The sequence below is a fragment of the Pseudomonas sp. B15(2017) genome (assembly GCF_002113215.1).
Lineage (GTDB): Bacteria > Pseudomonadota > Gammaproteobacteria > Pseudomonadales > Pseudomonadaceae > Aquipseudomonas.
Genome location: NZ_NEJZ01000002.1, coordinates 344,739 through 459,388 on the forward strand (window position 1 = coordinate 344,739; position 114,650 = coordinate 459,388).

Annotated in this window: 101 protein-coding genes and 2 pseudogenes (2 of these 103 cut by a window edge); 47 read left to right on the plus strand and 56 right to left on the minus strand. The window is 59.2% G+C overall.

The features are described 5' to 3' along the window. The 5 genes from CAF73_RS04330 to CAF73_RS04355 all read right to left on the minus strand — a co-directional run. Positions 1-39: the 5' end (the start) of a membrane integrity-associated transporter subunit PqiC gene (locus CAF73_RS04330; RefSeq protein WP_085702041.1), read on the minus strand. The gene continues 513 nt to the left of window position 1, outside the view; the window shows 39 of its 552 coding nt (coding positions 1-39); the start codon lies at positions 37-39; its stop codon lies off the left edge, out of view. A gap of 16 nt (positions 40-55) precedes the next feature. Beyond that, positions 56-1,711, minus strand: coding sequence for an intermembrane transport protein PqiB (locus tag CAF73_RS04335; RefSeq protein WP_085702042.1), 1,656 nt, complete (start codon positions 1,709-1,711; stop codon positions 56-58). Positions 1,712-1,810: 99 nt separating this feature from the next. Next, positions 1,811-3,112, minus strand: a complete 1,302-nt coding sequence (locus tag CAF73_RS04340) for an FAD-binding oxidoreductase (protein WP_085702043.1) — start codon at positions 3,110-3,112, stop codon at positions 1,811-1,813. Then, positions 3,109-4,197: a polyamine ABC transporter substrate-binding protein gene (locus CAF73_RS04345; protein ID WP_085702044.1), complete on the minus strand. Its 1,089-nt coding sequence runs from the start codon at positions 4,195-4,197 to the stop codon at positions 3,109-3,111. The genes CAF73_RS04340 and CAF73_RS04345 overlap by 4 nt, the downstream gene beginning before the upstream one ends. Before the next feature lie 176 nt (positions 4,198-4,373). Then, a complete protein-coding gene (locus CAF73_RS04355) occupies positions 4,374-5,732 on the minus strand; it encodes a glutamine synthetase family protein (RefSeq protein ID WP_085696443.1) in 1,359 nt (452 codons plus the stop codon). Between the two features lie 162 nt (positions 5,733-5,894). On the opposite strand from CAF73_RS04355, the gene CAF73_RS04360 reads away from it, so the two are divergent. Next, positions 5,895-6,803 carry a helix-turn-helix domain-containing protein gene (locus CAF73_RS04360; RefSeq protein WP_085702045.1) on the plus strand — a complete coding sequence of 303 codons (909 nt, stop codon included), beginning with the start codon at positions 5,895-5,897 and terminating at the stop codon, positions 6,801-6,803. 10 nt (positions 6,804-6,813) lie between these two features. On the opposite strand, the gene CAF73_RS04365 is transcribed toward CAF73_RS04360, so the two are convergent. The 4 genes from CAF73_RS04365 to CAF73_RS04380 form a co-directional block, all read right to left on the minus strand. After that, positions 6,814-7,260 carry a TspO/MBR family protein gene (locus CAF73_RS04365; protein ID WP_085702192.1) on the minus strand — a complete coding sequence of 149 codons (447 nt, stop codon included), beginning with the start codon at positions 7,258-7,260 and terminating at the stop codon, positions 6,814-6,816. Between the two features lie 58 nt (positions 7,261-7,318). Continuing rightward, entirely contained in the window at positions 7,319-9,493 is a 2,175-nt protein-coding gene (locus CAF73_RS04370) for a hybrid sensor histidine kinase/response regulator (RefSeq protein ID WP_085696103.1), read from the minus strand. Positions 9,494-9,654: 161 nt separating this feature from the next. Next, on the minus strand, positions 9,655-11,193 hold the full coding sequence (locus CAF73_RS04375; RefSeq protein ID WP_085702046.1) for a cryptochrome/photolyase family protein: 1,539 nt from the start codon (positions 11,191-11,193) through the stop codon (positions 9,655-9,657). 25 nt (positions 11,194-11,218) lie between these two features. After that, positions 11,219-11,761, minus strand: coding sequence for a DUF3833 domain-containing protein (locus tag CAF73_RS04380; protein ID WP_085696105.1), 543 nt, complete (start codon positions 11,759-11,761; stop codon positions 11,219-11,221). 445 nt (positions 11,762-12,206) lie between these two features. On the opposite strand from CAF73_RS04380, the gene CAF73_RS04385 reads away from it, so the two are divergent. The 3 genes from CAF73_RS04385 (at position 12,207) to CAF73_RS04395 (ending at position 16,298) form a co-directional block, all read left to right on the plus strand. Continuing rightward, positions 12,207-13,754: a class I adenylate-forming enzyme family protein gene (locus CAF73_RS04385; protein ID WP_085702047.1), complete on the plus strand. Its 1,548-nt coding sequence runs from the start codon at positions 12,207-12,209 to the stop codon at positions 13,752-13,754. 14 nt (positions 13,755-13,768) lie between these two features. Beyond that, positions 13,769-14,932: an acyl-CoA dehydrogenase family protein gene (locus CAF73_RS04390; protein ID WP_085702048.1), complete on the plus strand. Its 1,164-nt coding sequence runs from the start codon at positions 13,769-13,771 to the stop codon at positions 14,930-14,932. A gap of 109 nt (positions 14,933-15,041) precedes the next feature. Beyond that, a complete protein-coding gene (locus tag CAF73_RS04395) occupies positions 15,042-16,298 on the plus strand; it encodes an MFS transporter (protein ID WP_085702193.1) in 1,257 nt (418 codons plus the stop codon). Between the two features lie 34 nt (positions 16,299-16,332). On the opposite strand, the gene CAF73_RS04400 is transcribed toward CAF73_RS04395, so the two are convergent. Continuing rightward, positions 16,333-17,289, minus strand: a complete 957-nt coding sequence (locus tag CAF73_RS04400) for a LysR family transcriptional regulator (RefSeq protein ID WP_085702049.1) — start codon at positions 17,287-17,289, stop codon at positions 16,333-16,335. Positions 17,290-17,505: 216 nt separating this feature from the next. Here CAF73_RS04400 and CAF73_RS04405 point away from each other — a divergent pair, with 216 nt between their 5' ends. Genes CAF73_RS04405 through CAF73_RS04420 form a run of 4 tightly spaced genes read left to right on the plus strand, consistent with a single transcriptional unit; the run spans position 17,506 to position 21,365 of the window. Next, entirely contained in the window at positions 17,506-19,359 is a 1,854-nt protein-coding gene (locus CAF73_RS04405) for a DUF1302 domain-containing protein (RefSeq protein ID WP_085702050.1), read from the plus strand. A 26-nt stretch (positions 19,360-19,385) separates the two neighbouring features. Beyond that, positions 19,386-20,696 (plus strand): DUF1329 domain-containing protein, encoded by a 1,311-nt coding sequence (locus tag CAF73_RS04410; RefSeq protein ID WP_085702051.1) that lies wholly within the window; start codon positions 19,386-19,388, stop codon positions 20,694-20,696. Then, positions 20,696-21,079 carry a YidH family protein gene (locus tag CAF73_RS04415; protein WP_085702052.1) on the plus strand — a complete coding sequence of 128 codons (384 nt, stop codon included), beginning with the start codon at positions 20,696-20,698 and terminating at the stop codon, positions 21,077-21,079. Before CAF73_RS04410 ends, CAF73_RS04415 begins: the two co-directional genes overlap by 1 nt. After that, positions 21,072-21,365 carry a DUF202 domain-containing protein gene (locus tag CAF73_RS04420; protein ID WP_085696112.1) on the plus strand — a complete coding sequence of 98 codons (294 nt, stop codon included), beginning with the start codon at positions 21,072-21,074 and terminating at the stop codon, positions 21,363-21,365. Before CAF73_RS04415 ends, CAF73_RS04420 begins: the two co-directional genes overlap by 8 nt. A gap of 17 nt (positions 21,366-21,382) precedes the next feature. On the opposite strand, the gene CAF73_RS04425 is transcribed toward CAF73_RS04420, so the two are convergent. Next, positions 21,383-23,344, minus strand: a complete 1,962-nt coding sequence (locus CAF73_RS04425; RefSeq protein WP_085702053.1) for an alkyl/aryl-sulfatase — start codon at positions 23,342-23,344, stop codon at positions 21,383-21,385. Positions 23,345-23,446: 102 nt separating this feature from the next. Next, positions 23,447-24,364, minus strand: coding sequence for a LysR family transcriptional regulator (locus CAF73_RS04430; RefSeq protein ID WP_085702054.1), 918 nt, complete (start codon positions 24,362-24,364; stop codon positions 23,447-23,449). Between the two features lie 69 nt (positions 24,365-24,433). On the opposite strand from CAF73_RS04430, the gene CAF73_RS04435 reads away from it, so the two are divergent. The 3 genes from CAF73_RS04435 to CAF73_RS04445 are packed head-to-tail and all read left to right on the plus strand — an operon-like array spanning position 24,434 to position 28,645. Then, positions 24,434-25,678, plus strand: coding sequence for a 3-hydroxyacyl-CoA dehydrogenase NAD-binding domain-containing protein (locus CAF73_RS04435; RefSeq protein ID WP_371918955.1), 1,245 nt, complete (start codon positions 24,434-24,436; stop codon positions 25,676-25,678). Beyond that, positions 25,675-27,444, plus strand: coding sequence for an acyl-CoA dehydrogenase C-terminal domain-containing protein (locus CAF73_RS04440; RefSeq protein WP_085702056.1), 1,770 nt, complete (start codon positions 25,675-25,677; stop codon positions 27,442-27,444). Before CAF73_RS04435 ends, CAF73_RS04440 begins: the two co-directional genes overlap by 4 nt. A 37-nt stretch (positions 27,445-27,481) precedes the next feature. After that, entirely contained in the window at positions 27,482-28,645 is a 1,164-nt protein-coding gene (locus CAF73_RS04445; protein ID WP_085696117.1) for an iron-containing alcohol dehydrogenase, read from the plus strand. Between the two features lie 123 nt (positions 28,646-28,768). Here the strand turns inward: CAF73_RS04445 and CAF73_RS04450 are convergent, their stop codons facing one another. Further along, a complete protein-coding gene (locus tag CAF73_RS04450; RefSeq protein WP_085702057.1) occupies positions 28,769-29,752 on the minus strand; it encodes a zinc-dependent alcohol dehydrogenase family protein in 984 nt (327 codons plus the stop codon). A gap of 24 nt (positions 29,753-29,776) precedes the next feature. Beyond that, positions 29,777-30,523: a fumarate/nitrate reduction transcriptional regulator Fnr gene (gene fnr / locus CAF73_RS04455; protein WP_085696119.1), complete on the minus strand. Its 747-nt coding sequence runs from the start codon at positions 30,521-30,523 to the stop codon at positions 29,777-29,779. 430 nt (positions 30,524-30,953) lie between these two features. Between fnr and CAF73_RS04460 the strand changes: the two genes are divergently transcribed. The 6 genes from CAF73_RS04460 to CAF73_RS04485 all read left to right on the plus strand — a co-directional run bounded on the left by CAF73_RS04460 (position 30,954) and on the right by CAF73_RS04485 (position 38,223). Continuing rightward, positions 30,954-31,187, plus strand: coding sequence for an Lpp/OprI family alanine-zipper lipoprotein (locus tag CAF73_RS04460; protein WP_085702058.1), 234 nt, complete (start codon positions 30,954-30,956; stop codon positions 31,185-31,187). Positions 31,188-31,259: 72 nt separating this feature from the next. After that, positions 31,260-32,180 (plus strand): universal stress protein, encoded by a 921-nt coding sequence (locus tag CAF73_RS04465; protein ID WP_085702059.1) that lies wholly within the window; start codon positions 31,260-31,262, stop codon positions 32,178-32,180. Positions 32,181-32,226: 46 nt separating this feature from the next. Further along, complete coding sequence (gene mgtA, locus CAF73_RS04470; RefSeq protein ID WP_085702060.1) at positions 32,227-35,799, plus strand: magnesium-translocating P-type ATPase; 3,573 nt, start codon at positions 32,227-32,229, stop codon at positions 35,797-35,799. Between the two features lie 126 nt (positions 35,800-35,925). Continuing rightward, positions 35,926-36,816, plus strand: coding sequence for a universal stress protein (locus CAF73_RS04475; protein WP_085702061.1), 891 nt, complete (start codon positions 35,926-35,928; stop codon positions 36,814-36,816). A gap of 56 nt (positions 36,817-36,872) precedes the next feature. Next, a complete protein-coding gene (locus tag CAF73_RS04480) occupies positions 36,873-37,577 on the plus strand; it encodes a phosphoribosyltransferase (protein ID WP_085696124.1) in 705 nt (234 codons plus the stop codon). Beyond that, positions 37,570-38,223 (plus strand): dienelactone hydrolase family protein, encoded by a 654-nt coding sequence (locus tag CAF73_RS04485; RefSeq protein WP_085702062.1) that lies wholly within the window; start codon positions 37,570-37,572, stop codon positions 38,221-38,223. Before CAF73_RS04480 ends, CAF73_RS04485 begins: the two co-directional genes overlap by 8 nt. An 89-nt stretch (positions 38,224-38,312) precedes the next feature. On the opposite strand, the gene CAF73_RS04490 is transcribed toward CAF73_RS04485, so the two are convergent. The 3 genes from CAF73_RS04490 to CAF73_RS04500 form a co-directional block, all read right to left on the minus strand. Continuing rightward, the gene (locus tag CAF73_RS04490; RefSeq protein WP_085702063.1) at positions 38,313-39,680 is read right to left on the minus strand and encodes an erythromycin esterase family protein; all 1,368 of its coding nucleotides are present in this window, start codon (positions 39,678-39,680) and stop codon (positions 38,313-38,315) included. A 94-nt stretch (positions 39,681-39,774) separates the two neighbouring features. Further along, positions 39,775-40,254: a GNAT family N-acetyltransferase gene (locus tag CAF73_RS04495; RefSeq protein ID WP_085696127.1), complete on the minus strand. Its 480-nt coding sequence runs from the start codon at positions 40,252-40,254 to the stop codon at positions 39,775-39,777. Positions 40,255-40,502: 248 nt separating this feature from the next. After that, complete coding sequence (locus CAF73_RS04500; RefSeq protein WP_085696450.1) at positions 40,503-41,150, minus strand: BON domain-containing protein; 648 nt, start codon at positions 41,148-41,150, stop codon at positions 40,503-40,505. Between the two features lie 170 nt (positions 41,151-41,320). On the opposite strand from CAF73_RS04500, the gene CAF73_RS04505 reads away from it, so the two are divergent. Continuing rightward, positions 41,321-43,603: a heavy metal translocating P-type ATPase gene (locus CAF73_RS04505; RefSeq protein ID WP_085702064.1), complete on the plus strand. Its 2,283-nt coding sequence runs from the start codon at positions 41,321-41,323 to the stop codon at positions 43,601-43,603. Between the two features lie 43 nt (positions 43,604-43,646). On the opposite strand, the gene CAF73_RS04510 is transcribed toward CAF73_RS04505, so the two are convergent. Then, complete coding sequence (locus CAF73_RS04510; RefSeq protein WP_085702065.1) at positions 43,647-45,326, minus strand: HAD-IIB family hydrolase; 1,680 nt, start codon at positions 45,324-45,326, stop codon at positions 43,647-43,649. 358 nt (positions 45,327-45,684) lie between these two features. Here CAF73_RS04510 and CAF73_RS04515 point away from each other — a divergent pair, with 358 nt between their 5' ends. Next, positions 45,685-46,170 carry a hypothetical protein gene (locus tag CAF73_RS04515; protein WP_085702066.1) on the plus strand — a complete coding sequence of 162 codons (486 nt, stop codon included), beginning with the start codon at positions 45,685-45,687 and terminating at the stop codon, positions 46,168-46,170. A 74-nt stretch (positions 46,171-46,244) separates the two neighbouring features. Continuing rightward, the gene (locus tag CAF73_RS04520; RefSeq protein ID WP_085702194.1) at positions 46,245-48,620 is read left to right on the plus strand and encodes a phosphoketolase; all 2,376 of its coding nucleotides are present in this window, start codon (positions 46,245-46,247) and stop codon (positions 48,618-48,620) included. A 4-nt stretch (positions 48,621-48,624) separates the two neighbouring features. Here the strand turns inward: CAF73_RS04520 and CAF73_RS04525 are convergent, their stop codons facing one another. The 4 genes from CAF73_RS04525 to CAF73_RS04540 form a co-directional block, all read right to left on the minus strand. Beyond that, a complete protein-coding gene (locus tag CAF73_RS04525) occupies positions 48,625-49,050 on the minus strand; it encodes a potassium channel family protein (protein ID WP_085696131.1) in 426 nt (141 codons plus the stop codon). Between the two features lie 16 nt (positions 49,051-49,066). Continuing rightward, the gene (ftsH, locus tag CAF73_RS04530) at positions 49,067-50,908 is read right to left on the minus strand and encodes an ATP-dependent zinc metalloprotease FtsH (RefSeq protein ID WP_085696132.1); all 1,842 of its coding nucleotides are present in this window, start codon (positions 50,906-50,908) and stop codon (positions 49,067-49,069) included. A gap of 181 nt (positions 50,909-51,089) precedes the next feature. Further along, on the minus strand, positions 51,090-51,320 hold the full coding sequence (locus CAF73_RS04535; protein ID WP_085702067.1) for a hypothetical protein: 231 nt from the start codon (positions 51,318-51,320) through the stop codon (positions 51,090-51,092). A gap of 63 nt (positions 51,321-51,383) precedes the next feature. Then, positions 51,384-51,881 carry a BCAM0308 family protein gene (locus CAF73_RS04540; protein WP_085702068.1) on the minus strand — a complete coding sequence of 166 codons (498 nt, stop codon included), beginning with the start codon at positions 51,879-51,881 and terminating at the stop codon, positions 51,384-51,386. A gap of 258 nt (positions 51,882-52,139) precedes the next feature. On the opposite strand from CAF73_RS04540, the gene groL reads away from it, so the two are divergent. From groL to CAF73_RS04580, 8 genes are all read left to right on the plus strand, one after another. Beyond that, positions 52,140-53,756, plus strand: coding sequence for a chaperonin GroEL (groL, locus tag CAF73_RS04545; RefSeq protein WP_085702069.1), 1,617 nt, complete (start codon positions 52,140-52,142; stop codon positions 53,754-53,756). A gap of 67 nt (positions 53,757-53,823) precedes the next feature. Then, positions 53,824-54,711, plus strand: a complete 888-nt coding sequence (locus tag CAF73_RS04550) for a universal stress protein (RefSeq protein ID WP_085702070.1) — start codon at positions 53,824-53,826, stop codon at positions 54,709-54,711. Positions 54,712-54,745: 34 nt separating this feature from the next. Further along, entirely contained in the window at positions 54,746-55,306 is a 561-nt protein-coding gene (locus tag CAF73_RS04555) for a nitroreductase (RefSeq protein ID WP_085702071.1), read from the plus strand. A gap of 176 nt (positions 55,307-55,482) precedes the next feature. Further along, positions 55,483-55,737, plus strand: a complete 255-nt coding sequence (locus CAF73_RS04560) for an Lpp/OprI family alanine-zipper lipoprotein (RefSeq protein ID WP_085702072.1) — start codon at positions 55,483-55,485, stop codon at positions 55,735-55,737. Positions 55,738-55,802: 65 nt separating this feature from the next. Beyond that, positions 55,803-56,435: an ABC transporter ATP-binding protein gene (locus CAF73_RS04565; RefSeq protein ID WP_227235539.1), complete on the plus strand. Its 633-nt coding sequence runs from the start codon at positions 55,803-55,805 to the stop codon at positions 56,433-56,435. Continuing rightward, on the plus strand, positions 56,432-57,319 hold the full coding sequence (locus tag CAF73_RS04570; RefSeq protein WP_085702074.1) for an efflux RND transporter periplasmic adaptor subunit: 888 nt from the start codon (positions 56,432-56,434) through the stop codon (positions 57,317-57,319). Before CAF73_RS04565 ends, CAF73_RS04570 begins: the two co-directional genes overlap by 4 nt. After that, positions 57,319-58,803, plus strand: a complete 1,485-nt coding sequence (locus CAF73_RS04575) for an efflux transporter outer membrane subunit (protein WP_085702075.1) — start codon at positions 57,319-57,321, stop codon at positions 58,801-58,803. Before CAF73_RS04570 ends, CAF73_RS04575 begins: the two co-directional genes overlap by 1 nt. Next, the gene (locus tag CAF73_RS04580) at positions 58,800-59,942 is read left to right on the plus strand and encodes an ABC transporter permease (protein ID WP_085702076.1); all 1,143 of its coding nucleotides are present in this window, start codon (positions 58,800-58,802) and stop codon (positions 59,940-59,942) included. Before CAF73_RS04575 ends, CAF73_RS04580 begins: the two co-directional genes overlap by 4 nt. A 55-nt stretch (positions 59,943-59,997) precedes the next feature. Here the strand turns inward: CAF73_RS04580 and CAF73_RS04585 are convergent, their stop codons facing one another. Beyond that, positions 59,998-60,486, minus strand: coding sequence for an Hsp20/alpha crystallin family protein (locus CAF73_RS04585; protein ID WP_256574627.1), 489 nt, complete (start codon positions 60,484-60,486; stop codon positions 59,998-60,000). On the opposite strand from CAF73_RS04585, the gene CAF73_RS30395 reads away from it, so the two are divergent. Beyond that, entirely contained in the window at positions 60,409-60,606 is a 198-nt protein-coding gene (locus CAF73_RS30395; protein WP_227235645.1) for a hypothetical protein, read from the plus strand. The two genes, CAF73_RS04585 and CAF73_RS30395, sit on opposite strands and share 78 nt — an antisense overlap. A 9-nt stretch (positions 60,607-60,615) precedes the next feature. On the opposite strand, the gene arcD is transcribed toward CAF73_RS30395, so the two are convergent. Beyond that, the gene (gene arcD, locus CAF73_RS04590) at positions 60,616-62,109 is read right to left on the minus strand and encodes an arginine-ornithine antiporter (protein WP_085702077.1); all 1,494 of its coding nucleotides are present in this window, start codon (positions 62,107-62,109) and stop codon (positions 60,616-60,618) included. Between the two features lie 288 nt (positions 62,110-62,397). Here arcD and CAF73_RS04595 point away from each other — a divergent pair, with 288 nt between their 5' ends. The 3 genes from CAF73_RS04595 to CAF73_RS30130 all read left to right on the plus strand — a co-directional run bounded on the left by CAF73_RS04595 (position 62,398) and on the right by CAF73_RS30130 (position 64,948). Then, positions 62,398-62,898, plus strand: coding sequence for a cupin domain-containing protein (locus tag CAF73_RS04595; protein WP_234205299.1), 501 nt, complete (start codon positions 62,398-62,400; stop codon positions 62,896-62,898). A gap of 483 nt (positions 62,899-63,381) precedes the next feature. Further along, positions 63,382-64,203: an inositol monophosphatase family protein gene (locus CAF73_RS04600; protein ID WP_085702079.1), complete on the plus strand. Its 822-nt coding sequence runs from the start codon at positions 63,382-63,384 to the stop codon at positions 64,201-64,203. 154 nt (positions 64,204-64,357) lie between these two features. Next, positions 64,358-64,948: a hypothetical protein gene (locus CAF73_RS30130; protein ID WP_176247701.1), complete on the plus strand. Its 591-nt coding sequence runs from the start codon at positions 64,358-64,360 to the stop codon at positions 64,946-64,948. Here CAF73_RS30130 and CAF73_RS04605 read toward each other — a convergent pair. Further along, positions 64,842-65,126 (minus strand): annotated as a pseudogene (locus CAF73_RS04605) (DNA-binding protein); the annotation flags it as partial. The gene CAF73_RS30130 and the pseudogene CAF73_RS04605 overlap by 107 nt on opposite strands. 178 nt (positions 65,127-65,304) lie before the next feature. Between CAF73_RS04605 and CAF73_RS04610 the strand changes: the two are divergent. After that, positions 65,305-66,285, plus strand: a complete 981-nt coding sequence (locus CAF73_RS04610; RefSeq protein ID WP_085702080.1) for a site-specific integrase — start codon at positions 65,305-65,307, stop codon at positions 66,283-66,285. Here CAF73_RS04610 and CAF73_RS30755 read toward each other — a convergent pair. The 4 genes and pseudogenes from CAF73_RS30755 to cynS form a co-directional block, all read right to left on the minus strand. Continuing rightward, positions 66,242-66,580 (minus strand): annotated as a pseudogene (locus tag CAF73_RS30755) (aldehyde dehydrogenase family protein); the annotation flags it as partial. The gene CAF73_RS04610 and the pseudogene CAF73_RS30755 overlap by 44 nt on opposite strands. A gap of 116 nt (positions 66,581-66,696) precedes the next feature. Further along, entirely contained in the window at positions 66,697-68,745 is a 2,049-nt protein-coding gene (locus tag CAF73_RS04615; protein ID WP_085702081.1) for a pyridoxamine 5'-phosphate oxidase family protein, read from the minus strand. 468 nt (positions 68,746-69,213) lie between these two features. Beyond that, entirely contained in the window at positions 69,214-70,026 is an 813-nt protein-coding gene (locus CAF73_RS04620) for a formate/nitrite transporter family protein (RefSeq protein WP_085702082.1), read from the minus strand. Positions 70,027-70,073: 47 nt separating this feature from the next. Continuing rightward, entirely contained in the window at positions 70,074-70,514 is a 441-nt protein-coding gene (cynS, locus tag CAF73_RS04625; RefSeq protein ID WP_085702083.1) for a cyanase, read from the minus strand. A 215-nt stretch (positions 70,515-70,729) separates the two neighbouring features. Between cynS and CAF73_RS04630 the strand changes: the two genes are divergently transcribed. After that, the gene (locus CAF73_RS04630; protein WP_085702084.1) at positions 70,730-72,622 is read left to right on the plus strand and encodes a sigma 54-interacting transcriptional regulator; all 1,893 of its coding nucleotides are present in this window, start codon (positions 70,730-70,732) and stop codon (positions 72,620-72,622) included. Between the two features lie 271 nt (positions 72,623-72,893). On the opposite strand, the gene CAF73_RS04635 is transcribed toward CAF73_RS04630, so the two are convergent. The 7 genes from CAF73_RS04635 to CAF73_RS04665 form a co-directional block, all read right to left on the minus strand. Beyond that, on the minus strand, positions 72,894-74,195 hold the full coding sequence (locus CAF73_RS04635; RefSeq protein ID WP_085702085.1) for an MSMEG_0569 family flavin-dependent oxidoreductase: 1,302 nt from the start codon (positions 74,193-74,195) through the stop codon (positions 72,894-72,896). 42 nt (positions 74,196-74,237) lie between these two features. Beyond that, positions 74,238-74,573, minus strand: a complete 336-nt coding sequence (locus tag CAF73_RS04640; RefSeq protein WP_075944570.1) for an MSMEG_0570 family nitrogen starvation response protein — start codon at positions 74,571-74,573, stop codon at positions 74,238-74,240. A 1-nt stretch (position 74,574) separates the two neighbouring features. Further along, positions 74,575-75,597, minus strand: a complete 1,023-nt coding sequence (locus CAF73_RS04645) for a sll0787 family AIR synthase-like protein (protein ID WP_085702086.1) — start codon at positions 75,595-75,597, stop codon at positions 74,575-74,577. After that, the gene (locus tag CAF73_RS04650; RefSeq protein WP_085702087.1) at positions 75,590-76,150 is read right to left on the minus strand and encodes an MSMEG_0567/Sll0786 family nitrogen starvation N-acetyltransferase; all 561 of its coding nucleotides are present in this window, start codon (positions 76,148-76,150) and stop codon (positions 75,590-75,592) included. Before CAF73_RS04650 ends, CAF73_RS04645 begins: the two co-directional genes overlap by 8 nt. A 14-nt stretch (positions 76,151-76,164) precedes the next feature. Then, positions 76,165-77,247 (minus strand): MSMEG_0568 family radical SAM protein, encoded by a 1,083-nt coding sequence (locus CAF73_RS04655; protein ID WP_085702088.1) that lies wholly within the window; start codon positions 77,245-77,247, stop codon positions 76,165-76,167. Then, entirely contained in the window at positions 77,234-78,211 is a 978-nt protein-coding gene (locus CAF73_RS04660; RefSeq protein ID WP_075944566.1) for a Nit6803 family nitrilase, read from the minus strand. Before CAF73_RS04660 ends, CAF73_RS04655 begins: the two co-directional genes overlap by 14 nt. Before the next feature lie 93 nt (positions 78,212-78,304). Then, positions 78,305-78,787 (minus strand): MSMEG_0572/Sll0783 family nitrogen starvation response protein, encoded by a 483-nt coding sequence (locus CAF73_RS04665; protein WP_075944565.1) that lies wholly within the window; start codon positions 78,785-78,787, stop codon positions 78,305-78,307. A gap of 242 nt (positions 78,788-79,029) precedes the next feature. On the opposite strand from CAF73_RS04665, the gene CAF73_RS04670 reads away from it, so the two are divergent. The 4 genes from CAF73_RS04670 (at position 79,030) to CAF73_RS30400 (ending at position 84,054) form a co-directional block, all read left to right on the plus strand. Continuing rightward, positions 79,030-80,934 carry a sigma 54-interacting transcriptional regulator gene (locus CAF73_RS04670; RefSeq protein WP_075944564.1) on the plus strand — a complete coding sequence of 635 codons (1,905 nt, stop codon included), beginning with the start codon at positions 79,030-79,032 and terminating at the stop codon, positions 80,932-80,934. A 215-nt stretch (positions 80,935-81,149) separates the two neighbouring features. Continuing rightward, a complete protein-coding gene (locus tag CAF73_RS04675) occupies positions 81,150-82,007 on the plus strand; it encodes a Pnap_2097 family protein (protein ID WP_085702089.1) in 858 nt (285 codons plus the stop codon). Further along, positions 82,004-83,725 (plus strand): methylmalonyl-CoA mutase family protein, encoded by a 1,722-nt coding sequence (locus tag CAF73_RS04680; protein WP_256574613.1) that lies wholly within the window; start codon positions 82,004-82,006, stop codon positions 83,723-83,725. Before CAF73_RS04675 ends, CAF73_RS04680 begins: the two co-directional genes overlap by 4 nt. Continuing rightward, positions 83,725-84,054 carry a cobalamin-dependent protein gene (locus tag CAF73_RS30400; RefSeq protein ID WP_256574614.1) on the plus strand — a complete coding sequence of 110 codons (330 nt, stop codon included), beginning with the start codon at positions 83,725-83,727 and terminating at the stop codon, positions 84,052-84,054. Before CAF73_RS04680 ends, CAF73_RS30400 begins: the two co-directional genes overlap by 1 nt. A gap of 60 nt (positions 84,055-84,114) precedes the next feature. On the opposite strand, the gene wrbA is transcribed toward CAF73_RS30400, so the two are convergent. Then, entirely contained in the window at positions 84,115-84,717 is a 603-nt protein-coding gene (wrbA, locus tag CAF73_RS04685; RefSeq protein ID WP_085702090.1) for an NAD(P)H:quinone oxidoreductase, read from the minus strand. Between the two features lie 72 nt (positions 84,718-84,789). Then, the gene (locus CAF73_RS04690) at positions 84,790-85,674 is read right to left on the minus strand and encodes a pirin family protein (protein WP_075944561.1); all 885 of its coding nucleotides are present in this window, start codon (positions 85,672-85,674) and stop codon (positions 84,790-84,792) included. Positions 85,675-85,818: 144 nt separating this feature from the next. Here CAF73_RS04690 and CAF73_RS04695 point away from each other — a divergent pair, with 144 nt between their 5' ends. Together CAF73_RS04695 and CAF73_RS04700 are read left to right on the plus strand one after the other, a co-directional pair. Further along, positions 85,819-86,712 carry a LysR family transcriptional regulator gene (locus CAF73_RS04695; protein ID WP_085702091.1) on the plus strand — a complete coding sequence of 298 codons (894 nt, stop codon included), beginning with the start codon at positions 85,819-85,821 and terminating at the stop codon, positions 86,710-86,712. A 318-nt stretch (positions 86,713-87,030) separates the two neighbouring features. After that, positions 87,031-87,507, plus strand: coding sequence for a nuclear transport factor 2 family protein (locus CAF73_RS04700; protein WP_075944559.1), 477 nt, complete (start codon positions 87,031-87,033; stop codon positions 87,505-87,507). A gap of 136 nt (positions 87,508-87,643) precedes the next feature. Here CAF73_RS04700 and CAF73_RS04705 read toward each other — a convergent pair whose 3' ends face one another. Further along, entirely contained in the window at positions 87,644-88,006 is a 363-nt protein-coding gene (locus CAF73_RS04705) for a helix-turn-helix domain-containing protein (RefSeq protein ID WP_075944558.1), read from the minus strand. Positions 88,007-88,124: 118 nt separating this feature from the next. On the opposite strand from CAF73_RS04705, the gene CAF73_RS04710 reads away from it, so the two are divergent. Next, positions 88,125-89,114: an NADPH:quinone reductase gene (locus CAF73_RS04710; protein WP_085702092.1), complete on the plus strand. Its 990-nt coding sequence runs from the start codon at positions 88,125-88,127 to the stop codon at positions 89,112-89,114. Between the two features lie 112 nt (positions 89,115-89,226). Here CAF73_RS04710 and CAF73_RS04715 read toward each other — a convergent pair whose 3' ends face one another. The 7 genes from CAF73_RS04715 to CAF73_RS04745 form a co-directional block, all read right to left on the minus strand. Further along, positions 89,227-90,906, minus strand: a complete 1,680-nt coding sequence (locus tag CAF73_RS04715) for a methyl-accepting chemotaxis protein (RefSeq protein WP_085702093.1) — start codon at positions 90,904-90,906, stop codon at positions 89,227-89,229. Between the two features lie 230 nt (positions 90,907-91,136). After that, a complete protein-coding gene (locus tag CAF73_RS04720) occupies positions 91,137-92,084 on the minus strand; it encodes a transporter (protein ID WP_075944555.1) in 948 nt (315 codons plus the stop codon). 215 nt (positions 92,085-92,299) lie between these two features. Further along, a complete protein-coding gene (locus CAF73_RS04725; RefSeq protein WP_075944554.1) occupies positions 92,300-93,253 on the minus strand; it encodes a fumarylacetoacetate hydrolase family protein in 954 nt (317 codons plus the stop codon). A gap of 8 nt (positions 93,254-93,261) precedes the next feature. Continuing rightward, on the minus strand, positions 93,262-93,639 hold the full coding sequence (locus CAF73_RS04730; protein WP_075944553.1) for a YciI family protein: 378 nt from the start codon (positions 93,637-93,639) through the stop codon (positions 93,262-93,264). Further along, entirely contained in the window at positions 93,632-94,612 is a 981-nt protein-coding gene (locus CAF73_RS04735) for a VOC family protein (RefSeq protein WP_075944552.1), read from the minus strand. Before CAF73_RS04735 ends, CAF73_RS04730 begins: the two co-directional genes overlap by 8 nt. Positions 94,613-94,625: 13 nt before the next feature. Then, a complete protein-coding gene (locus CAF73_RS04740; RefSeq protein ID WP_075944551.1) occupies positions 94,626-94,940 on the minus strand; it encodes an NIPSNAP family protein in 315 nt (104 codons plus the stop codon). A 5-nt stretch (positions 94,941-94,945) separates the two neighbouring features. After that, positions 94,946-95,839 carry an NAD(P)-dependent oxidoreductase gene (locus CAF73_RS04745; protein ID WP_075944550.1) on the minus strand — a complete coding sequence of 298 codons (894 nt, stop codon included), beginning with the start codon at positions 95,837-95,839 and terminating at the stop codon, positions 94,946-94,948. 138 nt (positions 95,840-95,977) lie between these two features. On the opposite strand from CAF73_RS04745, the gene CAF73_RS04750 reads away from it, so the two are divergent. Beyond that, a complete protein-coding gene (locus CAF73_RS04750; protein ID WP_075944549.1) occupies positions 95,978-96,880 on the plus strand; it encodes a LysR family transcriptional regulator in 903 nt (300 codons plus the stop codon). A 14-nt stretch (positions 96,881-96,894) separates the two neighbouring features. Here the strand turns inward: CAF73_RS04750 and CAF73_RS04755 are convergent, their stop codons facing one another. After that, positions 96,895-97,800 carry a LysR family transcriptional regulator gene (locus CAF73_RS04755; protein ID WP_075944548.1) on the minus strand — a complete coding sequence of 302 codons (906 nt, stop codon included), beginning with the start codon at positions 97,798-97,800 and terminating at the stop codon, positions 96,895-96,897. Between the two features lie 134 nt (positions 97,801-97,934). On the opposite strand from CAF73_RS04755, the gene salA reads away from it, so the two are divergent. From salA to catA, 4 genes are all read left to right on the plus strand, one after another. Further along, a complete protein-coding gene (gene salA, locus CAF73_RS04760; RefSeq protein ID WP_371918956.1) occupies positions 97,935-99,248 on the plus strand; it encodes a salicylate 1-monooxygenase in 1,314 nt (437 codons plus the stop codon). Between the two features lie 73 nt (positions 99,249-99,321). Further along, positions 99,322-100,695: an aromatic acid/H+ symport family MFS transporter gene (locus CAF73_RS04765; protein ID WP_075944547.1), complete on the plus strand. Its 1,374-nt coding sequence runs from the start codon at positions 99,322-99,324 to the stop codon at positions 100,693-100,695. 40 nt (positions 100,696-100,735) lie between these two features. Continuing rightward, positions 100,736-101,857, plus strand: a complete 1,122-nt coding sequence (locus CAF73_RS04770) for a muconate cycloisomerase family protein (RefSeq protein ID WP_085702094.1) — start codon at positions 100,736-100,738, stop codon at positions 101,855-101,857. Between the two features lie 68 nt (positions 101,858-101,925). Beyond that, positions 101,926-102,861 (plus strand): catechol 1,2-dioxygenase, encoded by a 936-nt coding sequence (gene catA / locus CAF73_RS04775; RefSeq protein WP_075944545.1) that lies wholly within the window; start codon positions 101,926-101,928, stop codon positions 102,859-102,861. A gap of 186 nt (positions 102,862-103,047) precedes the next feature. Here catA and CAF73_RS04780 read toward each other — a convergent pair whose 3' ends face one another. The 9 genes from CAF73_RS04780 to CAF73_RS04820 all read right to left on the minus strand — a co-directional run bounded on the left by CAF73_RS04780 (position 103,048) and on the right by CAF73_RS04820 (position 113,659). Next, positions 103,048-103,878 (minus strand): alpha/beta fold hydrolase, encoded by an 831-nt coding sequence (locus CAF73_RS04780; protein ID WP_085702095.1) that lies wholly within the window; start codon positions 103,876-103,878, stop codon positions 103,048-103,050. A 150-nt stretch (positions 103,879-104,028) separates the two neighbouring features. Then, on the minus strand, positions 104,029-106,524 hold the full coding sequence (locus CAF73_RS04785; protein ID WP_085702096.1) for an RND family transporter: 2,496 nt from the start codon (positions 106,522-106,524) through the stop codon (positions 104,029-104,031). Then, entirely contained in the window at positions 106,524-107,618 is a 1,095-nt protein-coding gene (locus tag CAF73_RS04790) for a YCF48-related protein (protein ID WP_075944542.1), read from the minus strand. Before CAF73_RS04790 ends, CAF73_RS04785 begins: the two co-directional genes overlap by 1 nt. 177 nt (positions 107,619-107,795) lie before the next feature. After that, a complete protein-coding gene (locus tag CAF73_RS04795) occupies positions 107,796-109,172 on the minus strand; it encodes a DUF1329 domain-containing protein (protein ID WP_075944541.1) in 1,377 nt (458 codons plus the stop codon). 32 nt (positions 109,173-109,204) lie between these two features. Next, positions 109,205-110,812: a DUF1302 domain-containing protein gene (locus CAF73_RS04800; protein ID WP_331717018.1), complete on the minus strand. Its 1,608-nt coding sequence runs from the start codon at positions 110,810-110,812 to the stop codon at positions 109,205-109,207. Positions 110,813-111,031: 219 nt separating this feature from the next. Further along, positions 111,032-111,796 (minus strand): SDR family NAD(P)-dependent oxidoreductase, encoded by a 765-nt coding sequence (locus CAF73_RS04805; RefSeq protein ID WP_075944540.1) that lies wholly within the window; start codon positions 111,794-111,796, stop codon positions 111,032-111,034. Positions 111,797-111,985: 189 nt separating this feature from the next. Beyond that, the gene (locus tag CAF73_RS04810) at positions 111,986-112,444 is read right to left on the minus strand and encodes an SRPBCC family protein (RefSeq protein WP_075944539.1); all 459 of its coding nucleotides are present in this window, start codon (positions 112,442-112,444) and stop codon (positions 111,986-111,988) included. 74 nt (positions 112,445-112,518) lie between these two features. After that, the gene (locus tag CAF73_RS04815) at positions 112,519-113,283 is read right to left on the minus strand and encodes an SDR family NAD(P)-dependent oxidoreductase (RefSeq protein WP_075944538.1); all 765 of its coding nucleotides are present in this window, start codon (positions 113,281-113,283) and stop codon (positions 112,519-112,521) included. A gap of 163 nt (positions 113,284-113,446) precedes the next feature. Beyond that, a complete protein-coding gene (locus CAF73_RS04820) occupies positions 113,447-113,659 on the minus strand; it encodes a hypothetical protein (RefSeq protein WP_085702097.1) in 213 nt (70 codons plus the stop codon). Between the two features lie 58 nt (positions 113,660-113,717). Between CAF73_RS04820 and CAF73_RS04825 the strand changes: the two genes are divergently transcribed. After that, on the plus strand, positions 113,718-114,650 hold the 5' portion of the coding sequence (locus tag CAF73_RS04825) for a LysR substrate-binding domain-containing protein (RefSeq protein ID WP_085702098.1). Its footprint extends 6 nt past the window's final position; only the first 933 of its 939 coding nucleotides appear in the window; it begins with the start codon at positions 113,718-113,720; its stop codon lies beyond the right edge, outside the window.

Here is a 114,650-nt window from a genome sequence, read left to right on the forward strand (position 1 = left end):
GCTGATCGAGAGCACGGTGAACTTCAGCTTCAAAGCCATGGGACAGCTCCTGTGCTCAGTTGCGCGGCGGCCCTTTGAGGTCCAGTGGCGCGGCGTTGTCGGGACGGCCGCGAATCAACGATTCCGGATGACGGCCCAGATAATCGGACAGCTCACGCAGCGAACGGGACATGCGCCCGAGCTCGTCGAGGGTCTGGCTCAGTTGTTCGCGTTGCGGTGAATCTTCGGCCAGGGTCGAACTGGCCGATTGCAAGGTCTTGCTCACGTCGGCGAGGGTGTTCTGCACGCCGGGCAGGGTCTTGGCGTTGAACTGGGCCAGGCCTTTGCGCAATTCCACGAGGTTGCTGTCGAGGTTGCCGGCAATCCGTTCCACCGGCAGCTTGTTGAGTTTGTCGACCATCGCTTCGAGTTTTTCCTGCAACTGTTCGAGGCTGCCGGGGACGGTCGGAACGCTGACCGGGCGGGCAGTGGGGTCAAACGCGACTTTTTCGGCTTTGGGGAAGAAGTCCAGGGCAATGTACAACTGGCCGGTCAGCAGGTTGCCGCTACGGGCCTGGGCGCGCAGACCGTTGTCGATGAAGGTGCCGATCAGGCGCACGGCCGCCGCTTCGTCGTCCGGATTGTGCTCGAGTGCCTTGAGCATCTTGATATGAGCCTGGCCGAGGCGTGCGGGGTAGATCACGATGCCGACGTTGAGCGGGAAGCTGCGTTTTTTCGCGTCGAAATCGAGGTTGACGCTGACCACCCGGCCGATCTCGATGCCGAGAAATTCCACCGGCGCATCGACTTTCAGCCCGCGCAGCGCCTGGTCGAAACGCAAACTCAGGTACTGCGCCTTGCCGTTGGGCGGGGCGAGGGCGGTTTGCTGATCGTCGAACAGGTCATAGGTTTTTTCTTCGGCGGCAGCGACATCGTTGGGGCTGTACTCCGGCGCGCGGAAGGCGATGCCGCCGACCAGCAAGGTCGACAACGATTCGGTTTTCACCGCAAAGCCGTTGGCGCCGACGTTGACGTCAATGCCGCTGGCGTTCCAGAACCGGGTGTTTTCGGTGACAAAAGCATCGTTTGGCGCGTGGATGAACACCTCGATGTTCACCCCTTTGCCATCGGCGTCCAGTGCGTAGGCCACCACCTGACCGACTGGAATCTTGCGGTAATAGACCGGCGAGCCGATGTCCAGCGAGCCGAGGTCCGAGGCGTGCAGGTTGAAGCGCTTGCCTGGTTCGCCGTAGGTGATCGGCGGCGGGTTTTCCAGGCCTTTGAAGTGTTTTGCGCGCGAGTTGGACTGACCGATGTCGGCGCCGATGTAGTCACCGGACAGCAACGTGTCGATGCCCGAGACACCGCCCGCACCGATGCGCGGGCGCACCACCCAGAACTGTGAGTCTGCGCGGGTAAAGGTTTCGGCCTGCTTGGCCAGTTTGATCGTGGCGTTGACGTGTTTCTGGTCGTTGCTCAGCTCGACATCCGTGACCTGGCCGATCACCACGTTGCGGTATTTGACCTCGGTCTTGTTGGCGGTCAGGCCGCTGCCGGTCTTGAAAGTGACGATGATGCTGGGGCCTTCCTGCATCAGGTTGTGCACTACCAGCGAAATGCCCACCAGCACCGCGATGATCGGCACGATCCACACCAGCGAAATGCTGAAACGGCGGGTCTTGACCGACGCCTGGCCGGGCGCTCGCGGTTGATCGGCGGCTGACGACTCCATCCATGACCTCCAGAGTGTATCGGGCACTGAGCGTCAGGAACGCCAAAGCACTTCATCAATATAGAAGTGCTTCGCGATAGAGCAAATGTGCAGGACGCCTTATCCCAACAACTCTCGCAGGCGATACCAGAACATGCCCAGTGCCAACAATGGCGAGCGCAGCGCCGGACCGCCGGGGAAGGTCATGTGCGGTACGTGGCTGAACACGTCCATGCCCTGACTGTGACCGGCGTGGATCGCCTCACCCAACAGCTTGGCGCACCAGTGGGTGACGTTCAGACCGTGGCCGGAATAGCCCTGGGCGTAGAACACGTTCGGCTGTTGCTTGAGTCGACCGACCTGCGGGAAACGGTTGGCGGTGATGCCGATCTTGCCGCCCCACTGGTAGTCGATGCGTACGTCCGCCAGTTGCGGGAAGACCTTGAGCATCTTCGGGCGCATGTAGGCGGCGATGTCCGCCGGGTCCCGTCCCGAATAATGGCAGGCGCCGCCGAACAGCAAGCGGCGGTCCGCCGAGAGCCGGTAGTAGTCGAGGCCGACTTTCTGGTCGCACAGCGCCAGGTTCTGCGGAATCAGTTCGGCGGCGCGCGCCGCCGACAGCGGTTCGGTGGCGATGATGTAGCTGCCGGCGGGCAGCACCTTGCCACTGAGTTGCTGTTCGAGTTCGTCCAGGTGCGCGTTGCAGCCGAGCACCAGGCTGCCAGCGCGCACGGTGCCGCTCTGAGTGCGAACCTGAACGGTCGAGCCGTGGACGATTTTCAGCACCGGGCTCTGCTCGAAAATCCGCACCCCGAGGGTGGCTGCCAGCCGCGCTTCGCCCTGCACCAGATCCAATGGGTGCAAGTGGCCCGAGCCCATGTCGATCAGGCCGCCCTTGTAGGCACCCGCGTTCACCACTTGCTGACGAATCAGCTCACGGGCAACCAGCCGCGTTTCATGGCGATAACCCAGCTGCGCGAGACTGTCCTGCTCGGCCTTGAAGGCGTCGAACTGCGCCGGCGTGTTGGCCAGCTCACAGAAGCCCCAGCGCAGGTCGCACTCGATGGCGTTGTCGGTGATGCGCTGGCGCACCAGCTCCACCGAGTCGATCCCGGCCCGGTGCAGGTAACGCACGCCTTCGCTGCCGACATGCCGTGAGAAACCTTCGACGTCATGACCGATCCCGCGAATCAATTGCCCGCCATTGCGCCCGCTGGCGCCCCAGCCGATGCGCCGGGCTTCGAGCAGGATCACCGAGAGCCCGCGCTGCGCCAGTTCAATGGCCGTGTTGACGCCGGTGAAACCGCCGCCGATCACGCAGACATCGGCGATCAGGTCATCCGCCAGTTCCGGATAGGGTGTGCTGGCACGGGCCGACGCGGCGTAATAGGAGAGGGCGTGTTCCTGGGTGTACTGATTCATTTGTTCGACTTCACTTTGCTCCAGGACCGGGTCATCAGACGCATGATCGACTGAGGCGGGGTAGAGGAGATATAGAGCTTGTCGAGGACTTCCTGGGACGGATAGACCTCGGCATTGTTGACCAGCTCGGCATCCATGTATTGCTTGGCCGCGGGGTTCGGGTTGGCGTAGCCGACCGAGGCGCTGACCTTGGCGATCACTTGCGGGTCGAGCAGGTAATTGATGAAGGCGTGGGCTTCCTTGGTGTTGCCGGCATCGGCAGGAATCGCCAGCAGGTCGAACCACAGGTTCGCGCCTTCCTTGGGAATCGAGTAAGCGATGTTCACGCCGTTCTTGGCTTCCTTGGCGCGGTTGGCGGCCTGGAACACGTCGCCGGAGTAACCGAAGGCCACGCAGATGTCGCCGTTGGCCAGGTCGGACACGTATTTCGAGGAATGGAAATAGGTGATGTACGGCCGGATGCTCAACAGTTTCTCTTCAGCCTTCTTGTAGTCTTCGGGTTTTTCGCTGCGCGGGTCCATGCCCATGTAGTTGAGGATGGCCGGGAACACTTCATCGGCCGAGTCCATCATCGACACGCCGCACTGGGTGAGTTTCTTCAGGTTCTCCGGTTCGAACAGCACGGCCCAGGAATCGATGTGATCGATGCCCAGCACTTGCTTGACCTTGTCGACGTTGTAGCCGATGCCGTTGGTGCCCCACAGGTATGGCACCGAGTGCTCGTTGCCCGGATCGTTTTTCTCAAGCAGGGCCAGCAGTTTCGGGTCGAGGTTTTTCCAGTTCGGCAGCTGCGAGCGATCCAGTTTGAGGAATGCACCGGCCTTGACTTGACGGGCGAGGAAGTGGTTTGACGGCACCACCACGTCATACCCGGTACGGCCGGCGAGCAGTTTGCCTTCAAGGGTTTCATTGGAGTCGAAGACGTCGTAGATCACCTTGATTCCGCTGGTGGACTGGAAGTCGGCGAGGGTGGTTTCGCCGATGTAATCGGTCCAGTTGTAGACGCTGACCTGGGGTTGGGCGATGGCACCGGCACTGCACGCCAGGGCCAGAGCGGCGGGGATCAAGGATTTCAACAGACGCATATCGACACCTCTTCGAATTATTGGATTTTTCAGGCGACTCTTGCTGATCGTTCCCACGCTCTGCGTGGGAATGCCTCAATGGACGCTCCGCGTCCGCTCTTGGGACGCAGAGCGTCCCGGGCTGCATTCCCACGCAGAGCGTGGGAACGATCGTGGGTTGGTTTTTGTTGTTTTAATCAGACGCTCAGCAACAGGAACTCCCGCTCCCAGGAACTGATCACGCGCTTGAAGTTTTCATGCTCGGCGCGTTTCACCGCGACGTAGCCGCGTACGAATTTGCTGCCCAGGTATTGCGCGACGGTGTCGCACTCTTCCATTTGGGTCAGGGCTTCTTCGATGGTGATCGGCAGGCGCAGGTTGCGGCGCTCGTAAGCCCGGCCTTCGACGGCAGCGCTCGGCTCGACGCCTTCGACCATGCCGATGTAACCGCACAGCAGGCTCGCCGCGATCGCCAGGTACGGGTTGGCGTCAGCACCCGGCAAACGGTTTTCAACCCGCATCGCCTCAGGCCCGGAGGTCGGCACACGCAGGCCGACGGTGCGGTTTTCTTCGCCCCACTCGACGTTGACCGGCGCCGAAGTGTCCGGCAGGAAGCGGCGGAACGAGTTCACGTTCGGCGCGAACATCGGCAGCACCTTCGGGATGTATTTCTGCAGGCCGCCGATGTGGTGGCGGAACAGGTCGCTCATGCTGCCGTCGGCATTGGCGAAAATCGGTTGGCCGCTGGCGATCTCGACCACGCTCTGATGCAGGTGCATGGCGCTGCCGGGCTCGTCGCCGATCGGCTTGGCCATGAAGGTTGCGGTCACGTTGTGCTTGAGCGCGGCTTCACGCAAGGTGCGCTTGAACACGGTGATCTGGTCGGCCAGATCCAGCGCATCGCCGTGACGAAAGTTGATTTCCATCTGCGCCGGGCCGTCTTCGTGGATCAGCGTGTCCAGGTCCAGGCCTTGCAGTTCGCACCAGTCGTAAACGTCTTCGAACAGTGGATCGAATTCGTTGGCGGCATCGATGGAGAACGACTGACGACCACTCTCGGCACGACCGGAACGGCCCAGCGGTGCCTTCAACGGCAAGTCCGGGTCTTCGCAGCGCTGGGTCAGGTAGAACTCCATTTCCGGCGCCACGATCGGCTTCCAGCCTTTGTCGGTGTACAGCTGCAGGACTTTCTTGAGCACGTTGCGCGGCGACAGTTCGATCGGGTTGCCGAACTTGTCGAAGGTGTCGTGGATGACGATGGCGGTCGGCTCGATGGCCCACGGAATCACGTACACCGCGTCGCTCACCGGCTTGCAGACCATGTCGATGTCGGCCGGATCGAGCAGATCGTAGTAGACGTCGTCGTCGACAAAATCCCCGGTTACCGTTTGCAGCAGCACACTTTCCGGCAGGCGCATGCCTCGCTCATGCAGGAACTTGTTGGTCGGTGCGATCTTGCCGCGGGCGATGCCGGTCAGGTCGCTGACCACGCATTCCACTTCGGTAATCTTGTGATCTTTCAGCCATGTGAACAGCTGATCGAAAGGGGCATTCATAAAGACCTCGTCGTTGGTTTTGTTGACGCGGGGGAAAAGCGATTTCATCTTTCGCAGGCTTCCCCTGTGGCGCGTTGACGACTATCTTGGGCGGGCCTTGACGTTCCATCTATCCACTTTCAGCAGTACCAAAGCGCACCAAAAGAGTGCGCAAGGTCTCCCATGACGACGTGTAATCCGCTACAGGTTCAAGCTTTCAACACCGCCGATGTCACCGAACAGATCCGCGCCACGCCGGGTTGGGTTCAGCATTACCAGCAGATGTCGCCGGGGCATTTCGCCGGGCAGATCCGTTATCTGGACTTGCAGGGTGTGGAGGTCTACGAAGAACAGATGAACACCCGGGTCGAGCAGAATTTCAGCGCGCCGGAAGGCTCGCTGGCGTTCTGTTTCGATCGCAGCGACAACGCGCTTTATCTGCTCAATGAAGAGAGCCGCAACATCTGGATCACTCCGGAGAACTACCAGGAGATCGCCGTGGTGTTCGGCCCGCAATTCGTCCAGCGCAATGGGTTGGACATGGCCAGGCTGGAAGGTCTGTTCATGGCGCCGCTCAATGGCGCGCAGAACGGATTGTTCAGTCGCTGGTTAAGCTCGACACTCACGAAGTTGTCGCAAACCCTTGATCAACCAAGCAAAGAAGCGCTGACCCAGCAGTTGCTGGAGGACTGCCTGTTCATCCTCGACAACGCGAGCGTGTGCCTGGACGGCGGTGGTTTGCAGCGTCGCGCCGAAGAACGAATCACCCTCAAGCGCGTGGGCGAGTGGGCGGCAGATTCACCGGAGCAAACCCTGAATCTGCTGGAACTGTCGCGGGTCGCCGGAGTTTCCCTGCGCCAGCTGCAGCAGACGTTCAAGGCGTACACGGGGATGTCGCCGAGCCATTGGCTGCGTTTGCGCAGGCTCAACAGTGCTCGGCGAGAATTGCTCAAACGTTCGCCGGCAGATACGACAGTGGCCGAGGTTGCGATGAACTGGTCGTTCTGGCATTTGGGCCGCTTTTCAAGCAGTTACCGGGCGATGTTCAAGGAGTTACCGAGCGAGACCTTGAAGCGCTCGTCGTCTTTGTGACGGGCGCACACTAATTCACCCGGTTATTGCGCATGATCGAGAAGTTCAGCGCCGCGGCGACACACAGCCAGGCCAGATAAGGGAACAGGATCAACCCGGTGATGACATCCAGGCGCAAGGCCAGCACCACCATCACGGCGACGACCAGCCACAACAGTACGAGAATGATCATCGCGGCAACGATCCGCTGGGCACCGAAAAACACCGGTGTCCACAGCGTGTTCAGGGCAATCTGCGCCGCCCACAACGCCAACACCATTTCGCTGCCGGGAATCAGGGTCAAGCGATAGCCAACCCAGGCCAGCAGCAGATAGATCGTCGTCCATGCCACCGGAAACACCCAGTTGGGCGGGGTGAACTTCGGTTTGTCGAGCTGCGCGTACCATTGGCCTGGTTTGAAAACCATGCCGGTGGTTGCGGCCGCGCCGCAGGCGATCAGGAAAATCAGGAAAGTCACCATTTCATACTCCTTGGCCGCAGCCCGTCTGCCTGGTTTGTTCCGCCGCAGCGGTCGTTCATTCGGATCTTGAGCACATCAGTTCACTGACCCGCGCCACCAGCGTGTCGATCGCGAAGGGCTTGGTCAGCACCTGCATGCCGGGGCCCAGTTGACCGGCGCCGATCACTGCGTTCTCCGCGTAACCGGTAATGAAGAGGGTCGTCAGGTTCGGCCGGATCTCTCTGCCGGCGTCAGCCAGTTGTCGGCCGTTCATGCCACCCGGCAGGCCGACGTCGGTGATCAGCAAGTCGATATGCACGTTCGATTGCAACACCTTCAGGCCTGCAACGCTGTCGCTTGCCTCAAGCAGGTTGTAGCCGAGATCGCCAAGCACTTCGGTCAGCAAGGCGCGCACCGTGGGTTCATCGTCCACCACCAGAATGGTCTCGCTGGCCTTGGGAACTACAGCCGGTGCGATGTGCTTGTCATCGAGACTGTGCACGGGGTCGCCGCAGTGACGCGGCAAGTAGATGCACATCGTGGTGCCCCGGTCGACCTGCGAGTGCACGCGCACCTGGCCGCCGGATTGCTTGGCGAAACCGTAGATCATCGACAGCCCGAGCCCCGTGCCCTGGCCCAGCGGCTTGGTGGTAAAGAACGGGTCGAAGGCCTTGGCGACCACATCCGCCGACATGCCGATGCCGGTATCGGTGACGCACAGACACACGTATTCACCTTCGGGAATATCCAGCGCGGCGGCGGTCTCGGCATCCATGGTGCGATTGGCCGTTTCAATGGTAATGCGTCCGCCATCGGGCATCGCATCGCGGGCGTTGATGCACAGGTTGAGCAGCGCGTTTTCCAGTTGACTGGCATCCACCAGCGTCGGCCAGAGCTCCGGCGAGCCAATGGTTTCCAGAAAAATGCTCGGGCCCACGGTGCGCTGGATCAGTTCGGTCATGCCGGTCATCAGCATGTTGACGTCGGTAGGGCGCGGATCGAGGGTCTGGCGTCTGGAGAACGCCAGCAGGCGGTGGGTGAGGGCAGCAGCACGCTTGACCGCGCCCTGAGCGGTGACCATGTATTTGTCGACTTCGCTATACCGGCCCTGACTGATCCGCGTCCCCATCAATTCCAGCGCGCCAGAAACGCCGGCCAGCAAATTATTGAAGTCATGAGCCAGGCCCCCCGTCAGTTGGCCGACCGCCTCCATCTTCTGCGACTGACGCAGTTTTTCTTCCGCTTGCATCAACTCGGCGGTGCGCGATGACACCCGTTGTTCCAGTGTGTCGTTGAGCGCACGCAAGGCGGCGATAGCCCCGTCGCGCTCCGCCTCAACGGTGCGGCGTTCCTCGACGTCGATCAGGACGCCGGGGAAGCGTAGTGGTTTGTTGTCATCGGCACACTCAACGCGGCCGTTGGCTTCGATCCACTGGTATCTGCCGTCGGCGCGGCGCACGCGGTACTGATGGGAATAGGCGCCGCCGCGACCAATGGCTTCGTCGATCGCCGTGGTCAGCGCATCCCGATCGTCGGGGTGCACGCTGGTGATCACTTGTTCGAGGCTGAGGCCCTCGCGCCCCAGACTCGGGTCGAGGTTGAACACCTGGGCGAAGCCTTCGTCGACGGCAAAACGATCAGTCAGCAGGTCCCAATGCCAGGTGCCGATAATGGCACCGGCAGCGAGGGCCAGTTGCACGCGTTCGACGTTCTCCCGGGCGATCGCTTCACTGGCGCGCAAGCGCTCCTCGGCATCGCGTCGCTCGGTGACGTCGTTGAACAGGATCGCGATCTGCCGGTCGGCCGGATCGCCGACCCGCACGGCGCGCACATCGAACCAGCGTTCAAAGGTATTGGCGTAATTTTCGAAGTTCGCCGGTTCCCCGGTCTTGGCCACATGGCCGTAGGTTTCGAACCAGAAGCGTTCCAGATTGGGCGCGAATTCGGTAACCCATTTGCCGCGCAGGTTGACCCCGCACTGGCGCTCGAACGCCGGATTGGCCTCGACGAAGTAGTAGTCGACGGGATCGTCGTTGGCGTCGAATTTGACTTTGACGATGGCAAATGCCGATTCGATGGTTTCCAGAATGGTGCTGAAGCGTTCCTCACTGCGGGCGAGCGCAGCTCTACTGGCCTGCAGTTGGGCCGCCACATTTTGCTCAGTGTCGACTTCACTGCTCAGCAGCGCGGCGCGTAATCGCTTTACCTCGGACTCAAGTGCTTCGCGAGTAAGGTGTTTGAGGGTATCCATCTCACCTGCTTTGTTAGGTTTTTCAGGGGCCGGTTTCATGGGGCGGACAGGCCGGACTGGGACAGTGGTCATCGCAAAACGGTCAGGCTTGATTGCTGTTCATTCGTTGACAGGTGGCGCCGTCGTTAAGTTTCACCGATGGTTTCGGGCGAACACCGAGTTCAGATCGACTCCCCCTTGTCCAGGCGGGCCAACAGCTTCTCGCCGCGTTGCCACAGTGCCTCTTGCCTGGCCTGCGGCATGCGATCGAGGTTCTTGTACATCATGCTCATGCGCTGATTGCCCCGCAGCAGCTCACCGTGGCGCATCAGGAAATGCCAGTACAGCGAATTGAACGGGCAGGCATTGTCCGCCGTGCTTTCGCTGACCTTGTACGTGCAATCGCGGCAGTAATCCGACATGCGATTGATGTACTGGCCGCTGGCGCAATAGGGTTTGGAACCGAGATAACCGCCATCGGCGTGCATGACCATGCCCAGTGTGTTGGGCAGCTCGACCCAGTCGAAGGCATCCATGTAGATCGCCAGATACCATTCGCAGATCTGGCTCGGTGCGATACCGGCGAGCAGGGCGAAATTGCCGGTGACCATCAGCCGCTGAATGTGATGCGCGTAGGCGTGCTGCAAGCTTTGCCCGATGGCGTGGCGCATGCAGTTCATCTGCGTATCGCCGGTCCAGTAGAACTCGGGCAGTGGCCGGGTGTTGCCGAACGAGTTGCCCAGCGCGTAATCGGGCATTTTCAGCCAATACACGCCTCGCACATATTCACGCCAGCCGATCAGTTGCCGAATGAAGCCTTCGGCGGCGTTGAGCGCAACGCTGCCGGACCAGTATGCCGACTCCACGTCGCTGCACAGCTGCCGCAAGTCCAGCAGGCCGATATTGAGTGCTGCGCTGATGCGCGCATGAAACAGGAACGGCTCATCACTGGCCATGGCGTCCTGGTAATCGCCAAACCCGGCCAGACCGTAATCGAGAAAGTACGCCCACAGTGCCTGCGCATCGGCATGGGTGACGGGATAGTTGAAGTCATCGAGCGCGCCGTAGTGCTGGCTGAAACGCGCCTTGACCAGTGCCAGTACTTCGCTGGTGATGGCGTCGTTATGGAAGCGCGCGGGGTAGGGGGCTTTCACGCCTTTGGGCAGGGCCTTGCGATTCTCGGCATCGAAATTCCACGCGCCGCCCACTGGCGAACCGTCGCCATTGAGCAGCAAGCGGCTCTTGCGACGCATCTCCCGGTAGAAGAACTCCATGCGCAGCTGTTTCTTGCCCTCGGCCCATGCAGCGAACTCTTCGCGACTACACAGAAAACGCGTATCGGCGTGCCAGTGAATCGGCAAGCCGCATTCCTTCATCGAGTGCTCCAGCCGCCAGTCGCCGCACTCGGTGACGTGCACTTCTTCGGCCTGCAACAGCGCTTGCCAGCGCTGTAACTCACCCGGCACCAAACCGCGGTTATCTGGGTCATCCAGGGTGACATATTCAACACGTACACCCTGGTCTCGCAGCGCCTTGGCGAAGTGGCGCATGGCGATGAAGATCAGGGCAATCTTCTGTGGATGGTGGGGCACATGGCTGGCTTCTTCCATGACTTCGACCAGCAACACCGTATCGCGCTCGGCATCGAGTGCCTGTAATGAAGCCAGGTCGAAGGACAACTGGTCGCCCAGTACCAGGCACAGACGGCGGGTTGCGTTCATTCAACTGAGCTCTGCGTTGTACGGATCATGGGCTTGCTTCTGTGCCCTGACGACGGAAGAACAAAGTCACCTGACCGACTTCCACGCCAAACTTGGACATGCTGGTGCGGTTGATCAACGTGTCCTCATCCATCAGGTACATCCAGTCGTCCATGCTCATTTCATAGGTCGAATCGTCGACCGGCAGGTTCAGGCGATAACGCCAGTGCAGGGCGTTCCCGGCAATCTGGCCCCGGGCAACGCCGACCACATCGCCGGCGCGACCGCTCCAGCGTCCCTGGCCCTCGGGTGTCAATGTCCATACGCGCTGCTGGCGAGTACCGTCGCTGTACAGGAAGCGCTCGTCGAGAATCAGGTTGTCGCCTTCGCGACGGCTGACGATCGTGACTTCGAAACGCTTGGTCACTTCGCCGCTGCGCTTCTGGAACATTCCCCAGGCCTTGACGGGCTGGCTGAAAAAACGATGCAGATCCAGGGCTGGCTGTTGATCGGCATAACGGTTGACATCCACGCCGGTGCAGCTTGCGATGCTGAGCATCAGTGTCAGTAACAGCAGTAATCGAGACATTGCCTTACTTCCTGATTGCAGAGGTACCGGGGGAAGTATTCGCCCCGCTTTCTTGTACGCCATGCATCGCACGTACAGGGTTGTGGCCATCAAATTTCGCTTTCTCGCGGCAGGAGGGCCCGTAAAAATAGGTTGGCAGCAAAAAATGTTGTACGCATAAGATCATTTTGTATAGGTATTAAACAAGATAGGCGGAAAAACACCACCTGACAATGAAGCGGCAATTTTTCGTGTGTATCCGAAGCCACACACCACGATGTGAAGGCTTGGTTGAGTAGCGGGGGACGGGACGAATAGTGATCGTGACGCTCGTGAAGTCTTGCTCAACGGATCCATCGTGCTCCAGTCAAAAACGTTATAGCCCCCATCCGTAACTGTTATTACCGCCGTTGGGTTTGCGCTGTTTAGCATCGATCGGGTTTTTACTGTCGACGAGAACAACAACGTGAACCTCGGAAAAATAATTAGTCGAAGTGCCAAGTACTGGCCGCAGCATATGGCGGTCATTGATCACCGAAGCCGGCTTACATTTGCTCAGCTTGAGCGACGCACCAATCAGCTTGCTTCCAGCCTGCTGGAGCAGGGCATCCGCACCGGTGAGCATGTCGGCATTCTTGCGCCCAACCGAGTCGAGCTGGTGGAGGCCGAGGTGGCGTTCTACAAGGCTGGGCTGGTCAAGGTCCCGATCAACGCAAGGCTGTCGCTGGATGAAGTCGTTCAGATCCTCAACGACTCCTGCAGCGTGGCGCTGATCACCACGGCGGCATTCGCCGAAGCGCTGATCGCCCGACGTACCGAAGTGCCTGCACTGCGCTTGATCGTATCGCTGGACGAAGGTGGCGCCGACATCGATTATCCGACCTTGCTCAGCCAAGGCTGTGACAAGCCTGTCAGCTGTGATCTGCCTGACGACACCCTCGCCGTTTTGCATTACACCTCTGGCAGTTCCGGCGTGCTCAAGGCTGCCATGCTCAGCGTCGGCAACCGCAAGGCGCTGATCCGCAAGAGTATCGCCAGCCCCACGCGACGAGCAGTGCCGGGCGATGTCATGGCTCACGTCGGCCCGATCACCCATGCCAGCGGCATGCAGTTGATGCCGTTGCTGGCTGTCGGTGCCTGCAACCTGCTGCTGGAGCGTTACGACGATCGGCAGTTGCTGGAAAGCATTCAGCGCGAACGGGTAACGCGCCTGTTTCTGGTCCCTGCGATGATCAATCGGCTGGTGAATCTCCCAGACGTGTCACGGTATGACCTGAGCAGTCTGCGCCTGCTCATGTATGGTGCCGCGCCCATGGCACCGTCGTTGGTAAAGCGCGCTATAGAGGTGTTCGGGCCGATTCTGGCGCAGGGTTATGGCGCGGGTGAAACCTGCTCGCTGGTGACCGTGCTGACCGAACAGGATCACTTGTGCGAGGACGGTGACTACCGGCGTCTGGGCTCGTGCGGGCGTTGTTATTTCGAGACAGACCTGCGGGTGGTCAATGATGAATTCGACGATGTAAAGCCCGGTGAGATTGGCGAAATTGTCGTCAAGGGGCCTGACATCATGCAGGGCTACTGGCGGGCGCCACAGCTGACCGCGGAGGTGATGCGCGACGGTTACTACCTCACTGGCGACCTGGCAAAGGTGGACGACGAGGGTTATGTATTCATCGTCGACCGCAAAAAGGAAATGATCATTTCCGGCGGCTTCAACGTCTACCCGACCGAGGTCGAACAGGTGCTTTACACCTTGCCGCAGGTCTTTGAGGCGGCGGTGGTCGGCGTCCCCGACGAGCAGTGGGGCGAAGCGGTGCACGCCGTCATCGTACTCAAGCCCGGCGCCGAGATCAGCGCAACCGAAATCATCGAGCATTGCGCCCGGATCCTGGCCGGCTTCAAGAAACCGCGCGGCGTGGACTTCGTCAGCGAGTTGCCGAAAAACCCCAACGGCAAGGTGGTCCGCCGCCTGATCCGCGATGCCTATTGGCAAAACAGCGAACGCCGCATCTGACCGAGGACATCATCATGTATCAACCAAGTGAAAAGGCGCGCGGCATTATCGAAGGCATCGAGGGCTTTGTACGCGAAGAAATCCGCCCGCTTGAACAGCGTGAAGGCCTCAGTTGGGCCGAACCGCATCCCCGCCAGGTATTGCAGCAGGTCTGGCAGCGTTCGTGCGAATTGGGTTACTACAACATCATGCTGCCCGAAACCATCGGCGGCGCGGGGCTGAGCGTCGCCGATCTGTGTGCGGTGAAGGAGGCGACGGTGCTGACCGGTTCGATGCTGGCGCCACACATTCTGGGCGAACTGTCCGGTCCGCCGCGCATTGGTCATCTGTTCAAAGTCGCAAGTCCCGTGCAGGTCGAAACGATCCTGCAGCCCATCTGCAAAGCGCAGAAAGCCGTGTGCTTCGCCCTCACTGAAAGCGAGGCCGGTTCTGATGCGGCGGCCATTCAGACCCGTGCGCGGCTGGAGGGTGACCATTACGTTCTCAACGGCGGCAAACGCTTCATTTCAGGCGCACCTTACGCCGACATTGCCGTGCTATTGGCGGTCACCGGACCGGGCACGGGAGCACAAAACATTTCGGCTTTTTTTGTCGACCTGAAAGCACCCGGCGTACGCATCGAAAGCGACTATTCGGTGATGTCCGGCGGCGGTGCGCATGGGGATATTTTTCTCGATGAAGTTCGCGTACCGGTGACCCATCGCATCGGCGAAGAGGGGCAGGGCTTCAAATTGGCGATGGGCCGCATTACCCTCAACCGCCTGCTCCATTGCCCGACGTTGCTGGGGCTGGCCGGTCTGGCGCTGAACCTGTCGATCGACTACGCGCGAACCCGCAAGCAGTTCGGTCAGCCGATCGCGATGTTCCAGTCGATCAATCACATGATCGCCGACATGGCCACCGAACTGCACGCTGCCCGAAGCATGGTGTACGCCACTGCGGCAGTAAATGACAGCGGTGGCGACATTCGTACCCAGGCACCGATGTGCAAGCTGTTCGTCTCGGAGACCGCGTTCCGGATCGCTGACCGTGCGGTGCAGATCCACGGCGGTGCCGGTCTGTTGCGCGGGCATCCCGTGGAGTGGATTTTCCGTGCGACGCGGATGATGCGCATCCTGACCGGAACCAGTGAAATCCAGCGCAACACCATCGCCAAAGGCGTGCTGATGCCCGCTTAGGGTCGCTTGCTGTACGTCCGGCCTTGCGGGCCGGACGCTCCGATAAAAACAATAACGAGAGATGACCATGACTCACACTGACAAACCTGCGCGTCCGGGCACGGCCTGGATGATTGCGGTACTGCTGGCGGTTTTGATGCTGGTGAACTTCCTCGACAAAGTGGTCATTGGCCTGGTCGCGGTACCGATGTCCAAGGAGCTGGGCCTGACCCCCACCGAATTCGGTCTGGTGGGCGGCGCCTTGCACTGGTTTTTTGCCATATCCGCTGTGATCGGGGGATTTGTCGCCAACCGCCGCCCCACGCGCACATTGTTGCTGGGCATGGGGGCGTTCTGGGCGGTGATCCAGTTACCGATGCTGTTCGTCAGTTCGCTGTGGGCCATCATTGCCTGCCGGGTGTTGCTCGGCATTGGCGAAGGCCCGGCGTCGCCAGTTGCGACCCATGCGCTGTACAAATGGTTTCCCAATGACCGTCGCAATCTGCCGGTTGCGCTGCTGCACACGGGCAGTGCGCTGGGGCTGCTGGTCGCCGGTGCGATGATCCCGTGGATCAGCGTGCATTACGGCTGGCGCATGAACTTCATCGTGCTCGCGGTGATCGGTGCAGTGTGGTGTGTGTTGTGGTGGTTGCTTGGCAGCGAAGGCACCCTCGACAGGATTCGCACCGGGCAATTGAGACTGGACGAAGGGAGAGTCGCTTATCGGCGGCTGCTGCTCGACAGCACGGTACTGAGCAACTACCTCTGTCATTTCGCCGCCAACTGGTCGCTGGCACTGACCCTGACATGGGTGCCGAGCTACCTGCAGACCGGTTTGGGCATTGACCCGATCATGACGGGGCGGGTGTTTGTACTGTTCGTGGTGGTGACGACACCGTTGAGTCTGTTTCTGGCCTGGTTATCGCAACGGTTCATGCGTGCGGGCATCACGACCCGCTGGTCGCGGGGCGCATTCGTTGCCATTTGCCTGGTTGTCAGCGGCCTGCTGTCCGCCGCGCTCATGCTTGAGGGACTGAGCAACGTGGAGCGGATCGTCTGTCTGACGTTCAGCGGGGGGCTGGCCCTGGTGATGTATTCGGTCGGCCCGGCGATGCTCGCCGAGTTCACGCCGGGCAGCCAGCGTGCAGGCGTCCTCGCGATTGGCAACGGCATTGCGTCGCTGGCCGGTCTGTCGGCTCCGGTGGTCACCGGATTGTTGGTGCAGGGTGCTGGCGCCGAGCATCCGGCGGGTTACGCCGAAGGGTTTCTGGTATGCGGGGCGGTGCTGGTGGTTGCCGGGCTGGCAGGCTTGTTGTGGATGAATCCGCAGAAGACTCGCCAGCGCTTGCTTCAGGTCGACGCTGTCGGGCGGCCGGCAGTGATTTGAGCAAACGGCGCCGTCCGACTGCGCCGTGACAGCTTCAGGCTTCGCCGACAAAACTCAGCGGTGGCTCGATAGTGCGTTCGATCAGGCTGCCTTTCCAGCGGCCTTCGATGACAGCGTCTACAAGCAGGCTGCGCACCAGGTCGCGCATGCAGGTGGCGGCGAACGACAGTGGCTTGTGCTGCGAATGGGCGAGGGACACGGTGCGCGTGATGCGCGGCTCGACGATCAGTCGCGCTGAGATCGGTTCAAGCAGATCCGTCAATGGCGGCCAGTTGCTGATGGTCGCTGCCAGTCCCGCGCGCACCAGACTGCTGATGCCCGGCGCCGACTGTTGTTCGTAGCTGGAATCGAGTGTCACGCCGGCTTCCATTGCGGCCTGTTCGATACGCCGGCGCAGATGCAGTGCACGCGGCGGCATCACCAGGCGCGTCGCGGCCGCTTCGGCGAGGCTGATCGGTGAGTGATTGGCTTCTTGCGCGGTGGCACCGACCCAGAAAAGGTCCTCGGTAAACACCGGTTCGGCGATGACGTGTTCCAGCTCCTCGGCATTGGGCACCACACCAAAATCGACCTTGCCCAACTCGATCGCCTGGCCGCCTTCACGGCTCAGGCCGTCCCACACCGTCAATTTGATCCCCGGAAATTTGTTCTGCGCCTGGGTGATGATCGCTGGCAGCAGCAGTGCCGACGCCGTCGCCGGAATGGAGATCGACACGTGCCCCATGGGATTGCCACGGCTTGATTTGAGCTCATCCTTCACCGAGTCGACTTGCTGAATCACCGAACGCGCCACCTCATACAACTGCCGGCCGGCGTCGGTCAATTCGATGCCGTCATGCAGGCGCGACAGCAATTGCATATCCAGTTCGCTCTCCAGCAAGCCGATCTGTCGACTCAACGCCGGTTGGGCAATGAAGGCGCGTCGCGCGGCGCTGGAGAAGCTTCCAGCCTCGACAATCGCGATGAGGTAACGCAGCTGTTTCAACGTCATGGGGACAATCTCTGGTATGCCGAAGTGTTATGGCAACTATCTGAAGACGCTATTTGTTCAGGTCGGGGCGCCTACTTAGTATCCATAGAGACATAACAAGAGGCCCAGATCAACCCGCAACAATCCGCTTGCCTGCTGAGTCAGCAGCCGCTGTCCCCGCTACAAGACATCCCCGGAAATCTCACTCTCGATAAACACAATAAGAGGTAAAGAGTGATGCAATTGCATATTCGCGGTCTCGCTCGACCGTCGTTTTTTTTATTGTCTTGCTGTTGTGTTTCCAGTCCTGCCGTCGCCCTGCAATTTCAATGGAACGATCTCGAAGCCCAGTTCGATTCGGCGCTGAGCCTGGGCACGAGTATTTCCACGGCTAACCCTGATCCGGCGTTGCACAACAGCGCCAACAGCGACGATGGCAAACTCAACTTCGCCTCCGGCGATGTGTTCTCGGCGGTGTTCAAGGGTACCCATGACCTTGAGCTGAAGCGTGACAACATTGGCGTGTTTTTACGCGGCACATATTGGTACGACACCGCGCTGCGCGATCGTGACCAGCGCTTCAAGAAGGTCGCCGACAACAACCGCAAGCGATCGGCGAAAACCGCGGGCACTCAGTTGCTCGATGCTTTTGGCTACTACCTCTACGACATCGACGGCCAGCCGGGCTCGGTGCGCCTGGGCAAGCAAGTGGTGAACTGGGGCGAAAGCACCTTCATTCAGGGCGGGCTCAACGTCATCAACCCGTTCAACCTGTCCGCGCTGCGCCGTCCGGGTTCCGAAGTCAAGGATGCGCTGGTGCCGGTCAACCTGTTCTATGTCACGCAAAACCTGACCGAGGCACTGTCGTTCGACGCTTTCTATCAACTTGATTGGGAGCAGACTCAACTCGACAACTGCGCGACGTTTTTCTCCAACAACGATTTTCTGCCTGACGGCTGCGATGGCCTTGATGTCGGCGCCAAATTGCTGGGTAACCCTGCCGCCGTGGCCGGGTTGACGCCGTTGGGGGTCAACCTGACGGAAGAGGGCGTGCGCATTCCCCGCGCAGCAGACGATGACGCACGCAACGGCGGGCAATGGGGATTGTCGCTGCGCTGGTACGTCAGCGCTTTGGACACCGAATTCGGCGCCTACGCGGCCAACTATCACAGCCGCACGCCTTACATGGGCACCGTCAGCAGCCCGTATTTCAACAACACCGCGTTCGCTCCACAGTTGTGTGCCAACCTGGGTATTGGCGCTGCCGGGTGCGGGGCATTTGTGGCCTCGGCCGCAGGCCAGTCGCTGACTGGCGCACTGCGTCTGGGGACTTCGCAATATCAGGTCCAGTACCCGGAAGACATTCGCCTGTATGGGCTTTCGTTCGCGACCACCCTGCGTACTGGCACGGCGCTGCAGGGCGAACTGAGCTATCGGCCGAACATGCCGATGCAACTCAATGGCACGGACATTATTCAGTCACTGCTCAATATCGACGGTCGCTCGCCATTGCTGGGCGAAGGTTTGAGAACCGACCGCGACAGTGCGCTGTTCGATGGCTACCGGCGCAAGGAAATGACCCAGGCACAAATCACCGCCCTGCATTCGTTCGGTCAAATGATGGGGGCCAGTCAGCTGCTGCTGGTGGGCGAAATCGGCGCCACGTATGTCGGCGGTCTGGAGGGGCGCGGCGGCCCCCGGTATGGACGCTCGGGCACATTCAACAGCGGAGAACTGGCCGATCCTCGCGTTTGTCAGGCCATCTCGAAAACGCCGCAGCACTGCAACAACGAAGGGTTTCTCACGCCGTTTTCCTGGGGCTACCGCGTGCGCGCAACGTGGACCTATCCCAATGTTCTGGCCGGTTTCGATTTTCGCCCGAACCTGTCCTGGGCTCATGACGTGCACGGCACAGGGCCGGTGGAGGGCTCGGCATTCAGTGAGGGCTCGAAAGCCATCAGCGTCGGTCTGGACGCGACGCTCGCCAGTACCTACAGCGTAAGTCTCGCTTACACCGATTACATCGATGGCGATTACGGCACGCGCGGCGACCGCGATTTTCTCTCACTGAGCTTGGGCGTCACTTTCTGAAGGGCACGACGATGAAGACCACATGCATGATGCTATTCGGTTTGCTCTGGATCACCGGTGCGATGGCGGCGGACGGCCTTGGCGAACACCTGACCCCGGCGGGAGCGGAACGTGCCGCCAGCGCCGATGGCAGAATTCCAGCCTGGCAGGGCGGACTCGACACCGCGCAGTTTAGGTTGGCCAGCAATGGTACGCCGCTTGACCCATACGCCGATGAACAACCGCTTTATGAGATCACCGCCGCGAATGCGCAGCAGTATCAGGATCAGTTGACACCAGGCCAGATCGCCATGCTCAAGCGGTTTCCCGAAACAATGCGATTGCCGGTCTACCCGACCCATCGCAGTGCCGGCGTACCTTCAGCGGTGGCCCTGTCGGCAGCACGCAATGCTGCCAATGCAACGCTGGTGGATGGTGGCAATGGCTTGAAGGGTTTTTCCGGGGCGATTGCCTTTCCCATTCCTGCCAACGGCCTGCAGGTGATCTGGAACCATCTGACACGCCCACGCAACGCCAGTTACAGCCTGATGTCCGACAGCGTGACGCCGCTGAAGAACGGTCGCTTCGTGCGCATGAGCTCGCGTCAGGACGTCGCTCTCCCGCAACCCGTCTCAGATGATGCGACAGATAATATCCTGTACTACTTCACCTACCGGATGACCGCGCCGTCACGTGTAGCCGGCGATGCCATCGTCGTGCACGAGACGCTCGATCAAGTCGCCCAACCACGCCTTTCTTGGGTCTACAGTGCCGGCCAGCGACGGGTGCGCCGCGCCCCGGGAGTCGACTATGACACCACCGGCCCCGGCACGGCAGGCCTGCGTACCGCAGACAGCCGCGACATGTTCAATGGCGCACCCGACCGGTACGAGTGGAAATTGCTCGGCAAAAAACTGCTGCATGTGCCCTACAACAGCTACCGGCTGGCGTCACCGGACCTGCGCTACAGCGAGCTGATCCAGCGTGGTCATCTCGACCCGGGGCCGACGCGCTACGAACTGCACCGTGTCTGGGAAGTGGTCGCTACCCTGAAGCCCGGCGCCAGGCACATCTACACCCAACGCCATTTCTACGTTGATGAAGACACCTGGGCGATTCTGGAGGCGGACGTCTACGATCAGCACGGCGAGCTGTGGCGCACCACTGCGGCACACAGTTTTTATCACCCGGTCGGGCAGGTGGCAGTGAACGCGCTGGAGGTCACTTATGACCTCAAGAGCTCGCGCTATCACGTCTCCGGATTGATCAACGAACAACAGCGCCCGTTTGTGTTCAACCTCGCCACCAGCCTCTCGTACTTTTCGCCCGGCGCATTGCGCAGCTTCGGAGTGCGTTGATGAGCGAGCGATCAACCCGTTGCTGGACCGAGCGGTTGCTGGGCGAGGGCGAGCCGCCGGACCCACGCTTTACATTAGCCAACGAGCGAACCTTTCTTGCCTGGATGCGCACTTCCCTGGCATTGCTCGGAGGGGGCATCGCAGTCGAAGCCCTGGCGGTGAACGCCTTCGCGCCGCCATTGCGCATGGGCATGGCGCTGAGCCTGATGCTCGTAAGCCTGTTGATCAGTTCGGGGGCTTGCTTGCGCTGGCTGCGCGTGGAGCGAGCATTGCGACAGCGCCGGGCGCTGCCACTGCCGACGTTGGTGCCCTTGTTGACCCTCGCTTGCGTCTTTGCGGCATTGATGCTCGCGGTAGTGTTGTGGCCGCGTTGGCATGGTTGATCCAGGCTTGCAGGCCGAACGTACTGAGCTGGCGTGGCGACGCACGACCGTCTCGCTGCTGGTCGTAGCGGTGCTGGCGTTCCGGGCGGGCGATTGGCTGCAGTCCGCCGTCGCAATGGTGCCGGTGCTGGTCATGATGTGTCGGCCCGGACGGCGATATCGGCAGGGCCTGGCGATGCTGGAGGCGGAGCGTGCAATGCCGGCGCCGGGTTCGATATTGAGCCTCGGCGCTGGCGTATGTGTCATGGCAGTCATTGGCGTGGCGGGATTGTTGAGCGGTGATTGACACACCGCTCGGCCTATTCAAGGGGTGACGATGTTGAATCGCGCATCCGCTTCGTCGAGACCGCCCATGAACTGCAAAAACTTCAAACGTTCGCCTTGAATGGAAATGTCGCCCAGGGTGGCTTCCTTGAGAAAACCGGTCTGCTTGAGGGCAATGCGGTCGAGCGTTGACTTGGCCATGCTGACCTCGACATCGGCGTGCTCGTGGCGGGTTCGGTCACGGTGGGTCAATACACCGTTGCGCAGGGTCAGGGCGTAATCCTCGTTCAGGTCGGTAAAGCGCCAGTTGATGGTCAGGTCGCGATCAGCGGCCTTGAACGCATCAATGCGCACCGCCAGGTAATCAAAAAACAGGGTGGGTGTGAGGGCTCGCACCATGTCATCGGCGTTGCCACCGGCACCGCTTGCGGCAGCTACGCCATCGCGCAATTCCTGTGCGCCGCTGAGGTAGGCATTGCGCCACGTGGCGTTTTCGCTTTGATAACCCAATTGTTCCAGCGCGTCGGCCTGCAGTTGTCGCGCCTGAACGTTGTCCGGTTCGGCAAACACCAAGTGGTTGACCAACTGCGCCACCCAGCGATAGTCGCCTGCGTCGAACGCGGTATGCGCTTGCTTGAGTACCTGATCGGCACCGCCCATGGCCGCCACGTAACGCTTGCCGGCATCGCGTGGCGTCAGCGGGTCGAGATTGGCGGGATTACCGTCATAGAACCCCATGTAACGCTGGTAGACCGCGCGTACGTTGTGGCTCAACGAGCCGTAGTAGTCACGGCTATACCACTTGCTCGCCAATTGCGGCGGCAGACTTGTCAGGGTCGCCGCGATTTCCATTGGCGTCAGGCCCTGGTTGATCAGGCGCAGCGTCTGGCTGTCGATGAAAGCGTACATGTCACGTTGATCGGCGAGGTAGTCGCGTATTTGCTGGCCACCCCAGGTCGGCCAGTGATGCTGGGCGAAAACGACCTGCGCCTGATCACCGTATTGGCGTAATGACTGATCGAGATAATGTGCCCAGATTTTCGGGTCACGTACCAACGCGCCACGCAAGGTCAGCACGTTGTGCTGAACGTGCGTGGCGTTTTCGGCCATGCACAATGCCTTGAATCCTGGAAAATAGATGTTCATTTCTGCTGGGGCTTCGGTGCCGGGGGTGAGCTGGAACTCGGCCTCAATGCCGTCCAGTATCAGCCGTTCCAGCGGCTGGGTGATTTCCCGTGTGGGGGCGATGAGGCTGATGGTGGCATTGGCCGGAATTCCTTTGCCCAGGCCCGCATCCACCTGACCGCGCTCACTGCGCGGCAACGCGGCGCCGTACATGTATTGGGCGCGACGCTTCATCGCCGGCCCGGCCAATACGTTTTCACCGATGGCGTGCTCGAAAAACCCCTGCGGTGCAATGACCTGAACCTTGCCCGCCTTGACGTCGGCCTCATCGATCACCCCGCGCACGCCGCCAAAATGATCGACGTGCGGATGGGTGTAAATCACTGTGTTGACCGGTTTGCGCGGTCGGTGTTTGAAATACAGCGCCATGCCAGCTTTTGCCGTCTCGACCGACAGCAGCGGATCCATCACGATCAGCCCGCTGTCGCCCTCGACAATAGTCATGTTCGCCAGGTCCAGGCCGCGGATCTGATAAATGCCTTCGGTGACCTTGAAGAGCCCCGCGATGCTGTTGAGTCGGGCGATCCGCCACAGACTCGGATTGACCGTGCCAGGCGCGTCAGCGTTGTTGAGAAACGCGTATTGACCTGGGTCCCAGACACTGTTGCCCGCGCCATTGCTGACCACTGCGTCATAACGCTCGATCAGGCCACGGTTCGCGGCCTCGAAATCATTACGGTCGGCAAATGGCAGACGTTGCAGCCATTGCGCGTTGCTGTCGAGGGTGATGGCCGTTGCATCCTTGGCTGGCGTAGCTGCCAGGCCGGACAACGGTGCAAGCACGGCCAGTGCCAGCAATGAGGGTCGCAAACGCATGGGGTGTTCCTTGTTATTGTTGAGGGCCAATCACTCTAAGTAGCCTGCCAAAGCGCAGCCAATACCAGAGCGGCATGGTGGCCATCTCATTTTTCGATGCTTTCAAGACTGCGCGATGGCGAGGATCTGCTCCGACAGCCAGGTCAGCGCCGGGTCATGTTGGCGATGGCTCAGATACACCAGATCCAGTTCGAACGGATCCAGCGCAAACGGCAGATCATGCAAGTCCAGTGGCAGCAATTCGGCGAACTGCTGGGCGAGCTGAGTGGGCAGGACAACGCAGAGGTCGGTGGCTGCTACAAGGTGCGCGGCCTGCAAGTAATTGGGTGTGGTGTACACGATCTGTCGTTGCAGATTCTGCTCGGCCAGCCATTGATCGACCATTCCGCGGGTTTGCCCGCCGTGCACCCAGAGGTGGCGCAACCGCAAGAAGGTTTGAAGATCCAGAGAGTGGTTGACCTGCGGATGATTGCGGCGCACGGCAACCCGCAACGTTTCCCGGCGCCAAAGTTGCCGGGTGAACCTCGCCGGCAGCTCGTTGAAGCGCCCGAGCACCATGTCCAGATCGCCGCGGTCCAGCGCATCGGCCGGCAGATTGGGTGCCAGGTGCACAACGTCGATGCGCAGGTGCGGCGCCGCTGTCTGCAGATGCGCCAGCAAGGGTGGCATGCACAGCTGTTCGACAAAATCGGTCAACGCAATGCGCAACTGGCGGTGGCTGAGCAGCGGCTGGAAGGCATCGCCGATAGCCAGCGTCTGCTCAATTTGCCCGAGTGCCGCGCGAATTGGCCCTTCGAGGGCGAGTGCGCGAGGCGTCGGGCACATGCGACGACCGACGCGCACCAGCAGCGGATCGTCAAGCAAGTCACGCAACCGCGCCAGTGCATTGCTGACCGTAGGCTGCGTCAATGCCAGCCGCTCAGCTGCGCGCGAGACATTTTGCTCGCGCAACAGCATGTCAAGGACGCGCAATAGATTCAGATCAAAGTTCGACATATTCATGGGAAAAATATATTCCATGGTTAATCTAAATTTCAAAAATATCTGATGCGTGCTTAGGGTGGCGGCTGTTCTTTTCGTCTCTGGAGCATGCGTGTGAGTACCTCTTTGGATATCAGACAGGTTGCTGTCATTGGTGCCGGCACCATGGGCCGCGGCATCGTCATCAGCCTGGCCAGCGCCGGACTGCCAGTGCTTTGGCTGGACAGCAATACACCGACTCTCGACGCAGGGTTGAGTGCGATCGAGCAGATCTGGTCGCAGCAGGTCGTCAAGCAGCGCATCAGCCAGCCTGAGGCTGAAGCCAACCGCCAGCGTGTCCAGGCCGTTCACGATTATGCGGCGCTGGCCGAGGTCGATCTGGTGATCGAAGCGGTGTACGAGAGCCTTGAGCTCAAACAGGAAATCTTTCGCGCACTCGACCGCCAACTCAAGCCGCAGGCCATTCTGGCCAGTAATACGTCAGCGCTGGACATCGACGCCATTGCCGCCGTCACGGCTCGCCCGCAGCAAGTATTGGGACTGCATTTCTTCAGCCCGGCGCACGTCATGAAGCTGCTGGAAGTCATCCGTGGTGCACGCACCGACAGCGCGGTGCTCGATGCTGCGTGCAGGCTGGGCGAGCGGATCGGCAAGGTTGTGGTCGTCGCAGGGAACTGTCCCGGCTTCATCGGTAATCGCATGCTCGCCAGCTACGTGGCCGAAGCGCGCAAGCTGTTGCTCGAGGGCGCATTACCCCATCAGGTCGATGCGGTATTGCAGCAATTCGGTTTCGCCATGGGCCCGTTCCGCATGTATGACGTGGTCGGTATCGATCTGGAGTGGCGCGCGCGGCAACTGGCTGGCGAGGGCATGGAGGCACCTTTGGTACAGGTTGATAACGCGCTGTGCGACCTTGGCCGCTTCGGTCAGAAAACCGGCCATGGCTACTACAGCTACCCGGAGGACAGCCGTCACGCCGAACACGATCCTCAGGTCGACGCGCTGGTGCTCGAAATCTCTCATGGGCTGGGTTATCGCCGCCGCGAGATCTCCAAACAGGAAATCCTCGAGCGCTGCCTGCTGGCCTTGATCAATGAGGGCGCGAAAATCCTCGAAGAAAAGATCGCTGCCAACAGCCATGACATCGATCAAGTCTGGCTCAACGGTTACGGGTTTCCCAAGGACACAGGTGGCCCGATGCGCTGGGCTGACGCACAAGGTTTACCCCTGATTGCCGCACGGCTCGAACATTTGCAAAGCCTGTTCGGTGAGTGCTGGCGACCGGCAGCGCTGATCCGCCAATTGATTGCTGACGGCAGGCACTTCTTCAATGTCCAGGAGGGTGAGGTATGACTTACCAGGCGCCACTGCGTGAAATGCGCTTTGTTTTGCACGAACTGTTCAACGTCACTGAACATTGTCAGCAAATGCGCACTGAGCTCGACCGCGACACGATTGATGGCATCCTCGAGGAGGCGGCGCGTTTTGCCGGCGAAGTCATCGCTCCGCTCAATCGCAACAGTGACGAGCAGGGCTGTCAGATGCATGGCCGTGAAGTCAGCACGCCACGAGGGTTTCGCCAGGCGTATCGACAATACGTTGCTAACGGTTGGGCCAGCATGACCGGGCCGCTGGCGTTCGGGGGGCAGGGCGTGCCGCAGATGGTTTCGGCATGTTTTCACGAAATGCTGATGTCGGCTTCCCTGGCCTTTCGCATTTACTCAGGTCTGACTGAAAGCGCGGTGCTGGCCGTTCATCGACACGGCAGCCCGGCGCTCAAACAAACGTATCTGGCGAAAATGGTCAGCGGTGAATGGACCGGAACCATGTGCCTCACCGAACCTCAGGCCGGCACCGATCTGGCCCTGTTGCGCACCCGTGCTCAGCCCGAAGGTGATGGCAGTTACCGGGTCACGGGTACCAAGATTTTCATCAGCGGTGGCGAGCAGGATCTGACCGATAACATCATCCACCTGGTACTCGCCCGTCTGCCGAGCGCGCCGCCGGGGGTGAGGGGGATCAGCCTGTTTCTTGTGCCGAAAATTCTGCCCGATGGCCAGCGCAACAGTCTTGGTTGCGGTGCGCTGGAACACAAGATGGGCATCAAGGGCACCTCGACGTGCGTGATGAATTTCGACGGTGCGCAAGGCTGGCTGGTTGGTGAGGCGAATCAGGGATTGGCCTGCATGTTCACCATGATGAATGACGCGCGTTTCCAGGTGGGCCTGCAAGGCCTGGGTATTGCCGAAGCGGCGTTTCAGGGTGGCCTGAGCTACGCCCGTGAGCGTTTACAGTCCCGCTCCCTGGCCGGTGCGATCGCGCCTGATCAGGCCGCCGATCCGATCATTGTTCATCCCGACGTGCGCCGCATGCTGTTGACGCAAAAAGCGCTGACTGAAGGTTGCCGGATGCTCGCTGCCTATACCGCGCGGCAGCTGGACCAGGAAGGGGGAATGGGCGAGGAACATAACGCGGCGAAGCGCCGTGCAGCGCTGCTGATTCCGATTGTCAAAGCGTTCTTTACCGACGTGGGGCAGGAAGTCGCCAGCCTTGGCGTGCAGCTCTATGGCGGACACGGCTATATCCGCGAGTGGGGCATGGAGCAGTTAATGCGCGATAGCCGCATCACTCAACTCTACGAAGGCACCAACGGTATCCAGGCGCTGGATCTGATACGCCGCAAACTGCTGGCCGACGGCGGTGCCGAACTCGATGCGTTGATCGATGAATTGGCAACAGGGCTTGATACCGCCCAATCCCATGAAACGCTGCAGGAAATGGCCCGGGTAGTCAGCCTGCGGTTGACCGAATGGCGCGCACTCGGCACCTCGGTCATCGAAGCCTGTCAGCGCGATCCGCAGGAAATCGGCGCGGTGTCGGTGGATTTTCTTGCCTACTCGGCATACGTCCTGCTGGCCGCTCTTTGGCTGCAGGCTGCTGCCTGCGCGCAGCAGGCCTTGTCGCAAGGAAGTCCTGATCGCGAGTTTTATCAAACCAAATTGCACACTGCTGACTTCTATTGGCGACGTCTGCTGCCCCGCGCCGGCGCTCATCGCGAAGCGTTACTGGGCGGAGCGAATTGCCTGATGGCAATTGCGGCCGGCGATTTCAACGCCTGATCAGGCCTGTCACTCACAAAAACAAGGAATCGTGTCGATGCAGTCCTTCAGCTTTGCCACCGCCGCGCAGATTCTCTGCGAAGCCGGCGCGGTGCAACGACTCGCCAACCTGTGTCGGGAGCGCGGTGCCCGGCGCGTTTTGATCGTCACTGATCCGGGAATTGCCCGACTCGGTTTACTTGACGACCTGCTGCCAGGGTTCAGTACTGCGAAAGTCGCTGTGGCGATTTTCAGTGATGTATCCGCCGACCCCCATGAAAACTGCGTACTGGCGGCGGTCGAGCGCGCCCGGCATATCGGTGCCGACCTGATTGTCGGTTTCGGTGGCGGCAGCTCGATGGACGTCGCCAAACTGGTCGCGTTGCTCGCCCATCCCGACAATGCCCAGACACTTAACCAGTTGTACGGCGTCGATCAGGCCAAGGGCAGGCGCCTGTCGTTGATTCAGGTGCCGACCACGGCGGGCACCGGTTCGGAAGTCACGCCGATCGCCATCGTCACCACCGGCGAAACCAGCAAAATGGGCATCGTTTCGTCATTGCTGCTGCCGGATCTCGCCATCCTCGACGCCGTCTGCACCCTGGGGCTGCCACCACAGGTCACGGCCGCTACGGGTATCGATGCGATGGTCCACGCCATCGAGGCTTACACCAGCAAAATCAAACGCAACCCGCTGTCCAGCCTGCTCGCTCGCGAGGCGTTGCGACTGCTGGCGACGAACCTTGATCAAGCGGTACATAACGGCGGTCATCTCGCTGCACGTCAGGCCATGCTGCTCGGTGCCTGCCTTGCCGGGCAGGCGTTTGCCAACGCACCGGTTGCCGCAGTGCATGCCCTGGCTTATCCGCTGGGCGGGCACTTCCATATTCCCCACGGCTTGTCCAATGCGTTAGTGCTGCCGCACGTTCTGCGTTTCAACCTGCCCATGGCCCAAGCGGATTACGCCGAACTTGCCGCGCCATTGCTTGGGGACCGGTTGCAGGCAGGTGATCGCAGCAGCCTCGCCGAGCAGATGATTACGGAACTGGAGCAACTGTCGCAGCGCTGCGGCCTGCCGGCTCGCCTGCGTGATATCAACGTCCCCGGGAATTGCCTCGAACAATTGGCCAGTGACGCGATGCTGCAGCAACGACTGTTGGTGAACAATCCGCGCGAAGTCAGCCATGACGATGCTTTGGCCATTTACAGGGCGGCTTGGTGATGAGCGATCCGCGGTCTGGTGCCAGCTACCGCAACTTCACCCAGATCACTATTCAACCAGATCACTACGCGTTGGCATGACAACGATGCCTGTGGTCACGTCAACAATGTGGTCGATCAAGCATCAGGGAGTGAGCACGATGGCGCCGTTGAACCGACCACTGCGCAAACAGGCCAAGGCCTGATTGGCCTCATCCAGCGCAAACCGGGTGACGTCGCAGTGCACTGACGTGTGTTGCAGCTCGGCGAAAAACGCAGTGCCGTCCTCACGGGTCAGGTTTGCAACCGAGCGCAGGATGCGTTCGCCCCAGAGCAGACGATAGGGGAAAGCGGGGATGTCGCTCATGTGAATTCCGGCGCAGATCACGCAACCGCCCTTGACTGTTGCCGACAGCGCCAGAGGCACCAGCGCGCCGACCGGAGCGAAAATCAGGCCGGCATCCAGCGGATGAGGCGGCAGTTGATCCGAAGGGCCGGCCCATACGGCCCCCAGCTTGCGGGCATAGGCCTGGCTTTCGTGATCCTCGGGCCGGGTGAAGGCGTACACCTGTTGGTGGCGGCCCCGGGCGATCTGGATCGCCAGGTGGGCTGCCGCGCCAAACCCGTAGAGACCGAGGTGGCGGGCGTCACGGGCCATTTGCAACGCACGAAAGCCGATCAGTCCGGCACACAGCAGGGGCGCGGCCTGCAGATCGCTCAGGGCATCGGGAATCGGGAAGCAGAATCGCGGATCGGCAACGGTGTACTCGGCGTAGCCTCCGTCGAGTTGGCAGCCGGTGAACTGCGCCTGATCGCAGAGGTTTTCTCGGCCCGATCGGCAGAACGAGCATTCGCCACAGGTCCAGCCCAGCCAGGGAACACCGACCCGTCGTCCGATCCACTCAGAGGCGACGTCGCTACCCACTGCGGTGACTTCACCGACGATTTCATGCCCCGGCACCCGAGGCAGCACGGCTTGCGGCAGTTCGCCGTCCAACAGGTGCAAATCGGTACGGCACACACCGCAGGCCAGGACTTTGATCAACAGTTGCCGTTCGCCGGGAACGGGAACCGGACGTTCTTCCCGTTGCAGCGGCTGTCCGGGCGAGTGCAGAACCATGGCGCGCACAGGCAGGCTCCAGATTGGACGAGATCAATGCCCGACAGGGCGATGGCAACCGGCGATCATCTGCTTGAGCCCTTCCAGGTCGAGGACTTTTACGTCACGCCCGGAGATCTCCACCAGATCCTTGTCGCGCAAGTGCGCGATGCCCCGGCAAATGGTTTCCAGGCGCAAACCCAGGTACGAGCCGATTTCCTCGCGGCGCATTTTCAGTACGAAGTTTTTCGCCGAGTAACCGCGCTGGTTCAGGCGTTGCGAGAGGTTCAGAAGGAAGGCTGCCAGGCGTTCGTCGGAGTTCATCGTACCGAGCAACATGAGCATGTCGTGGTCGCGCACGATTTCCCGGCTCAGCAGCTTGGTCAGGTTGTGTTGCAGCGAGGGCAGTTGCTGCGCGAGTTTTTCCAGATGGGAAAAATGGATCGGGCAGACTTCGCTGTCTTCCAGTGCAAAGGCGTTGCAGGTATGGGAGTCAGTGCTGATGGCGTCCAGGCCGAGCATTTCTCCCGGCATTTGAAAACCGGTGACCTGCTCACGCCCGTCGAGGGACAGCAAATTGGTCTTGAATGACCCCAGGCGGACGGCATACAGGGATCGCAACGGATCACCTTCACGGTAAAGGGCCGCGCCTTTCCTGACTTTGAAGCGCTGGGCGATGAGTGCATCCAGCCGCTCTACCTCCGGCCCGGACAGGCCGATCGGCAAACACAGCTCCAGCACACTGCAGTTGGAGCAGGCCGACTTGAGGCGACGAAATTGCAACGCTTTGGTGTCGGACATGAATGTGATCCCCATCACACGGGCGTTTAATTATAGTTGCCCGTCTGTCAGGGGCACTCAAACCGGCGTCGGCAAAGAAAAAAAACGACCAATGGAATATGTCACTCATCATCTACTTTCGCTTCAGGGCGAGTCGTCAATTGAACCTGTGCGCTGAGGGTGACGCTTGATTTAAATCAAGTTACGGCGGGGGCCGCCCTCCAGAATCGATCATTTGATCGGGACCTTCGACCTTGACGCGAATAGCCTTGGCCAAGTCTTTTTTCTACGCCTGGCCGACAAAATTTCGTTGAGGAATATCAACAATGGCGCTTCGGGCCGCAGCGGCCGCAAGCGAGCGATTTGTTGACAAAGATCAGAGCCGGCGGCGGCCAACGCCAGATACTCAAGCCAACACGGCCTTCAGCATTGATCCATTGAGGAGAAAACCATGAACAGGCGCTTGGTCACCGTCGTGCTCGGTTTGCTGGTGGCGGCGACTGGCGGTTGCGGTCATCGCCAGACCGAAGAATTCGACGCTCGGCTGGAGTCCGCCGAGGACAACGCCGCAACCGCCAGGCTTCGGGCCGATGAGGCGTTGCTCAAGGCAGAGCAGGCGCAGCGAGCGGCTGAAGAGGCGTACGAGCGCGCAAGACGCATGGCCGAAAAAGCGGTGCGCAAGTAATCGAGATCGGTCACGAGTCGGAACAGGGACGTCAGGCTGGCAGGATCAGCCAAGCATTGCCGGGGAAAAGTGATGCTCAAACTCAAACGCATTTTGTTGATCGCTCGCCCCGAGATGAATCGTTCTCCGGCCTTCGAACGTGCCGAAGCGCTGGCCAGGGCAACCGGAGCGCTTTTGCATATCGTGGCATTCGATTATGTCCAGGCGCTGGCGGTAGCGGGTCTCTTGGACCCGAATGCCATGACCCAGGCGCGGGAGGGCTATCTGCAAGTGCACCGGCAGTGGCTGGAACAGCAAGCGCAGTTTCAGCGCAGCGCCGGACTGCCAGTCAGCACCGAAGTGGTGTGGGCCAGGACCACGCCCGCCCATGTACTCGAATACATCAATGACTTCCATGCCGATCTGGTGATCAAGGACATGCAGTATGTGCCGGCACTCGAGCGTGCCTTTCATCGGCCGCTGGACTGGGTATTGCTGCGCGACTGTCCGGCTCATCTGCACCTGGTGAGCGAAGGCGCCAATCCCGTGCCTGCGAAAATACTGGCAGCCATCGACCTTTCTCATCTGGAAGAACTGACCCAGGGCCTCAACGACCGGATTCTCGATCTCGCCAAAACCCTGGCAGACGCAACCGGCGCGACGTTGCAGCTGTTGAACGTCTGTAACTGGTCGGTGCTGGGGGACGCCGCGATGAGTGTGCCGACACCAAGTCTGGACCGCAGCTTGTGCGAGGCGATTACCGATACCCAACAAGAGGCATTCGATGCGCTCGCCGAACGCTACGGCATCGACAAGCCTCGGCGGCATCAACTGACCGGCATTCCCCACAAGGTAATCGAACTGTTCGCCCGCCAGAATGCTTTTGACATGCTGGTGCTGGGGTCGGCCTATCAACGCGATGTCGATGGTTTTGTCGGCAGTACGGTCGAAACGTTGACGAACCGGGCACCCTGCAGCCTGATGATCGTCAAGCCCACGTCCGGGGTCGACTGATGGCAGCGCCAGTACCCGGGTGCCTTCATTTGCGCAGGGGCACGGCATGTCGTTAAAACCACCCGTTTCAGAGATCGACCGACAGCCAGCACTGGAACGTGGCCGGCATTACAGCCGGTCGGCCCTGTGGCTGACCTGGCTGCTGGGCGCCGCGATGTTTGCGACGGTGGTAGGGGTTGCTCTGCATTTTACCGATGTCGAATCCTTCAGCCGCTTGCTGACGCAGGCGCAGCCGCAATGGCTCATCGTTGCTTTCGTTCTGCAGGCCCTGACATACGTCGCCCAGGGCCTGGTCTTTCGCGTAGTGCTCAAGGCCGGGGGCCAGGACCTGTCCCTGTGGGTCGCGGGCAAGCTCAGCGTGATGAAGCTGTTTGTCGACCAGGCGCTGCCATCCTCCGGGATCAGCGGGGCGTTCGCTGTCGTGGCCTCGTTTGTTCGTCTGGGCTTTGTCAGGCCGGTGGTGCTGGCGTGTCTGGTACTGGACCTGTCGGGGTATTTTCTGGCCTATGCCTTGTCGGTGGGCCTGGCGTTGCCGGTCATCATTGTTCAGGGACACGGTACCACCGCCGTGCTGACCACCTGCGTGATCTTCGTCGCATTCAGCCTGCTGCTGGCGCTTGTCACTCCGGGGCTGGCGGGCAATGCACGACTGATGACCCATGTGCCGGGCCAACGGTTGGCGATCGTTGCCAGAAGCCTTGCCTTGCTGACCGGCGCGGACCGGCGTCTGGTGCGCAGCCGCCTTCTGCTGTTGCGCATCACCTTGCTGGAACTGGCAATCATCCTTCTGGACAGTGCAACCCTGTGGGTGCTGGTGCGCTCGCTAGGTGTTTCGGCGCCGCCCTTGGGCCTGTTTGCCGGGTTCATGCTCGCCAGCGTCTTGCGCAGTATTGGCATTGTGCCGGGTGGTCTTGGGGCGTTCGAGGCGGCTGCCGTCGTCACCATGCACTGGGCCGGTATCGACGTGGCGGTGGCGCTTTCCGCAACCTTGCTGTTTCGCGGCCTGACGTTCTGGTTGCCGATGCTTCCCGGCCTTTGGCTGGCGCACCGGGAATGGCATTCCTCCGCTCACGGGCACGGCCTTGCGGCAAATCCGGATTACTGGAGTCCGGCGGTCAGTCAATTGTTCATTAGCTTGCACAGTGGGCCAGCGGGATTGAGTCACGCTCAAGCCAGGGCACGACGGCGTCGAGCCCCCACTCCAATCAAGGATCGACCCAAGGGACTGGGCAGGCTGGTGCTGGAGCAGATGCGTACGCCGTTGGTATTGATTCTGATCGCCGGCGCCGGTATTGCCGTGTGGGTGGGGGACTGGCTGGATGCGGCAATCGTCGGTTGCATTGTGCTGATCAGCGCGGTGCTCAGTGCCTGGTACGAGAATCGTGCCAGCCGTGCGGTTGAGCAGTTGCGCAGCAAGATTGCCTTGCGAGCGACCGTGCGGCGAGAGGGCCACTTGCTGGATGTTGCCGCCAGCGATGTGGTGCCCGGGGACATTCTGGTGCTCAGCGCCGGCAGCCTGATCGCTGCCGACGGTCGTATCCTGCAGGCACTCGATTGTTTCATCGGCGAGGGCCTGCTGACCGGCGAAACCTACCCGGTGGAGAAAACACCGGGGGATTGCGCCCCGGAAGCCACCCTCGCGCAGCGTCACAATTGTGTGTTCATGGGCACGTCGGTGCGCAGCGGTTCGGCCGAAGTTCTGGTGACCCGCTACGGCCAGGACAGTGAAATCGGTCATATCGCCAGAACTCTTGCGCTACGCCCTCCGGAAACGGAGTTCGAGCGAGGCCTGCGGCACTTTGGCGGCCTGCTGCTGCGCGTAATGCTGGTGATCACCATCGTCGTGTTCGGCATCAACATCCTGCTGCATCGTCCCCCCCTCGACACGCTCATGTTTGCGATTGCCCTGTCCATCGGACTGTCGCCGGAACTGTTGCCGGCGATCCTCAGTATCACCCTGGCCAAAGGTGCGCAGCGCATGGCCGGCAAGGGGGTGATCGTGCGTCACCTCAATGCCATTGAAAATCTCGGGACCATCGACATTCTGTGTACCGACAAGACTGGAACCCTGACCCGCGGGGTTGTGGTTCTGGACGCAGCGATGGATGTCGAAGGCATCGCAGCACCGAGCGTTCTGCAACTGGCAGTGCTCAACGCGAGCCTGCAGACCGGCATGCGCAACGCCATGGACGATGCCATCACCCTCGCGGGCAAAGACCTGGGGACGGACGACGGGGTGCGGAAAATCGATGAAATCCCTTATGACTTCGTGCGCAAGCGCCTGAGTGTGGTGGTCAGCCAGAAGCCGCCGGCTCCCCGCTTGATGATTACCAAGGGAGCGTTGGACAACGTGTTGCAGGTCTGTACGCAGGTGCGGCATGGGGGCCAGAGCGTGGCACTGGACACCGCTGAACGGGCATTGATCGCGCAACGCTTCGGCGAGTGGAGCGAGCAGGGCTACCGCGTCCTGGGACTTGCCACGCGTGAGCTGCCGGAGCAGATGCATTATGGCCGCGAGGATGAGCGAGACATGAGCTTTCGCGGTTTCCTGTTGTTCTTTGATCCGCCGGAACCGGGAGTCACGCAAACCATCGCTACCCTCGACAGGCTTGGAGTGCAGGTGAAAATCATCAGCGGCGACAATCACCTGGTGGTGCGGCATGTCGGCACGGCAGTCGGCCTGCCTGTGGAGCGCATCATTACCGGCGCCGAGCTGGCAGTAATGAAGGACGAGGCGCTGATGCACCTGGCGGCGCGCACGACCCTGTTCGCCGAAGTCGACCCCAATCAGAAGGAGCGCATCATCCGCGCCCTGCAGAAGACCGGTCATGTGGTGGGGTACATGGGGGACGGAATCAACGATGCCCCGGCGCTGCAAGTGGCGGACATCGGGATCTCCGTGGACAACGCTGCCGACGTGGCCAAGCAGGCCGCCGACTTTGTGCTGCTGGAGCACGACCTGGACGTGCTGCGCGAGGGTATCGAAGAGGGGCGGCACACGTTTGCCAACACCTTGAAGTACATTTCCATCGTTTCCAGCGCCAACTTCGGCAACATGATCAGCATGGCCCTCGCGTCGCTGGCGCTGCCCTTTCTGCCGCTGCTCGCCAAGCAGATCCTGCTTAACAACTTCCTGTCGGACATTCCCTCCATGGGTATCGCCAGCGATAACGTTGACCGGGAATGGCAAAGTACCCCGCATCGCTGGGACATCATTCAGATCCGCAATTTCATGGTGGTCTTCGGGCTGGTGAGCTCGTTGTTCGACATCGTGACGTTCGTGGCTTTGTACCTGCTGTCGCAGATGGTGCCCGAGGTTTTTCGCAGCGGCTGGTTCGTGGAGTCGCTGCTGACCCAGCTGCTGACGATTTTCATTGTGCGTACCTACAAACCGTTCTATCGCAGTCGCCCGGCAACGCTACTGATGGTCAGTGCCCTGGCGGTCGGGCTGCTGGCGATCGGGCTGCCGTACAGCTCAATCGCCGCTTCGCTGGGATTGGCGCCTTTGCCGTTACCGATCCTGGCATCGGTGCTGGCGATCAGTCTGCTGTACACGGTGTGTGCCGAAGGCGCGAAGCGTGCGCTTGACCACGAGTCGCCTGCTGGTACAGGCACTTGACATAAATCAACGTCAAGGCCGCCTTCACGGTGGATTCTGAAATCCATACAGGTGCCTGGTCACCGGACAGCAAGCGGTTCGTTCAGGGTGGCGGGCAGCGACAAGCAAGTTTCGTGGAGTCCGATCATGAGCCAGTATCAACGATTATTGCTGATCATCAACCCGGCCCTGCGCCAGTCCAAAGCCCTGGATCATGCCGCCGCGCTGGCCAAGGCCAGTGGTGCCAGCCTGCACGTCGCCGCCTTGATCCCAACCTGGAAGCTCTTGTCGCTACTCGAAGAAGGCGATCGGGAAAAAGCACGTGAAGAGTACCTGCAAGACCAGCGCAACTGGCTCGAATACCACGCCGGTCACCTGCGCAGCAAGGGGCTTGAGGTGACGGCGGAGGCGAAATGGGCCGATGACCTGCAGCAAGACATTCTCGATTATGTCGCGGAAATGCAGCCCGACCTGTTGATCAAGCAGGTGCAGCGCGAGCCCGCGCTCAAGCGCGGTTTCTTTACCCCACTGGACTGGCGTCTGTTGCGTCATTGTCCGGTACCGGTGTACCTGCCTGGCGAAGGTGATCATCCTTTGCCGCGCAAGGTAGTGGCAGCGGTCGATGTGGCCGACACCCTGGAACAGGAGGACGGGCTCAATGAGCGAATCATCCAGCAGGCGTCCAGCCTGGCTATCCAGTGTCAGGCCGAGTTGCACCTGGTGTATGCCTGCGACGCATCTGCGCTGTTCCTGGGTGATATGGGCGGCGGGGGCCTGACCCTCCCGGATCTCTACAGTCAGTTGCGCCAAGGCCATGAAAAATCCTTCCTCGACCTGGCTGGTCGGTATGGCGTGCCGGCTGACCGGCGGCATTTCATCGAGGGGCATCCCGTAGCCGTGCTGCAAGCGTTCGCCGATGAGCGAGAGATGGACGTGATTGTGATGGGCAGAGTCGAGCGCCACGGCATGGACAAACTGTTGGGCAGCACCACCGAACATGTCCTGTACCAGGTGACGTGCAGCATCCTGGCCGTTTAGCGCGGTCATGAATCGCCATTGTTCAACTTCCTTCTTCAACTCCCCAGGAGGTTAACGTGATCCACAGTCCCTCACTGCAAACGACCTTGCCTAACCGCGCCGAAGCCGGTCGGCGCTTGGTCGAACCCTTGCTCAAATACGCTGACAGGCCTGAGGTAATCATCCTGGCCTTGCCCCGTGGCGGTGTCCCGGTGGCCTATGAAGTCGCCACCGCCCTGCGTGTGCGGCTGGACCTGATGCTGGTACGCAAGCTCGGCGTCCCTTCGCATCCCGAATACGCCATGGGCGCCATAGCCAGTGGCGGTGTACAAATCCTCAACGAGGATGCGCTGCGGGCGCACCCGATCGATCGAGCCGGTTTCGAGGCGGTGGTCGCCCGGGAAGCGCAGGAACTGTCGCGACGTGAAAAAGCGTATCGGGGAACCCGCCCACCACCGAAAGTAAGGGGCCAGGTGGTCATCCTGATCGACGACGGTCTTGCCACAGGTTCTTCGATGATGGCTGCGATCCAGGCGGTAAAGATGCAGGCGCCGGAGCGCGTCATCGTTGCGGTACCGGTTGCTCCTCGGGAAACAGTCGAGGATTTATCGATGCAAGTGGACGAAGTGATCTGTCCGCTCATTCCTGACTGGATGATGTCGATCGGCTACTGGTATCTGGATTTTCCCCAGACCTCGGACGAAGAAGTCATCGATCTCTTGCAACGCGCTTGGGAGCGAAAATTGCCGAGCGTCTCCTGCACGGAACATCGCGATGCCTGAAGCTGAATTTAGATGCCTGGATCTGCCTGGCGTTGAATTGTCCGCCGATTTGCGTTTGCCGGAGAACGCGCGCGCCCTGGTCATCTTCGTACACGGCAGCGGGAGTGGTCGATTGAGCCCGCGCAATCAATACGTGGCCGATGTATTAGCCCTTCGGGGCTTGGCCTCGCTGCTGTTCGACTTGCTGACGGAACCGGAGCAGCGCCTGGATAATCTTAGCGGGGTCCTGCGCTTCGATATTTCCCTGCTGGCTAGACGGTTGATCGATGTGATCGATTGGGTCGGGCGGGACCGTGAGTTGTGTTCTTTGCTCATGGGTCTGTTCGGCGCCAGTACCGGTGCGGCGGCAGCAATGGTGGCTGCCGCCGAGCGGGCGTCAGTGGTAGGGGCAGTGGTCAGCCGGGGTGGGCGAACCGATCTGGCCGGGCCGGCCCTGGCCCGAGTGAAGGCGCCAACGTTGCAGATTGTTGGCGCACAAGACCCAATGACACTGGCCTTGAATCGCCGTTGCTCACAAATCCTGCGGTGTGAGCAACGGCTGGAAGTCGTGGAGGGTGCCACGCATCTTTTTGAAGAGCCTGGCACGCTGGAAGAAGTCGCCAGGCTCGCCGGCGACTGGTTTGAGCAGCACCTGCGGACGACGTAGTGGGTCGTTCTTACTGTCGCAGCAGATTGCCAACACTCAATTGCTCGCGATAGTCGTCAACCATAACGCTGGACATCGTTTCAGGTTCATCACACGCCAAACGGATAGGTTTCATCTTCTGCTTCCAGTCGCTGGTTTTTCGGCAGCGGCAGCGCGGTGACCGGCCTGGTTTGCTCGAACCAGATCATGGCATCGAATTGCTCCGCCAGCATCGACTCGAAGTAGTGACTGAAGCGTTCAGTCTGGGGACGGTAAATCACCCCGATGGCGCGTCCCAGCAAGACCGCGGACAGAGCACTGCGAAGCTCCTTTTGCTGCGGAGCACGCCAGTCCGTCAATGATGCTGCAACCCCGGCCTTGAGAAATTGATGTTCCCAGCTGCCTGGTCGAGAAGGGCGAATGTCCTTGATCAACATCTCGCCGTCCCAGTCATCGGCCGCTGCGACCTGACCACGGTCGGTGGCCATACCAATCAGGACCACATCACGTCCAAAGGCATTGCGGCACAGTTGGCCGATATTGAACTGCCCCTTCCAGCCCATTTCCGTGGCGGCGGCATTGCCGATATGGGAGTTGTGGGCCCAGACCACAGCCTTGGCCTGCGGCCCCCGATGTTCCAGTACCGCGCGCAACGTATCGAACATGTGTCGGTCTCGCAGGTTCCAGGAGGCTGCCGAACCCCGATAGATCGCGCGGTAATATTGCTCGGCCGCTATCACTACGCGGGCATTCTGCGTCGCATTGAAGAATGCTTCGTTGTTTTGGATAAGCCCCGTCAGTTGGTCAGCCAGCATGGCACTGAGCTGCTCGATCACCGGTTGCTCACAGGGCATCACGCCGCCACGCTCGACGAAATGACCGTACAAAGAAGGATCATCCTGCCATGGGGTCAGACACCCATAGCGCCGACGCGCTTCTTGGGCCAATTTCGGGTCAATCCGATCCAGATAACTCAGTACCTCATGGATGGAGTTGCGCAAGCTGTAGACATCCAGGCCGCGAAACTCGACGCGATGTTGAGGGCTCTGCCGATGGTTGAATTGATGCAGCCAGTGGGCGAAGGCTTTTACTTCGCCGTTTCGCCACATCCAGGTTGGGAAACGGCTGAAAATGTGGCGTGTCCACGCCGTGTGCGCCAGACCTCGGACATACTGATCTACGTGGCCGGCGTCCGGCCAGTCGGCTTCCACTGCGACGATATTAAAACCGTGTCGCTCGATCAGGCTTTGGGTGATGACTGCCCGGGCTCGATAGAAATCGGCGGTCCCATGGCTTGCTTCGCCAATCATCACCACCCTCGCGTCAGCGTAGCGATCAAACAGGTCCCCGAAAGCGGGGGAGTCCAGGTCTGGTAGCGGCTCGGCGTATTGACGCAACACTGGCGGTATGTGCGATGTGTCATGGAAGTGTCGCTGGCCGATTAATTTGTCCAGCAATGTGTGCGTATGAGAGTTCATGAGTGTCGTCCTCCGAATGGCGAGCAACTTGTGGCGGCAAGGCGCTCGGGTCATACCAGAAGTTGATGCGTCGGCTTGAAACTTTGCACAGGCGTTACAGGTACAGGCGATGAATGACCTTATGGGGGTCGAAAGGATCGTCGTGGGTTTCAAAACCCAGACATCTGGCCAACTCACGAAAGGGCGCGTTGCTGGAGGTGCTGACCGAGTACAAGTGGTGGACGCCATTGGCGCGGGCAGCGTCGATCAAGTACTCCAGCAATAACGTTCCCAGACCGAGGCGTTTCCAGCCAGATGCGATGGTCACGGCGCATTCGCACTGGTATTTGCCCGTCGCGGCATAGCGACTGGCGCCGATTTCGATCAAGCGGCCATTCTCGTGGGCCAGCGCGATGCAGGCTTGGGTCTGGTGGGGAGCGTGCTGCTGCCTGAGTAACAGCGCATGCCGGGACTCAGGCGCCGAATGCCGGACCAGAGCGTATTCACGAACTTGATCTGCTTGCGTGACATATCTGATCAACACCGGGCGGCCGTTGCTGAGAATATCAATCCAGGAATTTTCAGGGGCGTTCACCGTTCAGCCCTCCATCGGGCGGTCACTTGACGCGAAGAAATCCCAAACGCTCGAGTTCTCTCTTGCGCTGTTGGCCGTCACCGGACTTGATCTGCATATGGACTTAAAAAAACAGGTCCACGTAGATGCCAATTTCCTCATTCATGTTGCCCGGCAGCATCAGCATGTCGTGATCACACACGATTCCCCGATGGAGGCGGCGTAGCATGGACAGCCCCGGATATTCAGAGAATTTCCGGGGCCGTGATTCAGGCTATCAATAGCTGGTCTTCCACTTTGCTGACGCCCGGCACCGACCACGCTGCTCGTTCGGCGATTTCACGCTCACGCCAGAAATGCACTTTGCCTTCGAGTTTTACAACACTGCCATCGACCTTGATCCGTATGCCCTTGGCATCAACTTCGGCATTGCGCTTGAGGGCTTCTTCGATACTTTGTTGGATATCGACGACCTTCACTCTCGGGCGCAGGGTGATTCTGTTATCCACCCCGACAACGCCTGACAATTTGCGCACCGCACTTTCAGCGACTTCTTTCTGATACTGCCAGTCCACCTGGCCTTCCAGGGTTACCCAGCCTTTTTGCACGACGACCTTGATGTCGCCGGCGGGTGTGTCGGAACGCCACGAGATGATATTGACGGCACGGTTTGCGATGGTGTCATCGTCCGTACCTGCACCCTTATCCAGGCGAACCTGTATTTCTTCAGCCACGGCACGTACTCCTTTGATCGCCTTGACCGCGCGCTCGGCGCTGATTTTTTGAGCGTAGCTTTTCACGTGGCCGGACAGTGTGACGATGCCATTTTCCACGCTGACGCCAATGTGGGCGGCATCGATGTCGGGTTGAAAGTCAAGCTCATCCAAAATGGTATTGCGCAGGGTGATGTCGCTCATGATCTTGTCCTCTTCCAGGTGACTGAAATGCATGGGCCGGCAAAGCCCATGTCTTTTTTCTACGCTGGAGCGATAGAAAGACTTTGAGCTAAATCAAAAAGACCACAACTCCCGGGTGCAGAGCTCCGGTAACAGGCGGGGCTACATTCGGTTCAGAGGCGTGAAGAGCAATGTTCAGTAAATGGCTGGACCCCATGCTTTTGCTGCTTACAACGCTGGCGTTGCTGGCTGGTGTCGTTGCACATCGTGCGCAAGAGAATGATTGGGCATCGTATTGCTGGGCCGCAGGCAGCCTGACGATGGCATTGGTTCTGCTCGTCGAGATTGCCGGGCGATTGGCCCGACGTGAGGCAGGAGTGGATTTGATCGCACTGTTGTCGATCAGCGCCGCCCTGTTTTTCGAGCAGGCTTTGGTCGCAGCAGTGATCGCTCTGATGCTGGCGACCGGTCGCACGCTGGAATTCTTTACCCGTCAACGAGCCGAGCGTGAACTGCGTGCGCTTATCGATCGGGCACCGCGTTTTGCCTGGTTGCAGGAGAAGGGGGGCTTACGCCAGATTCCCGTTGAACAGATTCATCCAGATCAGACATTGCTGGTACGGCTAGGAGAGGTTGTACCGGTCGATGGTCGCTTGCTCAGCCCGACAGCGATTCTGGACGAGTCGGCACTCAGCGGTGAATCCTTGCCCGTGACCCGAAGAGAAGGTGAGCAGTTGCCCAGCGGAGTCTCCAACGTTGGCGCCCCCATTCTGCTGGTCGCTACGCGAACGGTTGCGCAAAGCACCTACGCTGCCATCGTGCGGCTGGCCGAAGCGGCGCGCCGTTCACGCGCGCCTTTTGTGCGCCTGGCTGACCGCTATGCACTGTTTTTTATCCCGTTGACTTTGTTGGTGGCGGCGCTGGCGTGGCATCTGAGCGGCGACCCCTTGCGAGCGTTGGCGGTGCTGGTGGTGGCCACGCCTTGTCCTCTGATTCTGGCAGTGCCCATTTCGATCATGTCGGGTATATCCCGAGCCGCGCGGCGCGGAATATTGATCAAGGATGGCGCCACCCTGGAAGCGCTGGCCGGGATCAAACAAGTGTTTTTCGACAAAACCGGCACGCTGACCAGTGGACACGCGCGCCTGCAGTCGATCGAAGTCAATGGACTGGCCGATCCGCAGCAATTGCTTGGCCTGGCGGCCTCGCTCGCACAGGCTTCGACGCATCCCATCTCTCAGGCCATTGTCGAGGCAGCGCAACAGCGCAGGGTGTCCCTCAGCCTGCCAACCGAGGTGCAGGAGAGTCCGGGCGAGGGGCTTTGCGGGCTCATCGACGGTAAGCAGGTGCGATTGGGCACACTGTCTTTTGCTCATCAGGACGCTTACGAAACCGATTGGGCTGTCGCCATGCTTCGCCACATGGATTATCTGGCCTGTAGCGGAAGCTTTATCGAAGTGGATGGAAAACTGGCGGGCCTTTTGGTCCTCGCTGACACTGTTCGGCGCGAAACTCCACAAACGCTGAGCCGGTTACGCTGCAAAGGGATCGAGAGAATCGTCATGCTCACCGGCGATCGCCCGGAAACTGCCGAGATGATCGCAATGTCTGCCGGAATCGACGAGCTGCGCGCGGGTTTGACACCCGAGGATAAGGTGCGGGCTGTGCAGGAGGGCTGTTTGCGCAGCCCCACGCTGATGGTCGGTGACGGCATCAATGATGCGCCCGCATTGGCGGCGGCTAACGTTGGTGTGGCAATGGGGGCCAGCGGTGCAACCGCTTCGGCACAAGCCGCGGGCGTCGTTCTGCTGGTCGATCGCCTGGATCGTCTGGTCGAGGCCCTGGACATCGCTCAGCGAACCCGTCATATCGCTGTCGTCGGTGTGCTGGCCGGCATGGGCCTATCGTTGCTGGCCATGGTCGCGGCGGCGCTCGGCTTTCTTGCGCCACTCATCGGCGCTGTGGTGCAGGAGGGCATTGATGTGCTGATTATCCTCAATGCGTTGCGGGCATTGGGGCCACTGTGGGGGCGTCGAAAGGGCATGCTGACTGCAGAGCATATTGATCGGCTGCAGGATGAACACCGGCAACTGTCCAGCGTGCTGAGTGACCTGCACCACCTGGCCGCTGACTTCGCCCGGCGCCCGGTTGTACAGGCACGAACCGAACTGCAGGAGCTGGTCGACAGGTTACAAACCTCATTGGCGCACCACGAGCATGATGATGAACAGCTGCTTTACCCGCTTTTAACGCAACGGTTGCCAGGCGAGGACCCGATGTCAGCCATGAGTCACGCCCACCGAGAGATCTTCCGCCTGATCCATTTGCTGGCGCGCATGAGTCGTGATTTCAATGCCGAATCGGCCAGGGCCGATGCCGACGAAATTCAGCATCAATTGATCAGGCTCGATACCCTGGTGCGCCTGCACTTTGACCAAGAGGAGGAGCTGTTCCGTTTCCTTGACTCACGCTGAACGAACGTTGTGGATACCGGCTGAGCGTCTGACTCCGGCCGATTCAGAGGTGATAGCGCGATTGGACGATGCGCCTGATCTGATCCATCGCCTTTTTGGGGACCATGCTTTTGTCCATTTCGATAAGGCGGGTCTTATTGGCAAGCACATCGTCCCGGATCACTTTGCGAAACCAATTGGAGAAATCCCCGGCATCGAGATGCTCGCGAAGTGCGGGCTCTTCTATTTGCGTTAAACAGGATAAAAACTCAGTCAGGTTGGCGGCACTCCGGCCAAGCGCAGGAAAGTAGAATGATCGCCATGCACCGACGTCTCCCGCAACGTACTTGCCGCTGTGACGGTGGTGCTTTTGATGCGGCTGCATCTGTTCGATCAGGTAGACCTCGTCGTCTCCGTGCAAGCTCCAGAGACAGGCATGCTCCAGACCTGGCGTCCGCTCGGGAAACCGAGGGGAAGGTCGCTGCATGCGTTTGGCGAATTGCTCGACCAGTTCCCGAGCAGTGCTGCCAAGCGTTACCAGCACGTCGACCCCATCAAGTAGCTCCGGGCAGACCTGGTCGAAGTCGAGGGCTACGATGATTGCGCCGATGTCCTTGAGAAAGCCGGGCGGCCAACTTGAACAGTGGGGAAGCATGTAATGCGCTTCGTCGACGATCAACCAGTAGGGGCGACCTGAAGTGCTGCGCAAATGCTGCAGAAAAGGCAGCAGGTCGCCAAACAACTGCACGCGCGCCGAGAGATCCAGGGCAAGGGCATTGACCACAACATTGAGCTGCGCCTGCAAAAGATAGTGCACGGCATCTTCTGTCGTCGGGGGCGCAGTGAGGCCGCCGATGGTCACCGCGTCTTCCAGCGTGAGGTAGTCGCCCTCTGGATCGATGATGCAGAATCCCTGATGAGCCTGGACCATTCTTTCCGTCAGCCAGGTGATGTAACTGGATTTTCCGGCCCCGGAATTGCCAATTACCAACATCACCGATTCTGGAGGCAGCCATAACGGGTGCCCATCGGTGGACTGCCCCAACTGAACCCCGATGCGTTCGACGCCAACCAGCGCGGCATCTTTTTCCAGCAGCATTTCGACCAGCTCGCACACGCCTTGACCATGGTCACGCGTCAGGCACAGGTCAGCGCTGGATTTTATGGAGGCTATGGCATTGCTGACCGCTGCGGCACAGCCGCAGATCGACAGAAAGGAATGGTCGTTTTCCGCATCGCCCACTCCGACCACGTTCAATTCGCATATGCCTAAATCTCGTAACGCTGCAACAAGACCGGACGCTTTGTTCACGCCAGGCGGCAGGATCATGATGGCGTCCTTGTTGAAGGTTATCTGCAGTCCAAGCCCCAACTCGTGAATGCTACTGATCACCTCATTTTCGAATGGCTGCCAAGTAGCGATGACCGACTGTCCGATCGACAACGGTGACACCCCTTTGGCGCGCAGGTGACCCACCAGCTCGGTTGAAGCGGGATCTGCAATAAGCTCCTCGGTATCGGTACTCGGGTCGTACAAGAGCGCGCCATTTTCGGCAACCACCCTGTCAAAAAGATCCAGATGCGGAAAATGATGTTTAAGCGCTTGCAATTCCCGGCCTGAAATCAGCAATAACTTGCGACCGCTTTTTTTCACTTCGCTGAGCGATGCGCAGACTTGAGCAGGAACGCTACCGTTTTCGGCAATGGTCCCGTCGTAGTCAACTGCCAAGGCAAGGAAGTGCATGCTCGATCCCTATAAGACTCAATTGAGTGCAAAGGAAGACAACTGGAACGGACTATCGACCGACGCCTTGACTGTATTGAGAGGCAACTTATTGGGGCCAACATTGATTTTTATCAATTTTAAGTCGAGCGTTTGCTGATTGACGTCGGGGCCGCATACGCGTGCAACACAGTTGTTCAACAGCGTTGCCTTGATTGATCAAACGGCACATGTTTCTTTTGTTATTAATAACCCGAAGTGCTTAAGCCTGCAGATTACTGAACATGAGTAAGCTGCAGGCAGCCAGGTTGATCTAAATCAATAGGCAGCCTGTCATCGGTTCCATGCTCTGGTCACATGCGGAGATTGGCGCCGGGTCATGAACACCAACAAACCAATGGGGATTCACGCGGTGCAAGGCTGGCGGCGGAGCAGGGGAGCAACAGCTGGAAATCTGCGCCGACCGGGCAAAAGGCATTGGATACGTGACGCAACCCACCTGTTGATAATCTTGCTGCTGTTGCCGGTTGGATACTTCACTGCGTATCACTTTGCTGCCCATACGTTGAGGGAGCTGGTGAACGTTTGTACCGCGCGTTTTGAAGTAGAGTTCGAACAGGCCGAAGTAGAGCCTCCGCTCGAAGTTTTATCGCGATCCTTGTGCGAATGTCAGGCAAAAGCGCTGCTCAAAAAAAACGGAGTTGTGCGACTTGCCTTGGTCGACAGCCACTTACTGGCTCCGCAGTCACTTGAGCCCGTAACAGAGCAAGATGCAGAAGCCTGCATCAATGCTCTGTGGAAGCATGATGCTGAATGGACCGGGCGCTTGCCCGTTGTGGGGGTGTTCGCCGAGGGTGACGCTTGATTTATATCAAGTCCCGAGAGCTTCAGCCTTTCAGAATCTGGGAACTGGCGTTGAATGGTCTGGCGGGCAATTTCATGAGCGATTTTCTCAGTGCCGAGCAATTGGAAGGTCTGGATGCTTACTGGCGAGCGGCCAATTATCTGGCCGTCGGGCAGATTTACCTCAAAGACAACCCTTTGCTCAGGGTGCCTCTACGTCGTAGTGATATCAAATCGCGCCTGTTAGGGCACTGGGGCACGACGCCGGGGTTGAACCTGATTTACACCCATCTCAACCGGCTGATCACTACGTATGACCTGAACATGCTGTTTGTTGCCGGCCCCGGCCATGGCGGGCCGGCGGTCGTTGCGCAAACGTATCTGGAAGGCACTTACACCGAAATTTGTCCAACAGTCGAGCGCAACGCCAATGGCCTGTTGAGTCTATTTCGGCAGTTTTCCTGGCCGTATGGCCTCTCCAGTCATGTGTCGGCGCAGATTCCCGGCTCCATCCACGAAGGCGGCGAACTGGGTTACAGCCTGGCACACGCCTATGGCGCTGCGTTCGACAACCCGGATCTGATCGTCGCTTGCGTGATCGGCGACGGCGAGGCTGAAACCGGTACGCTGGCCGCCAGCTGGCATTCGAACAAGTTTCTCAATCCCGTGTGTGACGGGGCGGTGCTGCCGATCCTGCACCTCAATGGCTACAAGATCGCCAACCCCACGGTGTTGTCCCGAATCCCCGAGGATGAACTTTCGGCACTGATGCGTGGCTACGGCTACGATCCCTATTTCGTCGAAGGCACTGACTCGGTGCAGGTGCACCAGGCCATGGCGCAAACCCTGGATACGATGCTGTTGAAGATTCGTCGGATCCAGCGTGAGGCGCGTCGACGGCCGGCCCACGCCGTGTCGCAGCGGCCCGTCTGGCCAATGCTGGTATTGCGCACCCCCAAGGGTTGGACAGGGCCCCAGTTTGTCGATGGACACCGGGTTGAAGGCACCTGCCGAGCTCATCAGGTCCCTCTGGCCGACTTCAGTCAGCCGGTTCACCTGCGACAGTTGGAAGAGTGGTTAAGAAGCTATCGTCCCGAAGAACTGTTTGACGCCCAAGGGACTCTGGTGCCGGAAATTGCAGCGCTGGCACCCACTGGGCAGCGGCGCATGAGTGCCAATCCCCACGCCAATGGCGGCCTGTTGCTACGGGCACTGGATCTGCCGCGGTTCGCCGACTATGCCGTGCCGGTCGAAACGCCCGGCAGCGTGCGTGCCGAAGCGACGCGTGTGCTGGGGAAATACTTGCGTGACGTGATGAAAAACAGCCTGGCGACGCATAATTTTCGCCTGTTCGGACCCGACGAAACCGCCTCTAACCGACTTGATGCGGTGTATGAAGTGACCGGCAAAACCTGGCTCGACCCGCTGGATCCTGACGACCTCAACCTGAGCGCTGATGGCCGGGTGATGGAAATACTCAGCGAGCAGGTATGCGAGGGCTGGCTGGAAGGTTATCTGCTGACCGGCCGCCACGGCTTGCTATCTTGCTATGAGGCGTTCATCCATATCGTCGATTCGATGGTCAACCAGCACGCCAAGTGGCTCAAGACCGCTGCCGAAGTACCGTGGCGCAAGCCGGTGGCGTCGCTCAATTTTTTGCTCACCTCCCATGTGTGGCGCCAGGACCACAATGGCTTTTCGCATCAGGACCCGGGGTTCATCGATCTGCTGGCGAACAAAAAGTCCGACATCGCGCGAATCTACCTGCCGCCGGATGCCAATTGCCTGCTGTCGGTGGCCGACCATTGCCTGCGCAGCCGCCATTACATCAACGTCATCGTGGCCGGCAAACAACCGGAATGGCAGTGGCTGGACATCGACGCGGCGCAGCGCCATTGCCAGACCGGCATCGGCCGCTGGGCCTGGGCCTGCCGCGATGACGAGACACCGGACGTGGTCATGGCCTGCGCCGGAGACGTACCGACCCTGGAAACCCTCGCAGCCGTGACATTGTTGCGCGACTACGTACCGGACCTGCGAGTGCGGGTGGTGAATGTCGTGGACCTGATGGTGCTTCAACCGTCGTATCAGCACCCTCACGGTTTGTCGGACAGTGCGTTCGACGCGCTGTTTACCGTCAACAAACCGGTGATTTTTGCCTTCCACGGGTACCCGGCGCTGATCCATCGGTTGCTTTATAAGCGCGCTAACCATGACAACTTCCATGTCCGCGGCTTTACGGAGGAGGGCGCGACCACCACCCCGTTCGACATGGCTGTAATCAATGGTCTGGATCGCTATCGATTAATGCTCGATGTGTTCGAGCGCGTACCTCGGCTGCAGGACTTGGTGCATGAGGCGCGGACGCGCTACTGGTCGCAAATGGAGCGGCACAAGCTCCATCTCATCGAGCATGGCGAGGATCTGCCCGAGGTGCGCAACTGGCAATGGACGTCTCCACCGGTCCCGTAAACGGCTACTTACCCTTCCAGTACTTCTGCATTTCGAGAAACAGAAACGAAGCGGTCCACGTAATGAGGACCAGACCGGTCAGCGCTTCAAGGCCGGTCAGGTACTTGAGGTGGCCGACCGGGGAAATATCACCGAAACCGATGGTCGTGTAGGTCGTGAAGGAGAAGTACACGCAGTCCATGAAGGTGCCGTCGAAGTTGCCTGTCAGATAGCCCCACTGGCCGGAATGCTCCATCAGGTAATAAGCCAGCGCAAATGCCCAGACTTCGATGGCATGGGCCAGCAGGCTGCCGAACACGCCAACGACAATTCTGAAGCGGCGCCACATTTTCAGGCGCGGCAACCAATCATTCAGACGCAGCAGGCATTCGTAGTGAATCACCACGGTGACGATCACCACCAACGTGTTGATCAGCGTGACTGCCAGCATTCGCCAGCCTCCCTTGTCAGGACGATGCCGCGTCAGTCCGTGCAGGTTGCGCAGTGCGCTCAAGCGGCCTTAGCGCGGCGAACTCCTCGGGAGTCAGGGTTTCCTTTTGCAGCAAGAGGCGGGCGCCGGCCTCCAGCTCGGGACGCAACCTCTCGAGCAGGGCTTTGGCTCGTTGCCACGCGTCGTCCAGCAGTGCGCGAATAGCGAGGTCGATTTCCCGCGCCGTCTGCTCCGAATAGTCCTTTTCGCCGGATTCGGGCACTCGCTCGCCAAGCCAGGTCGCATTGCGCCGCTCCAGAACCGCTTGGCCGAGTTCGCTACTCATACCAAAACGCGTGACGATTTGACGGGCGATGTCCGTGGCGTGGGCCAGATCATCGGCAGCGCCGGTGGAAATCTCCCCGATCACCAGAAATTCCGCCGCGCGTCCCGCCATCAGCACGACCATCCGGTCCTTGAGCATCTGGCAACTGATAAGAAAGTGGTCTTCGGTCGGTCGCTGCAAGGTGTAGCCCAGCGAGCCGATGGCCCGGGGAACGATCGAGACTTTGTGCACCGGATCCATGGCCGGTAAGTGACTCGCGGCGAGCGCATGGCCCATCTCGTGATAGGCCACTATCTGGCGTTCCTCGGGACGCAAGATGCTGCTCTTGCGCTCGATGCCGGCAACCAGTCGTTCCACGGCGGCGGTGAAGTCGACAAGTTCCACCACGTCCGCGCCGCGGCGGGTCGCAACAATTGCCGCTTCATTCACCAGGTTCGCCAGATCCGCGCCAGTGAATCCTGTAGTGATGTCAGCGATCCTTTCGCTATCGATAGTCGGTGACACGGTGATTTTCTGCAGGTGTACCTTAAGGATCGCTTGTCGGCCTTTGCGGTCCGGTCGGTCGATCAGCACTTGGCGGTCGATCCTTCCAGCGCGTAACAGCGCAGGATCGAGAATCTCAGGTCGGTTCGTCGCAGCCAGTAATACCACGCCTTCGCGAGGGTCGAAGCCGTCCAGTTCCGAGAGCAGTTGATTGAGGGTCTGCTCCTTCTCGTCATTGCCACCGAACGCGCCAACTCCGCGCATTTTGCCCAGCGCATCCAGCTCATCAATGAAGATGATGCAGGGCGCGGCCTGGCGTGCCTGCTCGAACAGATCGTGGACCCGGGCGGCACCGACCCCGACGAACATTTCGACGAACTCAGAACCAGAGATCGAGAAAAACGGCACACCGGCCTCACCCGCGATGGCCTTGGCCACCAGCGTCTTTCCGGTACCGGGCGGGCCGACCAGCAGCGTCCCTTTGGGTATGTGTGCGCCCAGACGGGCATAGCGGGCCTTATCCTTCAAGAACGACACAATTTCCATCAGTTCGAGCTTGGCTTCATCGATCCCGGCAACGTTGTCAAATGTGACGCCTGTATCCCGTTCGACAAACACCTTTGCCCGTGACTTGCCGATACTCATCAACCCTCCAAGGCCCTGCTTTTCGGCGAAACCGCGGAACGCAAAGTGCCAGACCACCGTGATCAGGATCAACGGTAGTAACCAGCCCAACAGCCCGCTGAGCAAGGTGTCTTCATTGGCGCCGCTGAATCTGACCCCCGAATGCGCCAGGTCCGCCGCCAGCGTCGAATCCACCCGGAACGTAGTGAATAGTTCGCGGCCGTCGATGGGCTCCAGTAACTTGCCGCTGATCTGGTCTTTCTCGACCCGCAGATCGTTGACCTTCTGGTCGTTCACCAGTTGCAGGAACTGGCTGTACGGAATGCTCTGCACGGCATGACGTTCGGCAAACCAAAACTGCACGAGTGCCAGAACAATGAAGGCGATCAGGAAGTACGAAAGGTTCCACTGGTGGTTGTTTTTCATGGTCTTGTCTCAACGAAGACGGTGGCCACGATGCAAGAGGGCAGGGCACGGTCGCCTTGTTTTTTTCTACACCTGAGTGGCAAAAAATCCTTGAGGAATATCAACAATGCCCGTTCGACGCCCGACTGAACGCCGCTGAAGACCATGCCGCGACCGCCAGGCTTCGTGCAGATCAAGCAGCCTATTGAGCGTGTTTTCTTGCAAGCAGCCATGCTTGCCAAGCCTGCCGGTATTTCTCATCTGCACATTTTTTGGCGATCGAGAACTTGAGCATGGTCTGGGAGGAAAAGGGTTCATCCAGAACGGAGTAGGCTTGATCGGTGAGACGATCAGCTTCAAGAAACAGCGCCTTGCAGTGTTTGATGGCGTCGCTGTCGGCCACATAAGGGTTCGTTGATTCATTGGTGGGCATGGCCGTTGACCTTGAGCAGACAGGTAGTCGAGTCGGGGATGTACAACAACTGCGCTGTCCGGGTTATTCCTCACGGGACCAGCGCACGCTCATGCCATATTCGCTATCGCTGTAGTGGTATTCAGAGTTGCCTTTGAAAGCGCCTTTCAGGGCGTGCCCAAGACGATTGGCAAGGTGAATGCCAGTAGTGGTCACGACCAGCTCATCGGCCGCGTCATCGAGCTTGATGATGCGCTCAAGGGGATGCTCGGCCTTTTCCTTTTCCTCAGTGTGTTTAATCAGCTGGACGATTTCCCCACGGTGCTGGTGCACGTAGCCGCCGGACAGGGTCAGGATACCCGCAGGCCTGTTGTCTTCGATGCGCCGACAGGCTGGACAGATCATTGTTTGCGCACCGTGAACCACGGTGTTTTCCTGGCGTTTCCAGCTCCAGATTCCCGCGGTATACACGGCATCACATTTGGGGCAAACGGCTGGGCCCTCCGTGCGTGGGGCGCTATAAGGGTCATGTGAGACGTTCTTGAACAGTTTGTCTTTTTGGCTTTGCTGAAACTTGTCCATGATGTTCCTCCAGAGATGATCAAAACAACCGGCGCTTGCTGAAGCGCACCTGCTCATTTCGACGCGATCCGGGTTCCAGCAGGTTGATTTTTATCAACTGCGATGCAAGCGCTGAAGGCAGCTCGAACCAATGGTCCGCGTTCAGGCATGAGGTGACAGGAGGACCGGGCTGCGCAGGACTTTGTTGATAAAAGTCAACGTCGTCGGGAGTGGTTAATGGACCCTGCTTGAATGTGGAATCGGCAGGAGAGCGATCCGATGGCTCACAGCAAACTGGTATTTCGCGGCGCCGCCCGCGAGAGGATTCTCAGCGGTGCCACTCAGTTGGCGGATGCCGTGCGCGTGACGCTGGGCCCCAAGTCCAAATCGGTGCTGATTCAGAATAAATGGGGCAATCCAACAGTCTGCAATGACGGTGTAACGATCGCCAGGCGCATCGACCTGCTGGATCCGGAAGAAAATCTCGGTGCGCAAATGTTGCGTCAGGCTGCCGAGCGCACCGGTGACGCGGTGGGGGACGGTACCAGCACTGCAACGGTGCTGGCCCAGGCCATCCTCGCGGACGGTATCCGCAATGTGGTGGCGGGTGCCAGTGCGATCGACCTCAAACGCGGGCTCGATCGCGGACTCGCTTTGGTTGTGGAGTCGTTGAGGACGCTGTCGCGACCAGTGAGTACGCCCAGGGAAAAGGTCCAGGTCGCGACGCTATCCGCGCATAACGATGCGGTCATTGGCCAACTGGTAGCCGATGCCCTGGAGAAGGTTGGTATTGAAGGAGTGGTCAGCGTCGAGGAGTCAAAAACCACTGAAACGGTGGTCGAGGTCATGGAAGGCATGCGCTTCGACCGAGGCTATGTCTCGCCATATTTCGTCACCGATACCGAAAAGATGCAGGTGGAACTCGATGACGCTTACCTGTTGTTTTGCGACCACAAGATTCTGAATCTCAAGGAGTTGCTGCCCCTGATGGAGCTCGTGGCCAAGAGCGGCCAGCCCCTGGTGTTGATCGCGGATGACATAGAAGGGGAGGCGTTGACCACGCTGGTGGTCAATCAGATACGCGGTGTGCTGCGAGCGGTGGCGATCAAAGCTCCGGGCTTCGGTGACCGGCGCAAGGAGATGCTGCAGGACATGGCCGTTCTGACCGCAGGAACGGTGATTTCCAATGACCTGGGCTTTGCCCTCGAACAGATCGAGTTGAGTCAATTGGGCCGGGCGCATCGGGTGGTGGTGCAAAGGGACAGTTCGGCGTTGATCGGGGGGGCTGGCAATCGCGAGGCCATCGAGGCGCGGATGCAGCAAATCCGCGCACAAATGGAGACGACTACCAGCGACTACGACCGTGAAAAGCTACAGGAACGCTTGGCCAGGCTCTCGGGCGGCGTCGCGGTGGTCCGGGTCGGAGCGCCTTCGGAAGCCGAGATGAAAACCCGCAAGGATGCGTTGGATGACGCCATTTCCGCCACTCGTGCAGCCATCGCCGAAGGCATTGTGCCAGGCGCCGGCATGTCTTTGCTCAAGGCCGTCCCGAAGATTGCCGCCGAGGAGATGCAGTATGAGGGGGATGCCCGCACGGGTCTGCAAATCATGCGGCGCGCTTTGGAGGCGCCGGCCAGGGTCATCGCTGAAAACTCGGCAGTGGATGCCGGCGTCGTTGTTGCGAGGATGTTGGCGGAGCCTGGCAACATTGGCTTCGACGCGTCGGTCAATCGCTACGTCGATCTTTACGAGGCCGGAATCATCGACCCATCCAAAGTGGTGCGGATCGCCCTTGAAAATGCAGTGTCAGTGGCCAGCATCCTGCTGCTGACCGAGGCAATATTGACGGATATTCCGGAGAAAGAGTCGCCGATCCCGCCTGGGTTCAGCGAATGAGGTCCGGCAGTGTCGCCGGGCGTTTGAGCAAGGCCGGTCTCGCGACCTGCCTGACGGGAGACAGATCATGAGCCAATATCAACGCCTTTTGCTGATCATCAACCCGCTCCTGCGCCGCTCTCCGGCAATCAACCATGCCGGCGCGCTGGCCAGGGCCAGTGGTGCGACATTGCACATCGTCGCCCTCGTCAAGACACTGGACATTCTGTGGCTACTTGACGAGGGCAGCAGGAAACAGGTTCGGGAAAGCTATCTTCAGAACCAACGCGACTGGTTGAAGTCCCAGGCGGAGAAACTGTCTGGCCGAGGCGTAGCAGTGACCTGCGAAGTCGCTTGGGCGGACGACATAAAACAGGAGATTTCTGATCACGTTACAGAGTTGAATCCCGACTTGCTTATTAAGGAAGTGCAACACGAGTCACTGCTCAAACGTGCATTCTTCACCCCACTGGACTGGTATCTTTTGCGCCAATGCCAAGTGCCGGTGTACCTGCTTGGCGGCGCGGCCCATGCATTACCGCGCAAGGTTGTAGCCGCGGTCGATGTCTCTACGAACGGCTTGGAAAATAATCGGTTGAACGAGCGCATCATCCAGCAGGCCACTGCGCTGGCTATCCAGTGTGATGCCGAATTGCACCTGTTGTATGCCTATGACGTTTCGCAGGAATACCTGGCAGAACTGGGCGATGGCCTGAAAATCGCCGAACTGACTAAAGGCTTGCGCCGTGAGTTTGAAAAGACCTACCTCGACTGGGCCAGTCAGCATGGCGTACCGGCTGATCGCCGGCATTTTGTGGTGGGGCACCCCGTTGCGGCGCTCAGCGAGTTCACAGACGAGCATCAGGTGGATGTAATCGTCATGGGGCGCGTGCAATTCCACGGTCTGGACAAGCTGCTCGGCAGTACCACCGAACACATTCTGTATCAGGTCCCTTGCAACGTTCTGGCTGTGTAGCACCGCGCCGGAGGTCCCTGTAGGAGGAATGCTCATGAACATTGACCAGGCCATTTCTGGCCGTCATTCGACACGTGAATACACGGCGCAGGCTGTCGATGAAGAGGTCATTGTGCGCTTGATCGGTGCCGCCACCTTGGCGCCAAGTGCGATGAACCAACAACCCTGGCGATTCACCGTGGTTCGCGACCAAGCGTTGCTGGATCGAATTTCACGCGAGGCGAAAGCCTGCATGCTCAAGACGCTGGCACCGGGATCACAATCAGAGCGCTTTCACGCGTTGCTCGATGACGAGCACTTTCAGATTTTCTATCACGCACCGGTACTGATCCTGATCTCGGCTGACGCACCCGGGCAATGGGTGGTCGAAGACTGTGCGCTGGCCGCCCAGAACCTGATGCTCAGTGCCTGTGCAGAAGGACTGGGCACTTGCTGGATCGGTTTTGCCCAGCCGTATCTCAATACTCAACAGGGCAAGCAAATGCTGAATCTTCCACAGGCGTGGGTTCCGGTAGCACCGATCATCGTCGGCCATCCGAAAGCCGCGCCGGCGCCTGTTGCCCATCAGGCACCAGAGATTCGCTGGATTGGTTGATGCACCGCTGAGCATTCATCCGGATGAGCGGGCACGCGCACATTATTGCGACGAGTGATTAACCGGCACGCCGGGTTGGCCATTCATTGACAAAAATCACAGTGCCGGCGCAGGGGGGGCGGATACTTTGAGGGGTGCCGGCGTGTTCCCGGCTCACTCAACTGAGGAGAACCACCATGAACAAGCGTTTATCTGTTGTTGTGCTGAGCGTCCTTCTGGCGATGACGGCGGGGTGCAGTCATAAGCATGTGCAAGAAATGAATGCTCGTATCGATTCGGCACAAAGCGCTGCCGCTGCTGCGCAATCCAGAGCCGATGCCGCGTATTCAAAAGCGGAACAGGCGCAGGCCGCGGCCAGTCAGGCACAACGCACCGCCGATGAGGCCAATGAACGCGCCAGCCGAATGCTTGAAAAGGCGAGTCGCAAATAATGCCCCCCCACCCGGCCATCGTTGCGAGCGGGTTGTGTAAGTGGTTTGGCAAAGGCAGTACGCGCATGAAAGCGGTCGACCAGGTGGCGCTGGTCGCGCAGTTCGGCGAAATGGTGTTTGTCGTCGGCCCCTCGGGTAGCGGCAAGACCACACTATTGAGCATCCTCTCCGGCATCCTGCGACCCGACTCTGGAACGGTGCTGATTAATGGCCTGGACATCTGGAGCCTGAATAGCGACAGATTGGCCGAACTGCGCCTGGATCACATCGGGTTCGTGTTCCAGGACTATCACTTGTTTTCGCGGTTGACGGCGGCCGAGAACGTCGCCATCCCCCTGATCCTTAGGCATCACAAATGGAACGATGCGCTTTCGAAGGCCCGCCAGAGTCTGGAGGTGGTGGGCCTGAAGGATCGGGGGAACATCTTGCCCATGAAGCTTTCCGGAGGGGAGCAACAGCGCGTTGCCATTGCCAGAGCCATCGTGGGGGAGCCGCAAATCTTGATAATGGACGAGCCCACGGCATCTCTGGATGGGGACACGGGAAAAATGATCATCGCGTTCGTCAAGGAGAGAGTACTCAATCAGCAACGCTGCATCCTTATTGTCACTCACGATGCACGGATCAACGAGTACGCCGACCGTATCATCTACATGGCTGACGGCCGAATCAGCGAAACCGGGCATGCCATATCGTGAAAAAGTCCCTGCTGTTTACGCTGGCGGTAGTCGGTGTTCTCGGGGGGCTGATCGCCGCCTATCTGCTCGGGCGGACACCGCAGCCGCTGCCGCCCGCCTTCGCACCAGCGAGCAGCAACGATGCCAGCGCGATCTATGCCAATGGCATCATCGAGGGCGAGCAGCCCGGTGGCAGCAATATCGTGATCTATCCGCAGGTGGCCGCGCCGGTAACCCGGGTGTGGGTGCAGGAGGGGCAGACGGTCAAACGCGGGGAGCCGCTGGTCACACTTGACGACGCGGTGCCACGCGCCAATTTTGAACTGGCCCAGGCCAGCCTGGCCACCGCCCGCGACCAGTACAACAAGCGCTTGGCGTCTTACAACATTGATCCGAAATCGATCAGCAAAGATACCCTGGACACCGCGCGCAATTCCGTGACCCAGGCGCAGGCTGCCCTCAAGGCGTCGGCGGCGTTGCTGGCGCAATACCTCATCAAGGCGCCAGCGGACGGTGTGGTGATGACTATTAACAGCGCAGTGGGCAGTTATGTATCGCCCCAGGGGGCCTATGACGTTTACACCCAAGGGTTCGCGCCGCTGCTGGTCATGAGCGCCGATCAGGCGCATCTGGCTGTGCGCTGTTATGTGGACGAGATTCTGATCGCCCGATTACCAGCGCCCGAGCACATGCAGGCGCAGATGCTGATTCACGGCACGGACATCCGTGTGCCGCTGGCCTTCGTGCGGGTGCAGCCCTACGTATCGCCGAAAATCGAGCTGTCCAACCAGCGCCGGGAAAAAGTTGACCTGAGGGTGCTGGCGGTGATTTTTCGCTTCGAGAAGAAAGATCTGCCGAACGTCTACCCGGGGCAGTTGGTGGATGTGTTCATAGGTCAGAAATAATGGAAAGGGTAGACCGGTTACGCCGCACTGGACGCTTCTGCCTTGCACTGAGCCTGTTGCTGGGCAGCGCATGCACGGTCGGCCCGGATTTTTCGCCTCCGGCCACGCCTGTGTCAGAGCGTTATCTGAACGAGCCGCTGCCGGGGACTGTTGCGGCGCAGGGCGAGGTTCAACAGTTCGTGCCCGGCGGTGAGGTCACACCGGACTGGTGGCGTTTTTTCCACTCGACGGCGCTTGATGCACTGGTGCGCCAGGCGATCACCCATAACATGACCGTGCAGGCGGCCGAGGCCAGTTTGCGTCAAAGCCAGAACGCGCTCAGAGCCGGTCACGGGGTCTTCTATCCGCAGCTCGATGCCCGCTTCAGCGCCAGTCGTGAGCGCAGCGCGCCGGTCCAGCAAGGGCTGACGACGGCAGGCTCGATCTTTAACGTGATGATCTTCAGTGGCACGATCAGCTACACCCTCGATGTCTTTGGCGGCGAGCGACGTGCCGTGGAGGGCTTGCAAGCCCAGGTCGATCGCCAGACCTGGCTGACTCAGGCGGCCTATCTCACGCTAACGGCCAATGTCGTCAATACGGCCATTGCCCGGGCAGCCTATACCGCGCAGATCGAGGCCACGGAACAATTGATCGGTTTGCAGCGCCAGCAGCTGCAGTCCACCCAGGTTCAGGTGCGCAGCGGAACGGTGCCTTATTCGGCGACATTGAGCCTGCAGAGCCTAATCGCGACTAACGAGGCCTCGTTACCGGCGCTCAAACAGAAAGTCAGTCAAAGCGAGCACTTGCTGGCCACGCTCGAAGGCGTGATGCCTGCAGAACTCAAACTTCCCGACATTCGCTTGACAGCACTTTCGTTACCGCACGATCTGCCGGTCAGTCTGCCTTCCGACCTAGTGCGCCAGCGTCCGGATATCCTCACCGCCGAGGCGCAATTGCATCAGGCCAGCGCGCAAATCGGTGTCGCCACGGCGGCTATGTTTCCCAGCTTCAGCTTGAGCGGTACCTACGGGGCGGCTGGGTCGTACACCGGTTCACTGTTTGCCGGTGCCGGACGATTCTGGAACTTCGGGCCGTCGATCGATATTCCGCTGTTTCAGGGAGGGCGCCTGTGGTACAGCCGCCAGTCGGCAATTGACGCCTATCAGCAAGCAGCGGCGAACTACCGACAAGTGGTGCTGGAGTCTTTCGCGCAGGTGGCGGATGTGCTCAGGGCAATAGAGCTCGATGCGCAAACGTTACAGAAGCAGGCCGAGGCGCAGGCCGCTGCCCGAGAGGCCTTGAGATTATTACAGGCCAACTATCGCTCGGGTTTGGTGACCTATCTGGATCTGCTCGTGGCCAACGTGCAGTTGCATCAGGTCGATATTGCTTACCTTCAAGCATTGGCGCAGCGGCATCAGGACACGGTTGCGTTGTTCGTGGCGCTGGGCGGTGGCTGGTGGAACCGGCCCGATACTGGCATTAGCGGAAACTGGCCATGAAATACAGTGGAATTCTGCGCATCGGGTACAAACTCCTAGTCAATGATCGCGCCAAATTCTCGGCGTTACTGGTGGGTATCACCTTCTCAGTGTTCCTGATGATGCAAATGACCGCCATGTTCGCTGGCATCCTGAACCGCGCCTATTCGACGGTCACCAATGTCGGAGCACCGATGTGGATCATCGATCCGGCGGTCAACACCCCGACGATTGCCATCCCGTTGCCGGACTACCTGCTGGACGCAGTGCGCAGCATGCAGCAGGTGGAATACGCCGTCCCGGTATTCATTGGCAGCGCCCAGGTGCGCCTGGAAAATGGCACATATCAAGGGGTTAGCGTGATTGGTCTGGACGACACCAGCCTGCTCGGTCGTCCGGCCCTGGAGCAGGGCGCCATCGAGGATATCTACGCCGAAAACGCGTTCATCGTGGTTCACGATGCTGAATTCGCAAAACTGGGCAACCCTGCCATCGGTACCTCGTTCGAGCTCAACGACCACCGGGGCATCATCGTCGGCATCGCCAGGGTTCTGGTCGGTGGATTGACCGGAGTGCCGACGCTTTACACAACCTACCGGCGTGCCATCGAATACATCCCTACGACACGCTTCACCGTGTCATACATCTTGCTCAAGCCCAGAAGCCGGCAAGGTGAGGCAGCCATCAAGCAGCAAGTGGCGCGGTTGGGCTACATCGCCCTGACCAGGGATGAGTTCAACCGGCGTATTGCCGACTTCTACATCTATCAGACCGGTGTCGGGACCAATATTCTGATGATGACAGTCATCAGTTTTCTGGTCGGCCTGTCGATTTCCGGTCAGACGTTCTACAGTTTCATTCTGGAAAACCTGGATAAGTTTGCCGCTTTGAAAGCCATCGGCGCCAAGAACCGGGAGATGGTCTACATGATCTTCTTCATGGCCATGTTCACCGCGATGACCGGTTATGGTCTGGGCATCGGACTGGTGACTCTGATGATCGTCATCGCACGAACCTATCTTCCCAACTACGCTGCGATCGTCACTTTCTGGAATCTGGGACTGGCGTTTGGTCTGGTGCTGTTGATTGCCGGGTTTTCCAGCTACCTGGGCATTCGCAAGGTGCTGAAGATCGAGCCGTTCGACATTTTCAGAGGCTGAGGCCCAAGAAAAAGCCCCTTGCCAGTTTTCCGGCAAGGGGCATACATCTGCGGATTCATTCGCCCTTGATCGGCACGACCTTGTCCGCTTTCATCGCTTCGGGCTTTTTCGGCAGCGAGATGCTCAATACGCCTTTGCTGAAGTGCGCATCGATCTTCTCGGCGTCGACCCCTTTGGGCAGGTTGAACACACGCTCGAAGGAACCATAGTGACGCTCGCTCAAGTAATAGCCCTTGCGTTTTTCTTCCTTGTCCTCTTTCTTTTCGCCCTTAATGATCAGGCTGCCGTTGGACAGTTTGATTTCGATGTTCTTCTGGTCCATGCCGGGCAGTTCGGCCGTGATTTCGAAGCTTTTATCCTTTTCGGTGATATCCACGGCCGGCATGCTGGGGGAGAAGACGTCACGCGAGAAGAACGGTTCTACATCAAACAGCCCGCGGCTGAAGGGTGACATCAATGATCCACGGTGAAAATCCTCGAACAGGTGATCAACCTGCTGCCGCAGCTTTTCGAGTGGGCGCCAGATATCGGTCGTCACGGGCACCTGACTGGATTTTGCTTCCGCATGTTCCTGCATCTTTTTCAAGGAATTGCTCATTTTCGGTACTCCTCTCGGATTGAAGGCGCAGCGTCGGACGTCCTGTCGGCGAACCGCGCAGACTGAAAGAACTCCTTACAGCGTCAACGTCCCGGACCACAGCATCCAGCCCGCATAGGCCGCTGCGATCCAGATGATGATCAGCAAACCTGTCTCGGGACCGCCAAGAGGCTGACCCTCACGGGCTTTCAGTGTGCCCAGGTAGATCAGTGAGCCAGGGGCGTAGAGCAACGCGCTGAGCAGCAAGTATTTGGGGCCTGCGGCGTACAGCAACCAGACGCAATACAGCGTGGCGACCAGCGCGATGGCCAGGTCTCGCACTTGCAAGGCGCGATGACCAACGTAGGTTTCGCCCTGCCAGGTCATTTTCAATGCATACAGACTGCTGAGCAGGTAGGGCAGCAGGATCATCGAGGTGGCAAGAGAAATCAGTGCCAAGTAACTGGCGCTCGAGTAAAGCGTCAACAGCAAAAACAGCTGGATGCATCCGTTGGTCAGCCACAAGGCGTGGGCAGGCACGCCCCGGGCGGACTCCTTACCGAGCGACGGTGGCATGACCTTTTCCTTCGCCGGTGTGAACACCGATTCAGCCGCCAGCAGTGTCCAGGCGAGTAGGGCGCCACCGACCGAAACAATCAAACCGATGCTGATCAGCACGGCACCCCATGGTCCGACGGCGGCCTGCAGTACGCCGGCCATCGAAGGATTTTTAAGGGCGGCCAGTTCCGGTTGTTTGAGTATGCCCAGTGACAGCAGGGAAACCGCGATCAACAACAATAAAGTGATGATAAAACCGATGACAGTGGCGCGTCCGACATCGGCGCGCTCTGCCGCGCGGGCAGAAAACACATTGGCGCCTTCGATGCCGATAAACACCCAAACCGTCACCAGCATTGTGCTTTTGACCTGGTCGAGAATGCTGCCCAGCACCGGCGTTCCCCAGAAGTCCATGGCGAACGTGTCGCGCCGGAACGCCGCGATCACGAAGCCGATGAACAGCAACAGCGGCACAATCTTGGCCGCGGTGCTCAAGGCATTGGCACGAGCCGCCGTACGCATGCCCCGCAAGATCATCCAGTGCAAGGACCAGAGCACCACTGACGCGCCGGCAATCGCTGCTTTGTTATTGCCTTCACCAAATGCTGGAAAGAAGTAACTGAGCGCAGCAAACAGAATCACCAGATAGCTGACGTTGCCGATCCAGGCACTGATCCAGTAGCCCCAGGCAGAGTTGAAACTGAGAAAGTCACCACCGAGTGCCCGAGCATAGGCAAACACACCGTTATCCAATGCCGGCTGGCGGTTGGACAGGGACTGATAGACCAGTGCCAGCGATAGCATGCCGCCGCCGGTGATCAGCCAGCCAATGAGGATCGCCCCGGCCCCGGCGCTGGCCGCCATGTTTTGAGGAAGGCTGAAAATCCCGCTGCCGATCATCGATCCCACCACCAGAGCGACCAGAAGGCTCAGAGTGAGTCGCTTGGGCTCGGTTTTGGGTAAGCTGCCGGCCAGTGGGGGATGTTGGGCGGGGGTAGCGCCCGGTTGGATGTCTTGTAGTTGAGTAGCCATGACGTACCTCCACGAGACGGAATGGTCGGCATTGACCGCGAACGTCGAGGATTAATTTCGTCGAGAAGCGCGCATGTGTGTTTGATTAAAATCAACTGCAGGGAAAAAGCTGAGGGCGTCGGTTTCACAAGCTGCGGCCGCATAGTTTTGAGCCAAAGGAGGGCAGATGTGACAGCAAATCCTCCTGCTCCAAGAGCGCTTATAGTTAGCTCAAGTAAATAGATGTTTAGTTGAGCTATACACGAAGCACATCGAAAATGACTGGGAAAGCCTATGAAACTAAGTCATATGACCGCCAAGGACGTGATCACTGCTCTGGATCTGGAACCGCACGTTGAAGGCGGTTTTTTTCGCAGAACCTATCAGGCCGACCACCGGGACATGCTCGAAACTATCGGCGGACCGCGGTATCTGATGACGTCGATTTACTACTTGCTGACCGAGGAATCGCCGGTGGGCCAGTTTCATTTCAATCATTCCGACATCCTGCATTATTTCCATCTGGGCGACGCCATCGAATACAGCCTGATTCATGTAGACGGTTCACTACAGACATTGGTGATGGGTAGTGACGTTCTGGCTGGACAGCAACTGCAGTTCCACGTACCGGGCGGTATCTGGAAAGCATCCAGATTGCTGAATGGTGAGAATGGATTCGGGTTGATCAGCGAAGCGGTTTCACCAGGATTTGATTTCGCCGATATGGAAATGGGGAACCGGCAGAAACTCACAACGCAGTATCCACAGCATCGAGCGCTGATTGAAAAACTGACGCGTGACGGGGATTGAGCGCAGCATATTTCAAATAGAGCAATCTGCGAGCATCAAGGATCAGGCCATTTGAGAGCGCCGCAGGAGGTAGAAATGGTGTGCGCAATCAGGCTAGCGTTGTAATATTTTGTTACGTGTAATGTATATTATGTTAAAGAAGATGTTTTGATATCTCGGTAGAAATGTGACCGTTACTTAAAAATGATAGAGATGGCAGGAAAAAATGATACCGAGAGATCAATAGCTTAGATGGCTGCTTTGATTACCCCCCTTCGCTTGGTTACTTAAATGGGATAATCACGGATTGCTGCGGCGAAGGATTACTTGGAACTGTTCACCGCGTTCTATCAGAGTTTAGTTCAACGAAGCACCTAGTGCGCGTTCAGCCTCCCAGATGACAGAACGTAGGCTATAAGCCAATATTGTGTATTCATCAGATTCGCATTGGCCGTTCCCAATGGATCAGAGTCTTACCGTGACGCTTCACTTTGAGGATTTCGTATGGAGGCCATAAACCTAATTACGTTACTCGATCAGGCCGTTGTCGAGGTGACACTGGCTGGCGAGCTCCTTGTTTCCGAGTGGAAAAGGCCTGGAGGTGTTCGAGGTTACGAAGACAAGGCAGATGTGGACGTCGAGATAGAGCAAAAGTTGCGCGAGTCTCTGCTGCAGTTGCTGGATTGTGATTTTTGGGGCGAGGAAACCGGACATGTATTGAACGGCCATCCGTATTGCTGGGTGATCGATCCAAATGACGGTACCAGTGATTTTCTAAAGGGTCTCAAAGGCTCATCAATTTCTGTCGGTTTGCTACGTAATTCTGTACCAGTACTAGGGGTGGTTTACGCGCCTGTAACAGATGACCGTGGTAGAGACTGCATTGCGTGGGCCGAAGGATTACCGCACCCTCTTCGCAACGGCAACCCTGTTGATGTAGATCTTAGCCAGAAGAAACTGACGTGCGGAAGTCTCGTTATGGTCAGCGCTGCCGCAGTGGGCAAGCCTGGGGCTAACAAAGAGTTATGCTCGCCTGGTACATTCCATGCCATGCCGAGCATTGCCTACCGACTTGCGCGCGTGGCTGCTGGGGACGGTGTTTGCGCTGTTTCGCTTTACCCTGTATCAGCCCACGATGTAGTTGCTGGCCATGCCCTGTTAAGAGCAAGTCAGGGGGACTTGCTGGACCAAAACGGTGAAACTGTTACTTATAGCGCTGATATGGGTACTGTTTCGCTAAAGTGTTTTGGAGGGGCGCCTACCGCCTGCTTGATCTTGCTTCGTCGAGATTGGTCAGATCTTTTGCATCCGCGAGTGATCTCGTGAAGTTTGAGAGCGAGGATGATGAGATCCTACGGCCGATGGTTCCGGTTTATCTCTCCAATGTAATATCCGATAACGCGCAGACTCGGTTATTGCAGGGCTGCCGAACGCTGCCTATCATCGAGGCACGTTGTTCCGTCTCTTATTTGGTGCTTACATGGCTACAACTCCAATTCCTTTATTTGAAGCGTACAACCGTTTTCGAAACCTGAATTTTAGTCGTGTGATTGATGAACTGCCTCTTGTCTCTCAGTACCTGTTCTCCTTTCCGTCAGAGTTGAAGGCTCAGGATGGTTACCTGGCGGTACGCGGATTTCTAAAATCCTACTCAAACAATGAAGCCACGTTCAATTCCTACCGCACCCACGTTGAACGTCTGCTGCTGTGGTCTCTTCTGATCGCCAAGAAGCCGCTTCTCGAACTCAAACGCCATGATTGTGAGAGCTTCCTGGAGTTTTGCTTACAGCCTCGTCCTGAGTGGATTGGTCCTGTCGTCAAATCGAGATTTACCCGGGTGGGAGGTCGTAAGGCTGCTGAAACTGACACCTACATCATCAACGACAAATGGCGGCCCTTTAACGTCAAAATCGATAAGCAAATTCGCAAGGTCGCTGCGGAGAACTGTAAAGATGTAGATGCTCGTCGAAACGCGCCTGGGCGTACGCGAGAGCTTCGCCTCCCTCCTCCGTCATTCGCTCTAAAAGGCCGGCAACAAGCTCGGTCAATTCATCACTCAGCCGCTCTCTAGAGGCCCGAGGCCGAGGGTCAAAATCTTCTATTTCCTTCAAATAACGGTGAATAGTCGTCTTTGAGCCGGTATTTCCAAGTTCAATGCGCACAGCGTCGATACTCGGGTTCTCTCCCCGAGCAAGCAGCGATTCCCGGGCTTGTTGGACAATCGCCTTGTTAATTCCGCCGCGTGCCATTTGCCTCTCCTACGATTTCGTACTGTTTTACATACCACGTATATACATAGCACTTTACTACTATAAAAAGAACATTATAAGAGTGATTCTTTGATAAAATAATTGAGCGTTATCGCATCATAGAGCTGGTTTTCGTTTTTTCCAGCGTGGGAAAAGGTACGTTTGGCGTAGGAACGATATGAACATGGCGGATCGCTACCTGCAGGCCGGCACCCGGGAAAATACCCGGCGCAGCTATCGTGCAGCGGTGGAACATTTCGAAGTGACTTGGGGTGGCTTCCTCCCCACGACGGGCGATGGCATCGTGCGCTACCTCGCCGAGTACGCGGACAAGCACACCATCAGCACGCTGAAGCAGCGCCTGGCCGCCCTCGCCCAATGGCACATCACGCAGGGATTCCCCGACCCCACCAAAACACCTACCGTGCGGCAGATGATCAAGGGCATCCGCGCGTTGCATCCCGCTCAGGAGAAACAAGCGACTCCCCTGCTCCTGCAGCACCTGGAACAAGCTGTTCAGTGGCTGGAGCAGGACGCGGAGAAAGCAGCTGCCCGCCAGGATCTGACCACCCTGCTGCGCAGCCGGCGTGACATGGCCTTGGTGCTGATCGGGTTCTGGCGTGGTTTTCGCGGGGATGAGTTGTCGCGCTTGCAGATTGAGAACACCCAAGCGCAGGCAGGGGTGGGCATTACCTTCTACCTACCGCACAGCAAGGGCGATCGCCAGCACCGCGGCACGACGTTCCGTACACCTGCCTTGAAGAAGCTTTGTCCGGTGCAAGCCTATGTGAACTGGATCACCATCGCCGGCATTGCACATGGCCCAGTCTTCAGAAAGCTCGATCGTTGGGGGCATCTAGCTGAAGACGGCTTTAACGCTAACAGCCTGATTCCACTGCTGCGGCGAATTTTTAATCGCGCGGGGGTGTCTGGCGATCTTTACACCAGTCACTCATTACGTCGCGGCTTCGCCACCTGGGCAGCGGCCAATGGCTGGGATATCAAAGCGATGATGACGTACGTCGGCTGGAAGGACATGAAGTCAGCCATGCGCTACATCGACACGGCAGATTCCTTTGGGGAGTTGGCGACAAGTCGGCCACTCACTTCATCAGCTATTTCCCAAGTGCAAGCGTTGACAGTGGCTGAAAATCCCTAAGGGCCGGATGAAGTGTCGCGAGTAAATTTGTTTCACCGTTGATGGAGCGGATGGACTCGGTTCGCGTGGTTGCGCGCCATCGAATGAAATGTTGTGCGCGGTCAACTTGGGCGCGGCTGACTAGTGGGCCGATGGAGGTTGCCGAATCGTGATGGTTGTCGACTAGTACCGCTCTGACTGAAGTCTTTATCCTTTTAAGCGCATCCTTAAAGCGCGCGCGACGCAACCATAGTCTTGTGCCAGCAACCCAGGCCCGACGGTTGTTCCTAAAGGCCGCATACAGTGTCAGGGGAACTGCGTCGTCGAGAGTTCTGCCTCATCCAGCACTATAGAGGCAGTTGCCCTGCGTTATCGTAGACACCCATCGCTCGCAAGCTCGCTCCTACAGGAGAACTCGGTCTGCTGTGAGAATCAGATGTCCAGTACTAGGGTCTCACTGCCTGCGGCCGGCACGGCGCAGCAGATCAGTACATCATCCGCCGCCAAGCCTTGTTCCGGGGTGTTGAGGTAGTGGACCTGCCCACTGGTCATCTTGGTAGTACAGGTGCCGCAGGAGCCGCCACGGCAGCTGAACTCAGGGTTAAGGCCGCGGGCTTCCGCCAGTTCCAGTAGAGTCCCGGTGCCTGGCTCCCAGCGCGCTTCCTTGCCGGAAGTGGCGAACAGCACCTTCACAGGCTCACTGGCGATAGGCACCTGCAGTGCGGCGGGAACGCTGACTTCGGCGTCACGCACTAGCGTGGACGGTCCGAATGTCTCGGCATGAATGCGGTCATCTGGGATGCGCATTTTGCGCAGGCCGTCATACAACGCCTGGGTGAAACTCCCCGGCCCGCACAGGTAAAAGTCGTAGTCGTTGAGCGGCAGCAGGGTCTTGAGCAGTTCGACATCGATCCTGCCGGCCAGGTCATAACTCTCGCCACCGCCCTCGGTCGGCGGCTGGCTGACCACCCGCAGGACTTTGACCTTGTCCCCTGCCCTCGCCACTAACTCTTCGAATTCCTCGCGAAAGGCCAGGTCGTCCACCGAGCGACTGCTTTGTAACACCCAGGTCGGGCGCATGCGGTTAATGCGTTTTCCTTCGTAGACTACTTCCCGCAGCATCGACAACATCGGCGTAATGCCAACGCCCGCCCCCAGAAGCACAAGAGGACGCCGCTCCGAGGGTTGAACCGTGAAATGCCCCTGGGGTGCCCGCGCTTCGATCAAGTCACCGACCTGAATCCGATCGTGCAGATGTGAAGACACCACGCCATCACGCTTGACGCTGATGCGCAAAAATTGATCCGAGGGTGCACTGGACACGGTGTAGGTACGAATCGTCGGCGGTTGCCCATCCAGCAACAGCCGCACAGGCATGTGTTGGCCCGGCTCGAATCTGGGCAAACCAACGCCATCGCACGACTCAAAATAGAACGAACGAATACTGCGGCTTTCATCGACGATGCGCGCCACCCGCAGCGGACGCCAGTGAGTACGAAGGGCTTCGGCCTCCAATCGCTCCGCAGCCTGCTCCCAACTTCCTGTCATTGTCGAGTTGAGTGATTCGCCTTCGGCCTGGTCGGCCCAGCGCAATGCCAGCGCAGCCTGACGGTGAACGATGCGCTGCGGCGTGAAACGCCAGAGCCGCTCGGCGCCTTGGAACGCGGCGATTTCCGGGTCGTCTAGCAGTACTTCAGCGGTGCCGGTCATTTGTAGCAGGTCACCGTTCTCGAAATTGATAAACGTCAGCCCGGCACGGGGGTTGAGCAAGATGTTGCCCAGGGTGTTGAAAAAAAGGTTGCCGGAAAAGTCCGGGATAGTGAGCGAGCCGTCTTCTTCCATTCGTACAAAACCAGCCTTGCCGCCGCGATGAGAGGCATCGACTTGGTTCTGACCATCACGCACGACGTAGGTCGCTACATAAAACGAATCCGCCGATGTGACCATGCGGCGTATCAGTGGATCGGTCACGGTCAGCTCTTGAGCGATGTCTGCCGTCTCTTCGACGAACTCGTACTGACGCAGATTAATGTAGCGTGGGCAGTTACCATAGGCTTGAGTCACGACGATCTCGATACGATCGTCCAGCGCCCGCAGTACATTGCCATTCATACGATTGCGGCGGCGAGTGTGCAACTCAATGCCTAACATACCTATCGCATCGCCCGGCTGCATGCCTTCATGAGCAGGATCGTTAGGCTGTGGTTCGAGCTTGATCTGTAAAACTTCCGGTGTGGGAGAGATCATGAAGCCCGGTTGCCCGGTGCGAAGGGTGGCCCACACATCGCCTTGCCGATCCACGGCGCCCAACACCACAAAAGGTAGTTGCGAATAAAACTCGCGATGCTGGTCCGGCATCCACGTCCGCGACATCTGCCGCTGACCGACACCCACCATCATGTCCACTGCACCGACGGCGCGCTGTAAAGTCAATTCACCTTCATGCCAAGGTGAAGATCGAGGTTTTGAGGTGTCGTCCATTCGCTTTCCCCTTGCGCCCGCCGTAACGGTCTGTCTGCTTCGTCACCTCAAACGTGGAGGTGAACTGAGTCAGGCGCATGTTGACGCTGAAGTGCCTGTGGCGGAATGGGCACAAAATGCAATCCAGCATTTCAGAAAATGAAATGCTGGGGCGTCAATAGCGAGTTTGTGAATCCCTGTAGAGCGAGTTGGCGAAGGCACCCCGTATGACTACTCCGAAGGCGTTAGCTAAAAGTCGTTCGAGGATCGCTTTACGTGCATGGACGTGGACAGCATCGACTTCGTCTGGATTCACGACACCTCCAAGGTTTTCCACGATGACGCCTAGCTCGCAAAGTTCGAGAACCCCGCACTGGTGCGTTCCTGTCGACTCAAGCTCATGAATCACAACTGCCGCCTAACCATACGCTCACGCCTTGTAAAAATAATCAGCGGTGAGCGTTTGTCGCCTTGGCGTGACTTTTCATATCACGCCAGAGCGCGCTTGGCCGCCGTTTTGATGTGGGTGCTGTACAGCGTCAACCCGGTGAACGCCAGGCCACCAACCAGGTTGCCCAGCACGGTCGGGATCTCATTCCAGACCAGGTAGTCCATCACCGAGAACCCGCCACCCATGATCATCGCCGACGGAAACAGGAACATGTTGACCACCGAGTGCTCGAACCCCATAAAGAAGAACAGCATGATCGGCATCCACATGGCGATCACCTTACCGCTCACCGAGGTCGAGATCATCGCGCCGACCACACCCATGGAGACCATCCAGTTGCACAGCATGCCGCGCAGGAAAATCGTGATCCAGCCGCCCACGCCATAGTGTGCATAACCCAGGGTGCGGGCCTCGCCGATGCTGGCGATCTTTTCCCCGACCGCGCCCGGACCGGTATTGAAGCCGTAGGTAAAGACGAACGCCATCATGAACGCCACGGTCAGCGCACCGGCAAAGTTACCGACAAACACCAGCCCCCAGTTGCGCAACACACCGCGCACGGTGACGCCCGGACGCTTGTCCAGCAGCGCCAGTGGCGTGAGCATGAATACCCCAGTCAGCAGGTCGAAACCCATCAGGTACAGCATCGAGAAGCCCACGGGGAACAGCACCGCACCGAGCAGCGCGGAACCGCTCTGCACCGCGATGGTGACCGCAAACACTGCGGCCAGAGCCAGAATCGCCCCCGCCATGAAACTGCGAATCAGGGTGTCGCGGGTCGACATGTGAATTTTCGATTCGCCGGCATCGAGCATCTTGGTGACGAATTCGAATGGAAGTAGATAGGACATTGGGCTTTCCTCGTAGCTGATTTTTCAAAAGCGGAGAGGCTGCTCGATCACCAGGACCGGTAAGGCAGGAACTTGCCATTGAGGGTCAGCAGGACGCGATCGCCCTTGGGGTCTTCAATTTTTTCGACATGCATGGAGAAGTCGATGGCGCTCATGATGCCGTCGCCAAATTTTTCCTGGATCACGTCCTTGAGCGTCGGGCCGTAGACACCCACCACCTCGTACAGGCGATAGATCAGCGGGTCCTGGGGCACGGTCTTTTCCCAACTCTTGACCGGGAACTCGGTCATGGCTATGGCCACGTCTTCACCCAACTCCAGCACCTCACAAATACGCGCGGCGACATCCGGCGAGGCGCTGTTCATGCCGTAGCACACCGAGGCCAGCCACACCGGCGCCTTTCTGACCAGTTCGCTCAAGTGGTCCCAGGTCATTTCCTTGCGAGCCTTGGCGGCCATGATGGTGTGATGCATTTCGACTTTGTTCATGTTGAAGATCTCTCTTGTGGGTTTTAGCGATACTGGAGAGATAGCGAGAGTCGTGCCAATTGCTAAATTATTCTTATCACGTTGATTTTTAGAGGTTTATTCTCAGAATAGTTTCAAAAGAAACTAACGAATTATCGTAAATAACGAAACTTGGTTAATTAATTTACGATTTTTCGTATATTCGACGTACCGTATCAGTTAGGGTCTCCCGGACCATGTCCACCGCCATCGACAAAATATCCGCTGCTTACGCTCCGCTCGCCATGCTGGTGGTGGACCCGGCATCGGACGCTCTGGTCCAGGTCAATGCCGCCGGCCTCGCTCTGCTTGGCTGCGAAGAGAATGCTACTTCCCTCACCCGCTTCAGCCATTTCTTCGGCAGCGCCATCGCACTGTGGGTCAGCTTCACCGACGAGGTGCTAACTCAGGGCGAAGCCTGGTCCGACGATCTCAGCCTGCTCGACCTGACCCGCAAACACCACGCCGTCGAAGTCAACGCCCGGGCACTGGAGGATGGCCAGCGCATCCTGCTGATGATCCAAGACCGCGATCAGCTGGAAACCCGCCGCAACCGTTCCGAAGCCCGCCGCCAACATCGCTTGGGCCACGTTGGCTGGGAGCGCATCACTCAAGTGTTCGAACGCATCGAGCGACAGAACCGCCTGATCCTCGGCGCCGTAGGTGAAGGCATCTACGGGCTGGACGCCGCTGGGCAAACCACCTTCATCAACCCGGCCGCCGAACGGATTCTCGGGTGGAGCGCAGGGGACATGGTCGGCCATGATGCCCACCAGTTGTTTCACCACAGCCACAGTGATGGCAGTCTGTTTGAAGTACAGCAGTGCTCCATTCACACCTCGTTCAGCGACGGCCAGGTGCGCCGTGTCGACAACGAGGTGTTCTGGCACAAGAACGGCGAAGCCATACCCGTGGAGTACACCAGCACACCGATTTTCGAGATGGGCCGTCTGGTGGGGGCGGTGGTGTTGTTCCGCGACATTCGTGAGCGGCAGCGGGCCGAACTGCGGTTGCGCGAAGCCTTGAATGAAGTGGAGCAACTCAAGCAACGTCTGGAGCTGGAAAACCAATACCTGCAGGAAGAGATCAAGGCGGAGCGCAATCACCACGAGATCGTTGGCGACAGCCCTGCGGTGCTGCACCTGATCCGCCAGATCGAACTGGTGGCGCCAACCGACGCCAACGTGCTGGTCACTGGCGAATCCGGGACCGGAAAGGAATTGATTGCTCGGGCGATCCACGCAAGCAGCCGGCGCAGCGACCGCCCGTTAATTCGCGTCAACTGCGCGGCGATTCCTCGGGACTTGTTCGAAAGCGAGTTTTTCGGTCACGTCAAAGGCGCCTTCACAGGGGCCACCAATGATCGGGTCGGACGCTTTGAACTGGCCGATGGCGGCACGCTGTTTCTCGATGAGGTGGGCGAAATCCCCTTGGAGCTGCAAAGCAAACTGCTAAGGGTGCTGCAGGACCAGCAGTTCGAACGGGTGGGCGATAACCTGACCCGAGCGGTGGATGTGAGGGTGATTGCCGCCACCAACCGCGACCTGCGGGAGATGGTCGCCGCTGGCGGATTTCGTGAAGATTTGTACTTCCGCTTGAACGTGTTTCCGGTGCGTTCGGTGCCCTTGCGCGAACGCCTGGGCGACATACCGCTGTTGGCTGGCCACTTTCTTGAGCGCGCCTGCCAAGCCTTCAACAAACCGGGAGTGCGTCTGCCGTTGACCCAGGTCGAGGTGCTCAAGCGTTATCCGTGGCCGGGCAATATTCGAGAGCTGGAAAACGTGATCGAGCGACAGATCATCGTCTCGCAGGATGGCCGCTTACGCTTCGATGAGCTATTGCCGGCCGCCGCTCGCGAGCAGATTGAGACACCCGTAGAACCGCTGGACGACAGCGAACCGCTGCGCGATGAGATTGTGCAACAGCAACTTCGCCTGAACACCGTGGCGATGCTCAAACGCACTGGAGGCAAAGTCTCCGGCGAAGGCGGAGCTGCGCAACTGCTGGGGCTCAAACCGACCACCCTGGCCTCACGCCTGCGCAAATGGAACATTGATCCGCGGAATTACAAACCCGGTCGCCGCGAGTGATAACGGGCTTCGTCTGGTTATCCGCAGCGTCTATGAGACCATCGCGAGCAGGCTCGCTCCCACAGGGGTGATGTGACGGGTACAGGATCAGGTATAACCTGGATCATGGGAGCGAGCCAGCTCGTGATGGACGCCAACGATGACGCAGGCTGCCAGAATGACCGAGTTACCGGAGGTCGGTGCGAACTGGCAATCAACCAACTTGCTCAATCATCGTCAGCGCCTGCTTGCTCCCATTGGGTCTGAGGCATGGCTCAAAACCTTTGCTCAATCACCTCGCCGCTGCCCGTTTTCCCTGAATCAAGCTCTCGGCCCGGTCAGAGCTGATCTGGTCCACGAGGTAACGCGCATCCTTGGCCACCCCGGAAAACCGCCCCGAGCCCCAGGTGTACAACCAAGGCAACCCAAGGAAGTACAACCCCGGCTGCGCGGTCACGCCGCGCTGATGGCCCGGATGGCCACGGCCATTGAAGACCGGTGCCTCGACCCAGGTGAAGTCCGGGCTGAAGCCGATGCACCAGATGATGCTGGTGATGCCAGCCGCCACAAGGTCCACTTCACTGCGTTCTTGCTCAGGCGTCCAGTTGGGAACATAGCGCTCACCGGCCGGCGCCTCGATGCCGTGCTGTTCGATGTAGTTGTCGATCGAGCCGTTGATGCGGTTGTACACCGCATCGGCGCTGTCGAGGCTCTCCGCTAGGTTAAGCGCGAACTGCATCCGCGTGCCCTGCAAGCCTTCTAGTCGACCGAGCAATTCCATGCCTTCCACGGCAAACTTGCGCAGGTCGATGTCGCGCCCGCCGTCACGCCCGGTGACGTAGTGGTTGGTGTTATCGCGAACGCCTTCGCGCAACGGATGGGTGTCAACCCCGATTTCGTAGTAGCCCATTTCCGCCAGCCAATCGACCACGTCCTTGCCCCGGTAGAAGCGTGCGCAACGCGGTGCATCACCGACCGCCAGAAAGACCTTGCGCCCGGCCAAGTGAAGGTCTTCGGCGATTTGCGCCCCCGATTGTCCAGATCCGACCACCAGCACATTCCCGGCAGGCAAGGCCGCGGGATTGCGGTACTGCTCCGAATGCAACTGATGAACGCCCGCAGGCAGACGCTCGGCCAGGCGCGGAATGATTGGCGTGTGATAACCACCCGAAGCAACAATCACCTGATCGGCCGAAAACTCGCCCTGGGAGGTATGCACCTCGAAACCACCGATGGCGCGCGGCACCACGCGCTGTACTGTCACGCCCTCGCGCACCGGCGCATTCACCGCTTTAACGAAGCCCGCCAGGTACGCGTTGATCTCGTCTTTTTTCATGAACCCGTGAGGATCGGCGCCCTTGAAATCATCGACGTAGGTGTAACCCGGTAAGGCGCACTGCCAGTTCGGCGTGACCAGGCTGAAGGCATCCCAGCGCTGGTTGCGCCATGTGTGGGTGACGCTGTGCTTTTCCAGCACCAGATGATCGACCCCTTCCTGTTGCAGGTAGTAGCTGGCAGACAATCCGGCCTGCCCGCCGCCGACGACGATCACGCTGTGGTGTTGAGTTTTGATGGAAGTGAGGTGGCTGGTCATAACGTTGCTCCGGTCATCGGTGACGATAAAAATTCAGAAAAATCAGAACGAGCTCCAGCCCGCACCGATCACTTGCCCCGCGCCCTCGGTGCGCATGCTGATCACGTTCACCCGCCCCTCGACGTCGGCCGGTTCAACCAGATAACTGGCCTGACCCTTCAGCGAACTCAAGGTGTCCATGGCCGAACTGCAATAGAACCCCTTGACCTCCTTGACCCGTTCCGAGGCGTTGTTCAGCGCGCTTTCGATGCGCTGCAAAAAGTCCGGCAGCGGGTAACTGGCGCCCTCTTCTAGGTATTGGAAAATCACCGTTGAAGGCGAGTAACCGGTGGCTTCGCGGCCATTGGGCCAGCGGATCTTGAAGTTGACGGCGGGCATGTCAGTGCTCCTGTTGCTTGAGGTTTAAAGGGGTCAGGTCCAGATGGGGATAGCTGAAACCGGTGAAGGCCTGCTCGCGCAGATTCCAGAACAGGCCGCGTTGTTCGCCGTGGCGGACGGTCATGACGCCGCTGGCATCGACCGCGCCAATGCGCTCACAGCGCAGCCCTTCGAAGGCGAAAGCGGTCTGGACCTGGTCCCAGTCACCTTCATCGAGGGTCATCAGAAAGCCGTAGCTGGGGAACACCTGCAGCCAGCGCACAAGGTCGGCATCCGGCGGGCACGGCAGCGCCGCCAGATCGACGCTCGCGCCGCAACCGGTGGTTTCCAGCAGCATCAACAGGCTGCCCAGAACCCCGGCGTTGCTGATGTCCTTAGCGGCGTGTAGCAATCGGGCATCGGCCAGGCGCGGCAGCACGTCGAGCTTGCTGCGCAGGCGTTCGGCGGGCACGCCTTCGAATGCCTTCCAATAGGTACTGTCAGCGTGCCAGGCACCTTCAAGGTCCACGGCCATGGAGATTACCTGCCCCGGAGCGACATGGAGGGTCGACAACAGGTGCTGCGCAGTGCCGGTAATCGCCACGGCCAGCGCCGTCGGGTTATCGCGGGTGAGGCTGGTATGGCCCCCGGCGAGCAACAGGCCGTAGGCCTCACATGCCGCACGGATACCCGCCAGAATCTGCTGCGCAGCCGTGTTGTCGTGATGCCAATAGGCGTTGACCACCGCCGTCGCGCGGCCGCCCATGGCGGTGATGTCGCTGACGTTGGCCATGACCGCCGACCATCCCGCAAACCACGGCGTCGCCTCGACGAAGGCCGGCAACATGCCTTCGATGGCAAGCAGTTGAAAGTGATTGCCACAGGCAATGGCCGCGGTGTCGTCGCCGGGCAAGGCGTACAGCTGTTCACGGGTCAGGGCTTGTTTAGTGCTGCCCATGACCGCCGCCGGCTGCTGGATCGCCTGTTTCGACAGCATCGCGGGGGTGCTGCGCAGGGTGTCGATCAAAATCGCGAGATCATTCATGGCGCGCCACCTTCAGCGCCCGCAACGACACCTGACGCGGCATCAACGGGTAGCTCGCCAGATCCGCCTGCATCAGGCAATGAGGCTGGCCGAGCAACTCCAGTTGTTCCAGGCTGTGCCAGCGCAAACCATGGAAATAGCCTTCGTTCTGCGCCTGAACCGTGGCGCGGAACACCTCGCAGCCCAGGTCCTTGGCCCGTGACACCGCTTCGTTGACCAACGCCTTGCCGATCATGCTGTGCCGCCGATACGCCGGCGCCACGCACAAGCGTCCGCCAAACCACAGACCCGGATCCGGCTGGTAGATGCGCACCGCGCCCACCACCTGATCGGCGATCCCGCAATTGCCGGCCAGGGCGACGATGGCAATTGCCTGGAAGTCATGGCTGTCCTTGTCCTGCACCAACAGTTGTTGCTCATCGGAAAACACCGAGCGGCGCAGGGCGAAATACGCCTGTTTCTCCCAGTGTTCACGGGCGGGCTTGACCAGCAACTCACCGGCGCGAAACGGCTCGAACGTGCTGTCGACCAAAGCAAAGACGGAATGGGCCATGGGAGTTCTCCGGCTTATTCGTAGTTTTTCAGGGCCGAGCACGCGCCACATTTGGCGCAGCCGGCGTTGATCTGATCGGAGTGCAGACCATGACGGCGCAGGCTCGCGCCGATCTGCGGATACAGGCGAGCCATCATGGCGCTGTCGGGTTTGGGGTGATGGGCCAACGGTGTGCCGTCGATGGGCACGAACGGCACCACGAACGGGTACACGCCAAGGGCGCACAAACGCTCGCTCATCTCGCTGATGGCCGCTTCGCTGTCACCCAGGCCGGCGAGGATGTAGGTGCTGACCTGGCCGCGACCGAACACGTCGACCGCTGCGCTGAAGGCTTCGAAGTAACGACTCAGCGGTACTTCGGCCTTGCCCGGCATGATCCGCTGGCGCACTTCGTCGGTGACCGCTTCCAGGTGCATGCCTAGGGATACCACGCCACTGTCGGCCAGGCGCTGGAACCAGCGATCATCGTCCGGCGGCTCGCACTGCGCCTGGATCGGCAGGTCGACTGCCGCTGTCACGGCTGCGGCGGATTCACACAGGATCGACGCACCGCGGTCCGGGGTTTGCGGCGTGCCGGTGGTCATCACCATGTGCTTGACGCCATCGAGCTCCACCGCGGCCTTCGCCACTTGCGCCAATTGCTGCGGACGCTTGCGAGCGATGGTCTTGCCCGCTGCCAGCGACTGGCCGATAGCGCAGAACTGGCAGGAGCTGCCGCGATCGTTGAAGCGAATGCAGTGCTGCAATACCGTGGTCGCCAACACGTCGCGGCTGTGCAGCGTGGCGATTTTCCAGTAGGGAATGCCGTCGGCGGTGCTCAAGCCGTAGAAGTTCGGCACTCCGGGCATCTGTACCTGACCGACCTGCAAGCCTTCACGGAAGATCAACGCCTGGCTGCCATCAGCACTGGGTTGCGCCTGGTAAGGCGAGGTCTGCGAGGCCTGGTTGAGGATCGGCACCATCATGGTCCGGCTGCCGAACGTCAGCGCCTTGTGGTCCGACGGCCCGGCGCCGCCCTGGCGGGACAGGCCGTTTTGCGCCGCTGGCCAGCGCACGCCGTGGCACTGCAACTCGGCCAGCAGTTCATTTGTTTGCATGATCGAGCTCCTCGGTAGCAGCCGTTGCCAAATGGGCAGCACGCTCATGCACATAGGCCGTGGGCGTGCGGTCGATCAGCAGGCTGAGCAGTTCCGGACGACTGTAGTGCCCGACCGAATCCATCATGCGTTTGCGCTTGTCGATCAGCGCCAGGTCGAGGTCGGCAATCACCACGCCTTCGTTGGCACGCAGCGGCTCGCCGAGCAACTTGCCCTCAGGTGAAACGATGGCAGTGAAGCAACCACCGGAGATCGGGCCCAGGCCACAACCGGTGTCCTGCATGATCTGGCCTTGCTGATCGGCATCCAGCCAAGCAGTGGCGTTGACTACGAAACAGCCGGACTCCAGGGCGTGATGGCGAATGGTGACTTCGATCTGTTCGGCGAAGATGTCGCCCACCAGGGAGCCGGGAAACATCGCCGCGTGGATCTGCTCGCCGTCGGCCATCAAGGCGTAGCGCGCCAGCGGGTTGTAATGCTCCCAGCACGCCAGCGAACCGATGCGCCCGATGGCGCTGTCGACGGCGCGCAGGCCGGAGCCGTCGCCCTGCCCCCAGACCATGCGCTCGTGGTAGGTCGGGGTGATCTTGCGGCGATGCTGGATCAGCGTGCCGTCGGCGTCGAACAGCAGCTGGGCGTTGTAGATCGTGCCGCCATCGCGCTCATTGACGCCGATGGACACCACCATCCCCGCCTGCTTGCACGCCTCGCCAATGGCCAGGGTGGCGGCGGACGGTACAGTGACCGATTGATCGAGCAGTTTCAGGTGCTGGGCACCCATGGTGAAGGCCGGCTGCACAAAGGAAAAATACGGGTAGTACGGCACCACCGTCTCCGGGAACACGGCGAACTGCACGCCTTGCTGGCCCAAAGCGATGATCTGTTGGCAGACCTTGTCCACGGTGCCTTCGCGGCTGTAAAGCACGGGGCTCAGTTGAACGGCTGCTGCGCGAATGATGGGCATGATGGGGGTCCTGAAGTGTTGTGTGTTCACAAGATCGATGTCGCTGTTGTGGCGAGCGAGCTCGCTCGCCACAGGGGTATTTCAGCGGCGCTGTCAGGCCGTCCAGGTATCAATGATCATTGCGCCCTCGCGGCGCATCAGCAGGCGCAGGTCCATCACGTCCAGCGGGTTGATCGGGCGGATGCCTTCGATCAGGGCTTTTTCGGTCTGGCCGTACAGGGCTTGCAGGGCAAAGCGGCAGGCGTACACCTCGCCGCCCTCCTCCATGAACTGCATCAATTGCTTGTTCACCGCCAGGTGCCCGGGAAACGCCTCGGCGCCCAAGGTCGGGAAGCCGCGTTGCACGCCCAGTTGCACGCCCGGCCCGTACAACAGGATTTTGGTTTCGAAGCCTTTGCGCAGCAGGCGCTTGGCCTGAAGCATGTTGACCAGGCCGATGGAGCCTTCGAAGGCGATGGTGTGGAAGGTGATCAATACTTTTTCGCCCGGTTCGGCTTTGATGTCCTCAAAGACTTTCTCTTCGTAATTGACCAGGAAGTCGCCGTCTTTGTAATGGGGGATGTCCACGGTTGGCATAGTGTCGCTCTCCAGTGTCTTCGTGCTTGAACGTCAGCCTGGGTTGGCTGCCGGGTTGCAGGAGATAGAGCGAACGCCGTGCCAGAAAATAAAACGTTTTTCTGCAGTGGGTTAAGCATCTGATTTGTATGAAGATACCAATCTGATCCGGTTTTTGTTCCGGCATCTGATGCTATCGCCGAACCACGCATTCCCGTAGAAATACGAATATTCGTAGCCACAGAACACGAGATTTCGTAGCCATGAACGAAGCAGACTCCCTCAGCGGTTGGGCCGACCTGGCCTATTCCTCGCGGCACATGGTGTTCGAGCATTGCGCCGAAGCCATCGCGTTGCTCAATCCCTACGCCGATCGGCTGGTGGACCTCAACATCGCCGCCTGCAAACTGCTCGGCTATCCCAGGCAGGAGCTTCTTGAACTGCCGGTGAGCAAACTCTTCGGTCATCAACTGGCAGACTTGATCGTCTTCACCCAGGCGGTGATGGACAAGGGACGCGGCTGGAGCGACGAGCTCAGTTGCAACTGCAAGAGCGGCGAACGCATCGAGCTGGAAATCTCCGCCACCACCTTGCAGGTCAAGGGCGAGCAGCAGCTGATTCTGGTAATGCGCGAACTCAGCCTGCAGAAGTACCAGCGCGACCAGGCGGACACCGAACGCACCATGCGCGGCGGGCTGATCGAGTGGCGCAATATCCTCAACCTGTTCCAGGAAAACGAGCGCGATAACCAGTTGCTGCTCAGCTCCGTGGGCGACGGCATCTACAGCATCGACAGCGAAGGCCTGGCCACCTTCGTCAATCCAGCCTGCGCGCGCATGCTGGGCTGGGAAACCCAGGACATGATCGGCAAGAACATCCACCGCATTCACCACCATACCCATGCCGATGGCAGCCATTACCCGGTGGAACAGTGCCCCATCTACAAAGCGGTGCACGACGGTGTGATCCACGAAGGTCGTCAGGAGATTTTCTGGCGCCGCGACGGCAGTTCGTTCCCGGTGGAATTCACCAGCACCCCGGTGATCTCCGATGGCCGTATCGTTGGAGCCGTGGTGGTGTTCCGTGACATCACCGAGCGGCGCAGCACGGAAAACCAGCTGCAAAGCGCCCTCGAAGAACTCAAGGTGCTCAAGGATCGGCTGGAAGAGCAAAACGCCTATCTGCAGGAAGAGATTCACATCGAGCACAACTACCGCGAGATCGTCGGCCAGAGCGAACCGATCAAGAAAATTATCCGGCAGATCGACGTGGTCGCGCCCACCGATGCCAGCGTGTTGATCAACGGTGAATCGGGCACAGGCAAGGAACTGATCGCCCGCGCGATTCACCAGGCCAGCCGCCGTAACGGCCACCCGCTGATCCGGGTCAACTGTGCGGCGATCCCCGCAGAACTGTTCGAGAGCGAATTCTTCGGCCACATCCGCGGCGCCTTTACCGGCGCCGTGCGCGATCGGGTCGGCCGCTTCGAGCTGGCGGATGGCGGCACGCTCTTTCTCGATGAAATCGGCGAAATCCCCCTTGAGCTGCAAAGCAAACTGCTGCGTGTGTTGCAGGAGGGGCAATTCGAACGGGTCGGCGAAGAGCGCACGCGCAAGGTCGATGTGCGGATCGTCGCCGCGACCAACCGCGACCTGCGCCAGGAAGTGGCGACCAAGCACTTTCGTGAAGACCTGTATTTCCGCCTCAACGTGTTCCCGATCCAGTCCCCGGCGTTGCGCGATCGCCTGATGGACATCGGCGCCCTGGCCGCGCACTTCCTCAAGCAGACTGGCAAACGCCTGAACATGCCCGGCCGGCGCCTGCGCAATAGCGATATCGAACGCCTGCAACGCTATTCGTGGCCGGGGAATATTCGCGAACTGCAAAACGTCATCGAGCGCGCGTTGATCACCTCGATTGGCGCCGACCTGAACCTGGACCTGCCGGACGAGCCCAAAACCAGCCTGCCTGCACCACAGCAACCCTCCTCCGAAGTTGCGATCATGACTGACGCGCAAATTCGCGAACTTGAACGCAGCAACATGCAGGCCGCATTGAAGGCGGCGGATGGCAAGTTGTTCGGCAAAGGCGGCGCAGCGCAATTGCTGGGACTGAAACCGACGACATTGGCGTCGCGGTTCAAACGGCTGGAGATCAAGCTCGAATAAAGCGTGGGCCCGGTCGCCACGCAACTTCGTAAAACCCGCTACGAAATGTCGTATTCCTACGGAGTTACGTAGCGGGCCGGCTCAGAACGGAACGTCCCACAAATCAAAAATACCGTTATTAATCATAACGATATGAAATCACCAACAAAGTGGTACGTCATTCGCAATTGGGTAGCCGTCAGCCGCCCTCCGCGGCGAAACGACGGATTCCTGCCATGCCAACAGCCACCACGCTCATCGCTTCCCGTACAGAAACCTACCTGGCTTCGATGCCCAACCTGGCCTTCACCGGGTTGTCGGAAAACTGGTTGTTGAAAGAGTGCGGCCATCAACACTGGCTCGCCCTGGCGCAATTGCATGATCGAGCGTTGCCTGATTTCGTCGATGACCAAGGACGCATCGCCTACGCCGCGTTCACGGCGGTCAATACTTGGGATTTGAAGCTGGAAGCGATCATCGAAAATCGCGAGTTCCGGATTCATACCCGGATCGGTCGCGGCGGCCAGGCCCGGCATTTCAGCGAACATGAAGTCTGGCTGGGCGATCGCGTCGTGGGGCAACTGGCGCTACTGTCGACCTTCATCAGCCGGCATGTACCGGGGGACAATCGCAGTGTCAGCAAGGCTTGCCTCAGGGGCTCGACGGCAGCAGTGACCGAGCTGCCGCAGGCACTGCAAGTGCTGCATGTCGACAACCGTCGGATACGCAGCGGGAATTGGCACAGTCATTACGGTATGGATCGCCAGGCAACCGCGGCGCAGGCATTCGATTTCACGCCCTGCCCCGACATCGATTTCAACGGTGCCGACCTGCTGTACTTCGCCAACTTCCAGGCCATGGTCGAGCGTGCCGAATGGGCCCTGCTAGGGTTGCGCCGCCCAGGTCATGTCCGCCAACGCGAGCTGCATTTCTACGGCAACCTCAATATCGGTGACAGCGTGCAACTGCTTTTGCACACGACATCGCCAAGCCATCGCGAGCTTCACTGGTGCGAGGTATTTCGGCGTAGCGACGGGTTCAAGCTGGCCGATGTGTTCACCCGCAAACACCATCTTTCGGACTGCAGCCGATGAGCCATTCTCCCCTTTGGCGACCCGAAGGTCTGCGACTCAAGACGTTGTACCAGAGCAGTGACGTCGAAGGTCTTGAGCACCTGCACAGCCTGCCCGGCAAGGCACCCTTTGTGCGTGGCCCCTACGCCAGCATGTACCTGCAAAAGCCCTGGACCGTGCGTCAATACACCGGGTTCGCCGGCGCCGAGGCGAGCAATCAGCGCCTGCGCCAGCGCCTGGCCGAAGGCGCCACCGGCCTGTCGCTCGCCTTCGATCTGCCGACCCATCGCGGCTACGACTCCAGCGATCCACACTGGCAAGCCGACGTCGGCAAGGCAGGCGTGGCCATCGACAGTGTTGAGGACATGATCGAGTTGCTGGACGGCATCGCCCTGGACCAGGTCTCGGTGTCATTGACCATGAACGGCGCGGTACTGCCAGTGCTGGCGGCCTTCATCGTTGCCGCTCAGGAATCCGGCGTCGCGCCGGAACGGCTCAGTGGCACGATCCAGAACGAGATTCTCAAAGAGTTCATGGTTCGCAACACCTACATTTTTGCGCCGAAACCTTCAATGCAGATCACTCTTGATGTGATCAGCTACTTGAATGAGCACGTACCTCGGTTTAATCCGATTTCGGTGTCCGGTTATCACTTTCAAGAGGCCGGGGCCGACACCGTGCTGGAGCTGGCACTGACCCTGATCAACGCAAGGACTTACGCCGAGCAAGTGCAAAACAACGGCCTGGACGTGCAGCGATTCTGCGAACGCATCAGTTTCTTTTTCGGCATCGGCAGCGACTTTTTCAGTGAAGTCGCCAAGTGTCGTGCGGCACGCCTGTTGTGGTGGGAAATTACCCGGGACCTTGGAGTCACCCTCGATAAAGGCCAGGCGCTGCGCATGCATTGCCAGACCTCCGGCTGGTCCCTTAGCGCTCAGGACCCGCTGAACAATGTCGTGCGCACCACCGTCCAGGCCATGGCCGCGGTCTTCGGCGGCACCCAGTCGCTGCACACCAATGCCTGGGATGAAGCCCTGACGCTGCCCAGTGAGGCCTCGTCGAGACTGGCGAGCAATACCCAGCACATCCTTCAACAGGAAACCGGCCTGTGCGACGTGGTCGACCCGTGGGCGGGGTCTTACATGATGGAAGCCTTGACGGCGCAGCTGGCGCAACAGGCGCGTCTGCAAATGGCCGAGATCGATGCCCTGGGTGGTGTGTTCCAGGCGATTGAGTCCGGCGCGATCAACCGGGCCATTCACCATCAGGCCATGGCTACCCAGGCACGTCTCGATAGCGGGATTGCACGGCGTGTCGCTGCAAATGAACCCGCGCAGGAGCCGGTGACGCCCGTGGACAGTCAGGCACTGCGCGCCCGCCAGGGCCAACGCCTCAACCGCCTGCGACTCAAGCGCGACAACGCTCGGGTTGAGGCGCAGCTGCATTCGATCACCGAGTGCGCACGCTCGGGCCAGGGGAATCTGCTGGAGAATACCGTGGCGGCCATCAGCGCGCGGGCGACACTTGGTGAGTGCACCCAGGCACTGGAAAAGGTCTGGCCTCGGTTCAGGCAAGGGCTGGATTTCAGTGTGGGGCACTATGGACCGTCTATGAGTCAGCAGCCCGATTGGGCGATCGTTGCGCAGCGCCTGTCGACCTTTGTCGCCCAGAGTGGTCGCCGGCCCAGGATCCTGCTGTCTAAACTGGGCAGGACGGGCATGACCGCGGGATTCGCTTGATGGCTGCAGCGCTGGCCGATGCCGGTTTCGAGGTGCGCCTGTTGCCGCTGTTTCAAACGCCGGCGCAGGTGCTGGACGTCTTGGACGATGCCGATTTACCAGATCTGATCGGCGTTTCAAGCCTGGCCGGAGCGCACACGGAACTGCTGACTGAACTGTTGGGTTTGTTGAATCAACGAAGGATTGACGTTCCGCTGGTCGTCGGCGGCATTATTCCGCAGGCCGATGTACGACTGTTGCTGCAACGGGGGGTCAAGGCCTGCTTCGGACCGGGACAGGAGGTAGCGCAGATGGTCGGCCAACTGATCGATCTGCTCCACGTTGCCTGACTGTAGGAGCGAGCACGCTCCTACAGAAAGGCGTTCAGGCCGGTGTGAGTTTCACTACATTCAGGACGCGGCGAGTTTCGCGGCAATCTTCGTCACGTACTCACCTTGGTACCGTGCGATGCCCAGTTCCTTGGCATCCGGCTGGCGCGAGCCGTCACCGCCGGCGATGGTGGCCGCGCCGTACGGTGAGCCGCCGCGCGTCTGGGAAATATCGAACAGCGCCGGGTCGCCGTAGCCGATGGGCACGATCACCATGCCGTGGTGCGCCAGGGTGTTCCAGGTGGAGGTAATGGTAGTCTCCTGACCGCCACCGGTGCCAGTGGAGGTGAACACGCTGGTCACCTTGCCCACCAGCGCGCCTTTGGCCCAAAGGCCGCCGGTCTGATCCAGGAACGTACGCATCTGCCCGGCCATGTTGCCGAAGCGTGTGGGCGTGCCGAAGATGATCGCGTCGTAATCGCCCAACTCGCTCGGCGAGGCAACGGCCGCCTGTTGCTCGGTCTTGCCGTGAGCGGCCTTGAACGCTTGCGGGTCCATGGTTTCCGGGACGCGCTTGACGGTCACTTCCACCCCGGCCACCTTGCGGGCGCCTTCGGCGACAGCGTGAGCCATGGCCTCGATATGGCCGTACATCGAATAATAAAGAACCAGTACCTTTGCCATCGTGCTTTCTCCTGAATCGCTATGGACGAGCAACATTGCCCGTTATGGGTGATGGATCTACTGCGCAAAACGCTACTTGAAAACGGGAATGGAGGCCGAAGCCTGGCGAGCCGTTTTTTGCTGACGCATCCGATTGGCAATCTCGGCGATTTTCGCCTCACCGGCGCGTAAGGCTTCGTCGTTGGTATGCACCGAGTAGTAGCCAAGCTTGAGATCGTACGGGTGAGGAAAGGCCGACCCCAGGACGAATACGGCGTCCCTGTTCCCGGCTTCCAGCGTTAACGCCTGATGACCTGGCTGGAAGACCACCATTTCCCCGGATTCGATCTTATCTGGCGTGTGAACAGCACCTCGGCTGACGCATAGCCACAACGTGCGGTGTCCTTTGGGCGGTGTGTAGGTCCAAGACTCGCCGGCAGGTATTGTCACCAGCAAATAGTTCACGCCTGCAGGCGCTCGGATGGGGCTTTGCACGCCTTCGTAGCGTCCGACGATGACTCGAGCAGGACCGACCTGGGGCGTTGCACTCGCCTCCAGATACTGACTGTCGACCGGAGCGCTCTCCAGCTCAGCAGGTAGGGCAAGCCACAGCTGAAAACCCTGTACTCGCGCGGATGTGCCACTGGACAGTTCCTTGCCATGCCAGACCCCTGCCCCCGCTCGCAGCCATTCAACGCCTCCGTAACCAATGGTTCCGCTGCCGGCGTCCGGATCATCGAAGTGCATGTTGCCTTCAGTGATCACGGTGACTGTCGCGATGCCCGAATGCGGATGCACGGGCATCTGCCCCAGAAATGAACTGGGCGCATCGAACAGGTCCAGGAACACGAACGGCTTGAGCAACTGACCGAAATCCGAGGGGCTCATCAGCCGGACGATGGGGCCGTGGCTACTTCCGGAGTTGCGGTGGCTGATTTGACGAGTATGGCCAGTGTTGCGAAGGGCGGTGAGGTTCATGCGATGTCCTCTGATGATGTGAGTACCCACAAGCGCCGGAGTCAATCTGCGGTGACCTGTAACGTGAATTCATCATAGACAGTCGGTATTCGTTTGATTAGCGGCTAGAGTAGAGTTTCACTCATCCATATTTGGCCTAATCGAATGTTCGACTTGAACGACGTCGCCATTTTCATTCAGATCGTCGACGCCGGTAGCTTTGCCGATGCGGCCCGTCGCACCGGCGCATCCGCCAACACGCTGAGCCGGCGCATGAAGCAGCTGGAAGAATCCATGGGCGTGCGACTGCTGCATCGGTCCACCCGCAAGCTGGTACTGACCGACGCTGGAAAATCGCTCTATAGGCAAAGCGCCAGCCAGATAAACGAGTTGTTCGAGCTCAGTCGTCAACTCATCGGTGGGGTTCGGGAACCGGTCGGCAGGCTGCGGATCGCGGCGCCGGCTGATTTTTTTGAAGTATTCCAGATGGATTTCGTCGCGGATTTCCTGGCCCGTTACCCCAAGGTCAGCCTGGATTTTGTCTTGAGTGACCAGCGGGTGGATCTGATTGCCGAAGGTATCGACATCGCGTTCCGGTCCGGCGTCATGTCCGATTCGAGCCTGGTCGCGCGCAAAATAAACACCGGTCGCCGAATACTCGCAGCCAGCCCGCGATACCTCGAAGCTTATGGTGTGCCAAAGGATATTCAGTCGTTAAGCGAACACAACTGCATTTTTCCGGCGCACCCGTCGGGTCAAGCCACCTGGCACCTTGTCGGCCCCCACGGCGCCACACAGTTGAGCGTGACCGGCCGATTCAGCGCGAGCAGCGCCCAGGCGCAATTGAAAGCAGCCGTAGCCGGATTGGGCATCTGCTTTTTGCCGGACCCCATTCTGCGTGTAAGCCTGGGCAGTGGCAGTCTGGCGGAGGTGCTGTGTGACTACGGCCAGCAAACCAATGATTTATTCATCGTCTTCCCCAGCCGCAATCAAATCCCCTTGGCAGTCAGCAAGTTTGTTGAAGAGGCGATCGGGCATTTGCAAGGGGCGCTGTATTAGCAAGGTACGTCCACTCACCCTTGACACCAGGTCACTGATCGCAACAATGCGATAGCGTTTGCTACAACTCGACACGGCGGATGAGTTGCACTCTGGAAAAGAGCAATCAACAACTCGAATTATCGATATCTATTAACGACAGCCATACATATCTATAACTATTGAAAATACATTAAATAACCCTGCACCAGTATTGCCATCAGCGCGAACATCAAAATTCGGCAACTTAAAAAATAATGTATGCGAGTATATCCTCGCCTACACTCGCTTGAAGTTAATGAAAATGCTCTCCGTTATTCACCCACTGGAGTTTTAAGCATGGCTGATTCTGAAACCCGCCCCCCTCTCCCTCCCTTTACTCGTGAAACCGCTCTGCTCAAGGTCCGTCTTGCCGAAGATGGCTGGAACACCCGTGATGCGCAGAAAGTATCGCTGGCTTATACACCCGACACGAAGTGGCGAAATCGTGTCGACTTCGCAACCAACCGGGCCGAAGCAGCAGCATTCCTGACGCGTAAATGGAACAAAGAGTTGGACTACCGACTGATCAAGGAACTGTGGGCTTTCACGGATAATCGTATCGCCGTTCGCTATGCGTATGAATGGCATGATGACTCAGGAAACTGGTTCCGCTCCTACGGTAACGAGAATTGGGAGTTCGCTGAAAACGGTCTGATGGCGCACCGTTTTGCCTGTATCAACGACATGCCCATCAAGGAATCGGAGCGCAAGTTCCGCTGGCCGCTGGGACGCCGCCCTGACGATCATCCCGGCCTTAGCGAGTTGGGCCTGTAATAGTCAATTCATCAATCTACGCCAGCCTGCGTGTTTCGATCACTGGCGATTACCTGCAGGAGGCCCGCTTTACGCGGGCCTTTCTTTGGCTGCCTTGAGGACTGCGTGGACCAGTCCGCGACACTGCTTTGTGCTTTCAGTCGTCAAAACTCAACACCGTATCAGGCGGAAAAATGCCCACATGCGCCTGAAACGCAACACCCCACTCCTTCATCGCCAGCATGACCGGCCCCAGCGTAAGCCCCAGATCAGTCAGTGTGTATTCCACCCGGGGAGGCACCTGGGCGTACACCTTTCGCGCGAGAACCCCGTGGGCTTCCAGTTCGCGAAGTTGCAGAGTCAGCGAGCGTTGCGTAATCCCCTCGCCAATGAGGCCTTTCAACTCGCCAAAGCGCTTCGTACCGCTGAGCAAGTGGTACAACACCAGCGGCTTCCACTTCCCTCCTGTTACCTCGAGCATCACTTTTACGCCACAACGATAGGCTGTTCTCTCAGTCATTTACGGTCCCGTTGGTATACATTTTTTCCCTATATATCAGTGATGTGCCTACTTGTGAAATAACCTGAGTCAGTGACCAATAAGGTGTTCGCATTATTACTACTCAAGGACACTTTGTATGAAAGCTGCATATTACGATCAACTGGGAACTGCGGTCGAAGTACTGAAAGTCGGTGATGTTCCGACGCCGGCTCCCGGCCCTGGAGAAGTCAGGGTCAAAGTGGCCATGTCCGGCGTGAACCCTAGCGACATCAAGGGCCGGAGCGGCTTCAAAGGTGCCATGCCTTTCAAACGCATCATTCCTCATCAGGATGGCGCTGGTGTCATCGACTCGGTGGGACAAGGAATTTGCGAATCCAGAATCGGCGAACGGGTATGGATGTTCGAAGCTCAATCGGGCCGCGCATTCGGTACCGCCGCCGAGTTCGTGGTGCTGCCCGCAGGCAACGTCGTTCGTCTGGCCGATGACGTCTCTTTCGAAACCGGCGCGAGCCTCGGCATTGCTGCGCTCACTGCTCACTATTGCCTGTTCGCCGATGGCGAACTCACTGGCAAAAGAGTATTGGTTCAGGGTGGCGCAGGCGTAGTGGGCGAAGCGGCGATTCAGTTGGCGAAGTGGACTGGCGCGTGGGTAGCAACCACAATTCGCCATGCCAGAGATGTAGAAACGGCAAAAGCCTCGGGAGCAGACCTGATCATCAACATGCGCGAGGAGGATGTCAGTGTGGCAATCAAAGCAGCGACCCATGGCAAAGGCGTCGACCGTATCATCGAGGTTGACCCAATCGCCAACCTGAAAATCGACATGGACTGTCTGGCCAGGGGCGGCACCATTAGTGTTTACGCGGTAACTACACCAGATGCAGAATTATCCATTCCCGTCATGAAATCCATGGGCAACTGCTCCGTGTTGCGCTTTGTACTGGTCTATAACATTCCCGATGAAGCCAAGCGTCGTGCAATTGGAGATGTGACATCGTGTATTGCCCAAGGCGCGTACAAACCTACGATCGGTTTGACGGTACCGCTGGAGCAAATCGCGCAGGCGCATGGGGCGTTGGAGACCCGTGCAGTCAAGGGCAAAGTGTTGATAGACCTTCAGCCGTAAACCATCGCCCCTCGAGCTGCGCCCTCTCGGCAAGTACCATCGAAAGGCACTTGCCGAGAGGGCGCAGCTCGTTACGTTCCTGAGTGCATGCCCAGTACGATCACTACCGGGATCATACCCGGAACTGTTTGACCGCCAGGTTCAGGCTCTCACTTAAACTCGCCAGGTCCCGCGCAGTCTGAGCGCCGTGTTGCGTTTCCTGAGCGACCGTTTCGACTGCCTGTGCGATCTGCTGGATGCTGCGATTGATGTCTTCGGAGACCATGGTCTGCTCATCGGCCGCGCTGGCGATCTGCGTGTTCATGGTGTTGATGGTTTCGATCTGGGTCGCGATGACGCGCAACGACGCGGTGGCATGCGCAGCCTGCTCGCTGGTGCGGCTGCCGGCGTCACTGGATTGCTTCATGGCGTTGACGGTGTCGATCGTGCCTCGCTTGAGCCGATCGATCATGGCCTGAATTTCCTGGGTGCTGGTTTGCGTGCGACCGGCCAGGGCGCGCACTTCATCGGCTACTACCGCGAACCCGCGCCCCGCCTCACCGGCGCGGGCGGCTTCGATGGCGGCATTGAGCGCCAGCAAGTTGGTCTGTTCGGCAATGGAGCGAATGACCCCGAGTACGCCGACGATCGATCCAACATCGTGTTGCAGGTGGTCCAGGGATTCGCCACTGATTTTCAGATTGCCAACCAGGGTGTAGATATTGTCCACGCTGGCATCCACCACACGGCTGGCCGAAGCGCCTTCGCCTTCCGCCTGACTCGCCGCTTCGGCGGCTTCTTGCGCGCTACGCGCCACTTGCAATGCGGTGGCGGACATTTGGTTGATCGCTGCGGCCACTTGTTCGGTTTCCTGGCGTTGCATGTTCATGGCTTTTTCCGATCGGCTGGCTTGTTCGGCGACATCGGTGATCAACACATTGAGTTCCCGTGACATGTGGGTGATTTGCCGGATCAGGCCATGGACTTTGTCCACAAAACGGTTGAAAGAGCCCGCCAGTTGCCCCGCCTCGTCGTTGCGAAGGACCTGCAGTCGACGGGTCAGGTCGCCATCGCCGGCAGCCACCTGTTCCATTTGGGTCCTGAGCAATTTAAGCGGTGACAGCAAGCGTCGAACCATCCACAACGCAAAGAACGCCAGGCTGACGGCCAACACCACGGTAAGGCCGAGCATGACGGTGATGAATTGCTCGCTGAGGGTTTTGATCCGCACAGTTGTGTCGGCAAGTTTGGGTTCGACGTCATCCAGGCTCAGGCCGGAGCCAATGATCAGGTCCCACTTTTCCAGGTACACGGCGTATCCGATTTTCGTGACTATGCGACCGCTGTCAGGCATCGGGATTTTGTAATTCTGGTAGTGGCTACCTTCCTTGGCTTTCCGGATCAGTTCGTTGATGGCGTAGACACCGTCGGCGTCACGCAGATTCCTGAAGCTCTCACCGATTTTCAGGTCCTTGTCTGCCCAGAACACGCGGGTGCTCTGGCTGTCATAACCGAAAAAAATGCCATCGATACCGTAGTGCAGCTGCTTAAGTATCGCCACGGCCTTGTCCCGTGCTGCCAGGTCACCCTGCGCCGAAGCCGCGTAGATCGGCGCAATGGCACTTTGCGCGACCTGCATGGCTTGCTCGAGTGCAACTTTGCGCTCGTTGATCAGGACTTCACGGGTATGAAGCACCTGTTCATCCGTAACCTGCTGCAACAGTACGATGGATACCGCGGTGATGATGCTGGCAAGGAGTACGACAGGGACGATACACAACAACACGAGTTTGCTACGGATGGAGTGGATCATTTTTTCGACACCGTTTTGTGGCGACGGACCCGCGCGTCAGTGGTCCGCTGCAAAAAAATAATGGACAGGCTGGCGAGCAAGCTCGCCAAAACGACGACAGGCACAATGCAGATCAGCAGGCATTTGCTTCGCAGTGAAAGATTCATTTCGTGGCTTTGGTCGAAGATGTCGAGATTGCCGAGCCCGTGATTCCTTTCCCGAGCCCAACTCAACTGTGAAACAGCGCAGCTTCAGAAGCGAAAGACCGCCTGCACCCAGAAACGATCACCTTCGGACCGGTTTTCCACTTTCATTTCATGCTGCCACTTCATGGCGAAACCCCATTGCGGCGTTTGATATTTAACGGCCGGACCAATGGCAAATACTTGCCCCTTGTTTCCGTCCAGATAGGTTTCACCATTTTGTTCATCATCGGTGATTTGCTTGTAGATGTAGCCGTTGACACCTACTTGCCATTCCTTGGTGACGTTATAACCAATGTTGTAGTCGGCGTTAAATTCGTCACCGGATTTATAGTTGGTTGCATCGTTCTTGGTGTTAACGAAATAGACCATCTTGGAACTTATTTCCAAGTTGTCTATTGGATAAGCGGTAAACGAATACCACGGCCCGTAAGACCAGGTATTTCGACCCGGGTTGAAGAGCCGATCTTCGTCGTAGGAACCGATCGGCGCGACGATATCCAGACCTAGCAGTTGGTGGAACCGTGGAGTACTCCAACTCAGGATTAGCGGAACCAGCGTCAGATCGCCCATGCCGTCCTGATGCTCGGTCTTGTGCACCCGGCCGCGCGGAGTGTCCACGTCGAAACTGATTTCGCCCTTGACCAGCGGCAATGCCATGCGGGTCTCAACCTTGGCGCCCAACAAAGTGAAATCCGTATAGACATAGTCCAGACGCAGAGAAATGGCCTGCACGTTCAGATCGAAATTATGGATGCCGGCTTTGTCGTGACCGTCGCTGTCTTTGGTCGAGTTGGCAACATAATCACTAAGATACCAGAACGACGTCAGGCCCGGCGGTGGCAACCTTCCGGAGGCTACGGTATTGACGCCAACCGGATAAACACTTCCACCGCCTTCCGTCGCTTGGGCGCTAGAAGGAAGTACTACGCCGGCCAACAGCAAGGCGGCAAAGTACTTGGACTCAGTGTTGGAGAATCGGACTACAGGCTTCATTTTTATATACCTTGTTGTATTTTTTATAGCGGTCGTTTCTTGCTTACTTGCCATTTACAGGCAGCACCAAACCCTTCCCTGATTTGGGAACTACTGATATTTGGAGCTACAGACATGTTGGCATCGACTTAATAAATAGTCTCGCTATTTAAAAAGTGTGCAACCTTGTGGCATAAAACCTGCCGATCAATAGCGATCGGCAGTTCGCACTGATATCAGGCGATAATCGTTTCCAACTCTCCCAGACCATCGATCCAGACTTTCAGCACGTCGCCCCGGGCTAGGAACACGCCCTTCTCCATGCCCACACCGGCCGGCGTGCCGGTCAGGATGACATCACCTGGAAACAGTTCGACGCGCTGGCTCAGGTATTCGATCTGATCAGCAATGCCATACAGGTGGTTGGAGGTGTTGGAGTCCTGCTCGATCGTGCCGTTACGCCACAATTTGATGTCGAGGTTTTCCGGGTCTGCGACGAACTGTGCCGGTGTTAGGTAAGGCCCCAGCGGACACGCGCCATTGAAAACCTTGTGACCGATCCAGTCAAAGCGGAACGGCGAACTGGCATCGACCGCGTCACGCACCAGGCTGTCCCTAGCCGAAAGGTCATTGGCGCAGGTGTAGCCGGCGACATAATCGAGCGCTTTGTCAGCACTGACACGATACGCGCGGCGTCCAATCACCACCGCCAGTTCGGCTTCCCAGTCGAGTTTCTTGGTGCCCTCAGGCATCTCGACGATCTGTTTGTGCGCCGCCAGACTGCCACGGCCGGCCTTGATGAAATGCCAAGGTGCAATGCCATCGGCGCGCGGATCGAGGGACAGGTTCATATTGAAGGCCAAGGCCATGGCTGCCACGTGATCGCGGTAGTTGGCACCGGCCGCGTAGATAGTGCCCGGCCGCTGCAAGGGTGACGCTAGTTCCAGTGCCTGCAAGTCGAGTAGATGAGCATCAAAATTACTCGGGTTGGCCGCAATGCTGTCAGCAAGAATCTGAAGCTGTTCGTTGGCGCCTGCCCAGTCCTCCAGCAAGCCATCGATCGCGATCACCTGCAGATCAACCGAAGCCGACTTTGCCGCCCGGCCCAAGTCGTAGGCCCGCTCACCGACCAACAGCCCTGTCGCAGGAACGACAGCGTCGGACTGATAGGCGAAAAGTTGATATTTCATAAGTCACCTTAAAGAAGCGAACCGCGTTTATCCGAGAAGGTCATGTGTACGGTGATGCCGCCTTCCATGAGCATCCACTTGCGTACCTCCGCACCGAACACACCGTTGGCAATGAACGGGTCGGCCTGGACCAGCCGTTCAGCCTCAGCCTGGTCCGCAGCCCGCAGAATGGTCATGCCGCCCAGTTGCCCCGGCGCGTACTGCTCGGAGACAAACGGCCCGGAAGCAAACAGCTCGCCACGATTCTGCGCGGCGATGGCCCACTGCAGGTGGGCCCCCAACAACTCCGACATGCGTGTCAAGTCCTTGGGCGTACGAAAAGCCACGAACAGGGGTTTGTTCAGCATGCCGGCAAGCAACGCTTGCTCCGGAGTCGTGTCAGCCATGGGCGAGCGCCTCATTCAGAGCCATGGACGGGCCTTGCTCAGCACCATCAGGCACTTCGTAGTTGTGGGCGAAGTCTTCCTTGGGTGGACCGACAGCCCACACAGCGGCCAGCTCATGCGGGCCCGCAGCATTCAACACGACCCAGTCGCTGTCATCTTCGGGGATCACGTCGATATCCCAGAAGTACTCCACCAGGCTATTCCACGGATCGCGGATGTAGTGGAAGTAGTTGGAGCCGCCAACATGGCGACCCAGGCCGAAAGCGCTGATGTAACCCTTGGCCATCAGGCTCTGGGCACCCATCTCGATTTCGTCGATGTCCATCACTTCGAAACTCAGGTGGTGCAGGCCGCTGTGGGAACTCTTGGCCAGGCCCAGCGCGTGGTGATCGCCACCACAACCGAAACGCAGGAAACCGAGGATATCGCCGGCGCGATCGGACACCTTCATGCCAAGCACCTGGGTATAGAACGCGATGGACTTGTCCACGTCCGGACTGAACTTGATTAGGTGGCCCAGGCGCAGCGGTGTAGCGATGCGCGACGACGAGGTCAGGTCGCAGGCACGCTGACCGATCCGGCGATAACGGCCATGGGTGTTCACTTCCGGGGTAGGCCGTGGCGCCGCAGGAGCTTCTACGCCTTCACAGATGTGGACCCAGTCGTTGCTCGGATCACGGAACCAGATGCCCTTTGAATCGATATTGAACGGCGCATCTTCAAGGGTAACGTTATGGCTCTTAAGGTTTTTGCGCACCTGTTTCATGCCGGCGGCATCGGTGCCATAGGCGACGTAACTCAAATGCTTAGGGCTGCCGGGCATCAAGCGAATCTGATCCTGGCCGCGACCTTTGCATCGCAGCACCAGATGCTCGCCCGATACGCGCGCTTCCAGGCCGAAGGCCTCATAGAACGCACGCCCTACTTCCAGATCCGGAACAGACAAACCTACGTGATGAAGAAAACGGATCATGACGGTATCTCCTTTACTGAATCGGGGAAAACGGTGCGCCGGTCAGCAACTCGACCTGCTGCGCCGTCACCATGTGCCCTGCCTTGCCGAGGAATTCGTGCCATTTCGGATTGCCCGACAGAGCGGCGCGCCGTTGAGCGCGGTCCTCATAGCTGGAAAAGCCCCAGATGTGGATGACCCTGTTTACGTCACCGGTTTCAGGCTTGAGGTAGGCAATGAGGTTACCCAGCGCTTCACTCTGGATTTTCAGGCCTTCGGCCTGGTACACACGAAGGAATTCATTCAGGGTGCCAGGCTTGAGTTGGTAGGTGCGTTGTTCAATAAGCATGTCGTTCACTCTTGTTGGGGACGTACACGGGAATCGGCTTCGATCAGCTTGATCACGGCGGAGATATCTTCTTCACCCATGCCCAAGTCCAGCGCACGGTTGAAGTAGGATTGGGCTGCACTGAACAGCGGCGATGCACAGCCCAGGTCCGCGGACAGGTCACCGGCCATGTGCAGGTATTTTTCCAGCGTCACGATCGGGCCTGGCGCTGGCTGGAAGGTGCGGCTGGCCATCATTGGGGCACGCACCATGAACATGGTCGAACTGCCCGCGCTCTGGCGGATCACTTCGACCACTTTTTCGGCGCTGAAGCCGGCGCGTACGCCCAGGTTCATGGCCTCAGCGGCGGCGAGCGTGTGGATGGTCAGCAGGTAGTTGGCGATCAGCTTCATTGCCACGGCACTGCCGAACTCGCCGATCCTGAACTGGATGTCCGCGATGGCACTGAGCACCGGTTGGCAGTGCTCGATCAGTTGCTCGTCACCTCCCAGGAACAGCGACGCCTTGCGGGCGAGCACCAGGGGTGGAGAACCGCTGACTTCCGCTTCCAGCACGCGGGCGCCCTTGCCTTGAATGCGCTCGGCCATCTGCACTTTGAAGTCGCGCTCATAGGTGCCCATCTCGATCAGAGTGTGATCCGGGCGCAAGGCACCGAGCAGTCCGTCAGGCCCCTCCATGATTTCGATCTGGGACGCTTCGCTCGGCAAGCAGGTGAGGATGAAGTCCGACTCGGCGGCGACTTCGGCAGGACTGTTGAGGGCAATACCACCCAATTGCACAAAGGGTTCACGGTCACGGCGACGGTAACCAACCACTCGATATCCGGCAGCGAGCAGGTTACTTGCGATGGGCAGGCCGAGTTGGCCGATACCCACCATTCCGATAGTGATAGCGCTCATTTTAGGCTTCTCTTGTTGTTATTGTTGCGGTTGTAAACCGCAACGCGTCATTGGCTGCTAACTTAGGCGCGGCTTCGATCGAGAACAAATAGCCTGAGTTATTTATAACTAGTAATGAGAGTGATACGAGGCGCTGCGATGAAGGATTTGAACCTGCTGTTTGCGTTCGAGGCACTGTGGCGTGACCACTCTGTGTCCATCGCAGCCGATAATCTGGGGGTCACCCAGGGTGCGGTCAGCAGTTCGCTAAAACGCTTGCGCCAGGAGTACGGCGACCGTCTGTTCACTGTAGTAGGCCGGCGCATGGAACCCACGCCGTTCGCCGTGCAAATCGCACCGACGCTTCTCGAAGCCCTGGACCTGGTGCGCGAGGCACAGAGCCGCGCCCTTGAGTTTTCCCCGCAGCACTGCCGCAAAGTATTCACCGTGCGCACACGAGACATCGGCGAGGCCGTGTGCCTGCCGACGATTCTGAAGATGCTGCAAACCCAGGCGCCTATGAGCCGCATCAATACCGTCGCCAGCAGTGTCGAAGAGACCTTGATCGGACTGTCCACGGGTCGCATTGACCTGGCGATTGGTTACCTGCCGACTCTGAAGACGGACATCCACCGGACTATCGTGTCTTCGCAGCATTACGTCTGTGCGCTGCGCCGGGGCCACCCGTTGGCCGACGCAGAGTTGACCCTAGAGCGCTTCTTGGCGCAGCAACACTTGCTGGTGGAAACCGGCGGCACCGGGCACGTGCTGCTCGAGCGCGCGCTGATCGAAGCCGGCGCGCGCCACAACATCGGTGTGCGCATTCCCCAATATCTCTCGGCCCCGCACCTGTTGCTGGAGTCGGACATGCTGTGGGTAGTGCCCAACGTGCTGGGCAAGACCCTGTCGAGATTCTTTCCCCTGCTACTCAAACCCCTGCCCCTGGTGCTGCCGGAATTCGACATCGCGCTCTACTGGCATGACCGCTTTCACCGCGATCCGCAGAACAAATGGTTTCGCGAGATGTTGGCGGCCGCCCTGCGCGAGTCCCTTGCAGACTGAGAGCGGGTCGACCGTTAGGCCTCGGAAAACAGCTCGAACATCAGTTGACGCAACCAGCGGTTGGCCGGGTCGCGGTGGTACCGCGCATGCCACAGCATGTTGATGGTGAACTCGGGAATGTCCACCGGGTGCGGCAGCGCCGTCAGGCCGAAGTGTTCGAGGTTCACCGTGGCATAACGCTCCGGCACCGTGGCCACCAGATCGGTGTGTTTGAGGATGTGGCCGATGGCGGCGAAGTGCGGCACTTCCAGGCGAATCGAACGCTCGATGCCCAAGCGCATCATCAGTGTATCCGCTTCGCCGTGGCCGGTGTTGGCCGCAACGACCCGCACGTGACCGTAGGCACAAAACCGCTCCAGGGTCAGCGGTTCCCTGGTTGCGGGGTGATCCTTGCGGCAAAGGCACACATAGTGCTGGCGCATCAAACGACGCTGGAAGAAGCCTGCGCGCAATTGCGGGATCAGGCCGATTGCAACGTCCACAGTACCATTCTGCAAGTCTTCGTTGAGGCTCATCGCATTGTCGCGAACGGTGCTGATCTTGCAACCGGGGGCCAGGCGCGCCAGGGCATCCATCAACCGGGGTATCAGGTAGATCTCCCCGATATCGGTCATCGCCACGGTGAATGTCCGCGCGCTGCTTAGGGGGTCGAAGGTGTTGGCCCGACTCAAGGCATCGCGCAGCGTGTCCATGGCCTGCAACACCGGCTCGGCCAGTTGCTCGGCGTACGGTGTGGGCTGCATGCCGTGATAAGTACGCACAAACAGGTCATCCCCCAGCGCCGCCCGCAGGCGCTTGAGCGCATTGCTTACCGCCGGCTGCGTAAGCCCGAGGTTTTCCGCCGCAGTCGAGACGCGACGGTCGAGCAACAGCTGGTTGAAAACCACCAGCAGGTTCAAATCCAGGTCATGCAGTTCCATGGTTACGCTCTAAATCGGGGCTGGGCAGGTCCGCAAAAGTAATATTCAGACTGGTGATAGATCTTATACGGGTCAGTGCATTTATCAATGTCACTGCGTTACTCATGATGGTTCCCACAACAAGAATTTCCGTCATGGGTATCCCAATGAATAACAACAGCTCCAAGCAATCCCTGCGTATAGGTATCGTCGGCGGCGGCATTTCCGGCGTCGCCCTGGCCCTTGATCTCTGCCGCAACAGTGACGTCGAGGTGCAGCTGTTTGAAGCTGCACCGGCCTTCGGTGAAGTGGGTGCCGGTGTCGCGTTCGGCGCTAACTCGGTGCGTGCTCTCAACGGCCTCGGTATCGGCGACGCCTACCGCAAAGTCGAAGACCGCACCCCTGCCCCCTGGGAAGACGTTTGGTTCGAATGGCGCCACGGCACCGGCGAATCCAAGTACCTGGCGACCACCGTAATGCCGGGCATGGGCCAGTCTACGGTGCACCGCGCCGACTTCCTCGATGTGCTGACCACGCACCTGCCTGCGGGTATCGCGCAGTTCAATAAACGCGCCGTGGGTGTTGAGCAGAACGGCAACGAGGCCCGTGTCACGTTCGCCGACGGTACCGACTACCGTTGCGACCTGCTGATTGCCGCAGACGGCATCAAATCGGCGCTGCGCGCTCACGTACTCGAAGGTATCAACGCTGAACCGGCCGAGCCGCGCTTCACCGGCACCTGCGCCTATCGCGGCATGATCGACAGCGACACCCTGCGTGCCGCCTACCGCGCCAAGGGCATCAATACTCATCTGGTGGACGTGCCGCAGATGTACTTGGTCAAGGACGGGCACATCCTGACCTTTCCGGTGAAACAGGGTCGCATTATCAACGTGGTGGCGTTCCTTTCCGACCGCTCCAGCGCCACCCCGCAATGGCCGGCCGACGCCCCGTGGGTGCGCAAGACCACCCAGGCGCAGATGCTCGAAGACTTCGCCGAGTGGGGTGAGGCTGCCCGCACGCTACTCGAGTGCATTCCCGAGCCGACCTACTGGGCATTGCATGACCTGGCCGAGTTGCCGGGCTACGTGCACAACCGCGTGGTGCTGATCGGCGACGCCGCCCACGCCATGCTGCCGCACCAGGGTGCCGGTGCCGGCCAGGGCCTGGAAGATGCTTACTTCCTGGCACGCCTGTTGGGCGACTCGCGGCTGACCGCCGACAACCTCCCCGCCGTGCTCACCACCTACGACGAACTGCGCCGTCCGCGAGCGTGCAAGGTACAACGCACCTCCTGGCAGGCAGGCGAGCTGTACGAGATGCGCGACCCCGAGATCGGCGCTGATGAGCAGGCCCTGGCGGCCAAGCTGGAAAGCCGTTTCAACTGGTTGTGGAACCACGACCCGGAAACCGATGTGGTCGAGGCGCGCGCGCGTCTGGGCTGGGGGATGCCGTCAGACGCATCCTGATCGTCTGCGCTCAAACCGGGGTGCGCCCAGGCGACACCCCGGCTCAAATAACAATTACAAGAAGAGCCATGCCATGCGAACTATCGACGTAGCCACCCTGCTCGACGGGGCCCGATTCAATGCCTTTCACGCACGCCTGCTGTTCTGGGGTGCGCTCATCATAATTTTCGACGGTTACGATCTGGTCATCTACGGCGTGGTGCTGCCCGCCCTGATGAAGGATTGGGGCCTCACTGCGTTGCAGGCCGGTCTGTTGGGTAGCTGCGCGCTGCTGGGCATGATGGTCGGCGCGCTGTTTTTCGGTCAATTGTCGGATCGAATCGGCCGGCGCAAGACCATCACAATGTGCGTGGTGCTGTTCAGCGGCATCACCGTAATCAACGGCTTTGCCCGCACCCCTGAAGAGTTCGCTTTTTTCCGTTTTCTGGCCGGTATCGGCATCGGCGGGGTCATGCCCAACGTCATCGCGCTGATGAACGAGTACGCGCCGAAAAAGTTGCGGGGTACGCTGATCGCCGTGATGTTCACCGGTTATTCCGTCGGCGGCATGTTGTCCGCCGGGCTTGGCATGTGGCTGATTCCGCAATATGGCTGGTCGTCGGTGTTCTTAGTCGCAGCCGTGCCATTGGTCGTGTTGCCCCTGTTGGTCAGCCAGCTGCCGGAGTCGATCAACTTTCTGCTGCGCAAGACTAGGGTCATAGATGCCCAGCATTTGCTGCACCGGGCAGAACCTGAATACATCCCGCACATGGATGACGAACTGCATCGCGAGGCTGGCCAGGCCCCCAAGGTCTCTGTCGTGCAGATCTTCCAGGACGGACGCCTGATCAATACCCTGCTGCTCTGGTTGGCGTTCTGCTGCAGCCTGCTGATGATCTACGGCATCAGTGCCTGGCTGCCCAAGCTGATGAACACCGCCGGTTACGGCATCAACTCCAGCATCGGCTTTTTGCTGGTGCTCAATTTCGGCGCGATCTTCGGTTCTCTGTTTGGTGGCTGGCTGGCCGACCGCTTCGGTCTCGGCCGGGTGCTCCTGTGTTTCCTGACCGCCAGTGCGCTGGTCTTGGCATTGATGGCGGTGAAGGCGCCACTGTCGGTGCTCTATGTGTTGATCGCCATAGCCGGCGGCGGCACCACTGGCGCGCAGATCCTCGCCAATGCCTTCGCGGTGCAGTACTACCCGGCGCACATCCGCTCCACCGGACTGGGCTGGGCCATGGGCATCGGCCGCATCGGCGCAATCATCGGCCCGATGCTCGGGGCGGCCATGCATGCCGCGGAACTGCCGTTGCAGTTTTCCTTTCTGGCTTTCGCTGTCCCGGGGCTGATCGGTGCCGGGGCGATCGGACTGTTCCTGATTCGGGTCAGGCGCCAGCGCCCCACCGACCCGGACGTGAAGGCCGTTCAACCGTTGTCGCCCTCCTCCGTGCCACAGGCCAATCCGTAATGACCCCTGACGTTCTTGCAACCTGCATCTGGAAGCCGGTATGACCCAAGCCAAAATCGAAAGCATCGAGACGATCCTCGTCGATCTGCCCACCGTCCGCCCGCACAAGTTGGCGATGCACACCATTTCGCAGCAGACCCTGGTGATCATTCGCCTGCGCTGCAGCGACGGTATCGAAGGCCTGGGCGAGTCGACCACGGTCGGCGGGCTGTCCTACGCCAACGAAAGCCCGGAAAGCATCAAGACCAATATCGACGTGCACTTGGCGCCGGCCTTGATCGGTATGGACGCCAGTAACTTCAATGCCGCGATGCAACGTCTGGACCGGATTGCCAAGGGCAACACCTTCGCCAAGTCCGGCCTGGAGAGCGCCTTGCTTGACGCCCAGGGCAAGCGCCAGGGTGTGGCCGTCAGCCAATTGCTGGGCGGTCGTGTGCGCGACAGCCTGGAAGTGGGCTGGGTTCTGGCCAGCGGCAATACGGCCAGGGACATCGCCGAGGCCGAGCATTTTCTCGATGTGCGCCGCCACCGCATTTTCAAAGTGAAGATAGGTGCCAATCCGCTGGAGCAGGACCTCAAGCACGTGGTGGCGATCAAGCAGGCCCTGGGCGATCGAGCCAGCGTGCGGGTCGACGTCAACCAGTATTGGGATGAAGCGCAGGCGATTCGTGGCTGCCAGGTGCTGGGCGACAACGGCATTGACCTGATCGAACAACCGATTTCGCGGATCAACCGTGCCGGCCAGGTGCGCCTCAATCAGCGCAGCTTGGCCCCGATCATGGCCGACGAATCGATCGAATCGGTGGAGGACGCATTCAGTCTCGCAGCGGATGGCGCGGCCAGCGTGTTCGCCCTGAAGATTGCCAAGAACGGCGGTCCACGCGCGGTACTGCGTACTGCTCAGATCGCTGAAGCGGCGGGCATCGCGCTGTATGGCGCGACCATGCTCGAAGGCGCCATCGGCACCCTCGCCTCCGCCCATGCCTTCCTGACCTTGAAGAAGCTGGCCTGGGGCACCGAGTTGTTCGGCCCGCTACTGCTGACCGAAGAGATCGTGAACGAGGCACCGGTTTACCGCGATTTCGAATTGCACGTCCCCAATACACCGGGTCTTGGCGTGAGCCTGGATGAAGAACGCCTGGCGCTGTTTCGTCGCCGGTAGCCAAGGCGATTTAACGCGCAGCCCTTGATAGCTCGCCGAATCTAAAACAAAAAACGAGGAACTGAGACATGACCGTAAAAATCAGCCACACCGCTGAAGTGCAGGACCTGATCAAGGAGGCCGCCGGTTTCAACAGCGACCAGGGCAGCCCGCGCCTCAAGCAACTGATGCATCGCCTGATCAGCGACGCCTTCAAGATCATCGAAGACCTGGAAGTTACCGAAGACGAATTCTGGTTGGCGGTGGATCGCCTGAACAAGGTCGGCGCCCACGCTGAGTTCGGCTTGCTGCTGCCGGGCCTGAGCATGGAGCACTTCATGGACCTGCTGCAGGACGCCAAGGACCAGCAGATAGGCCTGGCCGGCGGGACCCCGCGGACCATCGAAGGGCCTCTGTACGTGGCTAACGCGCCGCTCAGCGAAGGTTTTGCGCGCATGGATGATGGCAGTGAAGATGACGTCGGCATCCCGCTGTTCATCAAGGGTACGGTCCTCAATACGGACGGCAAGCCGGTGGCCGGTGCGATCGTTGATCTGTGGCACGCCAACACCAATGGCACCTACTCCTACTTCGACGAGAGTCAGTCGGCGTTCAACCTGCGTCGCCGGATCAAGACCGACGCTGAAGGCCGTTACACCGCGCGCAGCATCATTCCGAGCGGTTACGGTGTGAATCCCGAAGGGCCGACCCAGGAATGCCTGAGCGCCCTGGGCCGCCACGGTCAGCGCCCGGCACATATCCATGTGTTCGTTTCCGCACCGGAACATCGTCATCTGACCAGCCAGATCAACCTTGCCGGCGACAAATACCTGTGGGACGACTTCGCCTACGCCACCCGTGAAGGGCTGGTCGGCGAAGCCAGACTGCTCGACAACGCCGACGCCTCGAAAGCCCATGGTCTGGACGGGCGACAGTTCGCTGAACTCGAATTCGACTTCGTTCTGCAACCGGCGGTCAACGCCGACGATGAACACCGCAGCCAGCGTCCACGCGCCGGCCAATGATCTTGCGGTATCTGTAAAGCGCGAACGACAAGGCCCCATCCAATGATGGGGCCTTGTCGTTTGCGGAACCTCTAGGATCGAGCAGGCTCGCGATGCTCGTTAACGATGACGTTGGCTGCCTGAATGCCCGCGTTGCACGGGTGTTATTCGCGATCAAGTTCGCTCCTACAAGGGGTTCGCGCCCACTCAGGTACTTTTGAGAAAATTCGTAACCAGATGCGCGAACGCCGCCGCGTGCTCGATCTGTGTCCAGTGCCCACAGCGGCCAAACACATGCAACTGACTGTCATCAATCCATTGCTGCAGGGTCAGCGAGGTGGAAAGAGGTATTACCTTGTCGTCACGACCATGAATCAACAACGTCTTGTGACCGATGTCGCGTATATCGGCCTCAGGATGCGCCATCGCCTCCACCCAACGCTGGCGTGGCGCCGGGAACATAGCTGAAAACGCTTCCTGAACCCCGGCACGGTTGCTCGCCTCATAGCGCATGCGCACCAGGTCATCCCCCACCAGCGCCTGGTCATAGGCGAACACCTGCATGATGGCGCGCATGTTGTCTTCACTCGGCTCGTACCCCCAAACCGCATCCAGGCCCGGCGTAAGCTCGAACGGCACGCCGACACTGCCCATCAGGATCAGCCGGTTGACGCGCTGCGGGTGGTGGATCGCCAGGGCCAGGGCCATGGAGCCGCCGAACGAATTGCCGATCACATTGACTTTATCGACGCCGGTGGCATCCAGAAACGCGACGATCTGCTCCAGCCAGAGGTTGCGCGAATAGACGATATCCGCCGGCGTCTGGCTGAAGCCGAAACCCGCCAGGTCCGGGGCCAGCAAGCGGAAGTCCGATTGCAGGCTCTGAATGCTCAGGCGCCAATTGGCCCAGGCACTTACGCCGGGACCGGAGCCGTGCAACAGCAGCATCGGCTCTCCACTGCCCACATCATGGTAATTGGTCCTGATGGACCCGGTTTGAACGCTACGGCCGATCTCGGGGTTATGTTGGCTGTTCATACTGTCTCCCTGTTTTCAACGGTCGGTATTGCCCTTGGGGCTGACGCAAAAATCGGCCTGTGAACCAGTCACAAACCGAAAGCTGCGGAAGAATGTGTTGCCGGGAGCCCGGCGCAGTGGGCGCCGGGTTGCCAGCTCTGGTTCAAGCGCTCACGACAGCGTGATCGCCGACGAGGTCGCTTGATGGGGCGGGCAAATGCCCGGTTTGCTCGCCGTGGCAAGATTGACCTTGGTGGCCGGTTCACCGCGTGACGGTTCGGACGATACCTGCGCCTGAGGCAACAGGAAGTGCGCCAGCGCCGGCAACAGGATCAAGGCACCGAGCATGTTCCAAATGAACATGAACGCCAGCAGAATCCCCATGTCGGCCTGGAACTTGATTGGCGAAAACGCCCAGGACGCCACGCCCAGCGCCAGTGTCACGCCAGTCAGCATCACCACTTTGCCGGTGAAGGTCAGTGCCCGGTAATAGGCTTCGGACAGCGTGGAACCCTGGCGAAGTTGCCCCAGGACGATGGTCAGCACATACAGCGCATAATCCACGCCGATCCCGACGCCCAGCGCAATCACCGGTAAGGTCGCAACCTTGATGCCCATCCCCAGGGACACCATCAAGGCTTCGGCCAGGATCGAGGTCAAGGCCAAAGGCACCACGGCGCAGACCACGGCGCGCCAGGAGCGGAAGGAGATAAAGCACAGCAGGATCACCGCGCCATACACCCAGAACAGCATTTCGTGACTGGCCTTTTTCACTACGATATTGGTCGCCGCTTCGATGCCGGCGTTGCCCGCCGTGAGCACGAACTTCACGCCGTCGGTGTTGTTTTTCGCAGCGAAGGCTTCGACCTTGTCCACCACGCCCGCTAGGGTGTCGGCCTTGTGGTCTTGCAGGTACACGAACAGCGACAGCAGGTTGCAGCCCTGGTTGAAGATTTCCCGCGGCGTGCGGTTGGCCACGGTGTTCAGCGTCCATTGGTTGGGCACCAGTTCATACCACTTCGGATTGCCTTCGTTCATGCCTACGGTGATCCGGCGGCTGAGCAACGGCAGCGAATTGGTCCCCTCCACGCCCGCCACGTCATGCAATTCCCACTCGAGCGCATCCACCAGCGCCTGAGTCTTGTAGGCGGTGCATTGATCATTCGGCGTTTCGACCATCACCACCAGCACGTCACTGCTCGCTGAATAGGCCTTGGCCATAAACGCGTTGTCCAGGTTATAGCGCGAATCGGCACGCAGCTCCGGTGCGCCTGGGTCGAGATCACCGACCTTGAGATGCAGGCTGACCATGAACCCTGCCACGCCCAGAATGATCGAAACCACCACCGCCACACTGGCCCATTTGCGCTCGGTGAACAGATCGAGAAAACGCCAGACCACATGTTTTTCGACGCCGGCCGCCTCACCCGCCTCGTCCCTCATGCTGCGCACGGCTGCACTGCGGCTGACCCCGGTAAAGCTCAGCAACACCGGCAGCAGGATCAGGTTGGTGAAGATCAACACCGCCACGCCGATGCTCGCGGTAATCGCCAGTTCCTGAATCACCCGGATGTTGATGACCAGCAATACGGCAAAGCCCACTGCATCGCAAAGCAACGCCGTCAGACCTGCGAGAAACAGCCGGCGAAAGGTGAAGCGCGCCGCCACCAGCTTGTGCATGCCACGGCCGACGTCCTGCATGATCCCATTCATCTTCTGCGCGCCATGGCTGATGCCAATGGCGAAGACCAGGAACGGCACTAGGATCGAATAGGGATCCAGTTCGAAGCCTAGCAACGGCAAGATGCCCATCTGCCAGGTCACCGCAATCAGTGAGGTGACGACCACCAGCAAGGTGCTGCGCACGCAACGGGTATACCAGTACACCGCGGCACCGGCGATCACGATAGTCAGAAAGAAGAACCACAGCACCAGGCGAATGCCATCGATCAGATCCCCCACGACCTTGGCAAAACCGGTGATGTGCAGTTCGACACCCTGGCCTCGGTACTTGTCCCTGAGGGTTTCCAGTTGCTCGGAGAATTGCTTGTAGTCCAGGGCTTTGCCTGTCTCAGGATTCACGTCCAGCAGCGGCACGAAGATGATGCTGGACTTGTAGTCCGAGGCCACCAATTGCTCGGCATCTCCCGAACGCTCGACGTTGGTCCTGATCTGGTCGATGCTTTGCGGCGACTGATCATAGTTGTCCGGAATCACCGGACCACCGTCCAGCCCTTCTTCGGTCACCCCCAGCCAGCGCGTATTCGAAGTCCACAGCGACTTGAGGAACGCACGATCGACACCCGGGATCAGGAACACTTCATCGTTGAGTTCCTTCAGGGTCTCCAGATACGCCGCATTGAAAATCGTGCCTTGCTTGACCTCGACGGCGATGCGCACCGCGTTGCCAAAGCCCTTCATATCGCCTTTGTGCTTGAGGTATTGCTCGATGTACGGATGCCCCGTGGGGATCATCTTTTCGAAATCGGCATTTAGCTTCAGTTTGGTCGCGTAAAAACCCAGCACCAGGGTGACCAGCAGGCACACCACCAGCACTATCATCCGATGATTGAAGAACAGGCGCTCCACGATCGAACCGGATTGCTTGTCAAAGTCTTCCAGGTTGCAAGTGACGGGTTTGCCGTCCGCGCAATTATCAAATTTCATTACTTACTCCCGACAACGCTGGACAAGCTGACCTTCGTGACACCCCGCATACCCACCACGACCAGGCCGCCATCGGCTGCCTGGGTGATGCCCGCCAGCGGCGGCAGTTGTTTCATTGGCGACAACTGGAAACTGTTGCCCTTGTCGCGGCTGAGCAGAAGTTGGCCGGACTGATTGACCAAAACAAAACCGCCGTCCTTCAAGCGCACGCTGCCGGTGATCGAAGCGCTGGACGGCACCTCGACCTTGGTCCAGTCGGCGCCACTGTCGCTGGAGCGGTAGGTGCTGCCACGCAGGCCGCTGACCAGCAGTTGGTCGTTGGCGTCCACTATCAAGTCGAAGTAGCTGCCCTCGTAAGGCGTCTGGACCGCCTCGAATTCGGCGCCGTCGTTTTGCGAGCGAAACACGCTGCCCTGCTCACCGACGATGTACAGGCTCGAACCACTGCCTCCCATGGCATAGAGGTGCAACCCGGTCGGGTTGTCGACGTGTGCCTGCCATGGCTGCCAGTTATGGCCGCCATCGTCCGTACGCAAAATGAGGTTGTAGGAACCGATGATGTAGCCGGTGCGTCTGTTGACGAAATAGACGTCCAGCAATGGCTTGTCCGGACCATCGGATACCATTAGCTCGGCGGCCTTCACCTGGCGCTCAAGCTCATCCGGATCGCCGTTGTTGCTCTGCTGGCGTTCTTTGGCAATACGTAACAGGGTCTGGGCCAATTCGATACCGTCGAACTGTTTTTCCCAGGTTTCGCCACCGTCCTTGCTATGTAATGCAACACCGCCATGACCGACGGCCCACCCCTGTTTCGCGTCGACAAACTGCACGGAGGTCAGTGTCACGCTTACCGGGACTTTCGCCTGGCGCCAGGAGATGCCGTTGTCGTCCGACAGCACGACGATGCCCCGCTCGCCCACCGCTACCAGGCGATCAGGCGTCGAGGTCACGGCAACCAGCACTGAGTTTTCGGCATGGGGCGAAAGCTGTGCCGGACGCTCAAGCGGTCCGGGAACGACTGCCTGAGCGGACCAGGACGAGGCCAGCAAAAATGCGGCAGTGAGCAAATCACCGACCGTTCGATTACAGCGCATAGACATTCTCCAGCTTTTTTTATAATTGTTATCTGACGCGGATCTACAACCTTTTATCGGGCCCTGCAGGAGCGTGCTGGCGATGGACTCAAAGGTGACGCGTTAATCCAGAAGCTTCGCGCTTTCGTCGACGTCCATCGCGAGCAAGCTCGCTCCTACGGGGAATTGCAGGTTGCTTTAACGCACGCCTTCGCCCGACATCGCTTCAGGCGTGAAATCGCCGGACCTGGCATCGGTCAGCATCTTGAGGTGGAAGGTGTAGGAAGGATTGCTCCAGTCTGTCGCGCCCTCGCCGCTCCAGCCGCCGGTTTGCAGGTTGTGGGTCGACCATTGCAGGTTCGGGTACACGAAAGGACCGTCCGGGATCAGGAAAGGCAACGAGATCTGGGTACGCCACAGTTGCCCCTGACCGTCCCAGCCATCCGCCAGAATCGCGCCCCAGGTGTCTTCATCCAGGTAGTAACGACGCTTGGGCACCACATGCCGCTTGCCTGGCGCCAGATCGGCTTCCACGACCCAGACACGGTGCAGTTCCCAACGGGTCGAATCCGGGTTGATGTGGTGGGGCATCAACTGCTTGTCGATCGACACGTTTTTTTGCAGGAACTTGTTGTTGTTATAGGGAATATAAAGCTCTTTTTTCCCGACCAGCTTCCAGTTGTAACGGTCCAGGTCGCCCAGAAAAATGTACGACTCGTCGTAATATTCCATCCCCGAGTTCACATCCGAAGGCGTGTCGTAACCCAGGGTCGGCGCCTTGCGCACGCGACGTTGCCCCGGCAGGTATTGCCAGGCCTGACGCGGTTTGTTGGTCGAGTCGATAAGCACGAACTGCTCACCGGACTTGATGGGTGGATCAGTCATCCATACGCGCAAAAGAGTGGATTGGCCCTTGAAGGTTTCAAGCGAACCATTCTTGTTGTAGTACGGGAACATGGCCTTGTTATAGCCCCGCACCGACAGCACCAGCTTGCCGTCCGGCGTGCCGACGTAGTTGTTGAAGGCGTATGAGGTCGCCTCCCCGGCATAGAGCAACTTGTGATTCCACATGGCTTCGGCGCCGTTTTTCGGAATCGGAAATGGAATGCCGCCATAGGCGCCTTCGACCCAGACCTTGTCGTCAGTCAACTTGGCGCGGGTCGCGTTAGCAAAGGTGTTGTCGTAGACCCATTGTGGTGCCGCCGCCGTGCGGTGAGTCGGATACACGTCCAGGCGATAGCTGTCCGGGTACTTCTTCAACATGGCCTTGATGCCATCGCTCAACTTGTCGGCGTACTTGTCCATGTTCTTCGAATCGATGGTGTACAGCGGCTTTTCGCTGGCGAAGGGGTCCAGCCGTGAGTCGCCGTTTTTGTAACCGGCCGGCACCGTGGTGTAGCCACCATCCCAAGCGGGAATCGTGCCTTCCTTGTTGCCGGCCTTTTCCGCCCCCATGGGGGTCAGGGTCGATTTGAGCTGTGCGGCCTCGTCAGGGGACACCGCCGCCAGAACGTGTGGTGTCGCGAACATCACGCTCCACAACGCAGCGCATAAAATCGTGTGTTTTGCTTGCATCTTCACATCTCCTGCTCGGCTTATTGTTTTTACTAGAGCGAACGCTGCACGGAGAACGCGATGAAATCGCGATCCTTCAGGGATTGGTCGTAGGAGTAGGATTGATCCGCGGAGTTGGCCGGCACCACGCCGGTTTCTTCAGTGCCGAAGAACGTGGTGTACATCAGGCTGAGCTTCCATGTTTTCAGGTAGTCGGCCTTGAGCCCGACACTGAAGTCACCGCCATGATTGACGCTGAAACCCGGGTTGATCACCGAGGACTTGCCGAACAGGCCATAGCCCACGCCGATCGGCACCGTGAGGTCGACCCCGTCCAGCACCTGGTAGTAGGCAGGCTCGAAAATCATGCGCACCGCACCGGCATCGCGGGTGGCATTGGGGTCCAGTGCGTCGGCGTTCTTGGTGATGCTCAGGCGGCGGTTCCACGCCACTTCACCGAGAAAATTACCGCCTTCCCACAACGGGCCAGCGTCGAGCAAGGCAATCCATGAGACCTGGCCGTGAGCAGTACGGCCGACGGGATACAAAGGGTGGTTGTTATTGTTGATTTGTTCCCCTGGCAACACGGTCACCGAACCGGCGTGCGGCACCAGAGGCATATTGTCCCGCACCGAAAACTCACCGGCAACGTTGGTGTCACCCACCGTGGTACTGAAGCTGACACCCAGGGCCTTGATCTTCTCCGGGTACACCAGCTCGTACGTGTCCGGCGCAAAGGCCGGGCTCAGACTGGCATGCACCACCGGGCTCTTGGCGTTGTATTGAATGGCATAGAGACCAAACTCGCCGTCGATATCTTCTGGCCGAAAGCGCAGTTGCAAACCACCCTGGCCGGAGTTGCTGGCCTTTTTGTCTTTACCACGGATAAAACTCGAACCGGGACCAGCGAGAATCTGTTCACCGCCGTCATCGAGAATGTCCACAGTGGAGAAGTAACTGCCCGCCGCTGGTAAGCGATCTGCTTCCCAATGCACCTGGTAATACGCGCCGAGTGCTAGGTTGTCCCGCAGCTGGATTTGCCCGGAGATCTGCGGCACCGGACGCACCAGTTCCTTGAACTGCGTACCCGGTACAGACAGCAACTTGACGATATCGGTCGGTGCCTGGCCTCCCGCAATACCGTTGGCGCCGTAGAACAGGCTTTCGCCATAGAGGACAGTATGTTGACCGACACGAATGGTCGTGGGCATGTCGCCGATTTCGGTCTTGCCGAAGACAAACGCATCCAGCAGTTCCGCCTTGCGACCGTGCAGTTTCTCGGTCTCGGAGGTGAACTCGTTGTAGTCCACAGAGCGCGAGTTATTGGTGAACGGTGAATCGTTGTCGTTCTTGCGGTTGTAGATGCTGTCATACCAGCCGGCGCCGCTCACGCGCAGCCCCATATTGTTCTTGGTCAGGTCGAATTCGGAAAACAGATCCATCCGGTTCGAAATCATGCCCTTGTCGAAGTTGCGGTCACCGTCGTCCTGGTTGGCGTCGCCGGTCAACTTCGAAGATTGATCCTTTACACGCCAGGCGGCGCTGTACTTGATCGTGTTGTCCCAGCGAATCTTCAAATCTTCGACGCCGGTATTGAACTCGAACGCACTGGCCATGGGGGCGGCGAATGCAGTCATCGCGGTCACAACGGCACACGCCAGCGCCCGGTGTTGAAACTGATGACTTTCCGAATCCTGACGTTGCGCGCACGCAAGCGCACCTGACTCTCTTGTTTTCTTGACGATCATTTTCTCTTCACCAACTTAGTTATTATTAGTGCTTGGTTTTGAAGAAGCCGTGACGCTCGCTGGCCATAAAGACAGCGATATTTTTAGTGATTTACAATCCCTTGAAGTTAGCGACTTAGCACATTGCGTGTTTCACCACGCGGTAGTTCCGCCGTCGATTTTTATATCCGTGCCGGTGATGAACGAACTTTCCTCCGAGGCCAGAAACAGCGCAGTTGCGGCCACTTCCTCGGGCTTGCCGATACGACCCAACATGATCTTGCCGACCATCACATCGACCCACTCCGGATCTTCCAGCAGCGGAAGCGTTTGCTTGGATTCGATCAAGCCGGGTGAAATGCTGTTGGCACGCAATCCATAGGTACGGCCTTCCATCGCCAGTTGTCGGGTCATCGACAGCACGGCGCCTTTGGCTGCGGAATGCGCGATGCCGGGCAACATGCGATAGGTCGACCAGGCGGACACCGATGCAGTGTTGATGATGGACGAGCCCGGCGTCTTGATCAGCTCAGGCCAGGCGGCTCGTACCAGGTGGAAAACCAGATTCAGCTCCTGGTCGATTGTACGGTGCCAATCGAAGTCGGAAATCTCGTCGACCCAGCCGAAATAGGCCATGGCCGCGTTATTGAACAGGACATCGACACGACCATAGGTCGAGACGGCCAGTTCAACCAGTTCCTTGCATTGCAGCGTATCGGTCAAGTCACATTCGCTCAGGGACACCATCTCCCCCCCGAACGACAGCACTTCGTCGACCGTCGCTTCAGCCGACTCGCGGTTGATATCGCAGCCGACCACTTTTGCGCCCTGGCGGGCGAACATAAGTGCTGCGGCTCGTCCCATCGAACCACCGGTGCCGGTGATGATACAAACCTTACCCTTCAGACGATCACTCATGACGTTCTCCTGCTTGATGGGAAGTCAACGTGTCACGGTCGCCTCCGTTGCGATCAACCGTTGATGGCAGAGCGCAAAGCGAGCGATGGACAAGGTCGGGTTCTCATTCTCCGTTCACCCAGAACAGGTTGAGATCAAACCCGAGGTCCTGCGTGACCTTGCCATCGCCGCACCGCTTGCCCTCGTCCGTCAGGCGACGTTTTTTTTCGCGCGCATACGGCCCAGCGTGGTGTTTACCGCTTCGCAGTAAGAGATTTCCATGCCTTCGGCAAAGGCTTTTTCTTCCGGGCTGCCAGCCTTCACGCCTTCCAGGGAAAAGGTGAAGGTAAAGCGCAGGAACAGCGTGCCGTTCTCTTCTTCGATGATGTTCTTGATGATGCCGCGTGCGCCGCCGGAAATACGCACGAACTCGACACGCTCTTGCGGGAAAAGCGTGATTAGCTCTTGCAGAGTTTCACCGTGCAGCACCACTTCGCGAATGAATGGGTTGCGGCCTTCGGCTTCTTCAACGATCGTGCATTGCTCGATCGGGCCGACATAACCGATAGGATTGCGCGCCTTTTCTTCCAGACCTTCCCAGACCTGGGCTCGGGTCAACTCAACTTCACCGGCCGGATTGATTTCCAGACGCTTACTTACAATGATCATCTTGCTCACCTTTTTATTTTCAAATGACGCGGCCGCCCGTTCATGAGTGGCCGCACACCACACAACAGCGGTTTTCAGATGGCGAGGTAGCCGCCATCCACGGACAAGGATGTCCCGGTCACGAAACTGGATTTGTCTGACAGCAGCCACAACGCAGCGGCGGCGATTTCCTCGGGCTTGCCGAAGCGACCTATCGGGTGGCGCTCGCGCAATGCCTGGAACTGATTGGCAAAGTTGTCTTCCTGGCTCAGGCGCAGAATCATCGGGGTCTCGATGATTCCGGGAAGGACGGCATTCACGCGGATTCGCTGCGGGCCGTAATCAACGGCGGCGGCTTTGGTCAGGCCGAGTACGCCATGCTTGGCCGCGATGTAGTCGGAGGCGGCGGCGATGGCCACCGCACCCAGGGCTGATGCCGTGTTGACGATAGAGCCGCCGCCGGAGGCGAGCATGGCTCGGATCTGATGCTTCATGCAGTAGAAGACGCCGGTCAGGTCGACCTTGATGATGCGGTCCCAGGCTTCGGCGGAGATTTCATGCAGCGGCAGGTGGCTCTGTTCGATGCCAGCATTGTTGAAAGCGCCGTGCAGCACACCGAAGCGGCTGATCACCTCGTCGACGGCGTCTTTGACCGCGGCTTCGTCGGTGATATCGCAAGGTATGGCATGGACGGCACCGCCGCAGGACTGCACCACTTCAACGATATCGTTCAAACCGGCGGTATCGCGGTCCAGCATGATGACCCGGGCGCCGGCCTCGGCAAACGCAATGACCGAAGCTTTGCCGATGCCACCGGATGCGCCAGTGACAATGATATTGCGTTGGTTCAAATCACTCATAGCTAGCTTCCATTGGCGACTTTTTTGTTATTCATCTCGTTCCTGGCCAAGTGCCGCATTAAGCCCTTGCACTGAATCTGGCCAACAACCATGACTGCCTTCGGTGATGCTGCTGCCCAACATCGGGGGCTGGTCAGTGGTTCAACTTTAGGTAGGCGACCGGTCACTGACTAGATGAATAAATCACTAAAGACTGTTGCTTTAATGCACCAATGAAATGCCGCAAAACCCTTCCACTGCCGAAGGGGTCCATGCTCCAATGCGGCGCGAACACGATCATCGTGAGCACGGTGATCCCTGTCGGAGCGAGCATGCTCGCGAGGAACTCAAGGGCGCCGCGTTCATCCTGCGGGCACGCGTTATCGTTGACGTCCATCGTGAGCGTGCTCGCTCCTACAGGGTTGCTATTGGTTCCGAAAAAGGGGGGACGTTGCATGAATGACCTGAACGATCTGCACTACTTCGTCCTTGTCGTCAGGCATGGAGGGTTTTCACCCGCGGCCAGGGCCACGGGCATCGAGAAAACCCTGCTCAGCCGGCACATTGCCCTTCTGGAGAAACGCATTGGTGCGCGCCTGTTGCACCGCACCACGCGCCAGGTGTCGCTGACGGAAGCCGGCCAACATTTCTTTGCACTGAGCCAGGCTGTGGTCGAGGGCGCGCAGACCGCCTATGAGAGCGTCGAGCACATGCGCCGTGAACCCGTAGGTCTGGTGCGCTTGAGTTGCCCTCAGGTCATGGCCAAGACCTACGTGTCACCGCTCCTGCCCAGCTACATGGCGAAGTACCCAAAGGTTCGCTTGGAGCTGAGCGCGGTAGACCGCGAGGTCGATTTGTATGAGGAGCGACTCGATATCGCTCTGCGTGCCCGCACCCATATCGACGAAACCGCCGGGCTGGTGGCGAAAACCCTGGGCAGCGCCAGGCGATTAATGGTCGCAAGCCCGACGCTGCTCGATCGCGTGGGCCGCCCCGACACCCTCAAGGCCTTATCGGGCCTGCCGACCCTGTGCCTGCCAGCGGACATGCACGATGGTTTCGGCCGCTGGCTGCTGCACAACGGCGTTCACGAAGAACGACTGATGCCCCATCTGCCCTGCCTGATTTCCGACGATTTGAGCATGCAGCTGGACGCCGCGCTCAATGGCCTAGGCATTGCGATGTTGCCGGAGCCGATCGTCGTAGGGTGGGTGCGCAGCGGTGCGCTTGAGGTGGTGATGCCCTCGTGGGCCGGACCGCCCCACCTGATTCATCTGCTGTATCCGAAACCCAAGGGCATGTTGCCCTCGGTGCGCAGTGTGATCGACTACCTGAGCCTACATCTGCCGCAGCTCATACTCGATGGCACGCTGAGCGGCAAAGCGTCC

Excerpts from the sequence above, each read along its gene's own strand:
- ftsH (WP_085696132.1), bottom strand. The coding sequence starts at position 50,908 with ATGAAAAACAACCACCAGTGGAACCTTTCGTACTTCCTGATCGCCTTC.
- CAF73_RS04650 (WP_085702087.1), bottom strand. The coding sequence starts at position 76,150 with ATGGCCCATTCCGTCTTTGCTTTGGTCGACAGCACGTTCGAGCCGTTT.
- catA (WP_075944545.1), top strand. The coding sequence starts at position 101,926 with ATGACCGTAAAAATCAGCCACACCGCTGAAGTGCAGGACCTGATCAAG.
- CAF73_RS04785 (WP_085702096.1), bottom strand. The coding sequence starts at position 106,524 with ATGAAATTTGATAATTGCGCGGACGGCAAACCCGTCACTTGCAACCTG.
- CAF73_RS04515 (WP_085702066.1), top strand. The coding sequence starts at position 45,685 with ATGAACACCAACAAACCAATGGGGATTCACGCGGTGCAAGGCTGGCGG.
- CAF73_RS04415 (WP_085702052.1), top strand. The coding sequence starts at position 20,696 with ATGAGCGAGCGATCAACCCGTTGCTGGACCGAGCGGTTGCTGGGCGAG.
- CAF73_RS04780 (WP_085702095.1), bottom strand. The coding sequence starts at position 103,878 with ATGAACAGCCAACATAACCCCGAGATCGGCCGTAGCGTTCAAACCGGG.
- CAF73_RS04770 (WP_085702094.1), top strand. The coding sequence starts at position 100,736 with ATGACCCAAGCCAAAATCGAAAGCATCGAGACGATCCTCGTCGATCTG.
- cynS (WP_085702083.1), bottom strand. The coding sequence starts at position 70,514 with ATGAACAAAGTCGAAATGCATCACACCATCATGGCCGCCAAGGCTCGC.
- CAF73_RS04525 (WP_085696131.1), bottom strand. The coding sequence starts at position 49,050 with ATGCTGGCAGTCACGCTGATCAACACGTTGGTGGTGATCGTCACCGTG.
- CAF73_RS04730 (WP_075944553.1), bottom strand. The coding sequence starts at position 93,639 with ATGGCTGACACGACTCCGGAGCAAGCGTTGCTTGCCGGCATGCTGAAC.
- CAF73_RS04500 (WP_085696450.1), bottom strand. The coding sequence starts at position 41,150 with ATGAGCGACATCACCCTGCGCAATACCATTTTGGATGAGCTTGACTTT.
- CAF73_RS04725 (WP_075944554.1), bottom strand. The coding sequence starts at position 93,253 with ATGAAATATCAACTTTTCGCCTATCAGTCCGACGCTGTCGTTCCTGCG.
- CAF73_RS04600 (WP_085702079.1), top strand. The coding sequence starts at position 63,382 with ATGGAGGCCATAAACCTAATTACGTTACTCGATCAGGCCGTTGTCGAG.
- CAF73_RS04645 (WP_085702086.1), bottom strand. The coding sequence starts at position 75,597 with ATGAATGATCTCGCGATTTTGATCGACACCCTGCGCAGCACCCCCGCG.
- CAF73_RS04660 (WP_075944566.1), bottom strand. The coding sequence starts at position 78,211 with ATGCCCATCATTCGCGCAGCAGCCGTTCAACTGAGCCCCGTGCTTTAC.
- CAF73_RS04395 (WP_085702193.1), top strand. The coding sequence starts at position 15,042 with ATGATTGCGGTACTGCTGGCGGTTTTGATGCTGGTGAACTTCCTCGAC.
- CAF73_RS04355 (WP_085696443.1), bottom strand. The coding sequence starts at position 5,732 with ATGAATGCCCCTTTCGATCAGCTGTTCACATGGCTGAAAGATCACAAG.
- CAF73_RS04815 (WP_075944538.1), bottom strand. The coding sequence starts at position 113,283 with ATGAGTGATTTGAACCAACGCAATATCATTGTCACTGGCGCATCCGGT.
- CAF73_RS04720 (WP_075944555.1), bottom strand. The coding sequence starts at position 92,084 with ATGAAGCCTGTAGTCCGATTCTCCAACACTGAGTCCAAGTACTTTGCC.
- CAF73_RS04635 (WP_085702085.1), bottom strand. The coding sequence starts at position 74,195 with ATGACCAGCCACCTCACTTCCATCAAAACTCAACACCACAGCGTGATC.
- CAF73_RS04810 (WP_075944539.1), bottom strand. The coding sequence starts at position 112,444 with ATGATCATTGTAAGTAAGCGTCTGGAAATCAATCCGGCCGGTGAAGTT.
- CAF73_RS04615 (WP_085702081.1), bottom strand. The coding sequence starts at position 68,745 with ATGGACGACACCTCAAAACCTCGATCTTCACCTTGGCATGAAGGTGAA.
- fnr (WP_085696119.1), bottom strand. The coding sequence starts at position 30,523 with ATGTCCGACACCAAAGCGTTGCAATTTCGTCGCCTCAAGTCGGCCTGC.
- CAF73_RS04705 (WP_075944558.1), bottom strand. The coding sequence starts at position 88,006 with ATGACTGAGAGAACAGCCTATCGTTGTGGCGTAAAAGTGATGCTCGAG.
- CAF73_RS04690 (WP_075944561.1), bottom strand. The coding sequence starts at position 85,674 with ATGAACCTCACCGCCCTTCGCAACACTGGCCATACTCGTCAAATCAGC.
- CAF73_RS04520 (WP_085702194.1), top strand. The coding sequence starts at position 46,245 with ATGAGCGATTTTCTCAGTGCCGAGCAATTGGAAGGTCTGGATGCTTAC.
- groL (WP_085702069.1), top strand. The coding sequence starts at position 52,140 with ATGGCTCACAGCAAACTGGTATTTCGCGGCGCCGCCCGCGAGAGGATT.
- CAF73_RS04430 (WP_085702054.1), bottom strand. The coding sequence starts at position 24,364 with ATGGAATATATTTTTCCCATGAATATGTCGAACTTTGATCTGAATCTA.
- CAF73_RS04610 (WP_085702080.1), top strand. The coding sequence starts at position 65,305 with ATGAACATGGCGGATCGCTACCTGCAGGCCGGCACCCGGGAAAATACC.
- CAF73_RS04595 (WP_234205299.1), top strand. The coding sequence starts at position 62,398 with ATGACCGCCAAGGACGTGATCACTGCTCTGGATCTGGAACCGCACGTT.
- CAF73_RS04805 (WP_075944540.1), bottom strand. The coding sequence starts at position 111,796 with ATGAGTGATCGTCTGAAGGGTAAGGTTTGTATCATCACCGGCACCGGT.
- CAF73_RS04790 (WP_075944542.1), bottom strand. The coding sequence starts at position 107,618 with ATGCGCTGTAATCGAACGGTCGGTGATTTGCTCACTGCCGCATTTTTG.
- CAF73_RS04700 (WP_075944559.1), top strand. The coding sequence starts at position 87,031 with ATGGCTGATTCTGAAACCCGCCCCCCTCTCCCTCCCTTTACTCGTGAA.
- CAF73_RS04680 (WP_256574613.1), top strand. The coding sequence starts at position 82,004 with ATGAGCCATTCTCCCCTTTGGCGACCCGAAGGTCTGCGACTCAAGACG.
- CAF73_RS04715 (WP_085702093.1), bottom strand. The coding sequence starts at position 90,906 with ATGATCCACTCCATCCGTAGCAAACTCGTGTTGTTGTGTATCGTCCCT.
- CAF73_RS04755 (WP_075944548.1), bottom strand. The coding sequence starts at position 97,800 with ATGGAACTGCATGACCTGGATTTGAACCTGCTGGTGGTTTTCAACCAG.
- CAF73_RS04565 (WP_227235539.1), top strand. The coding sequence starts at position 55,803 with ATGAAAGCGGTCGACCAGGTGGCGCTGGTCGCGCAGTTCGGCGAAATG.
- arcD (WP_085702077.1), bottom strand. The coding sequence starts at position 62,109 with ATGGCTACTCAACTACAAGACATCCAACCGGGCGCTACCCCCGCCCAA.
- mgtA (WP_085702060.1), top strand. The coding sequence starts at position 32,227 with ATGTCGTTAAAACCACCCGTTTCAGAGATCGACCGACAGCCAGCACTG.
- CAF73_RS04405 (WP_085702050.1), top strand. The coding sequence starts at position 17,506 with ATGCAATTGCATATTCGCGGTCTCGCTCGACCGTCGTTTTTTTTATTG.
- CAF73_RS04360 (WP_085702045.1), top strand. The coding sequence starts at position 5,895 with ATGACGACGTGTAATCCGCTACAGGTTCAAGCTTTCAACACCGCCGAT.
- CAF73_RS04370 (WP_085696103.1), bottom strand. The coding sequence starts at position 9,493 with ATGGATACCCTCAAACACCTTACTCGCGAAGCACTTGAGTCCGAGGTA.
- CAF73_RS04460 (WP_085702058.1), top strand. The coding sequence starts at position 30,954 with ATGAACAGGCGCTTGGTCACCGTCGTGCTCGGTTTGCTGGTGGCGGCG.
- CAF73_RS04745 (WP_075944550.1), bottom strand. The coding sequence starts at position 95,839 with ATGAGCGCTATCACTATCGGAATGGTGGGTATCGGCCAACTCGGCCTG.
- CAF73_RS04540 (WP_085702068.1), bottom strand. The coding sequence starts at position 51,881 with ATGGACAAGTTTCAGCAAAGCCAAAAAGACAAACTGTTCAAGAACGTC.
- CAF73_RS04535 (WP_085702067.1), bottom strand. The coding sequence starts at position 51,320 with ATGCCCACCAATGAATCAACGAACCCTTATGTGGCCGACAGCGACGCC.
- CAF73_RS04820 (WP_085702097.1), bottom strand. The coding sequence starts at position 113,659 with ATGGACGTCAACGATAACGCGTGCCCGCAGGATGAACGCGGCGCCCTT.
- CAF73_RS04445 (WP_085696117.1), top strand. The coding sequence starts at position 27,482 with ATGCAGTCCTTCAGCTTTGCCACCGCCGCGCAGATTCTCTGCGAAGCC.
- CAF73_RS04435 (WP_371918955.1), top strand. The coding sequence starts at position 24,434 with ATGCGTGTGAGTACCTCTTTGGATATCAGACAGGTTGCTGTCATTGGT.
- CAF73_RS04335 (WP_085702042.1), bottom strand. The coding sequence starts at position 1,711 with ATGGAGTCGTCAGCCGCCGATCAACCGCGAGCGCCCGGCCAGGCGTCG.
- salA (WP_371918956.1), top strand. The coding sequence starts at position 97,935 with ATGGGTATCCCAATGAATAACAACAGCTCCAAGCAATCCCTGCGTATA.
- CAF73_RS04465 (WP_085702059.1), top strand. The coding sequence starts at position 31,260 with ATGCTCAAACTCAAACGCATTTTGTTGATCGCTCGCCCCGAGATGAAT.
- CAF73_RS04560 (WP_085702072.1), top strand. The coding sequence starts at position 55,483 with ATGAACAAGCGTTTATCTGTTGTTGTGCTGAGCGTCCTTCTGGCGATG.
- CAF73_RS04475 (WP_085702061.1), top strand. The coding sequence starts at position 35,926 with ATGAGCCAGTATCAACGATTATTGCTGATCATCAACCCGGCCCTGCGC.
- CAF73_RS04640 (WP_075944570.1), bottom strand. The coding sequence starts at position 74,573 with ATGCCCGCCGTCAACTTCAAGATCCGCTGGCCCAATGGCCGCGAAGCC.
- CAF73_RS04420 (WP_085696112.1), top strand. The coding sequence starts at position 21,072 with ATGGTTGATCCAGGCTTGCAGGCCGAACGTACTGAGCTGGCGTGGCGA.
- CAF73_RS04440 (WP_085702056.1), top strand. The coding sequence starts at position 25,675 with ATGACTTACCAGGCGCCACTGCGTGAAATGCGCTTTGTTTTGCACGAA.
- CAF73_RS04510 (WP_085702065.1), bottom strand. The coding sequence starts at position 45,326 with ATGCACTTCCTTGCCTTGGCAGTTGACTACGACGGGACCATTGCCGAA.
- CAF73_RS04425 (WP_085702053.1), bottom strand. The coding sequence starts at position 23,344 with ATGCGTTTGCGACCCTCATTGCTGGCACTGGCCGTGCTTGCACCGTTG.
- CAF73_RS04735 (WP_075944552.1), bottom strand. The coding sequence starts at position 94,612 with ATGATCCGTTTTCTTCATCACGTAGGTTTGTCTGTTCCGGATCTGGAA.
- CAF73_RS04345 (WP_085702044.1), bottom strand. The coding sequence starts at position 4,197 with ATGCGTCTGTTGAAATCCTTGATCCCCGCCGCTCTGGCCCTGGCGTGC.
- CAF73_RS04410 (WP_085702051.1), top strand. The coding sequence starts at position 19,386 with ATGATGCTATTCGGTTTGCTCTGGATCACCGGTGCGATGGCGGCGGAC.
- CAF73_RS04580 (WP_085702076.1), top strand. The coding sequence starts at position 58,800 with ATGAAATACAGTGGAATTCTGCGCATCGGGTACAAACTCCTAGTCAAT.
- CAF73_RS30400 (WP_256574614.1), top strand. The coding sequence starts at position 83,725 with ATGGCTGCAGCGCTGGCCGATGCCGGTTTCGAGGTGCGCCTGTTGCCG.
- CAF73_RS04555 (WP_085702071.1), top strand. The coding sequence starts at position 54,746 with ATGAACATTGACCAGGCCATTTCTGGCCGTCATTCGACACGTGAATAC.
- CAF73_RS04550 (WP_085702070.1), top strand. The coding sequence starts at position 53,824 with ATGAGCCAATATCAACGCCTTTTGCTGATCATCAACCCGCTCCTGCGC.
- CAF73_RS04630 (WP_085702084.1), top strand. The coding sequence starts at position 70,730 with ATGTCCACCGCCATCGACAAAATATCCGCTGCTTACGCTCCGCTCGCC.
- CAF73_RS04765 (WP_075944547.1), top strand. The coding sequence starts at position 99,322 with ATGCGAACTATCGACGTAGCCACCCTGCTCGACGGGGCCCGATTCAAT.
- CAF73_RS04695 (WP_085702091.1), top strand. The coding sequence starts at position 85,819 with ATGTTCGACTTGAACGACGTCGCCATTTTCATTCAGATCGTCGACGCC.
- CAF73_RS04710 (WP_085702092.1), top strand. The coding sequence starts at position 88,125 with ATGAAAGCTGCATATTACGATCAACTGGGAACTGCGGTCGAAGTACTG.
- CAF73_RS04670 (WP_075944564.1), top strand. The coding sequence starts at position 79,030 with ATGAACGAAGCAGACTCCCTCAGCGGTTGGGCCGACCTGGCCTATTCC.
- CAF73_RS30130 (WP_176247701.1), top strand. The coding sequence starts at position 64,358 with ATGGCTACAACTCCAATTCCTTTATTTGAAGCGTACAACCGTTTTCGA.
- CAF73_RS04620 (WP_085702082.1), bottom strand. The coding sequence starts at position 70,026 with ATGTCCTATCTACTTCCATTCGAATTCGTCACCAAGATGCTCGATGCC.
- CAF73_RS04655 (WP_085702088.1), bottom strand. The coding sequence starts at position 77,247 with ATGCAAACAAATGAACTGCTGGCCGAGTTGCAGTGCCACGGCGTGCGC.
- CAF73_RS04795 (WP_075944541.1), bottom strand. The coding sequence starts at position 109,172 with ATGCAAGCAAAACACACGATTTTATGCGCTGCGTTGTGGAGCGTGATG.
- CAF73_RS04375 (WP_085702046.1), bottom strand. The coding sequence starts at position 11,193 with ATGAACGCAACCCGCCGTCTGTGCCTGGTACTGGGCGACCAGTTGTCC.
- CAF73_RS04390 (WP_085702048.1), top strand. The coding sequence starts at position 13,769 with ATGTATCAACCAAGTGAAAAGGCGCGCGGCATTATCGAAGGCATCGAG.
- CAF73_RS04665 (WP_075944565.1), bottom strand. The coding sequence starts at position 78,787 with ATGCCAACCGTGGACATCCCCCATTACAAAGACGGCGACTTCCTGGTC.
- CAF73_RS04750 (WP_075944549.1), top strand. The coding sequence starts at position 95,978 with ATGAAGGATTTGAACCTGCTGTTTGCGTTCGAGGCACTGTGGCGTGAC.
- CAF73_RS04340 (WP_085702043.1), bottom strand. The coding sequence starts at position 3,112 with ATGAATCAGTACACCCAGGAACACGCCCTCTCCTATTACGCCGCGTCG.
- CAF73_RS04380 (WP_085696105.1), bottom strand. The coding sequence starts at position 11,761 with ATGTCTCGATTACTGCTGTTACTGACACTGATGCTCAGCATCGCAAGC.
- CAF73_RS04490 (WP_085702063.1), bottom strand. The coding sequence starts at position 39,680 with ATGAACTCTCATACGCACACATTGCTGGACAAATTAATCGGCCAGCGA.
- wrbA (WP_085702090.1), bottom strand. The coding sequence starts at position 84,717 with ATGGCAAAGGTACTGGTTCTTTATTATTCGATGTACGGCCATATCGAG.
- CAF73_RS04675 (WP_085702089.1), top strand. The coding sequence starts at position 81,150 with ATGCCAACAGCCACCACGCTCATCGCTTCCCGTACAGAAACCTACCTG.
- CAF73_RS04505 (WP_085702064.1), top strand. The coding sequence starts at position 41,321 with ATGTTCAGTAAATGGCTGGACCCCATGCTTTTGCTGCTTACAACGCTG.
- CAF73_RS04740 (WP_075944551.1), bottom strand. The coding sequence starts at position 94,940 with ATGCTTATTGAACAACGCACCTACCAACTCAAGCCTGGCACCCTGAAT.
- CAF73_RS04485 (WP_085702062.1), top strand. The coding sequence starts at position 37,570 with ATGCCTGAAGCTGAATTTAGATGCCTGGATCTGCCTGGCGTTGAATTG.
- CAF73_RS04575 (WP_085702075.1), top strand. The coding sequence starts at position 57,319 with ATGGAAAGGGTAGACCGGTTACGCCGCACTGGACGCTTCTGCCTTGCA.
- CAF73_RS04400 (WP_085702049.1), bottom strand. The coding sequence starts at position 17,289 with ATGACGTTGAAACAGCTGCGTTACCTCATCGCGATTGTCGAGGCTGGA.